An 84,066-nucleotide genomic window follows, 5' to 3' on the forward strand; every position below is an offset into this window, starting at 1 on the left:
GGCAGCTCGCCGGCGCGACCGCCCGCACGGACCAGTCGCCGACCAGCTGTGGGACTTCTTGGCCCGCCATGCACCGGCCCTACGGCCGACGCTAGGCCGTGTACCCAAGGGGAATTGAGTACCGGGACGCTACAGGTGACATCGCCGCGCTCGGCCGTTGCCCAGCCGGTGACAAGGTAACCGCGGTGCGATACGCCGGAGTTGGGTGGTTTCGTTCCGTGCGTGGCAGGCTGTTGCTGGACCCCTCTTTCGCTGGGTGTATGTCCTGGTGGTGGGCGCTCTACGGCGGTCTGCGGCGAAGATGGTCTGCGGCGAGGACGATCAGGCGCCCCGCCGCTCGTGATGTGGTCTGCGCCTTCCTGACGGACGTGCGAGCCCTTCAGGAACTTCCGGTCTCCAGCCGTGTGATGGACAGGGGGCAGCTGGTGGTGAGTGAGCTGGTGACCAACACCCGCAAATGCGCGTCCGGGCCGCGTCTGGTCACGCTGGAAGCCAAGGCGGCGCAGTCGAACTCGCCTCACTGGGCGCGGCACTCGCGGAGGCGCTGTCCGGGGTGCACGCGGCGGGGCTCACGCACCGTGACCTGAAGCCGTCGAACATCGTCATCGGCCGGGACGGCCCGAAGGTCCTCGACTTCGGCATCGCGAAGAGCGCGGCCGAGGAGAGCCTGACCGCCGCCGACGAGGCGATCGGCTCGCCCGGCTTCATCGCCCCGGAGCAGCTGGCCCGTGACGGTGAGCCGGGCCCCGCCGCCGATGTGTTCGCCCTCGGCGCGGTCCTGACCCTCTCGGCCACGGGTCGCGCCCCGTTCGGCATGGGCGGCGCGCCCGCGGTCCTGTACCGCACGCTGCACGACGAGCCCGACCTGGAAGGCGTGCCGGAACCCTCCTGGCGCGCGTTCCTCGGCCGCTGCCTCGCCCGGGATCCGGCGGACCGGCCGCCGGTCGGGGAGATCCTCACCTGGTGCGGGGCGCGGGCCGCCGACTCGCCGTGGTGGGAGCGGGAGCCGGTGTCGGGGCTCGTGCGCCGCCATGAGGACGAGGTCGCGGAGCTGGTCGCGGGCGCGGAGGAAGAGGAAGGGGAGGCGGGGGCGGCGAGCCCGCCGCCGTCTGCCACCGGGACCGATGCACCGCCACCACTGCCGTCTGCCACCGGGACCGATGCACCGCCACCACTGCCGTCTGCCACCGGGACCGATGCACCGCCACCGCCGCCGTCCGCCACTGGAACCGATTCACCGCCGCCGCCGTCCGCCACTGGAACCGATTCACCGCCGCCGGAAGCGTCCGCTACCAGTACCGGCGCACCGCCACCGGAAGCGTCCGCCACCAGTACCGGCGCACCGCCACCAAAACGGTCCGCCACCAGGACCGACGCACCGCCACCAAAACGGGGCGGCGAAGCCGCGGACGGGGATCGGGGCGCGGTCCGGTTGCGCGGCTGTCGCCAAAGCCGACGCCACAGCCGCGACACGGGGGAACCCGGCCCGAGGACGGGCCCGACCAGCACCGGCCGGACCCCTCGCACTGACCGCGCCTTCGGCACCTCACCGAACGGGAACCGGACACCGACCTGCCCGGCGACTTCGAGGCCCCGACTACCCTTTGACCGCCTCCAGTGCCACATCCGCCTCCTTCAGCGCCCCCGCGCCCACCTTCAGTGAGTCGTACACGAAGTGGACCCGCGCGTTCTCGATGCCGCAGAACCGCGAGATCCCGTCGCGGAGGGTCCGCCCCACCACCTCGTCCCATCCCAGCTCAAGGAACTGCTCTTCTTCGTAGCTGACCAGGGCGAGCCACAGCATCCGCTTGCCCCGCAGGCGGGGGGTACTGTGCCCGTACGCGAAGCCGTAGTTCCACACCCGGTCGATCCAGCCCTTGACGATGGCCGGCAGCCCGAACCACCACAGCGGGAACACCACGACGATCGTGTCCGCCGCCTCGACGCGGCGCATATGGGCCCGTACCTCCGGGGTGTACTCCTTGTCCCGGTTCTCCCAGTCCGGTTCATCCGCCGGCCAGGTCAGCGGATCGAAGCTCTCGGCGTGCAGATCGAGCATGTCGACGCTGAAGCCGTCCGCCGTGAGCCGGGCGCGGGCCCGCTCCGCGAGCTGTGCGGTGAGCGAGTCCGACCTGGGGTGGCCGACGACCACCAGCGCGCGCTTGCTCATCGACGGCCGCCCTCGAGACGGACCAGCATCTTGCCGGTGTTCGCCCCGCGCATCATGCCGAGGAACGCGGCCGGCGCCTGCTCGATGCCTTCGGTGACGGTCTCCTGCGTGTGCAGCGAACCGTCGGCGAGCCAGGCGGCGGCCTTCCCGATCCACTCGGGGAAGAGCTCGAAGTAGCTGCTGACGAGCATGCCGCGCAGAGTGACTTCCCTGGCCGCCGCTCGGAAGAGGTTGTTGGGACCCGACGCGGGCTCGGTCGCGTCGTAACCACTGATCGCGCCGACGAGTGCGATGCGGCCACCGGGGCGTATCGTGCCGATCGCGGCCTGGAGGTGGTCGCCGCCCACGCTGTCGAGGTAGACGTCGATGCCCTCGGGGGCGGCCTGGGCCAGCTGTTCGGCGAGGGCGCCTTGACGGTAGTCGACGGCCGCGTCGTAGCCGAAGCCGTCCAGCAGCTTCTTGGTCTTGGCGGGGCCGCCCGCCGAACCGATCACCCGGGACGCGCCGAGCTTCCTCGCCAGCTGCCCGGCCACACTGCCGACGGCCCCGGCGGCGGCGGACACGAACACGACGTCACCCTCCTTGACCGGCGCGACCCGGGTGAGCGCGGCGTACGCCGTCAGGCCGGTGGTGCCCAGAGCGCCCAGGTAGTCCTGCGGGCGGGCCAGGGCCGGGTCGACCACCGTCGCTCCGGCCGCGTCCACCACGGCGTACTCCCGCCAGCCGAGGAAGTGGGAAACGGTCGCGCCGACCGGGATGGACGCGTCACGCGAGGCGACGACCTCGCCGATCGCGCTGCCCTCCATCGCGGCGTCCAGGGCGAAGGGCGGGATGTAGGAGGGGGCGTCGTCCATGCGGCCCCGCATGTAGGGGTCGACGGACATCCAGGTGTTACGGATCACGACCTGCCCGTCGGCGGGCTCGGGCACGGAGGTGGTGACAAGGGCGAAGTCCTCGGGGACGGGGGCGCCGACGGGGCGGGAGACGAGGTGGATCTCACGGGAGCGGAGTGTCTCGGTCATGGGTTGCTGCCTCTTCAAGTCGTTTCGTTCGGGCTGATGTGGCCACTTTGGAGGGCACCGCGCACGAACCGCTGACGGATCACGCACGGCCGCCCGACAGCGCTTCCGGACGCCGCCCAGCAGCCCTTCCGGACGCCGCCCAACAGCCCGTCCAGGCAACGCATTAGCGTGAGCGGCATGCGATTCGACGTGCTGGGACCGATGAAGGTGACGACCGACAACGGCGCTGCCGTGGCCGTACCCGAGCCCAAGGTGCGTGCCCTGCTGGCCTGTCTGCTGGTGCACCACGGGCGGCCCGTCGCCGTCGACCGCCTCATCGACGACCTGTGGGGGGAGGGCAGCATGCCCGCCAATCCGGTCAACGCCCTGCAGACCAAGGTCTCCCAGCTCCGCAGGGTCCTGGACAACGCCGAGACCGGAGCCCGCGCCCTGGTGGTGTACGGGCCCGCGGGCTATGCCTTGGGCGTCCCCGACGAGGCGGTGGACGCAGCCAAGTTCGCCGCGCTCACCACCGCGGCCCGCGCCACCGACGACACGCGTGCGAAGGTGACGCTGCTCGCGGAAGCACTGGATCTGTGGCGCGGGGACGCTTATGCCGACTTCCAGGACGCGCGGTTCGTGAAGGCGGACGCCGCCGGGCTGGAGGAGCAGAGGCTGACGGTGATCGAGGAGCTCGCCGAGCGGAAGTTGGAGTTGGGTGAACATGCCGCGCTGGCAGACGAGTTGGCCGGCCCGATAGCCCAGCACCCGCTGCGGGAGCGGCTGCGTGCCGCCCAGATGCGAGCCCTGTACCGGGCGGGGCGGCCGACGGAAGCGCTCGACGCCTATCAGGACCTCAAGCAGCGGCTGGCCGACGAGCTGGGTCTCGACCCGGGGCCCGAGCTGGTCGCGCTCCACCAGTCGGTCCTGGAACAGGACCCCGCGCTGGCAGCCGGACCCGCCGCGCACAAGGCCGCCGTCGATGTCCCCGGGCAGCCGCCCGCCGCACCGCCCCGCACGAACGCACCGCCCCGTACGAATCTGCCCGCTTCCGTCACCAGGCTCATCGGGCGCGAGGAAGAGGTCCGTCGTGTCTGCGCCCTCGCTCGCGAGGCACGGCTGGTCACGCTCACGGGACCCGGCGGCGTGGGCAAGACGCGCCTGGCGCTGGAGGCCGCGGCGCGGCTCGCGGATTCCTTCCCCGACGGGGTGTGGCTGGTCGAACTCGCCGCCGTCGGGAGCGGGAGCTCGCCGGTCGCGGAGAGCGTCGCGGCGGTACTGGGCGTACGTGACGACTCCCCTTCCAGCGCGGATTCCGGGCAGGCGGTCGGGGCGACGCCCGGCATGAGCGCCGACCGCATCGCCGCAGCGGTCGGCGAGCGGCGGATGCTGCTGCTACTGGACAACTGCGAGCACGTCGTCGACTCCGTCGCCGATCTGGTCCGCCGGCTCCTGAGCCGCGCGCCCGGCCTGCACACCATCGCGACCAGCCAGGAACCGCTGGCCATCGCGGGCGAGACCCTGGACGCGATCGCGCCGCTGGCCGAGACCGACGCCGTACGACTGTTCGCCGCCCGAGCGCGTGCGGCGGCACCCGGCTTCGAGCTGGACGACGAGAACGCCGAAGCCGTCGCCCTCATCTGCCGCCGCCTGGACGGCATCCCGCTGGCTCTCGAACTGGCCGCCACCCGGGTGCGGGCTCTGGACGTGCACTCCCTCGCCGACCGGCTGCACGACCGCTTCCGCCTCCTCAACCAGGTACGCCGTGACGCCCCCGCCCGCCAGCGGACACTGCGCACGATGATCGACTGGAGTTGGGAGCTGCTGACCGCTCCGGAGCAGAGCGTGCTGCGCCGACTGTCCGTCTTCCGGGGTGGATTCGACCTCGGTGGAGCGGAAGCTGTGTGCGCGGTCGGGCAGGTGCCCACGGATGCGGTGCTCGACCTGGTCGGGCGCCTGGTGGACCGCTCTTTGGTGGTGGCCGACGCGGCGTGCGCCGCGTCCGGCGAAACCCGCTACCGGATGCTCGAATCCGTGACGGCGTACGGCGCAGAACGTCTCGAAGCGGCGGACGAGACCACGGGGACACGCCTGCTGCACGCGGCCTACGTCGCCGACCTGACCGAGCTGGCCGAGCCGCACCTCTACGGCCCCGACCAGCGCCGGTGGCTGCGCACGCTCGACGGCGAGGCCGCCAATGTGGGCGCGGCCCTCGACACCGCCGTGGACGTGGGCGACACGGCACTCGCACTGCGCCTGGTCAACGCCATGTCCTGGTACTGGTTCCTGCGCGGGCGCCTGGGGGAGGCGTGCCGTGCGCTGGATCTGGCGCTGGGTTGCCCGGGCGGCCCGGACACCGCCCGGCAGAGCGCCCGCGCCAGACGCGCGGCCTTCGCGCTGCTCACGGGCGACGGCACGCTTGGCGGGGACAGCTCGTACGACGAGAGCTTCGAGGGCGCGGACACCCGGGCCCGGTGGCTGGTGGACTTCTCCCGATGCGGTTTCGACGTCGGGGCGCCACCGGAGGATCCGCTCGACGGGCTGCTGGTCGAGTTCCGCGCGAGGGGAGACCGCTGGGGTATCGCCGCGGTCCACAACTCCCGCGCGACTCGGGCGGGTTACCGCGGCGACCTGGCGGAGCTGCGGCACAACGCACACGAGAGCGCGGCGCTGTTCGATGAACTCGGCGACCGCTGGGGGCATCTGAGAGCGACGGAACACCTGGGCGTACTCGCAGAGATCGCCGGTTCGTACGAGGAGGCGGCCCGCCTGCACCAGGACGGTGTGCGCAGCGCGCAGGAGCTCGAACTGTGGACCGACGTCTCCTTCCGTCTGGCCCGACTCGGACGCGTGGCGCTGCTCAACGGTGACGACGCGCGCGCCACCGAGTACCACGAGCAAGCGCGCCGCCTGGCGGTGGAGCAGTCGCACCGGCCCGCGGAACAGTTCGCCGAGACGGGCCTGGCTCTCGGCGCCCGCCGCCGCGGGGACTTGGACACCGCCGAGAAGCACCTGCGCCCGTGGCTGGATTGGAACCGCCGTCTCGGTGTCGACTCCGGCGCCGCGTTGATCCTCGCGCAGCTCGGTTACGTCGCCGAGCAGCGTGGTGACGCGGCTGGTGCGCTGACGCTCCACCGGGAGGGCCTGGCGGCGGCCCGCAGGACGGCGGACCCGCGAGCGGTGGCCATGGCCCTGGAAGGGCTGGCGGGGGCGCATGCGCTCGGGGGAACGATGACCACGGCAGCCGAACTCCTGGGCACGGCCGAAGCGCTGCGCACCTCGTTGAACGCCGACCTGCCCCCGGCCGAGCGCGCCGACGTGGAGCGCGCGGCGGCGCTGGCGAGAGGGGCGCTGGGCGAGGCGGAGTTCGAGACGGCGACCGCCCGGGGACGAACTCTGCCGCCGACAGCGCACGGATGACATGCAGCTCGCCGGCCCCTGGGTCATGGGCCCGCCCGCCGACCGCGAAGGCGCACTCGCCGTCCTGAGCGAGACCGTCGGCCTTGGCATCACCCACATCGACACCGCCGACGCCCACGGGCCGCACATCTCCAACCAGCTGATCCGCGAAGCCCTGCACTCGTACTCCGACGCGCTGCACATCGTGACCAAGGTCGGCGCGACCCGGGACCAGGAGGGAGGCGCAGATCGACCCGGACGTGCTGCCTGCGCTGCACACGGCGAACTTGGTGATCGTCAACTTGGCCGGGCGGCGCCTCTTCGGGCGTGAGGCCTTCGCTTCGGCCATGACCGAAGCGCTCTCGTCACCGTTCAAGGACATCCGGAGCTCGCTGGAGGTCGACGACATCCGGTTCACCACCCCAGACGTCGCTGTCGTCAGCCTCACCAAGACCGTCCATGACGAACGGTCCGAGACGGAGAGCTCGCCCGAGCTGCCCTCGGTCGGTGTCATGACCTACGTTTTGACCCGCCAGGGCGACGACTGGCGCATCGCCCTGGCCCAGACGACGCCGGTCCGCTGAGCGGCCGCTGTGCCGCCCAGAGCGCGCTTTCCGCGAAAGCCATGCCGTTTGAGAAACCGACCCATCAGCGTTCCCAAACGACATGGCGACTCCGCAGGTCGAAAGCCCGTCGTCTCACGGATGCCCTGCGACAGGACAGGAGGGCACGGGACTGGCCGGCTACGTGACCGCGGCGAATCCGGCCGTAATTCGAACGCATAGGCCTCCTGCGTCAGGGGCACCGTAGTCGGTGCAGACCAACCTGAATGGCATGAAAGGGGAGAATCCCGATGCTCATGGCACACCCCGCGGTCCTGGAAGAGCTGATCGAGGAGTACGAGGCGCTGCGGACGCTGCACGCCGAGAGCGGCACCGAGCAGGCCCGACAGCGTCTGGACGACATCGCCTACACCTTGTGCGTGTCCACCGGCACCCGTGACATCGACGCCGCGCTCGTCGCCGCACGCCATCAGCTGCCCGGTGCTCGCGTGAGGGACGATTCGCTCCTCACCGCCTGAACCTCCCTGCACGGCGAGCCCGCGGGACCATGATCCAGAGCCTGCGGGCCGGGGAGGCGGCTGGCGTTCCGACAGACATGCGGGACCGACGGATCTGTTAGGTAATGGATGACCGACGTCCCATGGAGGGCTGCGATGCACGTCCCATGGAGGGCTGCGATGCCGTGATGCCCTGGCCACGTCCGGTCCATCAGTGACGAGGAGCAATCCCCCATGACCGTGAGGAAGCAGCGGTTCGCATCGGGCGGAGCGATCGCGACCTGCTCGAGCCCTCGCGCAGCACATTCATGCCGTTGCCCGGAGTATTACCCGAGGGTCGCCCGTGCCGAGTAAGTCGCTGCCCTGGCTCCAGGAGGTACTGACACGGACGCGGGCAGGAGCCGCCGGGGAGCACCCCGAAACCGTCGCCGGAGACGCTCGTACCGAAGCCCTCGATCTGGCCCTCATGATCGGCGAGGGGCTGTTGGCGAACGGAGCGTCGGCCGAAGAGACCGAAGCCGGCATGCTGGTGGCGGCCGCGGCGTACGACCAGCGCCACTGCGAACCACATGTCACGCTCGCCGTCGTCTCCATGACCTACCGCTCCGAGAACGGTGACGCGCCCGTCACCGTCTCGCGTCCGCTCCGTTCGCAGGCCACCGACTTCACCGCTCTCCAACGGACCCACCAGCTCGTCCAGCACATTCACGACGGTCGGCTGACACTGGCGCAGGCCCGCAACCGCGCCGCGGCGATCGTGGCGGCAGCCAGGCCTGCGGCGAAGCCGTCGGCCTCCCGGCGCGTGCGGACGGCTGTGCTGCAGTCCGGGCTGGTGGCCGCAGGGGGCACCGTGCTGGTGGACGGCGACGCCGTGATCACCGCGTGTTCCCTGGCCGCGGCCACCCTGGGGGCGCTGGTCGCCGCCTGGCTCGGCAAATACGGTGTGCCCACTTTCTATCGGTTCGCCTGCGCGGCAGTACCGGCCGCGTTGGTGGCGGCACTTCTTGACCTGGAAAGCCATGTACAGGCTCAAGCAGTCGTCGTCGGCGGACTGTTGGCCATGCTGCCCTCTCTGTCCATCATCAGCGCCGTTCAAGACAGCCTGACCGGGCATTATCTGGCGGCTTACGTCAGGTTCCTGGATGCGTGCATCGTTTTCCTCGGCATCGTCGCGGGAACCATCCTCACCCTGACCTTGGTGGCCCAGTTGCGGGCAGGCGCCCCCCTCGATCCACCCTCGAACGACCCTGAACTCTCCTTGTCCTGGCGCGTGGTGGGCGCACCGGTGTTCGCCGTCGCCATGGCCGCCCGGATGAACGTGCCCCGCCGGGCCTGGCCCGCGATCGCTCTGATCAGCGTCGCCGGTCTCGCCACCTTCGTGGAGATACGCGAGATGGGCTTCCCGCGCCTGTTCTCCACGGGGCTGGCAGCCGTCGTCGTCGGTGTACTTGGCCAACTGGCCGCCCGCCCCAAACGTGTGTCGGCCCTGCCCCTGGTTGCGCCGGGCGTTGCCCCGTTGCTTCCGGGCATGGTCATGTACCGGGGATTGCGGGAGACGGCCGACAACCGGCTCGCCTTGGGTCTGGACAGCCTCGCCGAGGCATTGGGCACCTGTCTGGCATTGGCCGTGGGGGTCTGTGCTGCCGGGGAGATATACCTGCTCATCAGGCAGCTTCGGGCCGGCCGCCCAGCCCCGGACACCGCGGGGCCCGAACAACCACGCTGACCGTCGCGTTCGCCAACCGGTGGTTCGTTGGAGCGGGCGGCAGAGGCCAAGAAGTCTGCCGGGGCCTGGCCGCGGCGCAGCGACAATCCGCGGCAGGACCTGCCACGGGCCGCCCGCCGTCCTCATGGAGAGGGCCGGCACCCGCGGCGCCCTGCTTCCACAATCTCTACCGGGACTTCCTCGCCGATAGTGCCCATCTGATCGACCTGCGGTTCGTCCCATCCGAGCGGAGGGATGTCACATTCGGTGCCGTCGCTCTCCTCCCACATGAAAAGAGACCAGTCTGGACGACGCCACCACGTGCACTCTCCAGCGCACCGGCAGAATCGTCCGCGGGAGAGGGGAAGAAGCGTGAAACTCACCATATTCGGGGCGAACGGACCGACCGGACGACAGGCCACCGGGCAGGCGATCGCTGAAGGGCACACGGTGACCGCCGTCACACGCCGCCCTGAGGCGTTTCCACTGAGTGACCCGCGACTGAGGGTGGTCGGCGCGGACGTGCGCGACCCCGCCGCTGTGCAACGCGCCGTGGCCGGGCAGGAAGCGGTGCTCTCGACGCTCGGGGCGCCCTACAGCCGCAACCCCGTCACCGTGTACTCCGAGGGCATCACCCACATCACGCAGGCCATGACGAAGCACGACGTCCGGCGCCTGGTCTGCGTCACCTCGACCGTGCTCTTCGGCGCGGCGGCACCCGGCGAAACCTTCTTCTTCCGGAAGGTGCTCGAACCCTTCATCGCGCGCACCATCGGACGCTCCGTGTACGACGACATGCGGCGCATGGAGGGGATCGTGCGCGACAGCGATCGCGCGTGGACGATCATCCGCCCCGCCGGTCTCTTCGACACGGATACCGTCAGCGACTACCAGTTCGCCACCTCACGCCTGCCGGGCCGCTTCACCTCGCGCGCGGATCTGGGAAACGCGCTGCTGCGTCAGGCGGCCGACGACACTCACGTACGCGCCTTCGTCGATGTCCGCACGACGGAAGGCGTTCCGAGCTTCCTCGATGTCCTCCGGAACGAGGCGTTCGGAGAAGGCAGGAAGTGAATCCGGATCCGCCGGAATCAAGTGCGGCGGGCGCCCAGGGTGCCGGGCGGAGAGGGGCTGCGACAGCCTCCGTGCTCTCGACCGTCCTGGAGGCGTCCGGCTCGGGCGCGTACATCGGGCGCGTACAACTGTGAACAGCCGGCCGGCGACCCGTGTCATGTCGCGCCGCCTACGCCGGGTCGGATGTCACACTCCGGCCGTCCCGTCCCTCTCAGTAGTGAGCGCCGGACAGGAGGGCGACCCATGGCAGCCACACCCGATGAGAGCCCGGCAAGGGCCGGGGCAGGACCCGCTCAGGACGCGCCGCGCGGACCCGGCGCGGGGGAGCGGGAGGATGCCCCGGCGCACACCGCGACGCGGCTCTTCATCGACCACCGCGAGCTGCTGTTCTCCGTCGTCTACAACATGCTCGGCAGCGTCGCCGACACCGAGGACGTGCTCCAGGAGACCTGGCTGTCCTGGTCCGGCAAGAACCGCCGGGCGCCGCTGGCGGAGATCGGCAACCCGCGCGCCTACCTCGTACGCATCGCGGTGAACCACGCGCTCGCCCGGCAAAGCGCCATCGCCTCCCGCCGCGAGACGTACGTCGGGCCGTGGCTGCCCGAACCTCTGGTCACCGATGACGCCGCCGGTCTCGCCCCGGACACCGCCGACCACGCGGTACGTACGGACTCCGTCTCCATGGCGATGCTGGTGGTCCTGGAGACCCTCACACCGCTGGAACGGGCGGTGTTCGTCCTCCACGAGGTGTTCGGCTATCCCCACACCGAGACCGCCGTCATGCTCGACCGCACCGCCGCCTCCGTACGTCAGCTCGCCCACCGAGCCCGCGCCCATGTCCATGCCCGCCGCCCCCGCTACCGCGCCCACCCCCGTGTCCGGCGGGAGGCGACCGAGCGGTTCGTCGCGGCCGCCCTCGGAGGCGACATCCACGCGCTCATGGGGATCCTGGCCCCGGACGTGACGGTCTGGATCGACGGCGGAGGGGCGAGGCAGGCGGCCGGACCGCGTCCGGTCCACGGCCGTGAGAAGGCCGCCCGCCTCCTGTCCGGCTACGCCACGCGGCGCGCCGAGAAGCCGGACATCCGCTACCGGCGCGTCAACGGTGACGACGCGGCGGTGCTGTTCACAGGTGACTCGCCTTACGCCGTGATGGTCATGGATCTCACCCCGGAAGGCGACCAGGTCTCCGGCGTCTACATCGTCACCAACCCCGCCAAGCTCACCCACGTACGGCCGGACGACGAGGGGAACGCTCCGGAGGAGGATCCGGCTCCGGGCCGCCCCGAGCCCATCGCCCGGGCTCGGCAGTACGGAGAGAACCGCACAAGCTGACCCGGCGCGAGCAGCCATGGGACCACAGCGGGCAGGCGCCGAACTGGGTCGGCGTCTCCCGTGACCGGCCCCGCGGAACAACTGAAGGGCGCGAGGGGAGGGGACGGCGACGCCCGGAGCCGCAGGAGCCGCCGTCGGGGGAGGATGCTCAGTCGGCCTGGTTGTTCGCTTGCTTGGGCAGGCAGAACATCAGGGCCCACATCACGGCGAGGGTGCCGTCGACCCACCACAGCACGCTGGTGAACGCGTCACGGTTGAGTGCTTCGTCGGGTGAGCCGTTGGTGGTGGCGAAGAACACGAGGGCGGTCAGCGCGGTGCCGAGGGCGATGCCCAGGTGCATCGCGGTGTTGAACAGGCCCGAGGCGGAGCCGGCGTTCTCGTGCGGGACCTTGGCGAGCGTCATGTCGGCGAGCGGTCCGCCGACCATGCCGAGGCCGAAGCCGATCAGTACCACCGGGACGGTCGTCCCGACGAGGGTCAGGTCGGCCCGTCGGCTGCTGATCTGGAGTCCGTAGGCGAGCATCGAGACGAGCGCGATCAGGGCTCCGGCCTGCGGCATCCGGCGACCGAAGCGCCCGGCACTCTTCGCCGCGGTCGTCGCACCGGCCAGCTCGCCGAGAGCGAGCAGCACGAAGACCACGGCCGCCTGGAAGGGGCTCATGCCCAAGCCGCGCTGGAGATAGAGGCTCCAGGTCATGAAGAACAGGCCGCACAGCAGGCCGAGCATCAACTGCGCGGACAGCCCGCCGGTGAACTGCCTTCCCCGGAAGGCGGACAGTGTCACGAGCGGGGCGTTGTTCTGCTTGCGCCGCTGGTGGCGCAGGAAGACGGCCAGCACGAGGAGGCCCGCGCCGAGCATGGCGAAGCACCACAGCGGCCAGTGGTGGGTGTGGCCCTCAGTGAGCGGGAAGAGGATCAGGACGATGGCCAGTGCGGACAGGAGCATGCCGGTCAGGTCGAGCCGGTCGGCCCGCTGGACGGTCGATTCGGGGATGAATCTGCGCCCCAGGAGGATCACTGCGAGGCCGACGGGCACGTTGATCAGGAAGATGGGCCGCCAGGACAGTCCGAACAGGTCGGCCTCGGTGAGCAGGCCGCCCAGAACCGGTCCCAGGACGTTGGCGAGCGACAGGACGGCCCCGTAGAGGCCGAAGGCCTTGCTGCGGTTCTCGCCGTCGAAGGTGACGTGGAGGGTGGCCAGGACCTGCGGGATCATCAAGGCCACTCCGGCACCCTGGAGCACGCGGGCACCGATCAGTACGCCGGGACCGGTGGCAAGGCCGCACAGCAGCGAGGCCACGGTGAACACGACGGTGCCGATGAGAAGAATCCTGCGTCGGCCGTAGATGTCGCCGAGCCGTCCACCGGTGATCAGTCCGACGGCGACCATCAGCGAGTAGCCGGCGGTCAGCCACTGCACCGCCGCCGGTCCGGCACCGGTCGACGACTGGATCGCGGGCAGGGCGGTGAGGACGACCGACTGGTCGAGGATGTCCATGAGCTCGGCCACCAGGAGCACCACGAGGGCGATCCGGGCGGCCAGGGCCAGCTTCGGCGGCCGGCCCGGTGGAGTGTGAGCTGAGGGCTCGGTGGTGTGCTGTGGCTCGTTGCCGAGCGCGGGGGACGACACTGGGGGACTCCTGATCCAAGGAATCGGGGAGCTCAGCAGTCAGCCGCGCCGGGGCCGGAAATCACGAAACCCGGGGCAGACGGCAGAGCTGCACCCGGGTAACGACATACGGCGGTGGGCGACGCAACTCAGGCCAACGCGAGTCCGACCCCCGGACACGTGCGAACACTCGACACGCGGGGGAACTGCGGACCGCTACCGGGCCTGGGGGATAAAAACACCTCAAGATCGCCACAAAAGGAACAGGAAGCCTGATGCTGCCGCCGATGTCTCCGGCGCAGCAACTTTCCCACGATACGACACCCGCAGCTCCCTCCGCACACCCTCCCCGGTGACAGGGCAGAGGCCTACCGGGCCTGCCGGAACCTGGGCCGTGAGCCCCGAGCGCAGATGGCTCCGGTCCTGTGGCCATCAGCCGTCACCTCACCGAAGGTACTGACACTGTGCTCCGGTCACTAACCGTCACGCCGCGCATCTCCGCCCTGTCAGGCTGAACGCGTTCGCCCGGTGGACTCCTTGACCGAGGTCAAGAAGCGAGACACTGTCTCCAACTCGCCTGCCTCAAAACCTTCCGCGGCCCTCACGATCTCGCTGATGACCGGCCCGAAGAAGGCCCAGCCGAGTTCAGTGGCCTTCTCCTCCACTTCCAGCAGCACGCGTCGCCGGTCGGCGGTGTCCCTGCGGCGCCGGACCAGTCCGAGCCGCTCGAGGCGATCCAGCAGGGCGGTGGTCCCGGCCGAGTTCAGGTGCAGTTGCTCGCCGAGCCATCCGGGTGTGGCACGGGTATCGGCCCGTGCCGCGTCCAGCAGGTGAATCAGTGCGCGCACGTCGGTGGGATGCAGCCCGTGGGCCGCGGCGAACTCGGCGCCGAGCAGGTCGAATTCCACGGTCACCGCACGCAGCAGGTGAACCAGTTCCATCACCGGGCTCTGCTCGTCCATACACACTCCCTCGGGTCCTCGCCTAATATCTCGCTGACCGAGATTATCGCTGAGCGAGAGGAAAGCCTGGTGTCCGAGTCCGCTTTCGACCTTGCCTACGAACAACTCCGCGCCCGCTGGCCCGAGTCCACCGAGGAGCGTGACGTCGTCACGCCGTACGGGCGCACCCGGGTCCACGTGTACGGTCCGGCGGACGGCAGCCCACTGGTGCTCCTGCCCGGCGGCTCGGCCACCGGCCTGGTCTGGTTCGCCAACGCCCGGGCTGTCGGGAAGCGATACCGGGTCCACGCGGTGGATCTGCTGGGAGACGCGGGCCGCACCGAACGCCGGGGCACACCATTGAAGAACGCCGACGATCTGACAGCCTGGCTGGACGGGCTGCTGGACGGGCTCGGGCTTGCCCGGACGCACCTGTGCGGTCACTCGTACGGTGCCTGGCTGGCCGTCAAGTACGCACTGCACGCACCGCAGCGGGTCGACCGTCTCGCCCTCGTAGATCCCACCCAGGTCTTCACCGGGTTCCGCCCCGGCTACCTGCTGCGCGCGCTGCCCACGCTGATACGCCCGAGCCAGGCCCGTGCCCGCGCCTTCCTGGCCTGGGAGACGGCAGAGGCCCGCCCGGACGAGACCTGGCAGCGCCTCTACGCGCTGGCCACCACCGTTCCCGGCCGCAAGCTCATCGCCGGCGGCCGCCCCCGGACCGCGGACCTGCGCATGCCGGTGCTGGTCCTGCTCGCCGAGCAAAGCCGCGCCCACCGCTCCCTCAAGGCCGCCGCCAGGGCCCGCCGGATGCTGCCGCAGGGCGAGGTGGCACTGCTCCCTGAAGCTACCCACCACTCCCTGCCCCTCACCGCGCCGACCCAGTTGAACGACCGGCTGATGAACTTCCTGGGCTGACAACGCTGGAGGGCCCGGACCGATCTCCTCAGGCCGTGATGGCCGCTGCCCGCTGCGGGCAGTTGCTCGTGGACCCTGGCATCCCCACCACGCGTCCTACTCGAAGGACCCACGGGGGAGGGCTCTCCGTACGGCCCTCAACCAAGATCGAGAACGAGTTCAAAGAAGCGTGCGTCAAACGCCCTTCAGAACACGATCAAGTGCCGCCCGGCCCGCAGGTCCCCAGTTCGGCTTGCCGCCGGGAAGGCCCCGATCCCCGTTCTGTCCCATGAGCATCAGGAAGAGGCTCTTCATAGCGGCCAGTCCGCGGGCGCGCCGGATCGCCGCCTCGTCTGCATGCGCGTACATGTCGAAGAACCGTGAGGCCGTGCCCGCGGGTAGCAGCACCCATGCGGCGGCGAGGTCCCACGCCGGGTCGCCGGCGAAGAGGTCACCGAAGTCGACGATGCCCGAGAGCGTTCCGTCCGAGACGACGACGTTCGCGGGATGGAGGTCGCCGTGCACCCACACCGGCGGGCCCTCCCACACGGGGGCCGCAACTGCGTCGTCCCAGACGGCCCGGACGTCGGCAGCGATGTCATCGGGGGCAACGGCCTGGAAGAAGTTCTCGAAACCGTCCGTGCAGTTCCTGGGATGGGCGCCGCGGTCCGTAGCGATCGGTGCCTCGGCGGGCGCCTCCACATGGAGCGCCTGGAGGAAGTCCGCCAGCGTGTCGGCCGCGTGGGCGCCGCGGCTGATCGAGCCGTGGTCCAGCGGCTCGCCGGGAACCCACGTCATCACGGTCCAGTGCTTGGGGAAGCGCTCGGACGGTTCGCCGAACCGGACCGGGGTCGGCACCGGGAGCGGCAGGCGCGGGGCCAGCACGGGTAGCCACCGCCGCTCCTTGAGCTGGAGCTCCGGTGTGGGGTCCATGCGTTGCATGCGCACGGCCAACTCGTCCCCGAGTCGCCACATCTGGTTGCCCCAGCCGCCCGCCACCTCGCGGATGGCCAGCCCTGCAAGGTCTGGATGTTGCGCCAGCAGCAGGTCGCGGACCAGGTCTGCGGTGATCTCGATCTCGGAGGCGGTCATGCGAAGTCACAGTACCGAGGCGGCAGGGGGGAGCGGGGTGTCCTGCCCTCCTGCAGGGGAGGGCAGTCGCACAGGCCCTCTTCAGCGGCCGTCGCACGGGTCGTCGTCCGCGGGCATCGGTTTGGTGTCCGCTGCCAGGCAGGAGGAGTAGACCCGCGGCGGCGTGGGCCGCGGCTCCGGTTTTGGCGTTGCGCTTTCAGCGATGATCGCCCCGGCAGCGACAAGGGATAGCCCTGCCATCGTGGCGAGCCAGGCACCGCGGCTCACCGATCGCTACCGAAGTGGTTGCGGAGCTCGTCGCGGCAGTCGTCCTTGGTGTCAACCTGGACTCGAGAGAAGGCCAGCACCCCGTCCTCCTGGCCTTCCTGCTTGGCCTTGGCCAGCTGCATCTCGATGTCCGCGATGTACTCGCCACATTCGGCGCTGACGGGGTTCTTGGGCTGCGGGTCCCGTGGTGCGGAGGCGTTCAGGGCGACGGTGGTGGCGAGGCCTGCCACACACAGCACCGCCCACGTGGCAATCCATCTGCGGCGGCTCATCGGTATCGGCTTGGGCATCCGGGCATCCTACGAACGCTACGGCGGGCTGTCGGTGGAACACGGATTTCCCGCGGACCTGTCGCGCGCTCAAGTCGGGCGTTGTCCACGTCGTCAGTGGGGGTGAGCCTCGTGGAGGGGTGATCCGGCAAGGCGGGCACCGAGGACGCTGGTGAAGTTGGGGCAGCTGTGGATGTCGTTGTGTGGACAGGCCAGTGCGTGGGCGATGGCGGTGCGCGCCGTTTGGGCTTGGGCGATGTGTTCGTCGCGCTCGGCAAGCTTGCGCTGGTGGAGTTCTCGCCAGGCGCTGGGATCATCGGAACGAGAGGCGACAAGCGCCTTGGCCTCGCGCAGTGTGAAACCGACGTCTCGGAGGAGCAGGATCAGCCCGACCAGTCCCACTGCCGAAGCCGGGTACCGCCGTTGGCCTGAGACCCGGGCCGGGGTGGGAACCAGGCCCAATTCTTCCCAGTAGCGCAACGCCGAGGTAGCGACTCCAGTGGTCCTGGCCAGCTCACCGATCGTCAACTGCTTCGTAGGCTGCTTCTCCATCATGTTGACTTCAAGGGTACTTGAAGCTGTTGGGTGGCGCCCATGACATCGACGTCGCTCAAGCAGTACGTGACCACCAAAATCGTGCGGCAGTTCGGCCGCCCGCAAGGGTTGCCCGGACGGCTGGTCGGATGGGTCATGGCACACCGCGCCTCCAACCGGCAGCGGAGTCTGTGGGTGGTGTCCCTGCTAGAGGTCCAACCCACCGATCGTGTGCTCGAAGTGGGCTTCGGCCCCGGCCTGGCCATCGCAGAGTTGGCCCGCCGCGCCAGCAAAGGACACGTCTACGGCATCGACCACTCTGACGCCATGGTTCGCCAAACCCGCAAGCGCAACGCGGCTGCCATCCGCACGCAGCGGGTCACACTGCTGCGCGCCTCGGTGGACCGGTTGCCGCGATTCGACAAGACGCTTGACGCCATCGTGGCCGTGAACTCGCTGGGGTTCTGGCCCAACCCGACCCAACAGCTCTGCGAGCTGCGCGGTCTGCTCCGTCCGGGCGGACGCATCGCGCCAGCCAGCCAGCCAGCCCCGCCGCGCCGGGGCCACCGCTGACACCGCCGCCCGAGCCGGCCGGGAACTGCGCGATCGGCTCACCCAGGCGAACGCCTCTTGCCATGTGTCGCTACGGACCTGGGAGCGACGTGCCCTCCGACGCGTACCCCTTGCCGGACGCAGGGCAGGCCCGCTCGGAACGCGGTGATGCTGTTGACGCTCCTCCTCTTCTCGATTGCGTTGTGGGGGAGGGGCGTTGCTCGGAGCGGCCGGGCCAGATGCCTGGGACCGCGCCGAGCGCTTCACAGACTTGACTGTGTGGACGGCGAACCCTTCTCAGCCGGCGACTCTGCACGATCGTGCCGCGCGTACGCCAACTCGCCCAGTGCTCAGGCCGGGTAGGTAAGTTCACCGGTGGGACAGCTTCGCCTCGATAGTCTGTAGAGCATGATCGACTCATACGCGAGCTCCGACGATGCTGCAGTCGCGATAGCCGGGGCGCGGGCCGGCGCGGACGTGGTTCGCTCCCTGTACGGTCAGCGGCTCAGCCGCATCGACAAGGGTGCCGGGGACTTTGCCACCGCCGCCGATGTGGAGGCAGAGGAGGCGATCCTCGGCGTCATCCGCGCCGCACGGCCCGATGATGCGGTGCTCGGTGAGGAAGGCGGGCAGCAGGGTCTCGCCGACGCTGTGCGGCAGTGGTTGGTGGACCCCCTGTGCGGCACGCTGAACTACGCGGTCGGCAACATGCTGGTGGCCGTCAACGTGGCACTGCGCGAGGGGGCGGCGGCGGTGGCCGACCCGTTCAGCGGCGAGGTCTTCTTCACCGATGGGAAGACCGCCTGGGTGCGGCATGACGGTGCCGACGCACTGCTCACGCCCTCGCCGTCTACCCGATTGGTGGACGTCAACCTTGATCCGCCGTTCCCGAGCGCGCCGGGATTCCGGGCCGTGGACCTGCTGGCCCGACCTGAGTTCGTCGAGCGTTTCCGGCCTCGGGTCGTGTCCACGACCCTGGCGCTGGCCTGGGTGGCTGCCGGCAAGCGTGCCGCGTATGTCACCGATGGCGGCGACCTCTCCGAGAGCGTGCATTTCGCTGCCGGTATCGCTTTGTGCCGGGCTGCCGGCTGCGTGGTCACCGGGGTCGATGGCGCCCCGATTGGCGAGGCGGGGCGTGGGCTTGTGGTCGCCGCAGACGAGGAGACCCACGGGCTGTTGATGTCGATGCTGCGCAGCCGAAGCTAGCTGTGCGACCGCATGGGTTTTGCCGGGCTGGGCCGGGCTGCAAGGTGGAGGAACTGCCACAGTGGGTGCCCTTCTCGCTGCGGTGAGCGCCTTCGGCTCTCTGTGGTTGCCCGGCTCAGTCGGCGGCATCACCACGGCGGGCGCGACGGAATGCGACGCGGCGCCCATCGGCAGCCTCTTGCAATAACTCCCATAGACGAACAGGAGCCTGTCTTTGAAACCCGGTCGTTCGCGCGGAGCGCGGGCGCAGCAACGGTCGCGCGCGGCGTGCGTACGGTGAGCGTGCGTGCCGGGCGTGGGGGCGCACGCAGGGGTTCAGAGGCAGGCTCTCAACTTGTCGTGCGACCTCATCCGAGCGAGCGCGAGATCAACCAGCGTCCGAACCGGACCGTCACTGCACAACAGCGCGTCGGCCGGCTCGAAGAGGGTGTCTGCCCGTCCGGCCATCGACGCGTACAGCTCCGCCCGGAAGCGTGACAGCGTCTCGAACGCCTCGCCCTCCGGCTTCCCCCCCAGCAGACTCATCTGCATGGCCTCCGGTTGATTCGCGTGCACTCCTTGGTCGGAGCGCAGAATCAGGCGGAGGCCGACTTCACGTCCGATGAACCTCCAGGTGAGGGACCAAGTACGAGACACCGTTCGAGGTCACGGGTCAAACGACAGGTTGACCGTCCAATGCTGCCGCGCGGGCAGGCAGACCGTCAGGATTCTTCACCTGCCGCAGGGCGGCTGAACGCTCCGGCGGCGGCGGCCAGGGTTGCTGTGGTGGCGGCGTGAGCGGGCAACTGCGGATCAGGAGCGGTCCGTAGGAGTACTAGCTGGTGGTAGACCGGTGCGGTGGCGGCGATGAGCAGTCGCCGCGCGTCCGTGTGCGGCGGGAGGTCACCGCGTTCGACGGCGCGCTCGACGAGGACCTCGCAGCGCGCGTACCGGTCCTCCCACAGCTGCTGCTGGGCCTGGGCGGCTTTCGCGGAGCGGAACGAGGCGGCCATCAGGGCTTCGGGGATCGACGGCTGTGTGACCAGGGACTCCTGGATCTCGTCGTTGAGGGCGGTCAGATCGTCGCGCAGGGAGCCGGTGTTCGGGGGCTCCCAGTCGTCCTCGCCGGCGGCGTCGAGGAGGTCGGCGAGCAAGCCACCGACGTCTTGCCAGCGCCGGTAGACCGTGGCGCGATGCACGCCGGCGCGGGCGGCGACGCCCTCCATCGTGAGCCCCTCGTAACCGTGTTGACCGAGTTCGGCGCGGACCGCGTCGAGTACTTGAGCGCGGATGCGGGCGGTGCGGCCGCCCGGTCGGCGGTCGGGCGGTGTGGCGGGGCGGGCGCGTTCCGGTAGACGGCGTTCCGGCAGGTTGTCCGCTCGGTCTGTCATCGGGAATCCGGTTGCTCGGTGGGCTGGATCATGTCAGGATCTTAAAGTAACAGTTGTCGCAGTAGTGGAGTTGCCGATGCTCTTCCGAAGCGTTCTTCCGGCCTTGCGGTCCCAGGCGACCGTTTCGTTCCCGACAGCTTCGGAGTTGCTCGTATGCATACGCAGATCACCGCGCTCGCAGTCAGCAAGTCCTTCGACGGCAGGCCCGTTCTCGACTCGGTGACCTGCTCGCTCGCGACGGGGGAGTGCACCGGGATCGTCGGCGAGAACGGATCCGGCAAGACGACCCTGCTGCGGTTGCTCGCCAAGCGGGAGCACCCCGACCAGGGGGAGATCATCCTGCAGGCCGACGGCGGCGTCGGCTACCTCGCTCAGGACGGCGGCCTGCCGGCGGATGTGACGGCTCAGTGGGTCATCGACCGGGCGTTGAGCGATCTTCGTGCGATCGAAGCGCGGATGCGCCGCCTGGAGTCAGCGATGGCCGACGGCGACGAGTCGGCGCTGGACGCGTACGGCGAGGCCGTCTCCGCCTTCGAGCTGCGCGGCGGTTACGACGCCGATGCCCGTCTGGAACGCGCCCTGCACGGCCTCGGTCTGAGGCAGGTGGACCGTGCCTTGACCATGGGCACTCTCTCCGGCGGCGAACAGGTCCGGCTGCGTCTGGCGGCGGTGTTGGCAGCTGCCCCGGAGGTGCTGCTCCTTGACGAGCCGACCAACCATCTGGACGAGGCCGCCCTGGCGTGGCTGGAGGAGCACCTGCGCAGGCGGCGGGGCACCACCGTGGTCGTCTCCCACGACCGGGGCTTCCTCGAACAGGTCGCGACGAGCCTGCTGGAGGTGGACGGCGACCGACGCAGCGTCGTGCGGTACGGCAACGGTTACGCCGGTTACCTCGCGGAGAAGGCGGCGGCACGGCGGCGCTGGGCCGAGCATCACGACCGCTGGCGCGAGGAGGTCCACCGGGTGCGCGACTCGGCCGCCGGCACGGCCCGCCGGGTAGCCCCCGGCCGACCGATGAAGGACGGCGACAAACTGTCCTACAACCAGGCCGGCGCCCGTGTGCAGCAGTCCCTGGCCAGCCGCGTCCGCAACGCCGAGGAGCGGCTGCGCCGCCTGCTGGCCGACCCGGTCCCGGCCCCGCCCGAGCCTCTGCGCTTCTCGCCCGTGCTGCGCGTCGGACAGCTGCACGGTGCTGTGCTCGAGGCGGCCGGGGCCGAGGTCGACGGAAGGCTCGCCCCGATCGATCTGACGGTCAAGATGGGCGAGCACCTGCTGATCACGGGTGAGAACGGCGCGGGCAAGAGCACCCTGCTGCGTGTCCTGGCCGGCGACCTGACGGCCGACCGCGGGCAGGTCGTCCGACGCGGCCGGATCGGCTACCTCCCCCAGGACCCGGCCCCCGGCTCGGCGGACGAGACCCTCCTGGCCGCCTACGCCCGTGGGCGTGAGGGGGATGCCGACGAGCACGCCGAACATCTGCTTGCTCTGGGGCTGTTCGAGTGCGCCCAACTCGCCGTCCCGACCGCGCGGCTCTCCACCGGCCAGCGTCAGCGGCTCGCCCTGGCGCGGTTGGTCAGCCGGCCTGCGGACGTCCTGCTGCTCGACGAGCCCACCAACCACCTGTCTCCGGCCCTCGCCGAGGAACTGGAGGCCGCCTTGGCCACCTTCGCAGGCACCGTCGTTCTCGTCAGTCACGACCGGCTGCTCCGGCAGCGCTGGAGAGGAACCCATCTGGCGGTGCGTACCATCCAAGCCCCCTCGATCAGAGTCTGAGGGCCCCACCCATCCCCTGCACCCGTTCCCCTTCCTGTTCTTGTTCCCGTGCCCGAAAGGACCGCGCGTCTCACATGCCGCCCATCCCTGCCGACCCCACCGTCCTGCACCCGATGCCCGAACACCCGCGGGTGGTACTGCTCAAGCCGCTGGTGAAGTCTCCTTTGATCGACGTCGGTGACTACTCGTACTACGACGACCCGGACGACCCGACCGCATTCGAGACGCGCAACGTCCTCTACCACTACGGCCCCGAGAAACTCGTCATCGGCAAATTCTGCGCGCTGGGCACCGGAACACGATTCATCATGAACGGCGCCAACCACCGGATGGACGGCCCCTCGACCTTCCCCTTCCCCACCATGGGCGGCTCCTGGGCCGACCACTTCGACCTGATCACCAACCTGCCCGGCCGGGGCGACACCGTGGTCGGCAACGACGTCTGGTTCGGCCACAGCACGACGGTCATGCCCGGCGTCCGCATCGGCCACGGCGCGATCATCGCCTCCGGCGCCGTCGTCACCAGCGACGTCCCCGACTACGGGATCGTCGGCGGCAACCCGGCCCAGCTCATCCGCACCCGCTACGACGCCGGGGACATCGCCCGCCTCCTCGCCGTCGCCTGGTGGGACTGGCCCGCCGAGCACATCACCGAGCACGTACGCACGATCATGTCGGGCTCGGTCGCCGAACTGGAGGCCGCCGCCCCGCGCACGCAACAGCCGTGACACCGGCGGATACACCTCGCACGCGCGCCGCTCCTGCCCATCACACACCCGAGACGAGAGATCACCTTTGCCCCGTCACCGTTCCCACATCGCGATGATCGGCATCCCTGTCGTCAGCCACGTCCTGCCGAGTCTTGAGATCATCCGTGAGCTCGTGGCCCGCGGCCACCGGGTCAGCTACGCCAACGACCCCGCCGTGGCCGACCGGATCGCGGCCACCGGGGCCGAACCGGTGCCCTGCACCTCCGTGTTGCCGGTCGCCGACAACGACTGGCCCACCGACCCCATCGCCGCGATGGACCTCTTCCTCGACGATGCCATCCAGGCACTTCCCCAGCTACACGCCGCCTACGACCATGACCCCGCCGACCTGTATCTGTACGACATCGGCGCCTACGCCGCGCGCGCCCTCGCCGAATCGCAGGGGCGGCCCCTCATGCAGCTGTCCCCGACGTTCGTGGCCTGGGACGGCTACGAAGAGGACGTCGCGGCGCATCTGCGGAAGCTGCCTGGCGCCGACGCCTACCGGGAGAAGTTCGCACACTGGCTCGTCGACTGCGGGGCGACCACCATCGACGTGGACGCGTTCTCCGGACCTCCGGCACAGGCCCTGGCCCTGATCCCCAAGGCGATGCAGCCGAACGCCGACAAGGTCGACACCGAGGCGGTGACCTTCGTCGGGCCCTGCTTCGACGCGCGTGCGAACGCGAACGCGCACGCGGACTCGGACTCGGACGGTTGGACCCGGCCGGCAGACGCGGAGAACGTGCTGCTGATCTCCCTGGGCTCGGCGTACACGCGCCAACCGGAGTTCTACCGCCAGTGCGTCGCCGCGTACGGCAACCTGCCCGGCTGGCACATCGTGCTCCAGATCGGCAAATACACCGACCCGCAGGAATTGGGCGGCGACATCCCATCCAACGTCGAGGTGCGTTCCTGGGTCCCGCAGAGGGCGATCCTGGAGCAGGCGGACGCCTTCATCACGCACGCCGGAATGGGCGGCTGCGGCGAAGGGCTCCTCGCGGGCGTCGCGATGATCGCCGTGCCGCAGGGCGCCGAACAGTTCATGAACGCGGACCGGCTCGTGGAACTGGGCATCGCCCGCCGCATCGACACCGCGGACGCCACTGCCGAGACGCTGAGAACGGCCCTCAACGAACTGGTCACCGACGCGGAAGTCGCCCGCCGATCGGCACAGTTGCGCGCCGACGCACGGGCGGAGGGAGGCACCCCGCGCGCCGCCAACCTCATCGAGAAGATGCTGGGCATCGCTGATGGACCGGCGGACTGACGGGTGCTGTAGCTGTAGGGACACGGGTCAGCTGCTGAAGACACTGGCTGCCTGAGCATGCACATGCCGGAACGAGCCGCCAACTCCCGTGCTTCGACCCGTCGGGCACGGGGGCATGGGGAGCGTGGATCAGAAATCGAACCTGGTTGAACGTGCTGCGGCGTAAGCGTCACTGAGCCTGTCCGCGCCCCTCGGCGTAGCGGGCGAGCCCTTCCGCCATGCCCTGCATGAAATTCTGGAGGTAGCGCGGCATGACCCAGCGCAACAGCACGCTCGTCTCGTACTCGCCGTGCCAGTGGATGACCGTGCCTGAATTCGTGGTCGGCCGCAGCTCGATGCGCGCGCGATAGTTGCGCATCGACGGGTTGAACGCGCCTTCGTAGGCCAGGAGGCGTGGCTCGGCCTTCTCGGTCAGCCGCTCCCCGGTCACAGTGCGTCCCGTCCGGAAAGCCCGGACGGCACCTACACCGTCGTCCCCACCCGGGTCCAGGCCGACCGATCGTGCCGTGTCCAGACTGTCCACCTTGGACCACAGCGGCCAGCTCGAGGCGTCGACCAGCAGCTTCCAGACGGCTTCCAGCGGGGCGCCGGTGGTCACTGTCACGTCGTATTTCGGCATGGTGCACGGCTCCTATGAATGGTGATCGTCGGTGGCGTCCCCGGCCGAGAAGACGCTGTTGACGCGGTAGCGGTTGGCCGGGCAGAAGCTGAAGCGGTGGCCTGCTGGCAGACAGGGTGTCGAGGACACCGGTCACCGCCGACGGCGGCTACCGGAGCACGTCATCCATCGCGGTGAGTCCGGCTTGGCCGGTCGCGAAGTCACTGGGCGGTGAACGTGAGCGCCAACGCGGTCGACCGCCTCCGCGAGCGCCGCCGGCTTTGCCTCGATGATGTCTCCATGGCCCGGGACGGAAGGGGTACGTCTATCTACCCGACGTGCTCGCCGGGGCGTGCCTCACAGGGGGGGATCAGCGTCAATGATGGCGGCGTAACCCATCCTGGTGCCTACCTCCGTGGGGGCCGGGCTCCCTGGAAGTGGGCGGGGTGCGAGGCGAGTGCCCTTCACGGCCCGCCGGAGGGGCAGATCTGGTGAGGGAGAGGAGCAGCGAGATGCGTGCAGTGGAACTGGCAGCCCCCGGCGGGGGGCCCGACGGTCCGCCGTGGCTTGGAATCGTCTTCGGTGTGCTGGTAGTTGCCGGAGTTGTGTTCTTCGGGATCAGCCTCATGCGAGGTCGAGGCAAGTGAGAGCTCACACGGAAAACCGAGAAGCTCCCGTCGCGTATTTGTCTGTTGAGACCCCCTGGAGTCTTTGAAAACTCTGGCGCGCACGTGGGGGAGTTGGGCCGCAGCCCAGCGCCGCATGAGCAGGGCGTTGGCGTGCGGTTGTGTGCAGCCGTGGGAGAAACCGCCGAGTAGGGAGCTGACCCACAGTCCGGCGGCCGGTGCTGCCGCCGTGCAGCCCATGCCCAGCGCGGTGGCGCCCAGCGCGACGGTCAGGGCGCGCTCGACGGCCGGGGGAACGGCAGAGCACTTGATGTCTCCCGCAGCCGATTAATGCAGCACGCTCATGAATGCGATTCATTCGGTGGGCGCATTAATTTGCTCCCGAAACTATTTCTCCCGGCCGGCTTTCCCGGGCTACGTTTCCGGTGCGGCAGACGAGCGGCGCCTCTGAGGTCGGAAGCCCCAGGCCATGGGCGGGTGCAAGGAAGTTGGGGCGCGCGGGAGCCCCTTGCACCCGCCCCCAGGTGCCGCTGTTTTATCGCCTCGCAGTTCACCCGGGACGCCGATGCCGCGGTGCGGGACATGGTCGCGGACACACGCCGCCGCACGACGACGAACATCCATTCCTACGAAGCTGCCCGGGAGGCAGAGCATGCCGGTACAGACCGGACGTCAGTTTCCCTACCTTGAATTCCGCGAGCGCCACGTTCAACAGACCCCGGAACCGGTGGTCTGGCCCTGGAAGAGCCTGGCCAAGGAGCTGGAAGCAGCCGAGCACTCGCAGTACGGCACGCTGACGCTGGCCGGCCCCGACGGTGGGCACGAGATCGTGCCGGGCACGTCGATGACCTTTCAGTCGGTACGCCCCGGCGAGCACACCACCCCGCACGCGCACTCCTGGTGGCACCTGTACTTCGTGCGGTCCGGGTCGGGCGTCCTCGTCCTGGACGAGACAGGGGAGACCGTCGAGCTGGACGGCGACGACGTGCTGCTGATCCCCGCCTGGTGGACGCACCACTTCGAGAACCGCGGCACCGAGGGCGACCTGCTCCTGCTGAACATGTCAAACCTGCCCCAACTGGCCTCGCTGCACAACAAGTTCTCCCGAGAGGGCTTGGCCGTGGCGGGCGAGGCGCCGAGCAAGTAGTTACGAGAAAGGGAGTCGAGAATGTTCAAGCGCATCGATCACATCGGAGTGGTGGTCGACGACCTGGCCGAGGCCAGGGCGTTCCTGGAAAGCCTGGGAATGGTCCTGGAACGGGCCCAAGAGGTCCCCGAGCGGCAGGTGAAGATCGCGTTCTACCACTGCGGCGACGGCCGCATCGAACTCATCGAGCCCACCACCCCACAGGCGCGCGAGCGCCGTCTGGGCGAGGGCAAGCAGGCGACCATCGAGCACATCGGCGTTGAGGTCGACGACGTGCCGTCCATCATGCGGGCGGTGCAGGGGCTCGGCGTCGAGCTGACCACGAACGAGCCGGTACCGGTCGGCCCGAACCTCAACGCCTGGACACAGCCCGGCACTTCGAAGGGCATCCAGTTCCAGCTGGTGCAGCGGGACGCGGTGTAGTGGCGTCGTTCGGGCATCGCCGCAGGTGTCAGGGAGGCCCCAGGGGCACGCGGCGACAGTACAAACGGGACGGTACAGGCGAGGGATGGATTCCGTGAAGACCACTGCGGCGCAACAGACCACGGTGACAGAGGGGTCCGGACGCCCCGGGCCGCGGGCGGGATGGGTACTCGCCTCTCTGCTCGGCGGCATGTTCCTCGGCAACGTGGACATAGCCGTCGTCAATGTGGCCATCCCCTCGATACGCGACCGGCTGCACGCCTCGGGCGGCGAACTGGAACTGATCGTCTCCGGATACACCCTCGCGTACGCGATGCTCCTGATCACCGGCGCGCGGCTCGGTGAGATCCGCGGGCGCCGCCGGATCTATCTCGGCGGCCTGGCGGTCTTCACCCTGTCCTCCCTGGGCTGCGGACTCGCACCGAACGGCGCCACGCTGGTAGCTGCGCGCGTAGTGCAGGGCGTGGGTGCGGCTCTGATGGTCTCCCAGGTCTTGACCAGCATCCAGGTCAATTTCGCCGGAGAAGCCCGGCGCCGCGCCCTCGGCGCCTACACCGGTGTCCTCGGCGTCAGCTCGGTGGTCGGCCAGGCGCTGGGCGGCATCCTGGTCTCGGCGGACATCCTGGGAAGCGGCTGGCGCCCGATCTTCCTCATCAATGTCCCGCTCGGGATCGTCCTGCTGATCACCTCGTACGCCTTCCTGCCCGCCGACGAGGGCCTGGGCAGCAAGAAGCTCGACCTGCGGGGCGTGGGCCTGCTCTCCCTGGCTCTGTTCCTGCTGGTCACCCCGCTGGTGCTGGGACAGGATGCGGGCTGGCCGCTGTGGACCTGGCTGTGTCTGGCCGCCTCGCTGCCCGTCTTCGCACTGTTCGCGAAGGTCGAGCGGGACACTGCGCGGCGGGGCGGCGACCCGCTGGTGAACGTGTCGCTGCTCTCCAGGCCCGCGGTGTCGCTCGCCCTGGTCTCCCAGGCGGCCACCCGCGCCGGCTACTTCGCCCTGCTCTTCGTCCTCGCGCTCTACCTCCAGCAGGGCCTGGGCAAGAGCGCGGTGTACGCGGGGCTCGTGCCCATCGCCTGGGTGGCGACGTTCGCAGCGGTCGGCCCCCTCCTGGGCCGCACGGGTGCGCGCAGCCGCCGCTTGGCAGCCCCGGTGGGCGGCCTGCTGATGGCCGTGTCCTTCGCTGGAATCGCCGCCGGCCTGCAGACCACGGCTTGGTTGGTGCTGTTGCTCGGCATCGGCGGGATCGGCTACGGCGCGGCATTCAGCGGAACGCTGGCGCACCTCACGGAGTCGGTCGAGCCGGAGTATGCGCCAGACGTCAGCGGCCTGTTCAACACCACGCTGCAGGTCGGCGGAACGATGGGCGTCGCAGTCTTCGGCACCGTCTACCTCGCCCTGGCGGAGCAGAAAGGCACAGCACACGGGGCGTTCGGCACGACGAACATGGTGCTCGCGGTCGTGTCGGTCGCGGCCGCCGGACTGGTCTTCCTGGCCGGTAGGACCGGAGGAGACGGGAAGGCGTAGAGCTCCGGCCGCTCACCGCCGCCCCGGCGTGCCTACCTGTCCCTTACGCATAACCCCCTCAGGGGCACGAACAACAAACCATCGGCAAACGAACCACTGGACTTGAGGAGTACACACCATGGACGTCATCCGTCACCCCGGAGACGCGACCAAGGGCCCCGAGGACCGCTTCCACGGGGATGTCTGGCTGTGGCCGCGCATCGGTGCCACCGCCAACGCCGAAGTACGCAACGTACTGTTCACCCCCGGCGCGCGCAGCGCCTGGCACCGCCACCCGGCGGGCCAGGTCCTGCACGTCACCGAGGGGGTCGGTCTTCTGGGTTTCCGCAGCGGCGAGGTGCAGGAGATCCGGGCCGGCGACACAGTCGTCTGCCACCCCGGCGAAGAGCACTGGCACGGGGCGGGGCCGGGCACCTTCATGACACACATCGCGGTCACTGACGGGCCGACGGAGTGGAAGGAACACGTGACGCAGGCGCAGTACCAGGGCTGAGCCAAGGGGCAGACAGACCACGTCTGCGACACAGGGGCCCGGACCCGGAGTCCGGGCCCTTTCGCATCCCGTCAAGGAGCCGTGCGTCTTCGCGAACTCGGCAACGACACGGGACATCAAGTCCCCTGAAAAGGGAGCCCACATGCACAGCCTAGGCGGCTGTGCGCCATGGATTCCAAGGTAATTGACGAAGAACGCCGAGACTGTCGCAGGACTCCGGGGAGCCACCCAGGTACGGAGGCGGGTTCAACAGTCTGCATATGCTGCTCGGCATGAGCATCGAGCTACACCACCTGCGTGGGTTTTTGGCACTGGCGGAAGACAAGCACTTCACGCGTGCTGCCAAGCGGATGGAGGTCTCCCAACCGACTCTCAGTCGCAACATTCGACGCCTGGAGGAGCTGATCGGGAGACGGCTGCTCGAACGTACGACACGGCAGGTGGCGCTCACCTCGGCCGGTGAGGCCCTCTACAGCCAACTCAGCTTCCTCATACCGAGGCTGGAGGCGGCGCTGCGCCCCGAACCGCAGGACGAGACGTTCCGCGTGGGGTTCGCCTGGGGGTTCCCGTCCGGCTGGCCACAGGAGACAATCGCCCGTTTCGAGGCGGAGACCGGGCTATCGGTACATGTACAACGGCATGACGCGAAACTGGCGGGGGTGGACCGCGGGGACGCGGATGTGGCGGTGCTGCGGGGGCGCGTACGGGCGCCTGGCATGCAGACAGTGACGCTGCTGCACGAACGCAGGATCGTCGCGGTGTCGACCCGTTCGGAGCTGGCCGGGCGGGAGGAGATGAGCTGGCAGGAGATCGCGGACCACCAACTCGTGCTGAACGAGGTGAGCGGTACGACGAACCTGAACGAGTGGCCCGCCGACCGGCGACCGGACGTGGCAGTGGTGTGCCGCAACTTCGACGAATGGCTGGAGGCGGTGGCGGCGAACAAGGGGCTCGGGGTCGTGCCGGAGTTCGTAGGCCGGCAGCACTTCCACGCATTCGTCTCGTTTGTGTCGATTCCAGACGCTCCCAGTGTGCCGCTGAACTTGATCTATCCGCAGCACGGCGGGCATCCGCAGCTGGGGCAGTTCGTGAGGATGGCGCGGGAGACTGTGGGGGCGTAGGTGCCGCGCTGGGCACCGCGGTTGTTGTACTTACGCTGGCCGTGGCCGCCGTATGCGCGGCTGGTGAGCATGTTGTCGGCTGTCTCGACCGGTCCGAGCAGGACCGGAACGACCAGGGATGCGGTCTTGCGTTCGCCGGGCTGAGTCCGCAGCGCGCGGCCCACGGCCTGGACGTGACCGGGCATGGAGCCGCGTACGTCCGCCCTGCAGACGGAGTCGCAGTTCTTGGTGCCGCCGCCCTCGCCCAAGACCTTCACCGAGCACAGGAAGCACTTCTCCACTGCAGTGCCGTCGCCTGCGATCTCGGCGGCGAACTCGCCCGGCAGGCGCCGACGGCGGAGTGGCTTGTGGTCGCCGCGCAGCGCGAGTCCGCCCAAATCGTCTTGCGGAACCCGCAGGGACTCTTCACTGAGTCGAGACAGCCGTACGGGGTGCGTCGTTCGAGCACGAGCCCCGCGAGAGGCCGGAGTTTGGGCGGGTGCCCGGGGCGGTCCGCACCCCGGGGGCTTTTGCGTGTCGGGTGGGCCGCAGTCACCTGCGCCAGCGGCGAGGCATGGGAGGGCGCCAGCTGAACCGTCGGTAGGGAGCGGGGACGCGGGGAGGGGGCCTGGGCAGACGGTGGCGGCAGGACGGGTTGCGGCGGAAGTGGGGACGGCACGGCGGCCGCCGTGGTGATGCCGCTGGACGACGGTGCCTGCGGGGGTGGGGGTGTTGCCACGGTGGTGGGCGCCGGTGCCTCGCGAGGGTGCGGGTCGGACTCCGTGGGCGCAGGCGGGGCGGCTTGCCGCTGCACGTGTTCCCGGGCGAGGCTGCGACGGTGGGCTTCGCGGCCGTTCCGGGCCTTCTCCAGGGCGGCCAACGTCAACTGCCCTTCCTGGTAATGGAGCGCGACCCCGGCCTCGCCCCAGGCCAGACGCCGGTCCACGAAGGTGAACTCCCGCCCCGAACCACTGGTGGAACGGATGTGTCACCCGCACAACGCCATGCTGATTGTGCTGATCGGTGCAGTCGATGACTGGTGACAGGCCGCGCATCGAGACGTTGCTGGGCTCGGTTGACTCGCTGTTCGTCCGGCGCCTGGCCGACCGGTCTGTGGCCACAACCGGGTTCGCCGGGCCCCGTGCTCTGTACGGTGCCCTGCATGAGCGAAGGCATACAGCGGGTGCAGGCAGCCCGGGTCGAGCAGTGGCTGGCGGAGCACGCGCCGCTGTCGCATCGGAGTTTGCTTCCGCCGGCGCCCGAGGAGGAGACCGGCGTGGCGGATTTGAAGCTTCGCCGGCAGTTGGACTTCGGGCTTCCCGAGAGCTGGTCGCCCTGTGGCGGCTGTGCGGGGGAGTGGAGCACTCGCCCAGGGCCTGCCGCCCGCCGTCCTCGCACCCATGCTCGGCCTGCACATCACCACCGCCCAGCAATGGCGCCACCGCGCGGCCAACGACTGGACTGCCTATCTCGAAGCCCGGCTGGCAGATCCTCATGCTGGCAAGATGAGCGTCCATGGACGAGCAGGAAGCTATTGAAGGTCACGCTCTCCGAGTGGTCACCGAGCTCTTTCCTCAAGCCCTGGGCGCCATACTCGGAGGCTCCGCCGCTCGGGGGCGTGCCACCGCGACCAGCGATCTGGATGTGGCCGTGCTCCTTCCCGACTCTGACGTCAGCCGGCGGGAAGTGATCCGTCACCAGGGCCGCATCGTCGAGCTGTTCCTCAACGCCCTGGCGGACATACCGGAGTTCTTCGCCTGGGACCGAGCCCGGCGCCGCGGGACCGTCCTGTTCGTCTACGACCAGGGCCTACCCCTGACAGACCCGCACGGACATGTGGCCCATGCGCGCCAGCTGGCCCGGGATGTCCTCGGTTCAGGGCCTCCGCCTCTCAGCGCGGCCGAGTGGGCACACGGCCGCTACGTTCTGACCTGCTTCCTGGACGACCTGACCGACACCCCGCCCGACAGCCGGTACGAACAGCTCTCCCTCGCCGACCAGGTGCTGCGTCAGGCAGCAGACCTGCTCACCGCCCACCACGGCTCCTGGACAGGTATCGGTAAATGGCTTCCCCGCCGACTGCTCAGTGCAGACCCGGGCCTGGGCAAAGCACTGCTGGATGGGCACCAGGCCGTAGCTGAGTACGCCGACCCCCGGTTGTTGGCCACTGCGGTGCACCAGGTGCTCGACCTGCTCGGCGGACCACTGCTGGAGGGCTTCTCCCACCCTTGGCGAGCCTGAGTTGCTTCTGACGCGCCCCAGGAGAAGTCGTACTGTCGGTTCCTTCCCCTTCCCCTAAGAGAACCATTGGCCGACGATCAAGACTCATGGTTGGGCCACATCGACCCGCGCTGGACCACCGTGACCGGCGGCAGTCAGTAATCAGAAACCGGTCCCATCCGCTGATACGCGACACCTCATATGCGGGCCTTCCCGTCTCACACCCGCCTCTCACACCCGCTCTACCGGTCCGCAATCGGATGGTCGGCGGCTTGCGCGGCCCATGTGGCGAGGGTGCGCAGTCGATCGTGGCTGGGTGTGCCGGGATCGGCGGTCAGGGTGATGAGCTGCTGGTCGGGGTCGTCGGTGCAGGTGAGGAAGGACCAGTCGAGGGTGAGCGGGCCAACAACCGGATGGTTCAGCGTTTTTGTACCCGATCCCTGGGTGGCGACGCGGTGGGCGCCCCACCAGCGCCGGAAGTCGGGGTCCTGAAGTGACAGCTCGCCCACCAGTTCGGTCAGCCGCGGATCTTTCGGATCGCGGGCGGCTTCCATGCGCAGCTGCGCCAGAGTCATCTGCGCGACCCACTCCCAGTCCGGGTACAGCGCTCTGATAGCCGGTTCGCAGAAGACCAGCCGTACGAAGTTGCGCTTCTTCTCCGGGATCCGCGCGAAATCAGTGAACAGGGCGGCGGCCATGGCATTCCAGGCGAGGATGTCCGTGCGGCGGCCCAGGACGACGGCCGGCGTGGTGGAGAGGTCATCCAGGAGGCGCTGCAGCTGCGGTTGGACCTTCTGCGTGGTGCGGCGACGCGGCCGGGCGGCGTCTCGACCGGACAGTTCAAACAGGTAGGCACGCTCCCCGGTGTCGAGTCGGAGGACACGCGCGAGCGTGTCCAGCACCGGTTCGGAAGCCTGGCGGCGGCCCTGCTCCAGGCGCGTGTAGTAGTCGGGGCTGATCGACGCCAGCAGGGCCACCTCCTCGCGGCGCAGACCCTTGACCCTGCGCCTGCCGGCCGCATCAGGCAGCCCCACTTCGGCCGGGCTCAGCTCTGTGCGCCGCGCTTTCAGGAAGGCGCCCAGTTCGCTGTCGTGGGCGTTGCTGCTGCTCATAGGCACAAGTCTTACAGCCCGCCGACCCTGCGACAGGGGGCCTGCCGTGTCCCAGGACCGCGCCGGCCGGGGACAGAAGGGGCCCCTTACTCGCCCATGTACCGCGTGCGAGTGTCGGTGACGTGGCCGGCAGACGGACTGCTCCGAGGGCAAAGGCCCCGTCGGAGGTCCTGCAGGAGGAATCCGCGCCGACGCGCTCACAGCACTTCCCCACCTGCACCAGGAGACACCGACCGTGAAGAACAGCGTCGTCTTCCCCAGCAACAATCTCGCCCTCGCCGGGATTGTCTTCACCCCCGACGACCACATCGACGGCCGGCTGCCGGCTGTTGTCATCTCCCATCCGGGAGGCGGCGTGAAGGAGCAGAGCCCGAGCGTCTACGCCGAACGTCTGGCCCGCGCCGGATTCGCCACCCTCGTCTTCGACGCCGCCAACCAGGGCGAGAGCGAGGGCGAGCCGCGCGGCATGGAGAACCCCTTCCAGCGCGCCGAGGACATCAAGTCCGCCGTGAGTTACCTGACCACCCGTGATGACATCGACCCGGACCGTATCGGAGCCCTGGGTATCTGCGCGTCCGGCGGTTACGTCCCCTACGCCGCTCAGACCGACCACCGCATCAAGAGCGTGGCCACGGTCAGCGCCGTGGACATGGGCTCGGTGATTCGTGAAGGACTGGGCCGAACACAGGACCCGGCGGTCCTCAAGGCCCTGCTCGACCAGGCCGGTGCGGCGCGCACCGAGGAGGCACGCGGCGCGGCCCCGCGGCTGGTGGGATGGATTCCCGACAACGCAGAGGAACTGCTGGAGACCGGTACCCGGCAGTTCCGCGAGACGTTCGAGTTCTACTGCACTTCACGCGGCCACCACCCTCGTGCGGTCCAAGGCTGGGTGCTGCGCAGCGTCGACCTGCTCGCCCAGTACGACTCGTACGCGATGATCGAACTGATCTCGCCCCGCCCCCTGTTGATGATCGCTGGTTCCGAGGCGGAGAGCGCCTACTTCAGCCGGGAAGCGATCGAGCAGGCGGCTGAGCCCAAGGAGCTGGTCGTTATCGACGGTGCCACGCACATCGACTTGTACGACAAGGACGAATACGTCACCCCCGCCGTCGCCAAGCTCACCGAATTCTTCGGCAGGCATCTGGTCGGGTGACTACCCGGTCACTCCAGTCCCACGGGCAGCAGAGGCAGCCAATAAGGACTGTGCAGCCCTGTTGTCGCAGTCTCTGCAAAGTTCATCCAGGTCAGGAAGGCGCTTTCGCGTTTCTGCCCCATCAGCCGCAAACCAAGTGAAACGGCGAGGTTGGAGGCTTCGTCGGCACGGTTCGCAATTTCCGTGGACGGACCCGCCGGTGTTCGGTTAGCGTATGGCCTCGGACCACGCCGCGTGAGACGAACGGAAGGAGGCGAGTGCCGTGCAGTTCTCAACCATCCAGCGCTCCCTCCCCGCTACCCCGGTGTGGCACCTCTGATCCGACCGGGAGCGCTCCTGCCGTACGCATCCCGGAGGAACCCATGACCGATACGGTCATCCGCGCGCTCGCCGAGAGTGACGCCCATCTGTTCGACGCACACCCCGACCCATTGAACGCCCGTGCCGCGCACCAGCGGACCACGCACCGCCCCCACTGGAAGCGGGTGGCTCTGCGCGACGGCGCCGTCGTCGCCCGCGGCGCCTGGTGGGGCGGTCCCGATGACGAGGAACCCGTCAACCTCAACTGGTTCGACGTCGCCGAGGGCGAGATCGAGGCGGGGGCCGAACTCCTGCGCTCCGCCCCGTGGCGGGTCGAACTCGAGCTCAACCTGCCCGGCGACTGGCGCGAGCACCCGGCCCTGGCCGCGGCCGCCGAGACTCGCTTCGCCGCCGCCCGGGCCGCCAGCTACGAGCTCCTGGTGGAACGCTTCCTGTACCGCTGGACCCCGGAACGGGGGCTGCCCGAGCGGCCCGGACGCCTCGTCTTCGGCCCCGAACCCGACGACGCGGTCTTCTTCGACGCGCTGCGCCGCATTCACGCGGCCACGCTGGACGCCCACGCGCTGAAGGCCATCAAGGAGGGCGGCCTCGACCAGGCCGCGCGGGAAGAACTGGAATTCTTCCACTGGTGCCCGTCCCCGCGGGAATGGTGGCAGCTCGCCCGCACCCCGGAAGGCGAACTGGCCGGCATCCACATCCCGGCGCACAACCCCTCAGGACCGACCATCGGTTTCATCGGCGTCCTGCCGGAGCATCGTGGCCATGGTTACGCCTACGACCTCCTCGCCGAGTGCACCCACTTCCTGGTGGAACAGGGCGCGGAGGTCGTCACCGGCGCCACGGACCGGGGCAACTTCCCCATGGCCGCGAACTTCACCAAGGCCGGTTTCCCCGTGGTGCGCGAACGCATCAACTTCCACCCCGTTGCCCGGAGCGCCTCCAGTGCCCGCTGACATCACCGGCTGACACCAGCAGTGGCGGCCGTGGGCGATCACTGGCGCACCTGCCCGGCAGCCGTAGTCCTGCCGGTCGCGAGGGCGCTGCTGGTCGAACAGGTTGCCTCGGCAGGTGATTTCGGCCGGTTGGGCGCATGAAGGCAGGACCTCCGGTGCAGTACGAGGGTTGCGAGGCCAATTCGTCTGCCCCGGAGGTCCTGTTGTCGCAGTTCTACGCCGCCGTGTCGCCGGTTGTCTTCAACAGTGGGCCGTGGTGCGGCCGCGCTGCCGGCGCCGGCCTGGATGGAGGGGAGGGGCGGGCAGCCGGAGGGCTACTGCCATCGGCAGATGATTGATGCGGTCTTCTACGTCGTCACGGGGCTTTGACGGCGGGAAGAAGATCAACGGAAGGCGCCGGCACGTCATCACCGCGGCCAGCCGCAGAAGCACCCGTAGGACAAACCCTCCTCGACGCGGCCAAGGACTGCGCGGTAAGCGTCGGCCGCAGCCCGGTCTTCCCCGGTGTGCCCCGAAGCCGCCGTTCTGCATGGCGTGCTCGGGCAGAGGGAGAGGAAGACGGAGAGGGGGATGGGCTGAGGTGGTCCGCCCATGACGTATCGCCTCGGCAGTAGGTCGCTGCTCACCCCGCGCGGCGCAGCTCGCGGTCCAGGGAGTTCGAGGAGTAGGGACTGAAATGCACGGGCCACTCGCTGTCGAAGTGCGGGAAGTCTCTGGCGACGCAGCCGTTGATCTCATCGCGCCCTTGTCGCGTTCAAGCGCGGCAGGGACCCACACACGGCGCGGGCCGACGCCCGAGGTGTCGGGCAGGGCGACAACTGAGTGCCGGTCAGGGCATGCAGGCGCTCCCAGCACGGCCGGCAGGGCACGTAAGTACTCCCAGGCGGTCGGCAGGGTACGGAGGCGCTCACAGGGCGGGTAGCGGCCTGCCACCCCCAGCCGCCGCTGACCTGGAGTCGGTCCGGTCGTCGCGTCAGAGGTCTTGACAAGTCAATTGGTCTGGACCAACTATGCCCACAGTGGCGGCAGCCTCATCGCTCACTTCCGCCCTTCACCTCTTCTTGGGAGGCACTTCGTGGACCGTGTACGTCAGGGCAGACCCGGCCTGCGCCGCAGGATCGGCGCGGCCATCGCCGTCGGTGCGGCCGCCGCACTCGCTGTCACCGCACTCGCCGCGCCCGCCCAGTCGGCGGACGTCAAAGCGCCGCATGCCAAGGCAGCGGACGTCAGGGCAGCGGACGTCAACGTTGCCAAGAACGCCGGGTTCGAGGCGGACCTGAGCAACTGGACCTGCGCCGCGAACAGCGGTGCCGCCGTGACCTCCCCCGTGCACGGCGGCGCAAAGGCACTCAAGGCCACCCCGTCGGGCCAGGGCACCGCCGAGTGTTCCCAGATTGTCTCGGTCAAGCCCAACTCGACGTACAAGCTGAGCAGTTGGGTGCAGGGTAGCTATGCCTACCTCGGTGCCCGTGGCACCGGCACCACCGACGTGTCGACCTGGACGCCGGGCAACTCGTCCTGGCATCAGCTCTCCACCAGTTTCACGACCGGTGCGAACACCACATCGGTCACCGTCTACACGCACGGCTGGTACGGGCAGAGCGCGTACTACGTGGACGACGTGAGCGTCCTTGGACCCGACGGAGGCGGCGGCACCGACCCGGTGGAGATACCGGCTGTGCCCTCCGGCCTCGCGGCGGGCGCGGTGACGTCCACGTCGGTGGACCTGTCCTGGACGCCCGTGTCCAAGGCCACCGGATACACCCTCTACCGCGACGGCACCAAGGTGGCCTCGGTCGGCGGCGCCTCCACGACCGCCACCGGTCTCACGCCGGACACCGCCTACAGCTTCCAGGTGAGCGCCTCGAACGCGGCGGGTGAGTCCGCGAAGTCGACGGCGGTGTCCGCACGGACCGCCAAGGGCGGCGGCGGAGGCGGGGGGACCGTGCCCAAGCATGCGCTGACCGGCTACTGGCAGAACTTCGACAACGGCGCGACGGTGCAGAAGCTGCGGGACGTGTCGTCGCAGTACGACATCATCGCCGTCTCCTTCGCCGACGCCACCACCACACCAGGCCAGATCACCTTCAATCTGGACCCCGCCGTCGGCTACGCCTCCACCGCCGACTTCAAGGCGGACATCGCTGCGAAGCGCGCCGCGGGCAAGTCGGTGATCCTCTCGGTCGGCGGGGAGAAGGGCACCATCTCGGTCAACAGCGACGCCTCCGCGACCGCGTTCGCGAACAGCGCCTATGCGCTGATGCAGGAGTACGGGTTCGACGGCGTCGACATCGACCTGGAGAACGGCCTCAACCCCACCTACATGACCAAGGCGCTGCGCCAGCTCTCCGCGAAGGCGGGCCCGAAGATGGTCCTCACGATGGCGCCGCAGACCATCGACATGCAATCCACGTCCGGCGGGTACTTCCAGACGGCGCTGAACGTGAAGGACATCCTCACGGTCGTCAACATGCAGTACTACAACAGCGGTTCGATGCTGGGTTGTGACGGCAAGGTCTACAGCCAGGGCAGCGTGGACTTCCTGACCGCCCTCGCCTGCATCCAGTTGGAGGGCGGCCTCGATCCGTCGCAGGTCGGCCTCGGTGTCCCGGCGTCCACACGTGGGGCGGGCAGCGGATACGTGGCCCCGTCGGTCGTGAACAACGCCCTGGACTGCCTGACCAGGGGCACCGGCTGTGGGACCTTCAAGCCGTCCAAGACCTACCCGGGGCTGCGGGGCGCCATGACGTGGTCCACGAACTGGGACGCGACGGCGGGCAGCACGTGGTCGAACACCGTGGGCCCGAAGGTGCACAGCCTTCCGTAGCGAGCGAGCCCGCGAGTGAGTGAGCGAACGGATGACCTGGCGGGGCGGGCAGACCTATCACGGCCCGTCCCGCCCAGGATCCTCATACCTCCGGCCTCGGTTCGATCACGCCCAAGACGCCGGCCGCTGGCGCCTCAAGGTCGGCCCGCTACGGACCCCGCAGAACTTGTGCTCCGCCGGACCAGTGTCCTCCCGAAGCGCGGATGCAGGCGAAGGAGTCTCTGGTTGCCCCGGTGGCCGACGCGGGTCCTGCGCGAGCAGGGTGACCGGGGTGCCCCGACAGGTCAGGTGGTAGGCCACTGAGGGGCGTGCCCCGGTGGCAAATCGCCCGCTGTTACACACCTGTGGCGATTCGCCCTACAACGAACCCCGGCTCCGCGTCGTCTAGCAGGTGGGTCCGACCCGCGGACCGATGACGAACGAGGAGTGGGCAGCAATGGGGGACATACGCAGACGAGGAGCCGTGGCTCTGGGGATCACCGTGCTGGTGGCCCCGCTCACGGTGGCGCTCGGCACGGGCAGTGCTCAGGCCGCGTCGTGCTCGACGCAGACCGGGCCGTACCAGAAGCAGGTCGAGAAGTTCCTCGGCCGCCCGGTGGACGGCAAGCAGTCGGCAGCCGACTGCAAGGTCATCAAGGCCTTCCAGACCAAGCACAAGATCACTCCGAACGCCGGGTACGCGGGCAGCGTCACCTGGGGCGTCATGAACCTCATGAACAAGCAGAAAGCGGTGGGCAACAACCCCAACAAGGCGGGCAAGTGCCCGACCAACAAGGGACGCATCGCCTGTGTCGACCTGACGCTCCAGCTGAGCTGGATCCAGGACGGCAAGACCCTCAAGTACGGCCCGGTCCCGGTGCGCACCGGCCGCAACGGCCACGAGACCCGCACGGGCCTGAAGAAGGTCTACTGGCGCAACATCGACCACGTGTCGAGCATTTACCACGTGCCGATGCCGTACAGCCAGTTCTTCGACGGCGGCCAGGCGTTCCATTCGGTCGGCATCAGTGTCTGGTCCCCGCCGGGTTCCCACGGCTGCGTCAACATGACGAAGAAGGACGCCGTGCAGTACTGGAACATGCTGCGCAAGGGCGACGACGTTTTCGTCTACGGCCGCAAGTCGGGCACCTGATCCGCCGGTCTCGCGGAACCGACGGGCCGAGCGAGAGGTGCCGCCGAACGAAGCTGCGCCCTCTCGAAGCGGCTGGTCAAGCCCCGCACCGTGCAGGTGAAGTACGGCAGTGCCCTCCACCTGCACGGTGCGCACCTGGTACGCGGAGTGGCCGGCGGTGACGAGGCAGGTGATCGCGTCCCGGTGGCTTCGCGGGGAACGTCGAGACCGGCGAGGGCGCGGTCAGGCTCCCGCACGGAAAGTCGGTGCTGACAGCACTCCTGCGCCACGGGATCGCCTACCGCGTACGCGAACACGGGAAGGGCGGAGTGCTGTGGATGTGGCCACTACGCCGTGCGGTCGGAAGCGCGGGACCCGGCGGGCCCGGGAGCGCGTGCGTACCGGAAGTGGCCGCGCTCCTGGCTGACCCGTCGTGCACGCTCGACGCCCCTGCGCCCAGTGACGGTTCGTAGCATCGCCCCCTCGTGCCTTGTGCACAGTGGCACACGACCCGTGACCTCCCCCGCCTCTAGCCTCGCCGCACCGGCGCGACAACAAGACGATCGAGGGGCGGGCCCTGTGAACTGGCTGATCCATGACTACCGCGAGAGCGATCTCGCCGCAGTGGTACATCTGATGGACACCACCGCCGAGCTCGGCCAGGAATCCGTCTTCTCCGTGGCGGAGTGCATCGGTGCCCTGACATCACGCCAGCCGGGCGTCGTCGCTGTCCACCAGGGTGTACCCATCGGGACGGCCCTCGCTTGTGTGGCGGGGGAGCGGGCCTGGGTGATGCGGATCGCGATCGCCCCGGCCTGGCGGGGGCGTGGCCTGGCCAGCGCACTGCTGGTCGAGCTGGAGCGCCGCCTGGTCGCCGCGCGGGTCGGGCGGATCTCCTATGTCCTGCCCGAGGAGGAGCTCTTCGGCGATGGACTCATCAACGCGGGCTACACCCGGCGGCCTGCCGTCGCCTACTTCGAGAAGGTCGAGCCGGTGCACGGGCCGGCCGCCAGCCTTCTGGACGATCTCGGCGGTCGGCTGTTGCCCGGTGACCTGTGGGCCAAGGTCGTCGGCATGGAGCGGGAGAAGGACCTGATCGAGCGGCGGGTCGTGCTTCCTCTCGCCGAACCGGAGCGTGCGGCGCTTCACGGTGTGCGCCCACCGCGGGCGGTGGGCCTGTTCGGACCGCCGGGGACGGGCAAGACGACTTTCGCGCGTGCGATCGCCTCGCGGCTCGGCTGGCCGTTCGTGGAGATCCTGCCCTCGCGGCTGGCCGACGGTGGCAATCTGGCGGCCGCGCTGCGCTCCGCGTTCGCGGCGATCGCCGAGCTGGAACGCGTCCTGGTCTTCATCGACGAGGTCGAGGAGATCGCCCCGGTCCGCCAGGAACCGGCACAGCCCGGCGGGATGCACGGGGTGACCAACGAACTGCTCAAGCTCATCCCGGGCTTCCGGGAGGGCGACGAGCGGCTCCTGGTGTGCGCGACGAACTCGATCCGCTCCCTGGATCCGGCCTTCTTGCGTCCCGGGCGCTTCGACTACCTGATCCCCATCGGTACGCCGGACAAGGCCGCCCGGGCGGCGATCTGGGCGCGCTACACGGACGGGCGAGCGGAGGTCGACGTCGACGAGCTGGTGGCGATGAGCGACTTGTTCACGCCCGCTGACATCGAGCATGCCGCGCGGATCGCCGCCCAGAGCTCCTTCGAGCGCAGTCTGGTTTCGGTCGGCGGGCAGGCGGCTGCCGCGGAGGCATCGCCGGGCGCGATCACGGCGGACTATCTGGAGGCGATCGCCCAGTGCCGTCCCACGGTGACACCTCAGATGATCAACCAGTTCGAGTCGGACATCACCACCCACGCCCGATTCTGACTCAGCATGAGCCCCCGCGGCCCGGGACTTCGCCGGTCCAGCGCCGCCGGTCCATCACCGGCCAGTCCTGAGCCGCCGGACCTGCGCCGCCGTCCGTCACCGACACCGCGTTCGGGCATCGGGGACAGACGGCGACTGACGGCGACGGCGGCCGAGGGAAGGCTGTTCAGTCGTCTGGCCGCTCAGGGCTCAGCCGTTGCCACCGAGCCTGAAATGGAAGATGCCCCACGTGAGGTGAGCCTCGCGGCCACCGTTGATCCAGTGGCCGAGTCCCTTCTTCATCTGGGTGAGGTAGTCGTGGCTGATCTTTCTGGCCAGCCCTTCGGCCTCTTGGCGCTCGGTCTCCTCCAGGACCCGTGTGTAATGGTTCACCAGTTGTTCGCGGTGCTCTTCGAAACCGCCGTCGACGGCGGTGAACCCGAGCCGGGCGAGCTCGCGTGTGTAGAAGCCGGGCGAGCCCATGTCGTCCAGGTGGATCCGGTCGAGGATCGGCTGCAGCACGTCGGCGCAGGCGCCGTCCGCAGCCGCCATCGGGTCGGTGAAGACGAGATGGCCGCCGGGCCGCAGTACCCGCGCGATCTCTTCGAGGACCTGGACCCGGTTGCCGCTGTGCAGGAAGGCGTCCTGGGACCAGACGACGTCGACGTGGTCGTCCGGGTAGGGGATGTCCTCGAAGGACCCGTCGACGACCTCGATCCTGTCGGTGAGTCCGCGAGCCGAGTTCCGCTCCTTGTGGCGCTGGTTCTCCACCTCGCTGAGGTTGAGGGCAAGGACCCGGCAGTCGTACGTCGCTGCCAGATACCGCGCGGAGCCGCCGAACCCGGAACCGAGATCGAGCACTACCGAATCCTGGGTCAACTCCAGCTTCGACGCCATCCGCTCGACGGTCCGCCGACTGGCGGCTGCGATGGGCTCCACGGGACTCTCATAGAGGCCGATATGAATGTCCTCGCCGCCCCACACCGTGGCATAGAAGGTGTCGGCGTCGGGCGAGTTGTAGTAGCTGCGGGCGGTGCCGACCGCGCCTTCGTACGGTGCGGGGTTCTCCGTCCGGTACTCCTTCTCCGCAACGTGCACGAAGAAGTCCGGCTGCTCACCCCGATAGGTGTGCTGGAAGTCGCCGTAGGTCTCGATGTGCTGGAAGCCCACTTCGGACATGAGGCGCCGGGTGTAGTCCTTGCGCAGCGGGAACATGTTGAGGTGGTAGATCGAGCTGTCGGGGAAGCTGTACCGCATACGGCACAGGCCCTCATCGACATACTCCGGCTCTACGATGACGTCCTCGCCGCAGTAGTAGTACCGTTGCTTGCTGGTGTACCCGTCGTCCAGGATCGCATCGTAATTACGCTGGTCCAGTACGAGAATTCCGTCGTGCTTGAGCATTGCGTAGAACTCGGCCAGAGCCTTGCGCCGGTCACGTTCCGAGAAGAGATGCGTGAAGGAGTTTCCGAGACAGACGATGGCGTCGTACTCTCCGTGGACGTCTCTGTTGAGCCATCGCCAGTCCGCCTGAACAACCCGCAGGATGTGCCCTCCCCGCTGCGTACCGTTCTCGAAGGCCCTTGCCAGCATCTCGGCGCTGCCGTCCGCGCTGACGGTCTCGAATCCGGCAGCCAGCAAGGCTACGGAATGGAACCCCGTGCCCGTCGCGACATCGAGTACGCTGCGGACCCCCCATTTCCGCAGCAGGTCGATGAAGAAACTTCCCTCGCTCTCGGCTCGTTTCTCCCAATCTATGAGGGAATCCCATTTCTCGACGAAGCTGGGGACGTACTCCTCCGTGTAGTGCCCGGTTTCACGTACTTCGACAGGGTTGTCGCCGAACTCTTGGGCCGGTTGCACGATGATGGGGACCCTTCCGCCATGAGGAATCTTGCCCTGGTGCGGCACCCCAAGACGGCGCAGGACGTCAGGCCTTGAGAGCCGCATGGTCTGAGCGGATCGCTATCCAGGACTGTGCAGTCTCATGCCTGCGAGGTTCGTATACGGCAGCGTGCTGCTGCGAAAGGCGGCCTTGGCCAGCGTCTTTACCGACTCAAAAATATTTCGCGCAGCGGAGGATTTCGGGCCTCTCGCATATAGGGCAGTCACGGGCGAATCGCCGTTTTGTCGACAGTCAGCCGCAGGTGGACAGGCGGGGCTGTTCGTCGGGCGTATGAGGCGGGCCGCTCCTCTCAGCTGGGATCGACACCGCTGTACAGCCGAAATTGATCGACAGCGTCGTCCGGAGCGGCATGAATGCGCACCGAGACCGGACCGGGAAATGTGTATCCCTGTTCAGCCGCGTGTCGGCAGACCTGAGCGCCGAGCTGGCGTTGCACTTGAGCCTTGTATGTGGCCAGTCGCCGGTGAGAATCCGGCGGCAGCTCAAGGGTGTAGGTGTTGGGTGCTAGGACGCATTGATGATCGACGATGACCGTATTGTCGTCGCATGTCTGGCGAAGTTCGGCCACAACTTCGGGCTGGTCTCGCTGCCCGGGCAGCACACGCTCCCACAGCGGGTCGGTCCACTTTTCCAGGGCGTTCTCTACGGTGCTGATGATTCCCATACCGACCGGGTGCCCGACGAGACGTGATGCACGCACGCAAGCGGGCCCTGGGATCCACTCGCCACCCGCCGAGCGGCGACGCGGATGCGCGGCGACTTGGCCTTCCGTGAAGTTGAGAAAGACATCAACGAGCCCATGGCCGCCCTCCCGCCTGCCACGACATCCCGAGCGCCGCTACGGTTCAGCCGTGATCGCCTCTACACTGCCCCTGCTCTTCCTCGATGTCGACGGACCTCTCATTCCCTTCGGAGCAACACGGGAGCACCTCCCCGACGGTTACCCCATTTACCAGGGTGCGCGAAAGTCACGGCGAGCTGACACAAACCCGCTCATCACCAGAATCAATCCCGCGCTGGGACCCCGGCTGCTGACTCTTCCGTGCACCCTGGTCTGGGCCACCACCTGGATGTCCGACGCGAATGACACCGTCGCTCCCTGGCTCGGCTTGCCCGAACTGCCCGTAGTGGACTGGCCCGACCCCACCGACGACGGCGCGACCGACGGGCTCCACTGGAAGACCCGCCCCTTGCTGGACTGGGCGGCCGGACGCCCGTTCGCGTGGATCGACGACGAGATCACCGATCGCGACCGCGCCTGGATCGAGGCCCACCATCCACGACGGTCCCTCCTGTACCGCATCGACCCGCGATACGGGCTGGCAGAACAAGACATCGTCACCCTCGACCAGTGGCTCCGCGCAACCAGACCCTAACCGTCCCTCGGGCCGGACTTCAGCTCATCCCTGCAACCAGGGCAGTAGGCAGTCGGTGTGCCACCGCGGCCTCCTCGGAATCGTCCACAGCGCCGAACTCGTAAGGGCAGCCGAGGACTCCTTCTTCGTCAGCCCCGGCCGGGCGAAGCTCGCGGCCCTCGGCCGACTGGTCGACCAGAACGGACTCCGGCCGGTGATCGGCGCCGGGCTACCGCTGACCGTGCCTCGCGCGGTGCCCGAGTGGGGGCGGCCTGTTTGACGAGGCGCCATGGAGATCGGCCGCTCCGGACCGCCTGCTCGCCGGCACCGATGGAGGGCACGCTCGCCACGCAGGGCCGCACCTTGCGAGTTGTCTACCTCGTAGGCCTGTTCAGATACAGATCGGCCAGTTCAGATGCAGATCACGATCTTTCCTCGGGTGCGCCCACGCTCGGCGTGCGCGTGGGCGTCGGCGATCCGCTCCAGGGGGTAGGCCTGTTCGATACGGGGTGTGTAGCGGCCTTGCCGGCCCAGTTCCGCAGCCGCGGACAGGAGGGTGGAATCGTTCTCCGCGTTGACCACATGCGTGCCCAGGCGCTGCCCGCCCGCATGGTCGGCGACCGTCGCGACGCGCGTCGGGGCACCTGTGATCGCGACGAGGTCGTCCAGCGAGCCGGAGGCCGCGGTGTCGAGCGCGATGTCGACTCCGTGCGGGGCGAGAGCGGACAGACGCTGTGCGAGGCCGGGGCCGTAGGTGGTGGGAACGGCGCCGAGAGAGGTGAGGAAATCGTGGTTGCGTTCACTGGCTGTCCCGATCACGGTGGCACCTTGCGCTACCGCGATCTCGACTGCCGCGCTGCCCACGCCTCCGGCGGCGCCCTCGACGAGGAGGGTGCGCCCCGCGAGGGAGCCGAGCGCGTTCAGTCCACCCATCGCGGTCACGGACGCGAGACCGGCGCCCGCGGCCTGCTCGTCGTTCCACGTGGCGGGGGTGTGCGCCCAGGCCGAGAGGATGAGCAGCTCTGCGGTCGCGCCGGTGACGCCGCCCAGCCCGAAGACGCGGTCGCCGATGCCCACCCCCTGCACCCCGTCGCCGATTTCGTCGACCACGCCGGCGGCGTCGCGCCCGGGAATGGCGGGCAGCTCCAGGGGAAGCAGCTGGTGCAGGGCGCCGGTGCGCAGCTTCCAGTCGATGGGATTGACGCTGGCCGCCGCGACGCGGACACGGATCTCACCGGGTCCGGGGTGGGGGTCGGGGGCCTGCTCGATCACCAGACTCTGTGCTCCGCCGTATGTGTGGAACCGAGCTGCGCGCATGATGGTCTGCCTTACTTTGACGGGCCGGAATGACGTGTTCATCGGACGCTCGTCACTCTAGAACCTGACGTTGACGTGAGGTGCAAGTCGCAACTGCCGCCCGGAGGGGGGGGGGAGGCGCGGATGGGTGAGGTTGCCGAGCGGGCGGGGGTGAGAGTGGGGCCTGCGCCACTACGAGGGATCACGCCGCCCGTCACGGTCGACACCCATGTGCCCTCGGGTGGGCTCGGCTATCCCGGCGCGACGCGAGGGACTGCCGGGCGTACGTGAACTGAGTGAACGCCTTCGGGTCCGCCACCGGGTCGTGATCAACCTGGGCGTCGGTAACGGTTCTCTCGGCCCTCAAAACTGGCCCCGGAGCCGGTATTGCTAGCCTCAACCTGACGTCAACGTGAGGTACGAGCGGGAAGGGAGTGACCTGCGTCATGCGCATCGGACAGCTCGCCAGGCGGTCAGGAGTCAGCGTGCGGGCCCTGCGCTACTACGAGGAACAGCGGCTCCTGGAATCGGCGCGGACGCCCGGTGGGCAGCGCGACTATCCCGACGAAGCGCTGGAGCGGGTCCAGCTCATCCAGGACCTCTTCGCGGCGGGCCTCTCCAGCCGTACCGTCGTCGAACTCCTGCCGTGCGTGAGCACCGGCGTCGCGACCCCCGACATGCTCGACCAGCTCATCATCGAACGCGACCGCATCGCCGCACGCATCCACGACCTGACCCGGGCCAAGACCAAACTCGGCCGCGTGATCGAGAATGTGACCGCGGCGAACGTGGCGCAGGACTGATCAACCCGTCGCGAGAGGTGGGGCCCCGGCCTATCCGGCATCTACCGGGCACTGGCCGGCCACGGGAAGCTCCAGGCATATCCGGAGGCATTCTCGTCGGCGTTATGCGGGAAGGGTGAACGACCCCGTTCATGAAAACTTAACCGGTTCCGTTCCAGGCGTTGTGCTCCGGCCGCCCGGCCCCTAGTGTCGTGGCCGTCGCCGAGCGGAACCATCAGCACCGGCCCGCTGTCCCCTGCTTGTCGCAGGCCGGCGGGCGTGCCGACTGGCTCCTCGCGTTCCGTTCGGACGCCGCTGCCCGGGGCGAGCCCCATCGCCCGGGCAGCGGTCCACCAGGCGCCGAACCGGGCGCCCTGGTCAACCGCACCCGCGGTTCAGCGGGCGCGGTCTGCACCGCCCCTGATGACACGTCGTGCCGCGGGCCGCCGACTCGGGCTGCCCGAGATCTGGGTACACCCATCGAACCAGGAGCTGTAGATGAGACGAATACGAGCCGCCGTCGCGACGGGAACCCTCCTCGCCGCCTGCGCCGCACTCCTCGCCACCGCCCCGTCCTCCCAGGCGGCCGACGCACCGGGCTTCCACATCCAGGACGGCCGACTGCTGGACGCCAACAACAAGGACTTCGTGATGCGCGGCGTCAACCACGCGCACACCTGGTACCCGGACAAGACCGACCAGGCACTGAAGGACATCAAGGCCAAGGGGGCCAACACCGTGCGCGTGGTGCTGGCCACCGGGGACCAGTGGGCCAAGAACGACACCGCAGATGTCACCAAAGTCGTCTCCCAGTGCAAGGCGAACCGGCTGATCTGCGTCCTGGAAGCCCATGACACCACCGGCTACGGCGAAGCGGGCGCCGCCATACCGCTGTCCAAGGCCGTCGACTACTGGCTCAGCGTCAAAGGCGCCCTCGTCGGCCAGGAGAAGTACGTCCTGGTCAACATCGGCAACGAGCCGCACGGCAACACCAACTACACGGCCTGGACCAACGACACCAAGAGCGCCATCAGCCGGCTTCGGTCCGCGGGCCTGGGCCATACCCTCATGGTCGACGCCCCCAACTGGGGCCAGGACTGGTCCTTCACCATGCGCGACAACGCCGCCGACGTGCTGGCCGCGGACCCCGACCGCAACACCCTCTTCGACGTCCACATGTACGGCGTCTACGACACTCCGGCCGAGGTCAGCGACTACCTCAATCGGTTCGCCGCAGCCAAACTGCCTATCGTCGTGGGCGAGTTCGGCGACATGCACTCCGACGGAAATCCGGACGAGGACGCCATCATGGCCACCGCCCAGTCGAAGGGCATCGGTTACCTGGGCTGGTCCTGGAGCGGCAACGGCGGCGGCGTCGAGTACCTCGATCTGGTCCAGAACTTCGACGCGAGCCGGCTGACCGACTGGGGCAAAAGGCTGTTCGACGGGGCCAACGGCATCAAGGCCACGGCCAAGGAGGCCAGTGTCTTCGGCAGCGACGGCGGAGGAACCGGCCCGGGCGCCTGCGCCGTCACCTACCGTCTGAGTGACTGGGGCAGTTCGTTCAACGCTGACGTCACCCTCCGCAACACGTCCGACAAGAAGATCGACGGCTGGGAGCTCGGCTTCGCCTTCCCCGGCCAGCAGAAAATCAACTCGGTGTGGAACGCGAAGGCTGTCCAGAGCGGCGCCGGTGTCCGCATCACCCCCGAGTCCTGGACGAACTCGATCCCCGCGGGCGGCACCGTGAGCTTCGGTCTCAGCGGATCCTCCACCGGCGCGAACACCGCGCCGACGTCCTTCACTCTCGACGGCAGGACCTGCACCGCCGCCTGAGCCCTGGTTCAATGACCGGATGAACGTCCTTCAGCGGCCGACCGGTAGGGTCGGCCGCTGAAGCGCGGAACCGGTACAGCAGGAGGGCGCATGAAACGGCCGACGATCGCGGACATCGCGCGCCAGGCGGGGGTCTCCAAGGTCGCGGTCTCCTACGCGCTCAACGACCAGCCGGGCGTCTCCGCGCAGACCAGAGCGCGGGTCAAGGCCATCGCGCAGGAGGTCGGCTGGCGGCCCAGCAGTGCCGCCCGCGCGCTGAACGGCGCGCAGGCCCGAGCCGTGGGCCTGGCCGTGTGCCGGCCCGCGCGCACCCTCAGCGTCGAGCCGTTCTTCATGGAACTCATCGGAGGCATCGAGTCGGTGCTCGCTCCGCGCTCCATCGCGCTCATGCTGCAGACCGTCACCAGCCACGACGACGAGATTGAGCTCTACCGGCGCTGGTGGGGCGAGCGCCGGGTGGACGGTGCGCTCCTGGTGGACCTGCACGACGACGACACCCGCGTCCCCGCACTCGCGGCCCTGGACATGCCCGTGGTGGCTCTTGGCCCGCCGCACGCGGCCGGGACCGTCCCCGCCGTCTGGTCCGACGACGGAGCCAGCATCCGGGAAACGGTTGCCTATCTGGCGGCTCTGGGGCACCGAAGCGTGGCGCGGGTGGCGGGACTCGCCCACCTCGCGCACACCACCGTGCGCGATGCCGCTTTCGAGGCGAGCTGCCGCGAGGCGGGCCTGCCGGAGCCCGCCGTGGTACACACCGACTATTCCGGTGAGGACGGCGCACAGGCCACTCGCAGGCTGCTCATCGCCCCGGACCGTCCCACCGCGATCGTCTATGACAACGACATCATGGCCGTCGCGGGTCTGTCGGTCGCCCAGGAGCTGAACCTGGAGGTTCCCCGTGACCTGTCCCTGGTGGCGTGGGACGACTCACCCTTCAGTCAGGCCGTGCGGCCTCAACTCACCGCTCTGACAAGGGACATCCCCGAGTACGGCGCCTGTGCCGCGCGGACCTTGCTGGCCGCCATCGGCAAGGAGCCTGTCGAGCATCTCCAGTTGGCGGCCGCCCGGTTGGTGCCCCGGGCAAGCACCAGCCCACCTCGCCCCCGCTGAGGTGAGCCGGTGGCTCGAGGACCGACTCCCTGCTGCGTATCAGCTCTGCGGCGAACGAGGCGCGGCTGTCGACGCACGCGGCGTCAGTGAGGGGGCCCGGGGCGGCAGGGGTGATACCTCCCGTCCGGCCAGGACGGCGAACAACTCGCGGGTGACTTGGGCGCCGAAGCCGTGCACGTCGTGGCTCATGGCTGACAGAGTCGGGTGAGTGAGGCGACACAACTGGGAGTCGTCCCAGGCGAGCAGGGACAGATCGTCGGGTACCGCGATGCCCATTTCGGCGGCGACACCGAGCCCGGCTACGGCCATGAGGTCGTTGTCGTAGACGATCGCGGTCGGCCGCTCGGGCCGCAGGAGCAAGGAGCGGGTGGCACGGGCCCCTTCCTCACCGGCGAACCCCGTCGCCACCTGGACTCCAGGGCCCAGACCCAGTTCCTGCAAGGCGCCTTCGAAGGCCCGTTCGCGGATGGCGCTGTGCCCCAGGCCGAGCGGGCCGCCGACCCGGGCGATGCGGCGGTGGCCAAGGGCGGCGAGATAGCGCACCGCCTCATCCATCGCCGTGGCATCGTCCGTCCAGACCGATGGGATGCCGCCGGTCAGGTCGGGGTGGCCGACCGCCACGGCCGGGATGCCGAGCTGCTTGAGCGGTTCGACCCGCGGGTCGCCCTGGTGGAAGTCGACCAGGATGGATCCGCCGACCTGCCGCTCTCGCCACCATGTCTCCTGCACGGAGATCTCCTCGTCCAGGCTGCTGACCAGACGCAGCAGCAGTGAGCAGGACCGCTCGGCCAGGACGCTCTCGATGCCGGAGATGAACTCCATGTAGAACGGTTCGAGGCCCAGCAGCCGGGCAGGCCGGCACAGCGCGAGGCCGATCGTGTCGGTCCGCTGCGTCGACAGGCTCCGGGCCGAGGAGTTGGGTGCCCAGGCCAGCTCCCGGGCGGCGGCGAAGATGCGCTCCCGGGTGGCCTCGGCAAGGCCGGGCTTGTGGTTGAACGCGATCGACACCGCTCCCTTGGATACCCCGGCCGCGGCCGCGACGTCCTTGATGGTGACGCGTTGGACAGGGGCGCTCACGCCGGTTCCACACAGAAGAGGGCGGCGCGGAACGCATTGGCACCCACACCGCCGGCCCCGCGCACACGAATGCGGGTCTGCTCGCCGGGCAGCAAGGTGATCAGGCCGCGGTCGGCGGTCGCATGCGGCGCGAGGCGATCGGGCTGGAGCAGCAGATCCCGTACGAGCGTGTGCGCACTCACCACGACATCGACCGTGTCCCAGTCCTGCCCCACGGTCTCCACCGCTATGTCGAACCGCGGTGCCGGGTAGCCGAACTCCTTGTCCCGAACAGGCAAATGCAGCGCGCGCAGCCCGTCGGCGTCGGCCACCAAGTACTCCTTCGTAGCGCCCGCCGCAGGTTGCACCTCCGGCGGGACCGGCAGCCGCAGGACCTCGCGGGCGGGCACCGTGAAACCGAGCGAGACGCGCGTGGCGAGCGTGCCGTCGCTCCGCATCAGGCGCAGCGTCACGTCACAACCCCAGGGCTCAGCTGCCTGATTGGCCAGGACGAGCTCGGGGCCGTCAGATCCCGCCTTGAGGGTCAGGAGGCGGTCGGCGTAGACGCGGCGCAGCTCGTGGTGGAGCGGCTTGAGGCGGCCGTCGCCGTCGATCGCGGACCAGGAGCTGACCGGCCAGCAGTCGTTGATCTGCCACACGATGGTGCCGGCGCAGCGGGGCCAGTTGGCGCGCCAGTGCTCGATTCCGGTGGCGACGGCGCGGGCCTGGACGACTTGGGTCAGGTAGTGCCAACGGTCGAAGTCCTTCTCGGGCGAGGCGAAATGACGCTCGACGCCGCGGTTCAGTTTGCCGTTGCCGTCCTCGGCCTTCTGGTGATGCAGCATGCCCGGTGAATCGGATGCGAGGTCCTCGCCGGGCAGGGCGCGGCGCAGCGTGGCGAACGCCGCGGGTGCCTGCCAGCCGAATTCCGAGACGAAGCGGGGCACGTTCTCGCGGTACTCGGTGTAGTCCTGGCGGTTCCACACCTCCCACGAGTGGTATGTGCCGTGGTCGGGGTCGTTGGGGTGGTGGTCCCATGAGCCGGACCACGGGCTGCCCGCGCTGTAGGCCCGTGTGGGATCCAACTCCGCGACGACGCGCGGCAGGAGTCCGAGGTAGTAGCCCTCGCCCCAGGAGTTCCCGGCGAGGGGCTGCTCCCAGTCCCAGTCCCGGAATCCCCAGAGGTTCTCGTTGTTGCCGTTCCACAGCACGAGACTGGGGTGCGGCATGAGCCGTACGACGTTGTCGCGGGCCTCGGCCTCCACTTCGCCGCGCAGCGGCTGCTCCTCCGGGTAGGCGGCGCAGGCGAACAGGAAGTCCTGCCAGACCATCAGGCCGAGTTCGTCGCAGGCGTCGTAGAAGGCGTCGTCCTCGTAGATGCCGCCGCCCCAGACGCGGACCAGGTCGACGTTGGCGGCGGCGGTCTGCTCCAGGCGGGTGCGGTAGCGCTCGGGTGTGATCCGGGAGGGCAGCACGTCGTCGGGGATCCAGTTCACACCGCGTACGAAGATCCGCTCACCGTTGACGACGAACGTGAACCCGGTGCCGTGTTCGTCGGGCGCGCGGTCCAGATCGACGGTGCGGAAGCCGACCCGCCGCTTCCAGCCATCCAGGACCCTGTCACCGTCGAGGAGGGTCAATTCGACGTCGTACAGGGGTTGTTCGCCGTATCCGCGCGGCCACCACAGTCGCACGTCCGGCACGTCGAGCACGAGCGTGACAGCGTTGTCATCGGCTTCGGCGCGCACCGTGACCCCCGCCACCGTGGCGTGCACGGTGAGGGGCCGACCGGCGCCTGAGGCGGTGCGTTCGAGATCGACTCGGAGTTCCACGCGACCGCGCGTCCCGTCCACGGTCACCAGCGGGCGTACCCGCTCGATGCGCGCCGTCGACCAGCGCTCGAGCCGGACCGGGCGCCACATGCCCGCGGTGACCACCGTCGGCCCCCAGTCCCAGCCGAAGTTCGCGGCCATCTTGCGGATGTACTGGAACGGCTCGGGATAGACGTTCGGCCGCTCGCCCGTCAGCTCCTTTATGGAGGCGGCCTCGTCGTAGGCGGAGGCGAACGTGACGTTCAACTCGCCCCCGCGTCCCGTGACATCGAACCGATAGGCGCGGTGCATGTTGCGCGTGCGCCCCAACTCCTGACCGTCCAGGACGATGTGGGCGGCGGTGTCCAGCCCGTCGAAGACCAGGTCGGTGCGCTCGTGTGATGTCGTGTCGCATGCGGCGTCGTCCAGTTGACGCGTGTAGGTCCATGCCCGCCGTCCCACCCATTCCACCTCGTGCTCGTTCGCGCCGAGGAAGGGGTCGGGGATGAGGCCCGCGGCCAGCAGATCTGTGTGGATGCAGCCGGGGACGCGTGCTTCGAGCTTTCTCCCCTCGTGGCTGACGTGCCAGCCCTCGGTCAGCTGGACGATGTGCTTCATCAGCGGCTCCAATCAGACAGGCGCAGGCCCTGGTCGTGCGCAACGCCCGCCAACTTAACCCGCACTTGATTAACCGGTCCAGCCCTCACAAGCGATCATCGCCGCACGCAACCCTGCAGCCTGGAGGCCTTGCCTGCAGCCAGGCACCGGGTCGGCGGGTAACGATTAGGCATCGTGCCGGAAATCAGTGCTTTACCGGTTCACGGATGGCTGACATAGTGCCGTCAGCCGCTGGGCCTGAGCCGTAACCCTTGGAAGGAGTTGGGCACATGAGGAAGAAGCCGCTGAGCGCCGCGCTGCTTGCCACCGCGATGCTGACCGTCGCGGGATGTGGCGGAGGAGGGGGCTCGACGGGGGAGGCCGCTACCGCGCCCTCCGACCCCGGAAAAGCGTCAGGCACCATCACCGTGCTGACCAACCGCACCGACCTGGTGCAGGACGGCACGATGAAGAAGTACGCCGCCGAGTTCAAGAAGACCCACCCCAAGGTGACGGTGAAGTTCCAGGGCATCACCGACTACGAGGGGGAGGTGAAGATCCGGATGAACACCGAGAACTACGGTGACGTCCTGCTGATCCCGTCGGTGATAGCCAAGGGCGACTACCCGAAGTTCTTCGCCCCGCTGGGCGACACCAAGGAGATGGCGCGGAGCTACCGCTTCACCGGCAAGACCGACGTCAAGGGGAAGACGTACGGCATCGCCAACTTCGGCACCGTCAACGGCCTGGTCTACAACAAGGCGGTGTGGAAGAAGGCGGGCATCACCGACTGGCCGACCACTCCGGCGCAGTTCCTCGACGACCTGAAGAAGGTCCGGGCGAAGACCGGGGCCACCCCGTACTACACCAACTTCAAGGACGGTTGGCCGCTGAGCAGCCCCTGGACCAACAGCATCGGCTCGGTCAGCTGCGACGCGAACGCCTCGGACGCGCTCGCGACCTCCGACAAGCCGTGGACCAAGGGCAGCGACCTGAACGTCCTGGACACCCTCCTTTACGACATCGTCCACGACAAGCTGTCCGAGAAGGACCCCACGACCACGAACTGGGAGACGTCCAAGACGGATCTGGCCAAGGGGGAGATCGGCAGCATGCTGCTCGGCTCCTGGGCCGTGAACCAGATGCGCGACGCCGCCAAGAAGGCGGGTCGGAACCCGGATGACATCGGCTTCATGCCCGTCCCGGTGCAGAAGGACGGCAAGTTCTGCGCGACGATGCTTTCCGACTACCAGCTGGCCGTGAACACGCACTCGAAGAACAAGAGCGCCGCCCGCGCCTGGATCGACTGGTTCACCGAGGAGTCCGGCTTCGCCGCCAAGGAAGGCGGAGTCTCCGCCCTGACCTCCATGGGCTACCCCGATGTCCTCAAACCTTACGAAGACAACGATGTCAAGCTCATCGAGCGGTCCGAGGCCAAGACCGAGCAGGTCAATGCCATCGACAACGCCTCCGAGATCGGCCTCGCCAAGCAGGACTACCGGCAGAAGCTGATCGACATCGCGCGCGGGGCTCAGAAGGGTTCCCTGGCGGACTACTTCGACGATCTCGACGAGCGCTGGGACGACGCGGCTTCCGCCGCGGGCCACTGACCCGGACACGAGCACGGGGCCCCGCACCGTCCGCGGGGCCGGGCCCCACTTCTGCATCACGCTCGACACGGATCACGAAAGGTCCCGTTCGACATGACCGACACCACGTCCAAAGCGCCGCCGACACCCGCACTCCGTGCCGCCCCCGTCAGCCGGCGCTCCCGCAGAGGCGGCCCGCCCACCCGTTCCTGGCGCGACCACCCGCTGCGCAGGATCACTCCGTGGCTGTTTCTGCTGGCACCGCTGGCGCTGCTGATCACGTTCACCTACGTGCCAGTGGGCAACATGATCTATTACAGCTTCACGGACTGGGACGGCGTCAGCCCCGACCGGAACGTCGTCGGGTTCGAGAACTACACCCAGCTCTTCACCCGGCCCGAGCTCTTCCGGGTGTTCTTCGTCAGCTTCTACTATCTGGCCGCGTCGGCCGTGCAGATCGTGATCGCGCTGTACTTCGCGACGATCCTCAGCTTCGACCTGCGCTTCCGCAACTTCTTCAAGGGGATCCTGTTCTTCCCCTACCTGATCAACGGCGTCGCCATCGGTTTCGTCTTCCTGTACTTCTTCCAGGACGGCGGCACGCTCGACTCGGTCCTGTCGTGGTTCGGGGTCGGCGGTGACCACGCCTGGCTCGGTGATCCGGAGTCGGCCAACACCTCACTGGCCGGGGTGTCGGTGTGGCGCTTCACGGGCTTGAACTTCGTCCTGTTCCTGGGTGCGATCCAGTCGATCCCCGGAGAGCTCTACGAGGCAGCCCAACTCGACGGGGCGAGCCGCTGGCAGCAGTTCCGGCACATCATCGCGCCCAGCATCCGACCCGTGCTGAGCCTCAGCGTCATCCTGGCGATCTCCGGCTCGCTCGCCGTCTTCGAGATCCCGTACATCATGACCGGCGGCGCGACCGGCACTTCGACCTTCGTCATCCAGACGGTCAAGCTCGCCTTCCAGTTCAACAAGACGGGCCTGGCCTCGGCCTGCGCCGTGGTGCTGCTCCTGATCATTCTGGTGATCACCTGGATCCAGCGCCGCCTTGTGCCCGACGACAAGGTGGACCTCGTATGACCACGCTCACCACTGACGACCGCCCGACGTCCCGCAGGCGGCGACCCCGCATCGGCACGGCCCTGACGTACCTCTCCCTGGTCGTCGCCTCGCTCGTGGTGCTGGTCCCTCTCGTCGTCATCTTCCTCACCTCCCTGAAATCCTCTCGGGAGGTGAGCGACGGCGGCGCGCTGAGCCTGCCCCATGACTGGCTGAACTTCTCGAACTACGTGACCGCGTTCAACGACGGCGAGATGCTGAGGGCTTTCGGGAACACCGCGTTCATCCTGCTGTTCTCCATCACCGGCACCGTGCTCATCGGCTCCATGACCGCGTACGCGATCGACCGCTTCGAGTTCCGGATGAAGAAGACGGTGATGGCTCTCTTCCTCATCGCCACGCTGGTCCCGGGTGTGACGACGCAGGTCGCCACCTTCCAAGTGGTCAACAGCTTCAGCCTGGTGGACAGCCGCTGGGCGCCGATTCTGCTCTACATGGGCACGGACATCGTGTCCATCTACATCTTCCTGCAGTTCATCCGCTCCATTCCGACCTCGCTCGACGAGGCGGCCCGGCTCGACGGCGCCAACACCTTCACGATCTACCGCAAGATCATCTTCCCGTTGCTCAAGCCGGCGGTCGCCACTGTCGTCATCGTCAAGGGCATCACGACGTACAACGACTTCTACATACCGTTCCTCTACATGCCGTCCGAGGACAAGGGGACCATCTCCACGGCCCTGTTCCGCTTCAAAGGGCCTTTCGGCGCGCACTGGGAAGCCATTTCGGCAGGGGCGATCCTCGTGATCCTGCCGACTCTGCTCATCTTCCTGTTCCTGCAGCGCTACATCTACAACGGCTTCGCGCAGGGGGCGACCAAGTAGTCTCACGGTGAGCTGCCCAGGGCCAGTGACTCGCCTGCGGCATCATCCGCTTTACGACTACTACGAACCCCATAGCGAGACCGTCAGTCAGCCAACCGCGAGGGGCAGCCGCCAGCCGCCCCTCGCGGCGTCGCTCGGTCACTACTTGGCTCACCAAGTGGGCCGGGGAACCCATCGCAGCCTCTTGGCTGTGAGCGGACGAGAGGCAATCCCTGCTGCGCAGCCTTGTACGGCGAGCGCCGCATCCGGCTGGAAAGGTTGTGCGGGCTCGCTATCGCCGCAAGATCAGCTGAGACCGCGATGGGCGGCCCACAACGCCCCGGCACGGCTGGCGGCATCGGAGACCAGGGCCGCCAGTTCGGGTCTATCGGGGACAGGGAACGAGACGTATGCGCCCCGACCGCCCCCAACTGGTCTGCCGTAGGCCTTTACGGCGAGGTGACCGTCCGGGAGAAGCCGGACGTTGAGTGTGGTCAGCGTGAACGCTTCACCGCGGCGAGTGTCTGTCCAGCGGAGCGCCTGCGGTATCACGACATTGATCGCCAGAGCGCTTACTTCCAAGTCGCTGCTCATCATGGACGGATGATCTCACGCACGTCGCCGCAGGCGGCCGCCACCGGCTCACGCGGCAGGCAGTTTGATCACGGCTCGATACGCGTGCCGGCCCTGCCCTGGGCTGCCTTCTTCAATTGCCGATCGGCGACGGTCACCGTTATCGAACGGACGGCAGGAACAAACCAGGCAAACAAACCGGTCAGCGACCTTTGCACTTCAGGGTGGCGTTCGGCGCCGCACCGTCGCTTGTATCGCTGTGTGAGGGCGTATGAACTTGATCCCTTTTCGTTCTGGCCGCTGGTCGGTGGTGCAGGGGCAGCTCAGGATGGAGGAATGAAGTCACGCGACACATCCTGCGGGGGGGGGGGGGGGAGTCGGACCAGGTAGCGCAGTCGGTCGCCGCCTACAGCGGCCACGCCGACGATTACGCGGCTGAGCATGGTCCGAAGATGGCGGATCGTGTTGAGCGGTTCGCGGGCTCCTTGCCCGTGCCGTCGCTGATCCTTGACGCAGGGTGTGGTCCGGGCCGTGACCTTGCGAGGTTCCAGAAGCACGGGCATGTGGTGCGTGGTGTCGACCTCAACCCGCTGTTTGTAGCGATGGCCAACGCCCACGCGCCCACCTGGGAGTGTGACCTGCGCGAGGCCGGTTCGCGGTTCCCGGCCGGGACGTTCGATGGGATCTGGGCCTCTGCTTCGCTCGTCCACCTCGGCGTGGAGGATGCGGTGGACGTGCTGGGGCAGTTCGCCGGACTGCTGCGGCCCGGGGGCCGGATTTACGTGTGTCTGAGCGCCACCGGCCGCACAGGCTGGCTCGATGAACCGGGCGGCCGACGGTGGTACACGGTGTGGGATCCAGATGAGTTCGCCGCCGCGGTGGCCAGGGCGGGCTTCGCGGTCGACGGGGTCGACCGAGGTCCGTACGTAGAGGTCTGGGCGACCCGCGGCGGGTGACTTCCGAGTCGAGGCGGCGTTCTGGAGGTCGGCATGCATCGAGGGGAAGCACCGTCCGGACAGGGGCATCCCGACTGCCTATGAAGCCGTTGATGATCTCGGGACGGTACTGGAGGCGTTTCAGCCGGTTGCCGACACGTTATTGATCACCGCCGACCGTGTCATCGCAGGCACAGTAACGGAGTCCTAAGGTGTCTGGTAATTGATCTCGTGGCCGGTCGCGGCGAGCTGACGGATGCGGTGGGGGAGCGGACCTTAGCGCGCCGACCGCACCAGCCCGCGGAACGGGCTGAACCATGGGCCTACACCGCCGGGTTCGTCCTGGAACCCGGCAAGCACGAGGAGCTGCCGTCCGGCCTCACCGATGTAGAAATACTCCGCCACTGCGGACGGGGACGTCAGGGCGGCGGGGGCGCGCTCGGTCAACTCATCGGCGAGCGATCGGGCCATCGCATCGTCCTCGGTGTCGTGCCACGTCGCGGTTAAGTAGCGGGCGGCCCCGTCGTGCCGCCCCGCGAAGCGGTAGGGCACATAACGCCCTGGCGGATCGGCCGAGTACAGCGCTTGGATGGCACTGCCGAGAGTCTGCTGGTTGCGAGGATCGGCGGCGAAGGTCCGGTGCGCTTCGGGACTTGTCCATTGGGCGAAGTTGAGGATGGTCCGGCCGTCGGACCCCGCCAGACAGTGCCGCGCGAGGTACGCGGCTGGCAGCCGGGCCTTCTCCCAGGCGTCCATGACGCCGGACATGACCTTCTGCTGTTGTTCGAGCCCCCGGGTGCGCCACAGCGACGCCAGGATGAGGCCCGCGTCCGGACGGGCGGGGTCGGGCAGTGCGACCGGCCGGAGGCCGGCGACGATGGCAGTCATGGCGCCAGCCTCCAACCTCAACCGCGAGTGAGGTCAAGTTCCGTGATCGACCAAGGTCGACGACCCGGACATGAAGAAGCGGCCCTCTTGGCTACTTCGAGGTCGGGGACCAGGCGACAGTTACCGTCTGAACCTCGCTCCCAGGGGCTGTGCGACACGTGATGGTCACGGGCCCCGCCGGGCAGGTGCTGGCAGGGTCACCGGGCCCGCGTCCGTATCGCCGGCTCGTGTTGTTCCTTGGCCGCTTTATTCTGGGCAGTACCGCGCGCCTGCTGAGCAGCGTCTTGCGGTAGACAAAGAGCCTATCAATGGGCCAAGGAGCAACATGCCGGCAAGAGCCATGACTTCGTGGCAGGTCATGGCTGTCTCTCGGAGAGAACTTGGCTCGGTGGGAACCTTCGGCCGGGTGCCGGACACGGATAGGGCATGGAACTGAACGACGCTGGTCCTGCCATGCCGGTCGGCGGGATATCTGACCGGGAGCTGTGGGCGAGGGCCGTCGACGGCGATCGCGAGGCGTTCGGCCGGATCTTCGACCGTCATGGGAAGGCCGTCTATAACCATCTGTTCCGGCGGACGGCCGACTGGTCCGAGGCCGAGGACATCACGTCGGCCGTGTTCTTGCATGCCTGGCGACGGCGATCGGAGACGGTACTCGACCGCGACTCGGCTCTGCCGTGGCTGCTGGGCATCGCCAATGGCCAGTTGTCGAACACCAGGCGGCGGCTGAGACGGGTCGAGGCGTTGCTGCACCGGCTTGTCTCGCATGACGAGTCGGTGGGCGACCACGCGGACAGCGTCGCCGTCCAGATCGATGACGAGCGCCGTATGTCGGAGATCCACCGGGCGCTGGCCCGGTTGCCGCGTCACGAACGCGAGGTCCTTGAGCTCTGCGTCTGGTCGGGCCTTGACCAGCAGGCAGCCGCGGCAGTGCTGAAGGTGGCAGTCGGGACCGTGAAGTCCCGACTGCACCGGGCGCGGCAGAGGTTGGGCGCCGACCTTGGCGGAGCCACGGTTCCAGCGCCGTTCAGTTCGAGGAATCCCGCTACCACGAAGGAGATCGCACGATGAATGACTCGCAGGGCATTCCGGCGGCTCCTTCCGATCGTGATCTGCCGAACCACCGGCGGACCCGAGAGGAACTTCTGATGAAGATCGGTCCACAGGACAACGCGGCTTCACTGCGACGCAGATGGGGCGTACCACTCAGCGTCGCCACCGGTGTGACGGCGTTGAGCGTCGCGGGGGTGGTCGTCCTCGGCGGGACAGGGGACGCCGAACCGAGTGCCGCCGACCCCGCGCACAGCGGCGGAAGCCAGGGGAGCTCCACTCCGAGGCCGAGTCCGAGCGCATCACACGGTGCCACGTCGGGGGAAGACGGTTCGGCGCCGTCTTCGCCCCGCGGGACGTCGCCCGAGGCCGCCTTCACCATCACCGACGCGAGGACGACCCCGATCGAAGCCGAGACCGTTACCAGGATCCTTTCCTCCTGCCTGGGGCCGGACGCGTCGCAGTACCACGCCGTGATCGCGGTCCGCACGCCCACTGCCTCACGGGACTGGGACGGCGTGGTCGTCGCCGTCAACTCCGCCGACCAGTACGTGCAGTGCCAGTCGAAGGGAGACAAGGGCACCAGCCAGGACTCCCCGCCGACGTTCATCAACGACCGTTTGTGGGGGACCGGTCGTGTGGTCGAGTATTTCAACTCCATGCTCGAGCCCGTCGGCACGGGGAAGTACCTCATGCTGGGCGCCGGGCACTACACGTCCGACGTCGCCAAGATCACCATCAGCTACGGCGACGACCCGAAGGAGTACCCGGCTCGCATGGCGGGCGGCGCGTTCGTCTATGGGGCTGCCCTCTCCCCGGACATGCCACCCGGCCCGCGCTACATGGGCCCGAGCCCCTACGTCCATGCCTACAACGCATCAGGCAAGGAGATCTACAACCAGGCCAAGGACCCGAAGTTCACCGCCGAGCAGTAGGCAGGACGCCTCTCGCGGACCTTGTGGCGAGCGACTGCCTGCCGCTCGTGGAGTTGCAACGCACCCAGCACAGCGTCAGGGGTCGTGTCGTGTCTCCCTGTCTCCTGTCGGGCCATTTGGTCGTTGCTGGTTCTAGCGCGGTGAGCTGCTCGTCACGTCGTCTGCGAACGTGTCCGTCCCGGCTGCGTACGCTGCGGTGAACCGCTGGGCGGCCTCACGCGGAGCGCCCTGCGCGGTGACCCCGCCACGCTCCCGGCCGCAGAACGGAACATCGCCCGTGCACTCTTCGGCGACGGCGCCGCGCATGACTCGATGCTTCCCGTCCAGTCCGAGCGCGGACAGGACGCCTTCGCGGAGTCGATCGTCGCCGACCTCAAGGACGCTGTGTCCCGCTATCCCAGGGACGCTCAGCTCGATCGTCTCGTGCGGGAACTGCGAGAAGTATCCGAGGTCTTCGCCCATCACTGGGCCACGCAGACGGCGGCCGCCCAGCACACGACGGACCGCAAGACGATCCGGCATCCGGAGGTCGGCGACATCCTGCTCGACTGCGACGTGCTCATCGTCCCCGGCGCGGACCTGCGCATGGTCACCTACACGGCAGCGAGCGGAAGCATCGAGGCAGGGAAACTGGAGCTTCTTCGCGTCACAGGCGGCCGTACTGCCACCGCGCTCCCTTGACCGGCGGTTGCTGGGTGGGGCTCGTCATGCCGTTTGGGCGAACTCCCCGCTGGCGCCGCTCCCTATCGGTCACGGCCCGAGCACGCACTCGACCTGCTTCTCCGCCCCGCCTGAGGACGCATCAGCCTTGGCCGCCGGGGTGCTTCGCTGGCGAGGTACAGACGACGAGTAGATGCACGCGTGCTTGCCGGTGGCTCCGCCGGGGTCCTTGGCGACCTGCTTGCCGTCGACGCGAGCTGGCCCTGCGCGTGGGACAGGGCGACCGGCTCGGTCCGCCTCGTGGGCCCGCAGACAGAGGCGGAGAAATCCGGTGTTCAGATCGCCTGCCGGCCCCGACGGCTCCTCGAACGCACCACAGTCGGCAATCGCGCCGCCCTCTCCAAGGACCGCTGCACCTGTACGTAGAGAGCCGAGAAGGGGTCGCGGTGATCGCAGCGCAGCGCAGCTCGTCGCGCAGGCGCTTCAGGGTGTGACGTGCCTGCCGTACGCACTCAAGGGCGGGGCCCTGACATGACGCGGCGGGTCGCGGGGCGGTGGCGGTGGCCGAACCGCCGATGGTAGAGACGAGGACGGCCGCCATGACGGCGGCGGAGAGGGCGCGGGACCCCGCGCGGCCGACTGGGCATGAGCCGCCTCCTGGCGGCATGGTGAACCGTCAGTTCCGCGTTCAAGCCCCGGTACCCCTCCGGGCGGAAGGGGCGTTTCGCCCGGCGACCGCCCGAAGGAGTTACCGATCGCAGTCGGTGCGGAGTGTCAGTCGCTGAAGGGGACGGCGTCGGCCGCGGCGGCCTGCCAGTTGGTGGAGACAGGCCGGTCGACCAGGGTGGACGAGGGGAGCTTCAGTGTGACGGACTCGCTCTCGTCACCGGCGACGGAGAGGAACAGCCGCTCGTACTCCGCGCCGTAGTTGCCGCTGGTCGTCTTGGGGTTGATGCCGGCGTAGGCGGCGGTGGAACCGGAGAGCTTGATGGTCTTGCCGACGCTCTGCTCGATGGGCTGGACCAGCGAGTCGGGCGAGGATCCGAAGGAGGCGGAGGGGATGCCGCCCTCCAGGTAGCAGGTGATGCCCGACTTGGCCTTGGCCGTGACGAGCAAGTAGCCGCCGGCCTGCGTCTTCTCGGTCAGCTTGAAGGTCAGGTCAGTGGTTCCGCAGACCTGCCCGACGTCAGGGGCCGTGCCCTGGCCGCCGGCCGCGAGAGCCGTACCGGTGGCGGTGGCGGTGAGGGCCGCCGCGGCGACGGCGGTCAGGACGAGGCGGGTGGATCGGGCGACGAGAGGCGAACGCATCAAGATCTCCATGGGTAAGGACAGCGTGACGTCCAGCGAGCCGCTGGCACCTCTCCAGCCTGTGCCGCCACTGTCCCGTCCACAACGGAAGACCGGCATGATGGGACGCTGGAACGCTGAAAGGGGCACTGACCAGCACCGATGCCGACGGTGTGGAACGGCCGGCTGGAACGGAGGAGCGCGCGACACCTTCGCCGGAGCCCGGGTTTCAGGCAACGCAGAGGCGCCGTACCCCGTCGACCACCTGCAGACCGTACGGAGTGAGGGCCTTGCCGTCGGCTGTCGTGAGTGACCGGGAGGCGGCCACCCAACCGAGGACACTGTTGGGCTGGACCACGGTGCCCGGCCGCGGCAGGCCCGCCACGACCACGTCGTCGGGGCCGCACTCCAGGAGGCCGGGACCGTCGTGCCGGCGTGTGAGGTTCGCGTGGTCGTCCAGCCGGTAGATGGCGCCGGCCGGCACGGTGTTCACTTCGACCGCGGGTCCCTTGTGCCGGATGATCAGGTGGGCGGCTTCCGCGGGGCGGTCGTCCGGGGTCGCGGGTACGTCCTGGCCGTGCTGGGCCAGGAGGTGGCGCAGCATCGTGGGGACGGAGCCGTCCGCCAGTTCGAGTTCGCCCAGGAGCCAGGTGGACCCCTGTAGGCGGCAGTTGATCTCCAGTACGGTCACGACACCCTCATGGACGACGAAGTCCGTCCCGAAGACCCCCCGGTAGCCCAGGCCGTGCAGACCCTGCCCGATCTTCCGCACGGTGTCGCGGCACTCGGTGAGCACGGCCTCCGGCAGCAGCCGTACGGCGTGGAAGTCGTTGCCGGCGTACTGCCCGAAGACCGCCCCGGCGTCGTCGATGTGGGTGATCTGCACGGAGGGCCGCAGGGTCTGCGGGGCGCCCGTGTTGGGCACGAAGCCGTGCACGTTTACGCCGATGTCACCCGCGTACTCGCTGACCAGCAGGCGTGGCAGCGCGGGGACGGCGCGGGCCGAGGCCTCGTCGGTGACCAGGTAGGTGCCGTCACCGGCCTTGCCGCGCGGGCGCTGCACGACGAACGTCGGGCCGAAGCGGGCCCGCAGCGAGGCGTAGTCGAGCGCGCCGCCGACCACGGTGCTCGCGGGCACGCGCAGACCGAGGTGGCGGAACCACCGGCGCATGGCGGTCTTGTCCGTCAGCTGCTCCGCGTCGGCTTCTTCGGGCAGGTGCAGGCGCATGCCGATGCCTTCCAGTGCCTGCTGCCACGGTGAAGGGCACCCCTCGAACGACGCCACCTCCAGCCGGCCGCCGTGCCGGTGCCCGACCGCGAAGTCCGACAGCAGCGGCAACAGGTCGGCCACGCGCCCCACGGGGGTTCGGGCGCCCGAGGGCTCCCGGGCCCGTCTGTGGTGCTCCAGCGAGAACATCTCCACGCCGAAGCGCTCGGCCCAGCCGACGTCCCCCGCCTCGTCGGTGATGAGTGCCGACAGACAGCCCGCCCGGAGCAGGGGCAGGAGGTAGAGGGGGCGGGGGCCGAATCCGAGAAAGGCCGCGGTGTGCGGCAGCCTTCGGGCTTCCGCGATCACTTTGTTCGTCACGCAGGGTATGTATGGCCGCGCTCCGGTGCTTTGAGCGGGCCCGTCCGGGTGAACTCGGCGCCGGTCCCCGCCCGGAGGCGCGCGCCCTGCCCCCGGCATCGGGAAGCTGGCTGAGCCGGGCCGGCCGTATGCGATCCGTCCGTGGTCGTGAGTGAGCACCGGGGACCGTGCGACGAGAGGGCGAACGGTGGGCCATCTGGTCTTCGTCGAATCAAGCGTTACGGGCCAGCAGGCCCTGGAGTACGCGGTCGAGCGCGGCCACACCGTCACGCTCCTGTGCTCGTCCCGCGTCCGCTACGACAACGCCACGCGCGCGGAGTCCGAGCGCGCCCGGTCCCTGGCCCACCGGGTCGTCGAGATCGACGACCTACGGGACACGGCGGCCGCGCTAGGCGCCGTGCGGTCGGCCGCGGCTGCCGGCGGTGCGGTGGACGGGGTGCTCAGCACGATCCATGAACTCGCCCTGCCCGCGGCGCGGCTCGCCCGCCTCACCGGCGCGAGGGGAACGTCCGTGGAGGCCGTGTCGGTCGCCCGCGACAAGGCGGCCTGCCGTCGAACGCTGGACGCGCACGGTCTGCCCAACGTCGCGCACGCCCTGGCCGCCACGGCGGGCGAGGCCTTGGCGGCGGCCGCGTCCATCGGCTACCCGGTCATCGTCAAGCCCGTGCGGGGCGTCGCCAAGGCCGTCACCACGCTCGCTCGCACGCCCCACGACGTCGAGACGCACTTCGCGCACGCCGCCGCCCGGCACGCGGCGGTCGCACCCTGCCTGGCGCGGGAACTCGACGGCCGTTTCCTCGTCGAAGAGGTGGCCGTCGGGCCGCTCTACTCGGTAGAGGTGGCCGCCGACGGCACCACCTGCACGGCCCTGGCGGCCGTGCGCCGCAAGACCGGCGCGGACAACCCCCTCCTCGAACTCGGCTCCACCATCCCCTGCGGCCTGCCCGCACCGGCCGAACGCGAACTGATGGACTACGCGGTCCGCGTCTGCCGCGCGATCGGCATGGACCTCGGCCTCTTCCACGTCGAAGTCATCGGCACCGCGGCCGGATGCAGGCTGGTCGAGGTCAACCCGCGGATCGCGGGCGGCGCCGTCCCGGACCTCATCCGCGCGGCGACCGGACGCAGCCTGTTCCATGTGCTCATCGACCTGTACGACGGCGCCCGCGTACCGCGGGAGCCCTTCCGCGTCCGCACCGCCGCCAGCCACACCTTCCTGACCGCCGCCGAGGACTGCCGGGTCCGCGACGACCTGCCGGAGAACTGGCTGGAGTCCTTCCGTCACCGGCTCCATTCCGGTCACACCAGCATCGCCCCGGGCACCCGGCTGCGCGGCATGAACGGTAACGGAGCCACCTACGGGGTCGTCCGCCTCACCGCGGAGACCGCGTCCCGGGCGGAGGCCGCGTCCGCGGCGCTGCACGCCGACATCGAGCGGCTGCTCGGCATCCGCATGCCCGCCGTCGCCCCCGGCTTGGCGGAGGAAGGCTAGCTGGCCCAGGCGACAGCTGCCGCTGCTTCACAAGCGGTCGACTTCCGCCATCGACCGTTCCCGCGCCCCCGCCTCCCCTTGCCTCCGCCTTGGAGTTACGTGTGCGGGTGGGGCCGGGCGGCGGCGGGGCGGAGCATTTGCCCGGCTGCCAGTTCGCGATAGGTCGGATTGTTGGTGAGCAGGTCCTCGTGGCCTGCGCCGGCGGTGGCGCGGCCGTGGTCCAGTACGACGATCTGGTCGGCGTGCTGGACGGTGGAGAGCCGGTGTGCGATCACCAGCAGGGCGCATTCCTGCGCGACGTCCTTCATCACTGTGGTGAGCGCGGTCTCGTTGATGGCGTCGAGGTGGGAGGTGGGCTCGTCGAGCAGGAGGAGTCGGGGACGGGCGAGCAGAGCACGGGCAAGTGCGATGCGCTGGCGCTCGCCTCCCGAGAGGGTGTTGCCGCGGTCGCTGAGCATGCCGGACAGGCCGCCCCGCAGCCGTCGTACGACGTCGTCGAGCTGGGCGAGTTCGATGACGCGCCGCACTTCGGCCTCGGTGGCGGCCGGCACGGCGTAGGTGATGTTGTCGCGCAGGGTGCCGTGGACGACATGGGTGTTCTGATCGACGACGGCGATCCGCTCGCGGCATTCCGCGCGGGTCAGTTCAGTGGCGGGCCGCCCGTCGAAGAGGAGGACCCCGGAGTCCGGTTCGTAGAACCTGGCCACCAGAGCGAAGATCGTGCTTTTTCCGGCACCCGACCGGCCGACCAGAGCCGTCTGACTTCGGTGGGGGACCGAGAAGGTGACGCCGCCCAGGACCGGGCGATCGGGTTCGTAGCCGAAGGTGAGGTCCCGCAGCGCGAGAGCGGGCTCCTCGTACGAAGCGGCTTGCCGAGCCGCCTCGCGAGGAGGCGTCCGTAGTGTCGGCCGCCCGGGGGGTGAGGGCTCCGCGGGCAGGTTCAGGGCCTGTTCGATGCGCTGGTAGGCGCCCATGCCGCGCTGGATCAGGCCCACCGCGCGGAAGACCGAGGACAGCGGCAGGACGAGGTAGGAGGCGTACAGCAGGAAGGCGACGAGGTCACCGAGGGAGTTGGCGTGGCCGGTGACGCGCAAGCCGCCGATGACCAGGACGAGCAAGAAGGAACCCTGGACCGCGAGTTCGACCGCCGGGCTCATCACCGATGCGAGTTTCGCGGTCCGCACGCCCGCGTCGTGAGCGGATTCGATGCGTTCGCCGACGCGCTGTGCTTCGCGGTCCTCGGCCCTGTGGACGCGGACCATCGGCAGAGCGCCGAGCGCACGCTCGAGGTCGGCGGCGATCGCACCGACGGAGTTCTGCATGTGCTCGGAGGCGGCACGGATGCCCTTCAGCAGTGAGGCCACGACCGCGGCGGCGGTCGCCACGGTCAGGGCGACCAGGACAAGCAGCAGCGGATCGATCCACATCATCAGGGCAATCGCACCGGCCGCGACGAGGGCTCCCGTGACGAGGTCGACGAGAGCCTGGGAGACCACCTCCCTGAGCAAGGTGGTGTCGGCGGTCACGCGGGAGATCAGATCGCCGGTGCGGTGGCGGTCGTACTCCCGCATCTCCAGCCTCAGCAGTCGCGCGACCAAGCCGTGACGGAGCTGGCGTACGACTCTCTCGCCCATGCGTTCCAGGACGAAGCGGCCGACGGCGCCGGTGGCTGCCTCGACGACGAACAGCACGGCAAGGAGCAGCAGAAGCGGCCAGAATGCCCGCCCGTGGTCACCCGCGTCCACGATCTGCTTGGCGACGAGAGGCTGGGCGAGCCCGAGGACCGAGGCCACGAGAGTGAGCACGGTGGCCACGACGATGGAGGCCCGGTGCCCGGTGGTGAGCCGGTACATGGTGGCCACCGCGGCCCGTGTCGAGCGGTCCGGCGGCGCCTTCGCCTGCAGGTCGGTCATGGGTGGGGAGGCCGGTTCGTGTCCGTCGGCCCCACCGCGAGCAGCCGCGCGAAGTAGCCGTCGGGTGCGTCTTCGCCGATGGGCCGTCCCTCCGCCTCGATCCAGGCGTGCGCGTTGAAGGGGGGCACCACGCTTGCCCCGGTGCACCATGTGGGCCAACTGCCCGTCAGCCGGCACAGCAGGGCGGCGGCCAGCGAGCGGGGCAGGCAGCCTTTCGGACCGGCGCAGAGCAGGCTGACCGCGCACACCGCGTCCCGGGCGTTCTTCGCCTGCGCGGCGCTGGCCGGCGCGGCTCCGCGACGCACGACGCCGAGGACCACGCGGATCCGGCGCGGGGACAGCAACGAGAGGACGACGGCGGGAAGCAGCACGAGGCGGGCGGCCAACCGCCGGGTGAAGGGGACGCCGGTGGGCCGCACCAAGGCGCTCGGTGTCGTCATGAGGCCAGCCCCGACTCCCGCAACTCCCGTACGAGAGCCATGACGTCCTGCTCCGCGCGGGCCCGGTCGATGTCGAACTCCGTGACGAGCGCTTCGACGGCCGCCGCTTCCTCGCCGCCGTCGAGGAGGGTCTTCACCACCAGGGTGCCGGTGGGGTTGAGCTCCCAGTAGTCGCCGCTGCGCTGGTCCAGGAGAACTGTTCCGTAATCGGTCTCCGCGGTGGAGACATCGGGGCCGAACCGCAGTGCCATGGTGGGTGACTGCCTTTCTCCGGTGGCGGATCTAGCGGGTGCGGGTGGGGGAGAGGCCTCGCAGCCACACTTCGGCGGCGATGGTGGAGTAGAGGATCGCGTCGCGCAGCCCGGGAGCGGAGGGGCGCTGCGCGAGGCGACGCAGCGCGTGGCCGTCGACCAGGCCGAGCTGCTCCAGCCTGGAGTTCTCCCACAGGGACAACAGGTCGGCGCGGTGCCGACGCAGCCCGTCGGCGGCGTCCATGGCGGCTGCGGCCTTGGTGGTGCGCCGCAGACATGTCTCGGGCACGATGCCGCGCATCGCGGTGGTGAGGACGGGCTTGTACGCCCAGGGCGTGACGCGTTCGTCCGGCCGGATGGCGAGGCAGGTCTCGATGACGCGGTCATCGAGGAACGGCGAGGCCATGGGTACGCCGGCGCGGGAGGCCATGCGGTCCCACTGGCGGATGATGCGCGTGCACGAGCGGATCGCCTCCAGGTCGGCGTGCAGGCCACGGTCCGGGTGCAGCGGCGTGACCGTCGCGGCCGCCTCTCTCAGGGCTCGCTGCGCCAGCCGTTCCGCGTCGGGCGTCACCCAGTCGAAGAGGCGGGGCGGCATGCCCCAGCCGAGACTGGTGGCGACCGTGGCAGGGGCGGGGTCGCGCAGCCGACCGCTGGAATCGGCGAGCCACCTCCCGTACGGCCGTGAGTCGGCCAGCGCGCGGACAGTGGCGCCGAGCGGCCACTGCCACAGCGCCCGCAAGCCGCGCAACTGCCGCAGCGCGAACAGCGGACGTGTGCGCGCCAGCCGGTGGTAGTACGCCTCGGAGCACCACGCCACATGGTCGCCCCCGATGCCCGTCAGGTGCAGCCTGCTGCCCCGCTCCGCCATGCCGGGCAGATGATGGAGTACCCGCGAACGGTCCATGACACCGATGGTGGGCTCGTCGAGCAGGTCGTCGATGCTGAGGAGATCGTCGTAGACCAGCGGCGAGGCGTCCGCGTCCCAGACCACATGCTCGACGTCCGGCAGGTGCTTCGTCGCCTGCTCGGCCCAGTACAGATCGGTGTCGGCGGGATCGCGCCCCGGCCAGGTGCTGGCCACCACCTTGGCGCGGGACCGGTCGGCCAGGAAGCAGATGGAGGTGGAGTCCAGGCCGCCGGACAGGTCGCAGCTCACCACGCCGCCTCGGCGGGTGCGGGCGTCGACGGCCGCGGTGAGGGCCTCGCGGACCAGCGGTGCGCCGTCGGCGAGCGTACGGACCGGCTCCGGCGGGGCCCACCATCGCGCGTGGCGTACGGTCCGACCGTCCGCGGCGACGATCAGCGCGTCCTGTGGCGGGACAGCGGTGACGCCACGCCAGACAGACGTTTCGAACAGCGGATACGGAACCGGCCATAGCAGTCCTACCGCCAACTGCTGTTCGTCGGGCGCGGTGCCGAGCGCGTTCGCGAGCACGTCGGCGCGGGTGGCGGCCACCTGCACGCCGTCCACGGCAGCATGGAAGACCAGGCGCAGCCCGGACGCGGTGCCCTGCACCCTGAGTTGCCCATCGAGGGTGGCGACGAGGTGGAAGCTGCCGGGCAGGGAGTGGGCCAGTGCGTCAAGTTCGGCGAGGTGGCGCAGCCGTCCTGCGCGGCGCTCCAGTTCGGCGGCACTGATCGGGCAGCAGCCGATGACAGCGAGCGCCGCGCTGCCGGCAAACCCGGTGACGGCCTCCTGGTCGTCCCATTGCCCTACCAGCCATGGCCGGCCCGACGGGTGCTTGAGGATTCGTGTCCCGGGGTGGGCGAAGGAGCGGGCCACGGCGGCTGCGTCCTCACGGTCGTTGAAGACTGCGAAGTGTGCGTCGCCGGGGCCCGTCCCCGCACTTGCGTGCAGTTCAGTCATGACGTCAGGTCAGAAACCGTCGGTCTTCAGTTCTTGCTCAGGATGAGTCGGTCGTTCCCGGAACTCCGCAGCAGCCCGGTCTTCTTGCGGAACGTCCCGAGCCGGACCAGCGTCGGCGCTTCGTAAGCCTTCTTCATGAGCTCTCCTCAGGTAGAGGATTGACGGCCGCTTCCCTGGTCGACAGCGCACGGGGATCCCGGTCTGCTGCCGGCCGGCCCGAGGCTCATCTGGAGCCCGGGCGGGAATGCGGGCGCAGCACCTAGCTATGTGCATAACCGCACGGCAGGACAAGGACACCGAGGGAAAATTAGACAATATGGAAAGTTCAGCCGCAGTGGGTATTCACGGCACTACTTTCGGATTTAGTCTAAAACTGCATAATGTAAGGCTGCTCTGCGTGTAAGGGCGAAAAAACGTTCCGACCTGCGTATCGGCAGCCGTCTGCTGCTCCTGTCGCGAAGAGGGGGCAACGAGCCGGGTGGAGCCGCCGGGGCGTACTGGGTTCTTGCGCTCGCGCTTCGTCTCCCTGTCAGAATGGCCAGCTCTTTCCCCTGGTCCGGTAGCTCTCTTGCGTCAGCGGCGAACTCCGTGTGATGCGTTCCGGCAGGAGTCGCGTCGAGCTGATAATTCCGAGGACCAGGAGGACGGTGGGTCTTGCCGGCGTCGGTGCCGACCTTTGTTCGGCAGCCGGGTCGTCGCGGGGCGCCAAGCGGCCAGTCAGTCAAAGCCACCAACGGCAGAGTGTTTCCAAGCACACTCGGCGCCCCTGGGCGGGTCAACCACACGAAGGGCTCACCGCGTCCCGCAGAACGACGTAGGGAGCGTTTTCCATCCTCACGCTGATGCGTGGTGAAGGTTCGAGGACGGCCTTCCCGATGTCGGTGATCCGGTTGGTGCTGTAGCGGAGCTTCGGCAGGAGGCGCCAGCCTTTCAGGATGGCCTTGGCCTGTTCGCCGAGGCAACGCATCTTGGTGAGGTCTTCATCGATCCACGCTTGCCTTGGTGGCAGGCCCTATCAGGTGTGCGTCCAGCGTTGGTTGCTGCCGTTCGAGCAGGAGTAGAGCTGGATCAGAGTGCCGTTGGCGGTGCCGCTTGCCGCTGCGTCGAGGCAGAGGCCGGACTGGACGCCGACGATGGATCCGTCGGAGTCGAGGCGCCATTTCTGGTTGTCGCCACCCCAGCAGCTGTAGATCTGGACTTTGGTGCCGTTGCCGGTGCCGGCGGCGTCCAGGCACTTGTTGCCGTAGACCCTGAGCTCGCCGGCGGCGGTGTAGGTCCACTGCTGATTGGTGCTGTTGTGGCAGTCCCACAGCTGGAGTTGGGTGCCATCGGTGGTGCCGGCGCCGGGCACGTCCAGGCAGCGGCCCGAAGCGACGCCCTTGACCTGTCCGGAATCCCCAGGCGGCGTAGGGGAAGTGGCATTGAGTGCGTTGAGGACGGCGGTGTAGGCGGGCTTCTTGCTGCCGTCGCCGTTGAACAGCAGCGGCGAGTGCTCCGGCCGCCAGGAGTCGGTGTCGCGCACACCCCAGACCGTGATGCCCAGGCAGCGTGAGACGGCCAGGCAATCGTTGGTCACGTCGGCGTAGGTCGAGGCCGGGGCGCCCTGGATGTCGAGTTCGGTGATGGCCACGTCGACGCCGAGGGCGGCGAACTGCTGCAATGTGGTGCGGAAGTTGCTGTTGTAGGGGCTGCCGCTGTTGAAGTGCGCCTGGAAGCCGACGCAGTCGATCGGCACGCCGCGCTGCTTGAAGTCTTTGACCATGGCGTACATGGCCTGAGTTTTGGCCCAGGTCCAGTTCTCGACGTTGTAGTCGTTGTAGCAGAGCTTGGCGGCCGGGTCGGCGGCGCGCGCGGTGCGGAAGGCGACCTCGATCCAGTCGTTGCCGGTGCGCTGCAGGTTGGAGTCGCGCCGGGCTCCTGAACTGCCGTCGGCGAAGGCCTCGTTCACGACGTCCCACTGGGCGATCTTGCCCTTGTAGTGGGACATCACGCCGTTGATGTGGCCGATCATCGCCTGGCGCAGGGTGCTGCCGCTGAGGCTCTGCATCCAGCCGGGCTGCTGGGAGTGCCAGGCCAGGGTGTGGCCGCGCACCTGCTTGCCGTTCTGCACGGCCCAGTTGTAGACGCGGTCACCGGCGGTGAAGTTGAACTGGCCCCGCTGGGGTTCGGTGGCGTCGATCTTCATCTCGTTCTCGGCCGTCACCGAGTTGAACTCGCGGCCCGCGATCGTCGTGTACGCCGAGTCGCCCAGCCTGCCCGAGGCGATGGCGGTGCCGAAGTAGCGGCCGCTCTGCGCCGCCGCGGCGCCGAGCGTACTCTCGGCCGCACTCTCGGCGGCGTGTGCGGTCGGCGGCGCGACCGGTGCGGCGACCGCACCGAGGACGCCGACGACCAGCGCTATCAGAAGACCACCGAACTTCTGGCGGACGACGGGTGGGGAAAAGGCATGCAAAGCCATGACTGTGCCTCCAGGGTAGAAATCACGGAAGGACTGAAGAGCGTCGAAATGCGTCGTCCGCTCCCACGCGGCAGACGGACGGGCCGGGCCGGAACCCGGGCAACACGGGGTCACCGGACACCGTGGTCATGGAACCCAGATGATGTCGGCCGGACGGACGGCACCCGAGCGGTCGCCGGGTGACGTAGGGGGCCTTGCAGAGTGCGGCCGGGCGGGCGCGTCTGCCCCGGGTCTGACCGGGCATGGATCAGATGCAGGCATGCCCGTCGAGCGTGAAGGCCGCGGGGGAGGGGTTGCTCCCGCTGTACGTCCCCTGGGGTCCGAAGCTCGCGGCCGCACCGGGTCGGATGGTCCGGTTCCAGTCGGCGTTCGAGTCGGCGTCGCGGGCGGCGACGGCGGTGCCGTCGTGGGTGGCGGTCGCGTCCCAGGCGCTCGTGACGTGCTGGCCTGCCGGGTAGGTCCAGCTCAGCTTCCCGCCGTCCGCGGAATTCGAGCCCATGTTCTTGACGGTGACCGTCGCGGTGAAACCCGTGCTCCAGCCGCTGTCGCCCTTGTACGTCACCGCGCAGGCACCGGTGGGTGGTTCGCCGGTGGAGGTCCGCTTGGCGCTTGGCGGCGTAGGCGGCGTAAGGGGGGAGGCAGGCCAGCGAGGCGCTCCAGTCGGCCGCCACCTCGTTGGTGGAGTACGAGCCGATGTCGTCGATGTAGCAAGCCGAGGACGCGGAGCCCGGCCAACGTCTCCGCGCGGATGTCGAAGGGCACGCTGACGCTGCCGTCCACCGCCAGGACGTATCCCGAGCCGGTCCCTCGGTACGAGGAGAAGTCGGCCACCTGGACGGACTGCCCGGAGGGGGTGTCCGCGCCGCGCGGAAGGGTCGCGCCGGAGGCGACCACAGTCCCGGACGCGTCGCGCAACTGCCAGGTGAGCGACTGCGCTGCCGTGGTCACCACGGTGGCGCGCTTGGGTGGTCCGTCCGGCAGGTAGCCGGCCTGGGGTTGACGCATACGGCCGAGGTCGCCGCCGCGAAGGGGGCGGCTGCCGCGGTGGGCGCGGTGAGGAGGTCGCCGACGGGGAGGGGCCTCGTCAACAGAGTGGAGGCGGAGGCGTCTGGGGTGGCGTAACGAAGGGGTGGGGGGCATGAGTGGCTCCTGTGGCGATGGTGGTCGACAGGGGGGAGTTGGTTTGGGGGAGCAGGCGCATTCGCCAGGGCAGGCGGCGGTAGTTGCCGCCGGGTCCATGCCCTGGTAGGCGTACCGCAGTCGGCGGGTGTTGATGGTCAGGATCTGATCGTTGCAGGCGTGGATCGTTCCGCCGTGGCTGATGTCTTGCGCCCAGGTGCCTGCGGGGAAGGTGACGTTGTTTCGGCCGGCGAAGGGTTCGTTCCCGGTGGTAGGTCGGGGGCGTCCAGGCGCTGGTGAGGCTGGGAGATGTGAAGGAGTGAAAGCAGTGTCGGCCGGCGGAGCCGATGGCTTCCTGGAGGAGCAGGTACTGGTTGCTGTCGGCGACCTGATACACGCTGGTTGCCTCGAGCGCCGCGTCGACCGCTAAGCCCGTGAGTGTCTGTGCCCGACGTCTCGGAGATCGGGGGTAGCACCGACATGATCGTCCTTTCTCTCTGTGGGGGAGTTCTTGGTGCCCACTGGGCGCCGTGGGGGCACCAGTCTGGGAGCGCTCCCATGCGAAATATCGAACAGCGGTCGGTGCGTCGAAGATTCGAGGCGGACAGTAGTGATGTGCAGAGCAGTCGTCAACAGATGCGGACTCCTGCGGAAGTTGAAGATGTGGCGGCCAGGGGCGGACGCTGCTTGCTCAACTGCTCTCCTCTGCGCGGATGCCTGGGCTGGTGAACTGCGTCGCAAACTTTCGAAGAGTTTCCGGTCGGTCCAACATGCTGGTCAAGCCTGAAGAAGGCGCCGTTTATGGACAGATCGGCGACAGGTCTTGACCCGGAGGCCCCACGTTCCTAGCTTGTGGCGTCAAAGAACTCGAGAAGTTTCCGAAAGTTTTCGGGATTGAACCGACGTCCCCCACCCCGGAGGCCCTCTTGGCCAACACCCCCTGGACACCTGGTGGATCCGCTGGCGTGACATCCCGGCCGCAGCCGTCACAACCAGCCGCCGATTGGGATGGCTGAGGGCCGGGGACCTCTCTGGTCACGGCCACGGCGAAGTGCTCGGCTGGAGCGCCCACAGCACCAACTCTTCAGCATGTGTGGCCGTCTTCTCACCTACCCCGTCCCTGGCCTCCGGCGCGGAAGCTCCGCACGGTTCATCGGCGTCACCTCACTCCCGCCCCGGCCCCCGGCCCCCAGGCCCCCGCCCAAGGAGTTCTTCTGATGTGGTTCCGCCATCCGTCCCCCGTCCACCTGAGACGCTTGCTCGCCGTCCTTGCGCCGCTGCTGCTTGTGGCTACCTTCCTCGGCGCCCCGCCCGCCGCCGCGGCGACCGTCGACACCAACGCCTGGTATGTGCTGGTCAACCGCAACAGCGGCAAAGCCCTGGACGTCCACAACCTGGCGACCAACGACGGCGCCCGCATCACCCAGTGGACCAGGAACGATCAGAACCAGCAGCAGTGGCAGTTCGTCGACTCCGGCGGCGGTAACTACCGCATCAAGTCCCGCCACTCCGGCAAGGTACTGGACGTCCACAACCGGTCCACCGCCAACGGCGGCTCGATCGTTCAGTGGGCCGATCAGAACGGCACCAACCAGCAGTGGCGGCTGGCCGACAGCTCGGACGGCTACGTGCGGTTCATCTCGCGCCACAGCAACAAGGCCCTCGAAGTGCAGGGCGGCTCTACCGCCGACAACGCGAACATCGTCCAGTACGACGACTGGGGCGGCACCAACCAGCAGTGGCAGCTGGTCAGGGTCGGCGGCGGCAACCCCGGACCGTGCGATCTTCCATCGACATACCGCTGGAACTCGACGGGCGCGCTGGCGCAGCCCAAGCCGGGGTGGGTCTCGCTCAAGGACTTCACTGTCGCCCCTTACAACGGCAAGCAACTCGTCTATGCGACGACGCACGACACGGGGACGAGGTGGGGTTCGATGAACTTCAGCCCGTTCACCAACTGGTCGGAGATGGCCTCGGCCGGCCAGAACACGATGTCCTCGGCCACCGTAGCGCCCACGCTCTTCTACTTCGCGCCGAAGAACGTCTGGGTGCTCGCCTACCAGTGGGGTGGAACCGCCTTCTCCTACCGGACGTCGAGCGACCCCACCAACCCGAATGGCTGGTCATCCGAGCAGGTGCTCTTCTCCGGGAGCATCCCCGACTCCGGAACCGGACCCATCGACCAGACACTCATCGCCGACGGGTCGAACATGTACCTGTTCTTCGCCGGTGACAACGGCAAGATCTACCGGGCCAGTATGCCGATCGGGAACTTCCCGGGCAGCTTCGGCTCGAACTCGACAGCGGTCATGAGCGATACGACGAACAACCTGTTCGAAGCCCCGCAGGTCTACAAGCTCCAGGGCCAGAACCGCTACCTCATGATCGTCGAGGCGATCGGCTCGCAGGGCCGCTACTTCCGCTCGTTCACGGCCACCAGCCTGAACGGCTCATGGACACCCCAGGCCGCGACCGAGAGCAATCCCTTCGCCGGCAAGGCCAACAGCGGCGCCACCTGGACCAACGACATCAGCCATGGCGAACTGCTCCGTACCAGCGCCGATCAGACGATGACCGTCGACCCTTGCAGTCTGCAGATGCTCTACCAGGGACGCAGCCCCAACTCTGGCGGCGACTACGGACTCCTGCCCTACCGTCCGTGTCTGCTGACACTGCAGCGCTGACATCACTGACGGCGCTGACGGCGTGACGCGAGTCCGGCTCCGGTATGGAGCCGCCGTGGCGGGCCCGGCGGAATACCGGACCCGCCCGGGTCACGCGACAACGTCAACGCTCATACGGCGACGGAGCGCGAGGTCGGGAGACGTTCACGGCTCCCCACGGACGGCCAGTTGAGACATCACGCTCCGCAACTCGCGCGATGGTCGCCTGCGCTGCTTACGGCATCGCCCTGACCATCGCGGCCCGCTCGTACTGGCTTCGGAGGCGTCCCGCTCGCCGGATGAACCGGATGAGTGTCAGCACAGAGTGACCGTCTGCGGCCAGTTGGATCCCTGCCCACTGGCCACCATGGGGTTTCGACTCCACCAGTACTCGAACGGTGTCTTGAACTGGGTCGCTCACCCTCGGCGTCATAAGCGCCGCACTCGATATCGCGTACCACTGCCCACCCGCAACCGCTTAGAGGACGATCCGGGCGTCTTCACCCCAAGGTGTACAGCGCCTCTGGGCCAGCTCGTGCCAGCTGCCCAGATATGACGTCAACACAGGCACTGCGCCGGGTAGTTGCAGAGGGGCATCCGATGCTCACCCTTTACGCTTCACGCGTGCGCCATCGCCCCACGTCGACGCTGCAGGATGTCTCCCCGCCGCGTCATTCCGTGCCCCATTCTCGTTCCGCCTCCTGTGAAGCGAACCCACCAGTGCCCCGCAGTAACGTTCCCGCGGGGATTACCCGAGCAGACGCCCACGCGGCGTGCTCGGGAGAAATCCGGACCGTCTCGTGCGGACTACAGCCGACCGACTTGACCATCGAACTGGACGCCGCTGCCGCCGTAGTAGCTGGGAAACCGCACACCCCGGGCATCTTCGGCCCGAGCACCACACGTAGCTACGTGCGGGCTGCCAGGGTGGTGTTCCCCCAGCGGGCGCCCCGGCTCTTCACCGACACGCGGCTTGCAGCGCTGACCACCTCATTGCGGTGGGGGGTGCGGTGCACCTACGACGCCTGAGGGTCCTTGTGCTCGTAGCCTTCTTGCTCTTGGCCCTCGTGGCGGTAGGAATGTTGCTGCTTCCATCGGACGAACGTCCACCAATGAAACATGAGGAGGCCGGCCGGCCGCGCAGTTGCACCAAGGCGCCACTCCAGCCTCATGCGTTGCACGCTTCCTCGGCACGGATCCGTCGGGTCCCCTCGCTCCGCGCTGACGTGCTGGGGATGCTCTACCGCGACCATGTCATCCGTGTACATCGCAGCCACAACGGCTGGGTACACCTCACCAACACCGCGAGCGGCGTCACGGGATGGACGAGTGGCGACCTGGTGTACCGCGCGGGCGGCGCCTGCACCGGCTGACGCCCACGGCCACCCGGAACGCCCTGTCAGGGTGGCCCTCCGGGTCGCCCGTCGTGGCAGCCCCTAGTTGGCCGTAGCTGCCGTTCACGACTCCGGCCATCGACGCCCAACCGGACAGCTGCTCGAAGGCCGACGGGCGAAGCGGCGCTCTGCTCCACCAACCGGGGCAGGCATGAGCACCGTTGCGCCTGCATCATTGTGAGGCTGGGCCAACAATCAGGATCGTTCGGCCGGTGAAGAGGCAGTACTCCAACCGTGCCCTACTCCGGCACGTGTGTGCCGCGCGAGTACTGAGCACGCACCACTCCGGAGGGCGCTTCGCCCATAGAGACACGCTGAAGTGAGTTCATGCGAGCGGCCGGCGGGCTCTGCGGACTAGCGTGGTGATCATGATTGCCTGGCAGATGCGGTTGGCTACGCAGGCGGACGTCGAAATGATGGCTTCACTCCGTACTTGGGTGATGCGAGAAGACTTTGAAAGGTCCGGACGGTACGACGAGCATCGACTGCGACAGAGGGTGCGAGACCGATTCAGTCCAGGACGTTGCCGTCACGACGACCCTCCGCTGCGCTTCACTGGGCGGGCGACACAGTGACCGTCGACATTGCTGTTGTGGGAAACGGCGTCCTCGGCTTGTCCGCGGCACTGGAAGTGGCCCGCCGGGACACCGGCCTGCGCATTGCCGTTGTCGGAACACCGGGCCGGGCCGGGGCGGCCACTCCAGCGGCCGGCGCCATGCTCAACTGTTTCGGCGAGGTGACGCAGTACACCACCCGTCATCCCGCCGCCGCGGCCCGTTTCGCGCTCGCGCGGCGGGCTTTGGACGCCTGGCCGGACTGGCTCGCGCGGCTCGCCGACGAGGCAGGAGAAGTAGCCGGAGGTGTTGGGCTGCGCAACAGCCACACTCCCGGCACCTTCGTGATTCTGAGCGCCCGATCGGGACGCATCACCGATCGGAACTTCGAGGCCATGTGCAGTGCGCTGGTCGAGCATGGCGAGCCGCACGAGACGGTCGATCCCGCTGATATCGCCGGCCTCGCGCCTCGTCCTGACGCGCGGCCTCTGCGCGCGCTCCATCTTCAGCGCGAAGGAACCGTCGACGCCCGCCGCGTCCTGGCCGCCCTCGAAGCAGCGGCCGCCACCCGCGGCGTGCAGTTCCTTTCCGCCACCGCCACCGCGCTGGTCGCGGACAACGGAACCGTGCGAGGGGTTCGGCTGGACGACGGCCGGACGCTGAAGGCGACCCAGGTGGTCCTGGCAGCCGGCAGCATGAGCGGTGCACTGGCTGCAACCGTGCTGCCCCCCGGCGCCGTTCCGCCCATGCTCCACGGCACAGGACTGGCCATCCTTACCCGCCGAGACCACCCCGGCGGTGTCACGCATACCGTGCGCACTCCCAACCGGGCCGCCACCTGCGGCTTGCACGTCCTGCCGTCTCCCGGCGGGCACTACATCGGCGCCACCAGCGTCATCACTCCACAACCGGGCGCCGGGCCGGAAGTGGGGACCGCCCAGGAGATGCTGCGAGCCGCCTGCGAACAGATCGACCAACAGCTCTCCGCGGCCCAGGTCACCGCCTGGCTGTGCGGGCGCCGCCCCATCCCATTGGACTGCTTCCCCCTGCTCGGCCCCTCCCGCAGCATTGACGGCCTAGTCTTCGCCACCGGCACTTACCGCGACGGCTTTCACTGCTCACCCGTCATCGCGCGGTACATCGCCGACACCCTGCTCGACAGCAGCACCCCACCGGACAAGGACCTGTCCTGGTTGACTCCCGAACGTCCACCGGTGCAGACCATGACCGTCCCCCAGGCTCTCGACGAAGCCGTCGCTCACTGCATGGACGCCGGCTACGAACACGACTTGCGCATCCCCGCACTACTGGGCGACACCCACCTCGCCGACGGCCTTCGCCAACGCGCCGAGCACCTCTACGAGCACCTGCCCCACTCGATCGCCCTCCAGCCCGAAATCATCATCTCGCAACTCCTGCTCCCCGCCCGCAGCCCCAGGGAGACACAGCCCCTCATCTGGCTGTCGGACTACCTGCATGCCGCCCACAAGCACTACGGGCGCCTTGAGCAGGCCACCTGAGCATCGTCAGTGGGCGGTGGGTCTGGGCTTGCCGTGGGTGTCGCAGGGCAGCTTGTACTTGCCGTAAGCGGTGGTGAAGTCTTCGGTGATGTCGGCGTCGACGGTTTTCATCGCGGTGGGGGAGACGGCGATATAGCCACTGAAGGGCCGTTCGATGTCGCGGATGACGAGCAGGACGCTGGTCAGCAGGGCGGTCAGGACCACCAGGCCAACGGTGACCAGGGCGGTGTTCTTGCGTGGCAGACACAGGCCGAGGGTGACGACGAGGAAGGCGAGCGCTGCGAGCATGAGCCAGTACACGGCGTTGGGGATCGCGGGTGTGGATTCGGCGATGCGTGTCTGGCGGGCTTGGGAGCGTTCCTTGTCGGCGGCCAACAGCAGCCCGAAAGCCGACGCGTCGTCACCCATGGCTTTGAGCGCTGCGCGGAGGTCGGTGCTCCACACGCTGGGGACGGAGGATCCGTGTCCGTGGGCCAGGGCCGGCCACTCGTGGGCTTCGACGGCCCGTACATAGCAGACGACGTCGCCCTGCAGCCGCTGGCGCTGTGCCGCGGGGGCGTAGTCGGCGACTTCGAACATGTGGTCCGCCATGCCGGCCTCTTTACGGACGGCCTCGTCAGCCTTCCCGTTGGAGCCGGAAGCAGTGACCAGGACGAACGCGAGAACAAAGACGGTCAGGGTCTGCAGGGGCAGCACGAAGTCCCGAATGGTCAGCGCGGGGGTCTCGTTCGCCTCCAGGCCTTTACGCAGCAGACGGTGCCCGACGACCCCGGCTGCCAGCGCCAGGACCGCGACAACAATGGTGGTGATGACCAACGGGAACTCCCCGGGGGTTGCCGTGATGTCGCTCGGACCCACCGATGATCGACGGCCACAGGCCACACCCACGGCGTCGACACGGCCGACGGGCATTGTTCACACCGTCGCGTCATGGGGATCTTCTACTGATCAATGGTCTCTTGCCGGGGCCCACGTCGCAGGACCGTACGGGTAGCCGGTGCGCTCAGGAGCAAGCTGTGTCACACCATGACTCCGCTGTCACAGCAGTGGGAAGTGCGGTGCCGCTGTTTGAGTCGGTACGGAATCAGCGCGTTCGCAAAGGTCGACGTCGTCCAGGATCTGCTTCGCAAGCAGGGGTCGGAGTCGACGGCGGAGCCTCAGCCGACGGCTCGGAGCCGTCGGCTGACTGGCTCTGACGAAAGCGGTTGACCCAGGTGTTGGGCTTCGTCTCGGGTATGACCTGCTGGCGTCCCCTGGCCGCCTGGAACGAGGCGGGCGTGTGGGACCGGCTGCACGCTGTGCTGCTCAACGAGCTGCGGTCGAAGAACCAGCTGGACTGGTCGCGGGCGGTGATCGGCTCTTCCCACGTCCGGGCGGCCCGACGGGGCCCTGAAGCGAGGCGACGACATCCACGAAGCATTCCTCGGCCTCGCCGTCTGCCTGATCACCCACCGCCGCGTCCAACGGCTTTGCCGGGGTCACTTATGCGTTCGTAACCCTTGGCGACCGGCTTTCCCTTCAGGCCGTGTGCGTGCGGCACTGAAGGAGACAAGAGGAAAGCGCACGCCATCAGTGCGGCGGCGGCCAAAGGAACGTAGGCGACGCCAAGAGTCCCTACAACGGCCCCGCCCGTAGCGGCGGCGAAGCCGGTGCCGAGGTAGAGCCCGGAGATGTTCAGCGACACCGCGGTCATCCCTGCAGAAGGCCCGGCGGCGGTCAAGATGCTGCCCTGCACCGGTGGGGTAAGGGCCCAGGCGAAGAACGCCCAACAGGCAATCACCACGGCCAGAACGTATCGATCGCCGATGCCGCTGAAGACGAGCCCGGCGGCCAGAGCGAGTGCGATGGCGTGACCCGCGAGAACCCGCCGCAGGCTTCGCTGCGGACCCCAGGCATCCGCGGCCCGCCCCGACAACAAGGCTCCAGCGAGGCCGGAGGCACCGACGAGGAACAACACGAACGACAGCAGGCCGTACGAGCCCCCTGCGACCTTGGACGTGTACGGCCCGAGGTAGGTGTAGAACAGCAGGCCACCGCTCGCCGCCAGGAATGTCACTGTCACCAGGCGGAGTACTGAACGATTGCGCAGCGGTGCCAGACGTTCCCGCAGCGGAGCCGGGGCGCCGCCGGGAACGGGTGGTGCGGTGGCCAGCAGACCCGCAGCTGCGACTGCTCCGACCGCGGCGATCGTCCAGAAGGTCGCGCGCCATCCGAAGGCCCCGCCCAGCCACGAACCCAACGGCACTCCGCTGAACAGCGCGGCGGTCATCCCGGCCGTCACGACACCCAGGTACCGCCCTTGCGCTCCGTCGGGGGCGCCGGCGGCTGCCGTGGCGAACGCCGCCGAGGCCACCGCCGCCGCACACAAGGCAGCCGCCACACGCGCACCCATCAGGAACCAGTAGCCAGGGGCGAGTGCTGCTGCTGCGTTGGCCAGGACAAACAGCAAGAGACCGACGACCAGCACCGTCCGCTTCGCGAAGCGTTCACAGACCACCGACAGAGTGGGTGCGCCGACGGCGTAGACCACGGCGAAGACGGTCACCAGCTGCCCGGCGGCGGCAACGCTCACCTCCAGGTCGTCGGCGACAGCGGGCAGCACGCCGGCGATGACGAACTCGTCGGTGGCCGTAACCAGCAGGGCCAGGAACAAGACGTACAGCCAGCCCGGCAGGGCAACTCTTTTTTGCATCGGTCTCCTACCTCCGTGGAACGCGGCACGTCCGTCGCACGCTAGGTAGTGACACCGGTGTCAAGGTCAAGCGCCGGAGCGCAGCAGCTGCGCGAAGCCCTCCGTGTCCTCCGCTCCGGCCCGAAGATGGGCGATGCGCTCCACCAGTTCCGTCCGGTGCCGCTGGAGTTCTGCCGCCTTGGCCTCCACGACGGACAGGCGCTGCTCGTACATGGCAAGCACTTCGTCGGGGCTGCTGTCGCAGGCCAGGAATTCCTCGGTCTTCATGTCCAGGCAGGGAGTCACCACGCGGATGTCCTCTGCCGTGAGCCCGGCTCCGAGCAACTCCCGCACGTTCAGGACCCGGTTGACCGCTCGCGCGTCGTACTCCCGCCAGCCCTTGCTCGTCCGTGCTGCTTCGAGCAGACCCTGCTGCTCGTAGTAGCGAATCGAGCGGCGGCTTGCGCCAGTGCGCTCGGACAGCTCCCCGATCTGCATGATCGCCTCCTCGTAACTTTCCGGCCCACGGTACGTGCGTTCTCGCCCTGGCCCGCTTGGTCTGGCTGTCCTTCGGGCGGTTCTCGCGCAGGACATCGCCAGGGGTCCGCTGGGACCTTCTCACGCCGTGCTGCGGCCGTGCTCGCCGGAGGCTCAAACGAACGGACCCAGCGCGGCTTCGGCTGCCGGGTAAGCCTCGGATGGTCGATAAGTGCATGTCGTGCTCCCGTGGCTCGTTGGCAGCGGACCGGCCGCGGGGGCGCCCACGCCAGCGCACTAAAAAGAAAACTAAAAATAAAAGAATAAAAAAA

General features: G+C 68.6%; 74 protein-coding genes and 5 pseudogenes (1 of these 79 cut by a window edge). 44 read left to right on the forward strand and 35 right to left on the reverse strand.

The window, feature by feature from the left end; genetic code table 11:
- Both AB0I94_RS25225 and AB0I94_RS25230 read left to right on the forward strand, forming a co-directional pair.
- Positions 1-118: the end of a LysR family transcriptional regulator gene (locus AB0I94_RS25225; RefSeq protein ID WP_363311907.1), read on the forward strand. The gene continues 809 nt to the left of window position 1, outside the view; the window shows 118 of its 927 coding nt (coding positions 810-927); its start codon lies off the left edge, out of view; it ends in the stop codon at positions 116-118.
- A gap of 339 nt (positions 119-457) precedes the next feature.
- The gene (locus tag AB0I94_RS25230; RefSeq protein WP_363311908.1) at positions 458-1,663 is read left to right on the forward strand and encodes a protein kinase; all 1,206 of its coding nucleotides are present in this window, start codon (positions 458-460) and stop codon (positions 1,661-1,663) included.
- Here the strand turns inward: AB0I94_RS25230 and AB0I94_RS25235 are convergent.
- Both AB0I94_RS25235 and AB0I94_RS25240 read right to left on the reverse strand, forming a co-directional pair.
- Positions 1,598-2,170 (reverse strand): NAD(P)H oxidoreductase, encoded by a 573-nt coding sequence (locus tag AB0I94_RS25235; RefSeq protein ID WP_363311909.1) that lies wholly within the window; start codon positions 2,168-2,170, stop codon positions 1,598-1,600. The genes AB0I94_RS25230 and AB0I94_RS25235 overlap by 66 nt on opposite strands.
- Complete coding sequence (locus tag AB0I94_RS25240; RefSeq protein ID WP_363311910.1) at positions 2,167-3,192, reverse strand: NADP-dependent oxidoreductase; 1,026 nt, start codon at positions 3,190-3,192, stop codon at positions 2,167-2,169. The genes AB0I94_RS25235 and AB0I94_RS25240 overlap by 4 nt, the downstream gene beginning before the upstream one ends.
- A gap of 177 nt (positions 3,193-3,369) precedes the next feature.
- On the opposite strand from AB0I94_RS25240, the gene AB0I94_RS25245 reads away from it, so the two are divergent.
- From AB0I94_RS25245 to sigJ, 7 genes and pseudogenes are all read left to right on the forward strand, one after another.
- Positions 3,370-6,591, forward strand: coding sequence for a BTAD domain-containing putative transcriptional regulator (locus tag AB0I94_RS25245; RefSeq protein ID WP_363311912.1), 3,222 nt, complete (start codon positions 3,370-3,372; stop codon positions 6,589-6,591).
- 1 nt (position 6,592) lies between these two features.
- Positions 6,593-6,814 (forward strand): annotated as a pseudogene (locus AB0I94_RS25250) (aldo/keto reductase); the annotation flags it as partial.
- 46 nt (positions 6,815-6,860) lie between these two features.
- Complete coding sequence (locus AB0I94_RS25255) at positions 6,861-7,154, forward strand: SgcJ/EcaC family oxidoreductase (protein WP_363311913.1); 294 nt, start codon at positions 6,861-6,863, stop codon at positions 7,152-7,154.
- Between the two features lie 269 nt (positions 7,155-7,423).
- A complete protein-coding gene (locus AB0I94_RS25260; RefSeq protein WP_363311914.1) occupies positions 7,424-7,651 on the forward strand; it encodes a DUF5133 domain-containing protein in 228 nt (75 codons plus the stop codon).
- A 445-nt stretch (positions 7,652-8,096) separates the two neighbouring features.
- Positions 8,097-9,356, forward strand: a complete 1,260-nt coding sequence (locus tag AB0I94_RS25265; protein ID WP_363311915.1) for a threonine/serine exporter family protein — start codon at positions 8,097-8,099, stop codon at positions 9,354-9,356.
- 351 nt (positions 9,357-9,707) lie between these two features.
- Complete coding sequence (locus AB0I94_RS25270; RefSeq protein WP_363311916.1) at positions 9,708-10,409, forward strand: NAD(P)H-binding protein; 702 nt, start codon at positions 9,708-9,710, stop codon at positions 10,407-10,409.
- Positions 10,410-10,652: 243 nt separating this feature from the next.
- On the forward strand, positions 10,653-11,744 hold the full coding sequence (gene sigJ, locus AB0I94_RS25275; RefSeq protein ID WP_363311917.1) for an RNA polymerase sigma factor SigJ: 1,092 nt from the start codon (positions 10,653-10,655) through the stop codon (positions 11,742-11,744).
- 148 nt (positions 11,745-11,892) lie between these two features.
- Here the strand turns inward: sigJ and AB0I94_RS25280 are convergent, their stop codons facing one another.
- Together AB0I94_RS25280 and AB0I94_RS25285 are read right to left on the reverse strand one after the other, a co-directional pair.
- Positions 11,893-13,374 (reverse strand): MFS transporter, encoded by a 1,482-nt coding sequence (locus tag AB0I94_RS25280; protein ID WP_363311918.1) that lies wholly within the window; start codon positions 13,372-13,374, stop codon positions 11,893-11,895.
- Positions 13,375-13,859: 485 nt separating this feature from the next.
- Entirely contained in the window at positions 13,860-14,315 is a 456-nt protein-coding gene (locus AB0I94_RS25285; protein WP_363311919.1) for a helix-turn-helix domain-containing protein, read from the reverse strand.
- Between the two features lie 69 nt (positions 14,316-14,384).
- On the opposite strand from AB0I94_RS25285, the gene AB0I94_RS25290 reads away from it, so the two are divergent.
- Positions 14,385-15,212 (forward strand): alpha/beta hydrolase, encoded by an 828-nt coding sequence (locus AB0I94_RS25290; protein ID WP_363311920.1) that lies wholly within the window; start codon positions 14,385-14,387, stop codon positions 15,210-15,212.
- 174 nt (positions 15,213-15,386) lie between these two features.
- On the opposite strand, the gene AB0I94_RS25295 is transcribed toward AB0I94_RS25290, so the two are convergent.
- From AB0I94_RS25295 to AB0I94_RS25305, 3 genes are all read right to left on the reverse strand, one after another.
- The gene (locus AB0I94_RS25295) at positions 15,387-16,283 is read right to left on the reverse strand and encodes an aminoglycoside phosphotransferase family protein (RefSeq protein ID WP_363311921.1); all 897 of its coding nucleotides are present in this window, start codon (positions 16,281-16,283) and stop codon (positions 15,387-15,389) included.
- 263 nt (positions 16,284-16,546) lie between these two features.
- Complete coding sequence (locus AB0I94_RS25300; RefSeq protein ID WP_363311922.1) at positions 16,547-16,840, reverse strand: hypothetical protein; 294 nt, start codon at positions 16,838-16,840, stop codon at positions 16,547-16,549.
- 93 nt (positions 16,841-16,933) lie between these two features.
- Positions 16,934-17,374, reverse strand: a complete 441-nt coding sequence (locus AB0I94_RS25305; protein WP_363311923.1) for a MerR family transcriptional regulator — start codon at positions 17,372-17,374, stop codon at positions 16,934-16,936.
- A gap of 39 nt (positions 17,375-17,413) precedes the next feature.
- Here AB0I94_RS25305 and AB0I94_RS25310 point away from each other — a divergent pair, with 39 nt between their 5' ends.
- Positions 17,414-17,926, forward strand: coding sequence for a class I SAM-dependent methyltransferase (locus AB0I94_RS25310; protein ID WP_363311924.1), 513 nt, complete (start codon positions 17,414-17,416; stop codon positions 17,924-17,926).
- A gap of 387 nt (positions 17,927-18,313) precedes the next feature.
- On the forward strand, positions 18,314-19,111 hold the full coding sequence (locus AB0I94_RS25315) for an inositol monophosphatase family protein (RefSeq protein WP_363311925.1): 798 nt from the start codon (positions 18,314-18,316) through the stop codon (positions 19,109-19,111).
- A 357-nt stretch (positions 19,112-19,468) separates the two neighbouring features.
- Here the strand turns inward: AB0I94_RS25315 and AB0I94_RS25320 are convergent.
- Positions 19,469-19,636, reverse strand: a pseudogene (locus tag AB0I94_RS25320) (transposase); the annotation flags it as partial.
- A gap of 176 nt (positions 19,637-19,812) precedes the next feature.
- Entirely contained in the window at positions 19,813-20,481 is a 669-nt protein-coding gene (locus tag AB0I94_RS25325) for a TetR/AcrR family transcriptional regulator (RefSeq protein ID WP_363311926.1), read from the reverse strand.
- Positions 20,482-20,634: 153 nt separating this feature from the next.
- Between AB0I94_RS25325 and abc-f the strand changes: the two genes are divergently transcribed.
- The 3 genes from abc-f to AB0I94_RS25340 all read left to right on the forward strand — a co-directional run bounded on the left by abc-f (position 20,635) and on the right by AB0I94_RS25340 (position 24,273).
- Positions 20,635-22,254, forward strand: coding sequence for a ribosomal protection-like ABC-F family protein (abc-f, locus tag AB0I94_RS25330; protein ID WP_363311927.1), 1,620 nt, complete (start codon positions 20,635-20,637; stop codon positions 22,252-22,254).
- A 74-nt stretch (positions 22,255-22,328) separates the two neighbouring features.
- Positions 22,329-22,982, forward strand: coding sequence for a CatB-related O-acetyltransferase (locus AB0I94_RS25335; RefSeq protein WP_363311928.1), 654 nt, complete (start codon positions 22,329-22,331; stop codon positions 22,980-22,982).
- Between the two features lie 67 nt (positions 22,983-23,049).
- Positions 23,050-24,273, forward strand: coding sequence for a macrolide family glycosyltransferase (locus tag AB0I94_RS25340; RefSeq protein WP_363311929.1), 1,224 nt, complete (start codon positions 23,050-23,052; stop codon positions 24,271-24,273).
- A gap of 169 nt (positions 24,274-24,442) precedes the next feature.
- On the opposite strand, the gene AB0I94_RS25345 is transcribed toward AB0I94_RS25340, so the two are convergent.
- Positions 24,443-24,892 (reverse strand): SRPBCC family protein, encoded by a 450-nt coding sequence (locus tag AB0I94_RS25345; RefSeq protein WP_363311930.1) that lies wholly within the window; start codon positions 24,890-24,892, stop codon positions 24,443-24,445.
- A gap of 1,257 nt (positions 24,893-26,149) precedes the next feature.
- On the opposite strand from AB0I94_RS25345, the gene AB0I94_RS25350 reads away from it, so the two are divergent.
- From AB0I94_RS25350 to AB0I94_RS25370, 5 genes are all read left to right on the forward strand, one after another.
- A complete protein-coding gene (locus tag AB0I94_RS25350) occupies positions 26,150-26,644 on the forward strand; it encodes a cupin domain-containing protein (protein WP_363311931.1) in 495 nt (164 codons plus the stop codon).
- A 21-nt stretch (positions 26,645-26,665) separates the two neighbouring features.
- Positions 26,666-27,067 (forward strand): VOC family protein, encoded by a 402-nt coding sequence (locus AB0I94_RS25355; protein ID WP_363311932.1) that lies wholly within the window; start codon positions 26,666-26,668, stop codon positions 27,065-27,067.
- 94 nt (positions 27,068-27,161) lie between these two features.
- The gene (locus tag AB0I94_RS25360; RefSeq protein ID WP_363311933.1) at positions 27,162-28,592 is read left to right on the forward strand and encodes an MFS transporter; all 1,431 of its coding nucleotides are present in this window, start codon (positions 27,162-27,164) and stop codon (positions 28,590-28,592) included.
- Between the two features lie 118 nt (positions 28,593-28,710).
- Positions 28,711-29,085: a cupin domain-containing protein gene (locus AB0I94_RS25365; protein WP_363311934.1), complete on the forward strand. Its 375-nt coding sequence runs from the start codon at positions 28,711-28,713 to the stop codon at positions 29,083-29,085.
- Positions 29,086-29,345: 260 nt separating this feature from the next.
- Positions 29,346-30,206, forward strand: coding sequence for a LysR family transcriptional regulator (locus AB0I94_RS25370; protein WP_363311935.1), 861 nt, complete (start codon positions 29,346-29,348; stop codon positions 30,204-30,206).
- Between the two features lie 44 nt (positions 30,207-30,250).
- Here AB0I94_RS25370 and AB0I94_RS25375 read toward each other — a convergent pair.
- Positions 30,251-30,597: pseudogene (locus tag AB0I94_RS25375) on the reverse strand (helicase); the annotation flags it as partial.
- Between the two features lie 1,103 nt (positions 30,598-31,700).
- On the opposite strand from AB0I94_RS25375, the gene AB0I94_RS25380 reads away from it, so the two are divergent.
- Positions 31,701-32,426, forward strand: a complete 726-nt coding sequence (locus AB0I94_RS25380) for a nucleotidyltransferase domain-containing protein (protein WP_363311936.1) — start codon at positions 31,701-31,703, stop codon at positions 32,424-32,426.
- Positions 32,427-32,647: 221 nt separating this feature from the next.
- Here AB0I94_RS25380 and AB0I94_RS25385 read toward each other — a convergent pair whose 3' ends face one another.
- A complete protein-coding gene (locus AB0I94_RS25385) occupies positions 32,648-33,517 on the reverse strand; it encodes a helix-turn-helix domain-containing protein (protein ID WP_363311938.1) in 870 nt (289 codons plus the stop codon).
- 235 nt (positions 33,518-33,752) lie between these two features.
- Here AB0I94_RS25385 and AB0I94_RS25390 point away from each other — a divergent pair, with 235 nt between their 5' ends.
- The 5 genes from AB0I94_RS25390 (at position 33,753) to AB0I94_RS25410 (ending at position 41,754) form a co-directional block, all read left to right on the forward strand.
- Positions 33,753-34,670, forward strand: a complete 918-nt coding sequence (locus AB0I94_RS25390; protein WP_363311939.1) for an alpha/beta hydrolase — start codon at positions 33,753-33,755, stop codon at positions 34,668-34,670.
- Between the two features lie 362 nt (positions 34,671-35,032).
- Positions 35,033-35,944, forward strand: a complete 912-nt coding sequence (locus AB0I94_RS25395; RefSeq protein ID WP_363311940.1) for a GNAT family N-acetyltransferase — start codon at positions 35,033-35,035, stop codon at positions 35,942-35,944.
- A gap of 1,075 nt (positions 35,945-37,019) precedes the next feature.
- Entirely contained in the window at positions 37,020-38,771 is a 1,752-nt protein-coding gene (locus AB0I94_RS25400) for a glycoside hydrolase family 18 protein (protein WP_363311942.1), read from the forward strand.
- 436 nt (positions 38,772-39,207) lie between these two features.
- Positions 39,208-39,903: a L,D-transpeptidase gene (locus AB0I94_RS25405; protein WP_363311943.1), complete on the forward strand. Its 696-nt coding sequence runs from the start codon at positions 39,208-39,210 to the stop codon at positions 39,901-39,903.
- Positions 39,904-40,461: 558 nt separating this feature from the next.
- On the forward strand, positions 40,462-41,754 hold the full coding sequence (locus AB0I94_RS25410; RefSeq protein WP_363311944.1) for a bifunctional GNAT family N-acetyltransferase/ATP-binding protein: 1,293 nt from the start codon (positions 40,462-40,464) through the stop codon (positions 41,752-41,754).
- Positions 41,755-41,943: 189 nt separating this feature from the next.
- Here AB0I94_RS25410 and AB0I94_RS25415 read toward each other — a convergent pair whose 3' ends face one another.
- Positions 41,944-43,596: a methyltransferase domain-containing protein gene (locus AB0I94_RS25415; protein WP_363311945.1), complete on the reverse strand. Its 1,653-nt coding sequence runs from the start codon at positions 43,594-43,596 to the stop codon at positions 41,944-41,946.
- Positions 43,597-43,928: 332 nt separating this feature from the next.
- The gene (locus AB0I94_RS25420; RefSeq protein ID WP_363311946.1) at positions 43,929-44,303 is read right to left on the reverse strand and encodes a DUF3662 domain-containing protein; all 375 of its coding nucleotides are present in this window, start codon (positions 44,301-44,303) and stop codon (positions 43,929-43,931) included.
- 190 nt (positions 44,304-44,493) lie between these two features.
- Here AB0I94_RS25420 and AB0I94_RS25425 point away from each other — a divergent pair, with 190 nt between their 5' ends.
- Complete coding sequence (locus AB0I94_RS25425; RefSeq protein ID WP_363311984.1) at positions 44,494-45,015, forward strand: HAD domain-containing protein; 522 nt, start codon at positions 44,494-44,496, stop codon at positions 45,013-45,015.
- A gap of 55 nt (positions 45,016-45,070) precedes the next feature.
- Positions 45,071-45,274, forward strand: a complete 204-nt coding sequence (locus AB0I94_RS25430; protein WP_363311988.1) for a hypothetical protein — start codon at positions 45,071-45,073, stop codon at positions 45,272-45,274.
- A gap of 131 nt (positions 45,275-45,405) precedes the next feature.
- On the opposite strand, the gene AB0I94_RS25435 is transcribed toward AB0I94_RS25430, so the two are convergent.
- On the reverse strand, positions 45,406-46,311 hold the full coding sequence (locus tag AB0I94_RS25435; protein ID WP_363311947.1) for an NADP-dependent oxidoreductase: 906 nt from the start codon (positions 46,309-46,311) through the stop codon (positions 45,406-45,408).
- A gap of 425 nt (positions 46,312-46,736) precedes the next feature.
- On the opposite strand from AB0I94_RS25435, the gene AB0I94_RS25440 reads away from it, so the two are divergent.
- The 3 genes from AB0I94_RS25440 to AB0I94_RS25450 all read left to right on the forward strand — a co-directional run bounded on the left by AB0I94_RS25440 (position 46,737) and on the right by AB0I94_RS25450 (position 50,018).
- A complete protein-coding gene (locus AB0I94_RS25440; protein ID WP_363311948.1) occupies positions 46,737-47,093 on the forward strand; it encodes a MerR family transcriptional regulator in 357 nt (118 codons plus the stop codon).
- A 477-nt stretch (positions 47,094-47,570) separates the two neighbouring features.
- Entirely contained in the window at positions 47,571-48,908 is a 1,338-nt protein-coding gene (locus AB0I94_RS25445) for a cellulase family glycosylhydrolase (RefSeq protein WP_363311949.1), read from the forward strand.
- Positions 48,909-48,998: 90 nt separating this feature from the next.
- Entirely contained in the window at positions 48,999-50,018 is a 1,020-nt protein-coding gene (locus AB0I94_RS25450; protein WP_363311950.1) for a LacI family DNA-binding transcriptional regulator, read from the forward strand.
- 39 nt (positions 50,019-50,057) lie between these two features.
- On the opposite strand, the gene AB0I94_RS25455 is transcribed toward AB0I94_RS25450, so the two are convergent.
- Positions 50,058-51,095, reverse strand: coding sequence for a LacI family DNA-binding transcriptional regulator (locus tag AB0I94_RS25455; RefSeq protein WP_363311951.1), 1,038 nt, complete (start codon positions 51,093-51,095; stop codon positions 50,058-50,060).
- The gene (locus AB0I94_RS25460) at positions 51,092-53,503 is read right to left on the reverse strand and encodes a glycoside hydrolase family 2 protein (protein ID WP_363311952.1); all 2,412 of its coding nucleotides are present in this window, start codon (positions 53,501-53,503) and stop codon (positions 51,092-51,094) included. Before AB0I94_RS25460 ends, AB0I94_RS25455 begins: the two co-directional genes overlap by 4 nt.
- A 269-nt stretch (positions 53,504-53,772) precedes the next feature.
- Here AB0I94_RS25460 and AB0I94_RS25465 point away from each other — a divergent pair, with 269 nt between their 5' ends.
- From AB0I94_RS25465 to AB0I94_RS25475, 3 genes are all read left to right on the forward strand, one after another.
- Positions 53,773-55,092, forward strand: coding sequence for an extracellular solute-binding protein (locus AB0I94_RS25465; RefSeq protein ID WP_363311953.1), 1,320 nt, complete (start codon positions 53,773-53,775; stop codon positions 55,090-55,092).
- A gap of 93 nt (positions 55,093-55,185) precedes the next feature.
- A complete protein-coding gene (locus AB0I94_RS25470; RefSeq protein ID WP_363311954.1) occupies positions 55,186-56,154 on the forward strand; it encodes a sugar ABC transporter permease in 969 nt (322 codons plus the stop codon).
- On the forward strand, positions 56,151-57,017 hold the full coding sequence (locus AB0I94_RS25475; protein WP_363311956.1) for a carbohydrate ABC transporter permease: 867 nt from the start codon (positions 56,151-56,153) through the stop codon (positions 57,015-57,017). The genes AB0I94_RS25470 and AB0I94_RS25475 overlap by 4 nt, the downstream gene beginning before the upstream one ends.
- Before the next feature lie 285 nt (positions 57,018-57,302).
- Here AB0I94_RS25475 and AB0I94_RS25480 read toward each other — a convergent pair whose 3' ends face one another.
- Complete coding sequence (locus AB0I94_RS25480; protein ID WP_363311985.1) at positions 57,303-57,590, reverse strand: hypothetical protein; 288 nt, start codon at positions 57,588-57,590, stop codon at positions 57,303-57,305.
- A gap of 431 nt (positions 57,591-58,021) precedes the next feature.
- Between AB0I94_RS25480 and AB0I94_RS25485 the strand changes: the two genes are divergently transcribed.
- Entirely contained in the window at positions 58,022-58,525 is a 504-nt protein-coding gene (locus AB0I94_RS25485; RefSeq protein WP_363311957.1) for a class I SAM-dependent methyltransferase, read from the forward strand.
- A gap of 255 nt (positions 58,526-58,780) precedes the next feature.
- Here AB0I94_RS25485 and AB0I94_RS25490 read toward each other — a convergent pair whose 3' ends face one another.
- The gene (locus AB0I94_RS25490; RefSeq protein WP_363311958.1) at positions 58,781-59,392 is read right to left on the reverse strand and encodes a hypothetical protein; all 612 of its coding nucleotides are present in this window, start codon (positions 59,390-59,392) and stop codon (positions 58,781-58,783) included.
- A gap of 426 nt (positions 59,393-59,818) precedes the next feature.
- Here AB0I94_RS25490 and AB0I94_RS25495 point away from each other — a divergent pair, with 426 nt between their 5' ends.
- Positions 59,819-60,463, forward strand: coding sequence for an RNA polymerase sigma factor (locus AB0I94_RS25495; RefSeq protein ID WP_363311959.1), 645 nt, complete (start codon positions 59,819-59,821; stop codon positions 60,461-60,463).
- 77 nt (positions 60,464-60,540) lie between these two features.
- Positions 60,541-61,377 carry a hypothetical protein gene (locus tag AB0I94_RS25500; protein ID WP_363311961.1) on the forward strand — a complete coding sequence of 279 codons (837 nt, stop codon included), beginning with the start codon at positions 60,541-60,543 and terminating at the stop codon, positions 61,375-61,377.
- Positions 61,378-61,509: 132 nt separating this feature from the next.
- Here the strand turns inward: AB0I94_RS25500 and AB0I94_RS25505 are convergent, their stop codons facing one another.
- Positions 61,510-61,683, reverse strand: a complete 174-nt coding sequence (locus AB0I94_RS25505; protein ID WP_363311962.1) for a hypothetical protein — start codon at positions 61,681-61,683, stop codon at positions 61,510-61,512.
- Between AB0I94_RS25505 and AB0I94_RS25510 the strand changes: the two genes are divergently transcribed.
- Together AB0I94_RS25510 and AB0I94_RS25515 are read left to right on the forward strand one after the other, a co-directional pair.
- Positions 61,648-62,058 carry a hypothetical protein gene (locus AB0I94_RS25510; RefSeq protein ID WP_363311986.1) on the forward strand — a complete coding sequence of 137 codons (411 nt, stop codon included), beginning with the start codon at positions 61,648-61,650 and terminating at the stop codon, positions 62,056-62,058. The genes AB0I94_RS25505 and AB0I94_RS25510 overlap by 36 nt on opposite strands.
- Positions 62,059-62,238: 180 nt before the next feature.
- The gene (locus AB0I94_RS25515) at positions 62,239-62,463 is read left to right on the forward strand and encodes a hypothetical protein (RefSeq protein ID WP_363311963.1); all 225 of its coding nucleotides are present in this window, start codon (positions 62,239-62,241) and stop codon (positions 62,461-62,463) included.
- 348 nt (positions 62,464-62,811) lie between these two features.
- On the opposite strand, the gene AB0I94_RS25520 is transcribed toward AB0I94_RS25515, so the two are convergent.
- Together AB0I94_RS25520 and AB0I94_RS25525 are read right to left on the reverse strand one after the other, a co-directional pair.
- A complete protein-coding gene (locus AB0I94_RS25520; RefSeq protein WP_363311964.1) occupies positions 62,812-63,345 on the reverse strand; it encodes a DUF4232 domain-containing protein in 534 nt (177 codons plus the stop codon).
- Between the two features lie 208 nt (positions 63,346-63,553).
- The gene (locus AB0I94_RS25525) at positions 63,554-64,912 is read right to left on the reverse strand and encodes an ATP-grasp domain-containing protein (RefSeq protein ID WP_363311965.1); all 1,359 of its coding nucleotides are present in this window, start codon (positions 64,910-64,912) and stop codon (positions 63,554-63,556) included.
- 187 nt (positions 64,913-65,099) lie between these two features.
- Here AB0I94_RS25525 and AB0I94_RS25530 point away from each other — a divergent pair, with 187 nt between their 5' ends.
- Positions 65,100-66,404 (forward strand): ATP-grasp domain-containing protein, encoded by a 1,305-nt coding sequence (locus AB0I94_RS25530; RefSeq protein WP_363311966.1) that lies wholly within the window; start codon positions 65,100-65,102, stop codon positions 66,402-66,404.
- Positions 66,405-66,499: 95 nt separating this feature from the next.
- On the opposite strand, the gene AB0I94_RS25535 is transcribed toward AB0I94_RS25530, so the two are convergent.
- The 10 genes and pseudogenes from AB0I94_RS25535 to AB0I94_RS25580 all read right to left on the reverse strand — a co-directional run bounded on the left by AB0I94_RS25535 (position 66,500) and on the right by AB0I94_RS25580 (position 75,050).
- On the reverse strand, positions 66,500-68,317 hold the full coding sequence (locus tag AB0I94_RS25535; RefSeq protein ID WP_363311967.1) for an ABC transporter ATP-binding protein: 1,818 nt from the start codon (positions 68,315-68,317) through the stop codon (positions 66,500-66,502).
- Complete coding sequence (locus AB0I94_RS25540; RefSeq protein WP_363311968.1) at positions 68,314-68,757, reverse strand: lasso peptide biosynthesis B2 protein; 444 nt, start codon at positions 68,755-68,757, stop codon at positions 68,314-68,316. The genes AB0I94_RS25535 and AB0I94_RS25540 overlap by 4 nt, the downstream gene beginning before the upstream one ends.
- A complete protein-coding gene (locus tag AB0I94_RS25545; RefSeq protein ID WP_363311969.1) occupies positions 68,754-69,008 on the reverse strand; it encodes a lasso peptide biosynthesis PqqD family chaperone in 255 nt (84 codons plus the stop codon). The genes AB0I94_RS25540 and AB0I94_RS25545 overlap by 4 nt, the downstream gene beginning before the upstream one ends.
- A 31-nt stretch (positions 69,009-69,039) precedes the next feature.
- Entirely contained in the window at positions 69,040-70,878 is a 1,839-nt protein-coding gene (locus tag AB0I94_RS25550) for a lasso peptide isopeptide bond-forming cyclase (RefSeq protein ID WP_363311970.1), read from the reverse strand.
- A gap of 26 nt (positions 70,879-70,904) precedes the next feature.
- Positions 70,905-71,015 (reverse strand): keywimysin-related RiPP, encoded by a 111-nt coding sequence (locus tag AB0I94_RS25555; protein WP_363311971.1) that lies wholly within the window; start codon positions 71,013-71,015, stop codon positions 70,905-70,907.
- Positions 71,016-71,653: 638 nt separating this feature from the next.
- Positions 71,654-71,848, reverse strand: a pseudogene (locus AB0I94_RS25560) (hypothetical protein); the annotation flags it as partial.
- 45 nt (positions 71,849-71,893) lie between these two features.
- The gene (locus AB0I94_RS25565; RefSeq protein ID WP_363311972.1) at positions 71,894-73,336 is read right to left on the reverse strand and encodes an endo-1,4-beta-xylanase; all 1,443 of its coding nucleotides are present in this window, start codon (positions 73,334-73,336) and stop codon (positions 71,894-71,896) included.
- A 247-nt stretch (positions 73,337-73,583) separates the two neighbouring features.
- Positions 73,584-73,898, reverse strand: a complete 315-nt coding sequence (locus AB0I94_RS25570) for a cellulose binding domain-containing protein (protein WP_363311973.1) — start codon at positions 73,896-73,898, stop codon at positions 73,584-73,586.
- Positions 73,895-74,476 carry a cellulase N-terminal Ig-like domain-containing protein gene (locus AB0I94_RS25575; protein ID WP_363311974.1) on the reverse strand — a complete coding sequence of 194 codons (582 nt, stop codon included), beginning with the start codon at positions 74,474-74,476 and terminating at the stop codon, positions 73,895-73,897. Before AB0I94_RS25575 ends, AB0I94_RS25570 begins: the two co-directional genes overlap by 4 nt.
- Positions 74,421-75,050: a non-reducing end alpha-L-arabinofuranosidase family hydrolase gene (locus AB0I94_RS25580; protein ID WP_363311987.1), complete on the reverse strand. Its 630-nt coding sequence runs from the start codon at positions 75,048-75,050 to the stop codon at positions 74,421-74,423. The genes AB0I94_RS25575 and AB0I94_RS25580 overlap by 56 nt, the downstream gene beginning before the upstream one ends.
- Before the next feature lie 622 nt (positions 75,051-75,672).
- On the opposite strand from AB0I94_RS25580, the gene AB0I94_RS25585 reads away from it, so the two are divergent.
- The 3 genes from AB0I94_RS25585 to AB0I94_RS25595 all read left to right on the forward strand — a co-directional run bounded on the left by AB0I94_RS25585 (position 75,673) and on the right by AB0I94_RS25595 (position 80,586).
- Positions 75,673-77,139, forward strand: a complete 1,467-nt coding sequence (locus tag AB0I94_RS25585; protein WP_363311975.1) for a non-reducing end alpha-L-arabinofuranosidase family hydrolase — start codon at positions 75,673-75,675, stop codon at positions 77,137-77,139.
- A 1,154-nt stretch (positions 77,140-78,293) separates the two neighbouring features.
- Entirely contained in the window at positions 78,294-78,491 is a 198-nt protein-coding gene (locus tag AB0I94_RS25590) for an SH3 domain-containing protein (RefSeq protein ID WP_363311976.1), read from the forward strand.
- A 613-nt stretch (positions 78,492-79,104) separates the two neighbouring features.
- Positions 79,105-80,586: an FAD-dependent oxidoreductase gene (locus AB0I94_RS25595; RefSeq protein WP_363311977.1), complete on the forward strand. Its 1,482-nt coding sequence runs from the start codon at positions 79,105-79,107 to the stop codon at positions 80,584-80,586.
- Positions 80,587-80,592: 6 nt separating this feature from the next.
- On the opposite strand, the gene AB0I94_RS25600 is transcribed toward AB0I94_RS25595, so the two are convergent.
- The gene (locus tag AB0I94_RS25600) at positions 80,593-81,498 is read right to left on the reverse strand and encodes a hypothetical protein (protein WP_363311978.1); all 906 of its coding nucleotides are present in this window, start codon (positions 81,496-81,498) and stop codon (positions 80,593-80,595) included.
- 302 nt (positions 81,499-81,800) lie between these two features.
- On the opposite strand from AB0I94_RS25600, the pseudogene AB0I94_RS25605 reads away from it, so the two are divergent.
- Positions 81,801-81,962: pseudogene (locus AB0I94_RS25605) on the forward strand (IS5/IS1182 family transposase); the annotation flags it as partial.
- Positions 81,963-82,030: 68 nt separating this feature from the next.
- Here the strand turns inward: AB0I94_RS25605 and AB0I94_RS25610 are convergent.
- Complete coding sequence (locus AB0I94_RS25610; protein ID WP_363311979.1) at positions 82,031-83,239, reverse strand: MFS transporter; 1,209 nt, start codon at positions 83,237-83,239, stop codon at positions 82,031-82,033.
- Positions 83,240-83,344: 105 nt separating this feature from the next.
- Positions 83,345-83,755, reverse strand: coding sequence for a MerR family transcriptional regulator (locus AB0I94_RS25615; protein ID WP_363311980.1), 411 nt, complete (start codon positions 83,753-83,755; stop codon positions 83,345-83,347).
- Positions 83,756-84,066: the final 311 nt, after the last annotated feature.

The sequence above is a fragment of the Streptomyces sp. NPDC050147 genome (assembly GCF_040660195.1).
Classification (GTDB): Bacteria; Actinomycetota; Actinomycetes; order Streptomycetales; family Streptomycetaceae; genus Streptomyces.

What these genes read in the sequence shown, in the direction of transcription:
- AB0I94_RS25230 (WP_363311908.1), top strand. Translation starts at nt 458, where the DNA reads ATGCGCGTCCGGGCCGCGTCTGGTCACGCTGGAAGCCAAGGCGGCGCA.
- AB0I94_RS25235 (WP_363311909.1), bottom strand. Translation starts at nt 2,170, where the DNA reads ATGAGCAAGCGCGCGCTGGTGGTCGTCGGCCACCCCAGGTCGGACTCG.
- AB0I94_RS25240 (WP_363311910.1), bottom strand. Translation starts at nt 3,192, where the DNA reads ATGACCGAGACACTCCGCTCCCGTGAGATCCACCTCGTCTCCCGCCCC.
- AB0I94_RS25245 (WP_363311912.1), top strand. Translation starts at nt 3,370, where the DNA reads ATGCGATTCGACGTGCTGGGACCGATGAAGGTGACGACCGACAACGGC.
- AB0I94_RS25260 (WP_363311914.1), top strand. Translation starts at nt 7,424, where the DNA reads ATGCTCATGGCACACCCCGCGGTCCTGGAAGAGCTGATCGAGGAGTAC.
- AB0I94_RS25265 (WP_363311915.1), top strand. Translation starts at nt 8,097, where the DNA reads ATGATCGGCGAGGGGCTGTTGGCGAACGGAGCGTCGGCCGAAGAGACC.
- sigJ (WP_363311917.1), top strand. Translation starts at nt 10,653, where the DNA reads ATGGCAGCCACACCCGATGAGAGCCCGGCAAGGGCCGGGGCAGGACCC.
- AB0I94_RS25285 (WP_363311919.1), bottom strand. Translation starts at nt 14,315, where the DNA reads ATGGACGAGCAGAGCCCGGTGATGGAACTGGTTCACCTGCTGCGTGCG.
- AB0I94_RS25295 (WP_363311921.1), bottom strand. Translation starts at nt 16,283, where the DNA reads ATGACCGCCTCCGAGATCGAGATCACCGCAGACCTGGTCCGCGACCTG.
- AB0I94_RS25300 (WP_363311922.1), bottom strand. Translation starts at nt 16,840, where the DNA reads ATGCCCAAGCCGATACCGATGAGCCGCCGCAGATGGATTGCCACGTGG.
- AB0I94_RS25305 (WP_363311923.1), bottom strand. Translation starts at nt 17,374, where the DNA reads ATGATGGAGAAGCAGCCTACGAAGCAGTTGACGATCGGTGAGCTGGCC.
- AB0I94_RS25310 (WP_363311924.1), top strand. Translation starts at nt 17,414, where the DNA reads ATGACATCGACGTCGCTCAAGCAGTACGTGACCACCAAAATCGTGCGG.
- AB0I94_RS25315 (WP_363311925.1), top strand. Translation starts at nt 18,314, where the DNA reads ATGATCGACTCATACGCGAGCTCCGACGATGCTGCAGTCGCGATAGCC.
- AB0I94_RS25325 (WP_363311926.1), bottom strand. Translation starts at nt 20,481, where the DNA reads ATGACAGACCGAGCGGACAACCTGCCGGAACGCCGTCTACCGGAACGC.
- abc-f (WP_363311927.1), top strand. Translation starts at nt 20,635, where the DNA reads ATGCATACGCAGATCACCGCGCTCGCAGTCAGCAAGTCCTTCGACGGC.
- AB0I94_RS25335 (WP_363311928.1), top strand. Translation starts at nt 22,329, where the DNA reads ATGCCGCCCATCCCTGCCGACCCCACCGTCCTGCACCCGATGCCCGAA.
- AB0I94_RS25345 (WP_363311930.1), bottom strand. Translation starts at nt 24,892, where the DNA reads ATGCCGAAATACGACGTGACAGTGACCACCGGCGCCCCGCTGGAAGCC.
- AB0I94_RS25350 (WP_363311931.1), top strand. Translation starts at nt 26,150, where the DNA reads ATGCCGGTACAGACCGGACGTCAGTTTCCCTACCTTGAATTCCGCGAG.
- AB0I94_RS25355 (WP_363311932.1), top strand. Translation starts at nt 26,666, where the DNA reads ATGTTCAAGCGCATCGATCACATCGGAGTGGTGGTCGACGACCTGGCC.
- AB0I94_RS25365 (WP_363311934.1), top strand. Translation starts at nt 28,711, where the DNA reads ATGGACGTCATCCGTCACCCCGGAGACGCGACCAAGGGCCCCGAGGAC.
- AB0I94_RS25370 (WP_363311935.1), top strand. Translation starts at nt 29,346, where the DNA reads ATGCTGCTCGGCATGAGCATCGAGCTACACCACCTGCGTGGGTTTTTG.
- AB0I94_RS25380 (WP_363311936.1), top strand. Translation starts at nt 31,701, where the DNA reads ATGGACGAGCAGGAAGCTATTGAAGGTCACGCTCTCCGAGTGGTCACC.
- AB0I94_RS25385 (WP_363311938.1), bottom strand. Translation starts at nt 33,517, where the DNA reads ATGAGCAGCAGCAACGCCCACGACAGCGAACTGGGCGCCTTCCTGAAA.
- AB0I94_RS25395 (WP_363311940.1), top strand. Translation starts at nt 35,033, where the DNA reads ATGACCGATACGGTCATCCGCGCGCTCGCCGAGAGTGACGCCCATCTG.
- AB0I94_RS25405 (WP_363311943.1), top strand. Translation starts at nt 39,208, where the DNA reads ATGGGGGACATACGCAGACGAGGAGCCGTGGCTCTGGGGATCACCGTG.
- AB0I94_RS25420 (WP_363311946.1), bottom strand. Translation starts at nt 44,303, where the DNA reads ATGGGAATCATCAGCACCGTAGAGAACGCCCTGGAAAAGTGGACCGAC.
- AB0I94_RS25435 (WP_363311947.1), bottom strand. Translation starts at nt 46,311, where the DNA reads ATGCGCGCAGCTCGGTTCCACACATACGGCGGAGCACAGAGTCTGGTG.
- AB0I94_RS25440 (WP_363311948.1), top strand. Translation starts at nt 46,737, where the DNA reads ATGCGCATCGGACAGCTCGCCAGGCGGTCAGGAGTCAGCGTGCGGGCC.
- AB0I94_RS25445 (WP_363311949.1), top strand. Translation starts at nt 47,571, where the DNA reads ATGAGACGAATACGAGCCGCCGTCGCGACGGGAACCCTCCTCGCCGCC.
- AB0I94_RS25450 (WP_363311950.1), top strand. Translation starts at nt 48,999, where the DNA reads ATGAAACGGCCGACGATCGCGGACATCGCGCGCCAGGCGGGGGTCTCC.
- AB0I94_RS25460 (WP_363311952.1), bottom strand. Translation starts at nt 53,503, where the DNA reads ATGAAGCACATCGTCCAGCTGACCGAGGGCTGGCACGTCAGCCACGAG.
- AB0I94_RS25465 (WP_363311953.1), top strand. Translation starts at nt 53,773, where the DNA reads ATGAGGAAGAAGCCGCTGAGCGCCGCGCTGCTTGCCACCGCGATGCTG.
- AB0I94_RS25470 (WP_363311954.1), top strand. Translation starts at nt 55,186, where the DNA reads ATGACCGACACCACGTCCAAAGCGCCGCCGACACCCGCACTCCGTGCC.
- AB0I94_RS25475 (WP_363311956.1), top strand. Translation starts at nt 56,151, where the DNA reads ATGACCACGCTCACCACTGACGACCGCCCGACGTCCCGCAGGCGGCGA.
- AB0I94_RS25480 (WP_363311985.1), bottom strand. Translation starts at nt 57,590, where the DNA reads ATGAGCAGCGACTTGGAAGTAAGCGCTCTGGCGATCAATGTCGTGATA.
- AB0I94_RS25485 (WP_363311957.1), top strand. Translation starts at nt 58,022, where the DNA reads ATGGCGGATCGTGTTGAGCGGTTCGCGGGCTCCTTGCCCGTGCCGTCG.
- AB0I94_RS25490 (WP_363311958.1), bottom strand. Translation starts at nt 59,392, where the DNA reads ATGACTGCCATCGTCGCCGGCCTCCGGCCGGTCGCACTGCCCGACCCC.
- AB0I94_RS25495 (WP_363311959.1), top strand. Translation starts at nt 59,819, where the DNA reads ATGGAACTGAACGACGCTGGTCCTGCCATGCCGGTCGGCGGGATATCT.
- AB0I94_RS25500 (WP_363311961.1), top strand. Translation starts at nt 60,541, where the DNA reads ATGAAGATCGGTCCACAGGACAACGCGGCTTCACTGCGACGCAGATGG.
- AB0I94_RS25505 (WP_363311962.1), bottom strand. Translation starts at nt 61,683, where the DNA reads ATGCGCGGCGCCGTCGCCGAAGAGTGCACGGGCGATGTTCCGTTCTGC.
- AB0I94_RS25520 (WP_363311964.1), bottom strand. Translation starts at nt 63,345, where the DNA reads ATGCGTTCGCCTCTCGTCGCCCGATCCACCCGCCTCGTCCTGACCGCC.
- AB0I94_RS25535 (WP_363311967.1), bottom strand. Translation starts at nt 68,317, where the DNA reads ATGACCGACCTGCAGGCGAAGGCGCCGCCGGACCGCTCGACACGGGCC.
- AB0I94_RS25540 (WP_363311968.1), bottom strand. Translation starts at nt 68,757, where the DNA reads ATGACGACACCGAGCGCCTTGGTGCGGCCCACCGGCGTCCCCTTCACC.
- AB0I94_RS25545 (WP_363311969.1), bottom strand. Translation starts at nt 69,008, where the DNA reads ATGGCACTGCGGTTCGGCCCCGATGTCTCCACCGCGGAGACCGATTAC.
- AB0I94_RS25550 (WP_363311970.1), bottom strand. Translation starts at nt 70,878, where the DNA reads ATGACTGAACTGCACGCAAGTGCGGGGACGGGCCCCGGCGACGCACAC.
- AB0I94_RS25555 (WP_363311971.1), bottom strand. Translation starts at nt 71,015, where the DNA reads ATGAAGAAGGCTTACGAAGCGCCGACGCTGGTCCGGCTCGGGACGTTC.
- AB0I94_RS25565 (WP_363311972.1), bottom strand. Translation starts at nt 73,336, where the DNA reads ATGGCTTTGCATGCCTTTTCCCCACCCGTCGTCCGCCAGAAGTTCGGT.
- AB0I94_RS25575 (WP_363311974.1), bottom strand. Translation starts at nt 74,476, where the DNA reads ATGCCCCCCACCCCTTCGTTACGCCACCCCAGACGCCTCCGCCTCCAC.
- AB0I94_RS25585 (WP_363311975.1), top strand. Translation starts at nt 75,673, where the DNA reads ATGTGGTTCCGCCATCCGTCCCCCGTCCACCTGAGACGCTTGCTCGCC.
- AB0I94_RS25600 (WP_363311978.1), bottom strand. Translation starts at nt 81,498, where the DNA reads ATGCCCGTCGGCCGTGTCGACGCCGTGGGTGTGGCCTGTGGCCGTCGA.
- AB0I94_RS25615 (WP_363311980.1), bottom strand. Translation starts at nt 83,755, where the DNA reads ATGCAGATCGGGGAGCTGTCCGAGCGCACTGGCGCAAGCCGCCGCTCG.